Source organism: Methylobacter tundripaludum SV96 (assembly GCF_000190755.2).
GTDB lineage: Bacteria > Pseudomonadota > Gammaproteobacteria > Methylococcales > Methylomonadaceae > Methylobacter_A > Methylobacter_A tundripaludum.
The window spans coordinates 2,016,156-2,111,836 of sequence record NZ_JH109152.1 but is presented as its reverse complement, the minus strand read 5'-3'; the positions used below and the strand labels follow the sequence as shown (position 1 = coordinate 2,111,836).

At 47.9% G+C, this 95,681-nt stretch carries 80 protein-coding genes (1 of these 80 only partly in view); 44 read left to right on the top strand and 36 right to left on the bottom strand.

Going from position 1 to position 95,681, the window contains the following annotated elements; all coding sequences use genetic code 11:
* Positions 1–684: hypothetical protein (locus METTU_RS09565; protein ID WP_006891249.1), on the top strand; the 684-nt coding region annotated here is incomplete at its 5' end.
* Positions 685–1,384: 700 nt separating this feature from the next.
* Here the strand turns inward: METTU_RS09565 and METTU_RS09560 are convergent.
* The 7 genes from METTU_RS09560 to METTU_RS09535 form a co-directional block, all read right to left on the bottom strand.
* Positions 1,385–3,193, bottom strand: a complete 1,809-nt coding sequence (locus METTU_RS09560; protein ID WP_006891248.1) for a TniQ family protein — start codon at positions 3,191–3,193, stop codon at positions 1,385–1,387.
* Positions 3,190–3,768 (bottom strand): hypothetical protein, encoded by a 579-nt coding sequence (locus METTU_RS09555; protein ID WP_150107768.1) that lies wholly within the window; start codon positions 3,766–3,768, stop codon positions 3,190–3,192. The genes METTU_RS09560 and METTU_RS09555 overlap by 4 nt, the downstream gene beginning before the upstream one ends.
* A gap of 192 nt (positions 3,769–3,960) precedes the next feature.
* A complete protein-coding gene (locus METTU_RS09550) occupies positions 3,961–5,319 on the bottom strand; it encodes an IS1182 family transposase (protein WP_006889238.1) in 1,359 nt (452 codons plus the stop codon).
* A gap of 31 nt (positions 5,320–5,350) precedes the next feature.
* Positions 5,351–6,130, bottom strand: coding sequence for a TniQ family protein (locus METTU_RS24945; protein ID WP_006891246.1), 780 nt, complete (start codon positions 6,128–6,130; stop codon positions 5,351–5,353).
* Entirely contained in the window at positions 6,124–7,098 is a 975-nt protein-coding gene (locus tag METTU_RS09545; protein WP_006891245.1) for a TniB family NTP-binding protein, read from the bottom strand. The genes METTU_RS24945 and METTU_RS09545 overlap by 7 nt, the downstream gene beginning before the upstream one ends.
* A complete protein-coding gene (locus METTU_RS09540; protein WP_006891244.1) occupies positions 7,098–9,101 on the bottom strand; it encodes a TnsB C-terminal domain-containing protein in 2,004 nt (667 codons plus the stop codon). Before METTU_RS09540 ends, METTU_RS09545 begins: the two co-directional genes overlap by 1 nt.
* Entirely contained in the window at positions 9,064–9,786 is a 723-nt protein-coding gene (locus METTU_RS09535) for a TnsA endonuclease N-terminal domain-containing protein (RefSeq protein ID WP_006891243.1), read from the bottom strand. The genes METTU_RS09540 and METTU_RS09535 overlap by 38 nt, the downstream gene beginning before the upstream one ends.
* 677 nt (positions 9,787–10,463) lie before the next feature.
* Between METTU_RS09535 and METTU_RS09530 the strand changes: the two genes are divergently transcribed.
* Positions 10,464–11,318, top strand: a complete 855-nt coding sequence (locus METTU_RS09530) for a hypothetical protein (protein WP_006891241.1) — start codon at positions 10,464–10,466, stop codon at positions 11,316–11,318.
* A 172-nt stretch (positions 11,319–11,490) separates the two neighbouring features.
* Here the strand turns inward: METTU_RS09530 and METTU_RS09525 are convergent, their stop codons facing one another.
* The 5 genes from METTU_RS09525 to METTU_RS09505 form a co-directional block, all read right to left on the bottom strand.
* Positions 11,491–12,645 carry a hypothetical protein gene (locus METTU_RS09525; RefSeq protein ID WP_006891240.1) on the bottom strand — a complete coding sequence of 385 codons (1,155 nt, stop codon included), beginning with the start codon at positions 12,643–12,645 and terminating at the stop codon, positions 11,491–11,493.
* Positions 12,638–13,237, bottom strand: a complete 600-nt coding sequence (locus METTU_RS24420) for an IS630 family transposase (RefSeq protein WP_050897745.1) — start codon at positions 13,235–13,237, stop codon at positions 12,638–12,640. The genes METTU_RS09525 and METTU_RS24420 overlap by 8 nt, the downstream gene beginning before the upstream one ends.
* Positions 13,234–13,707, bottom strand: a complete 474-nt coding sequence (locus METTU_RS24415; RefSeq protein WP_006893918.1) for a helix-turn-helix domain-containing protein — start codon at positions 13,705–13,707, stop codon at positions 13,234–13,236. The genes METTU_RS24420 and METTU_RS24415 overlap by 4 nt, the downstream gene beginning before the upstream one ends.
* 5 nt (positions 13,708–13,712) lie before the next feature.
* Entirely contained in the window at positions 13,713–14,831 is a 1,119-nt protein-coding gene (locus METTU_RS09510) for an alpha/beta fold hydrolase (RefSeq protein WP_006891238.1), read from the bottom strand.
* Between the two features lie 1,017 nt (positions 14,832–15,848).
* On the bottom strand, positions 15,849–17,156 hold the full coding sequence (locus METTU_RS09505; protein WP_006889414.1) for an ISNCY family transposase: 1,308 nt from the start codon (positions 17,154–17,156) through the stop codon (positions 15,849–15,851).
* A 324-nt stretch (positions 17,157–17,480) separates the two neighbouring features.
* Between METTU_RS09505 and METTU_RS09500 the strand changes: the two genes are divergently transcribed.
* From METTU_RS09500 to METTU_RS09485, 4 genes are all read left to right on the top strand, one after another.
* Positions 17,481–18,593 carry a DUF4297 domain-containing protein gene (locus METTU_RS09500; protein WP_254257850.1) on the top strand — a complete coding sequence of 371 codons (1,113 nt, stop codon included), beginning with the start codon at positions 17,481–17,483 and terminating at the stop codon, positions 18,591–18,593.
* 53 nt (positions 18,594–18,646) lie between these two features.
* Positions 18,647–20,383 carry a hypothetical protein gene (locus METTU_RS09495; protein WP_006891236.1) on the top strand — a complete coding sequence of 579 codons (1,737 nt, stop codon included), beginning with the start codon at positions 18,647–18,649 and terminating at the stop codon, positions 20,381–20,383.
* Between the two features lie 812 nt (positions 20,384–21,195).
* Positions 21,196–22,818 carry a DUF7379 domain-containing protein gene (locus METTU_RS09490; protein WP_006891235.1) on the top strand — a complete coding sequence of 541 codons (1,623 nt, stop codon included), beginning with the start codon at positions 21,196–21,198 and terminating at the stop codon, positions 22,816–22,818.
* Positions 22,819–22,829: 11 nt separating this feature from the next.
* Positions 22,830–25,433, top strand: a complete 2,604-nt coding sequence (locus tag METTU_RS09485) for an AAA family ATPase (protein ID WP_006891229.1) — start codon at positions 22,830–22,832, stop codon at positions 25,431–25,433.
* Positions 25,434–25,939: 506 nt separating this feature from the next.
* On the opposite strand, the gene METTU_RS09475 is transcribed toward METTU_RS09485, so the two are convergent.
* Positions 25,940–28,423 carry an EAL domain-containing protein gene (locus METTU_RS09475; RefSeq protein ID WP_006891227.1) on the bottom strand — a complete coding sequence of 828 codons (2,484 nt, stop codon included), beginning with the start codon at positions 28,421–28,423 and terminating at the stop codon, positions 25,940–25,942.
* 46 nt (positions 28,424–28,469) lie between these two features.
* Complete coding sequence (locus METTU_RS09470; protein WP_006891226.1) at positions 28,470–28,601, bottom strand: recombinase family protein; 132 nt, start codon at positions 28,599–28,601, stop codon at positions 28,470–28,472.
* Positions 28,602–29,024: 423 nt separating this feature from the next.
* Between METTU_RS09470 and METTU_RS09465 the strand changes: the two genes are divergently transcribed.
* The gene (locus METTU_RS09465; protein ID WP_006889488.1) at positions 29,025–29,900 is read left to right on the top strand and encodes a tyrosine-type recombinase/integrase; all 876 of its coding nucleotides are present in this window, start codon (positions 29,025–29,027) and stop codon (positions 29,898–29,900) included.
* Positions 29,901–29,909: 9 nt separating this feature from the next.
* The gene (locus tag METTU_RS09460) at positions 29,910–31,109 is read left to right on the top strand and encodes an IS91 family transposase (protein ID WP_006891225.1); all 1,200 of its coding nucleotides are present in this window, start codon (positions 29,910–29,912) and stop codon (positions 31,107–31,109) included.
* Between the two features lie 1,200 nt (positions 31,110–32,309).
* On the opposite strand, the gene METTU_RS09450 is transcribed toward METTU_RS09460, so the two are convergent.
* From METTU_RS09450 to dnaA, 9 genes are all read right to left on the bottom strand, one after another.
* Entirely contained in the window at positions 32,310–34,154 is a 1,845-nt protein-coding gene (locus METTU_RS09450) for a TniQ family protein (protein ID WP_006891223.1), read from the bottom strand.
* The gene (locus METTU_RS09445) at positions 34,151–35,122 is read right to left on the bottom strand and encodes a TniB family NTP-binding protein (protein WP_006891222.1); all 972 of its coding nucleotides are present in this window, start codon (positions 35,120–35,122) and stop codon (positions 34,151–34,153) included. The genes METTU_RS09450 and METTU_RS09445 overlap by 4 nt, the downstream gene beginning before the upstream one ends.
* Positions 35,115–37,058, bottom strand: a complete 1,944-nt coding sequence (locus METTU_RS09440; RefSeq protein WP_006891221.1) for a TnsB C-terminal domain-containing protein — start codon at positions 37,056–37,058, stop codon at positions 35,115–35,117. Before METTU_RS09440 ends, METTU_RS09445 begins: the two co-directional genes overlap by 8 nt.
* Positions 36,982–37,716 carry a TnsA endonuclease N-terminal domain-containing protein gene (locus METTU_RS21740; protein ID WP_169624881.1) on the bottom strand — a complete coding sequence of 245 codons (735 nt, stop codon included), beginning with the start codon at positions 37,714–37,716 and terminating at the stop codon, positions 36,982–36,984. The genes METTU_RS09440 and METTU_RS21740 overlap by 77 nt, the downstream gene beginning before the upstream one ends.
* A 217-nt stretch (positions 37,717–37,933) precedes the next feature.
* Positions 37,934–38,326: a helix-turn-helix domain-containing protein gene (locus tag METTU_RS09430; RefSeq protein WP_006891218.1), complete on the bottom strand. Its 393-nt coding sequence runs from the start codon at positions 38,324–38,326 to the stop codon at positions 37,934–37,936.
* Between the two features lie 907 nt (positions 38,327–39,233).
* Positions 39,234–41,699, bottom strand: a complete 2,466-nt coding sequence (gyrB, locus tag METTU_RS09425; protein ID WP_006891214.1) for a DNA topoisomerase (ATP-hydrolyzing) subunit B — start codon at positions 41,697–41,699, stop codon at positions 39,234–39,236.
* 43 nt (positions 41,700–41,742) lie between these two features.
* Positions 41,743–42,819, bottom strand: coding sequence for a DNA replication/repair protein RecF (gene recF, locus METTU_RS09420; RefSeq protein ID WP_006891213.1), 1,077 nt, complete (start codon positions 42,817–42,819; stop codon positions 41,743–41,745).
* Positions 42,820–42,829: 10 nt separating this feature from the next.
* On the bottom strand, positions 42,830–43,930 hold the full coding sequence (gene dnaN / locus METTU_RS09415; protein WP_006891212.1) for a DNA polymerase III subunit beta: 1,101 nt from the start codon (positions 43,928–43,930) through the stop codon (positions 42,830–42,832).
* A gap of 188 nt (positions 43,931–44,118) precedes the next feature.
* The gene (gene dnaA, locus METTU_RS09410) at positions 44,119–45,435 is read right to left on the bottom strand and encodes a chromosomal replication initiator protein DnaA (protein ID WP_006891211.1); all 1,317 of its coding nucleotides are present in this window, start codon (positions 45,433–45,435) and stop codon (positions 44,119–44,121) included.
* 168 nt (positions 45,436–45,603) lie between these two features.
* On the opposite strand from dnaA, the gene rpmH reads away from it, so the two are divergent.
* From rpmH to hsdR, 12 genes are all read left to right on the top strand, one after another.
* Positions 45,604–45,738 (top strand): 50S ribosomal protein L34, encoded by a 135-nt coding sequence (gene rpmH / locus METTU_RS22385; protein WP_081466895.1) that lies wholly within the window; start codon positions 45,604–45,606, stop codon positions 45,736–45,738.
* 10 nt (positions 45,739–45,748) lie between these two features.
* A complete protein-coding gene (gene rnpA / locus METTU_RS09405; RefSeq protein ID WP_031437302.1) occupies positions 45,749–46,117 on the top strand; it encodes a ribonuclease P protein component in 369 nt (122 codons plus the stop codon).
* A complete protein-coding gene (gene yidD / locus METTU_RS22380) occupies positions 46,099–46,332 on the top strand; it encodes a membrane protein insertion efficiency factor YidD (protein WP_081466894.1) in 234 nt (77 codons plus the stop codon). Before rnpA ends, yidD begins: the two co-directional genes overlap by 19 nt.
* Entirely contained in the window at positions 46,325–48,037 is a 1,713-nt protein-coding gene (gene yidC / locus METTU_RS09400) for a membrane protein insertase YidC (protein WP_040580322.1), read from the top strand. The genes yidD and yidC overlap by 8 nt, the downstream gene beginning before the upstream one ends.
* A 6-nt stretch (positions 48,038–48,043) precedes the next feature.
* On the top strand, positions 48,044–49,390 hold the full coding sequence (gene mnmE / locus METTU_RS09395; RefSeq protein ID WP_006891208.1) for a tRNA uridine-5-carboxymethylaminomethyl(34) synthesis GTPase MnmE: 1,347 nt from the start codon (positions 48,044–48,046) through the stop codon (positions 49,388–49,390).
* A 134-nt stretch (positions 49,391–49,524) separates the two neighbouring features.
* Positions 49,525–51,396, top strand: coding sequence for an HI0074 family nucleotidyltransferase substrate-binding subunit (locus tag METTU_RS09390; protein ID WP_006891207.1), 1,872 nt, complete (start codon positions 49,525–49,527; stop codon positions 51,394–51,396).
* 2 nt (positions 51,397–51,398) lie between these two features.
* Positions 51,399–51,758 carry a nucleotidyltransferase domain-containing protein gene (locus tag METTU_RS09385; protein WP_006891202.1) on the top strand — a complete coding sequence of 120 codons (360 nt, stop codon included), beginning with the start codon at positions 51,399–51,401 and terminating at the stop codon, positions 51,756–51,758.
* Positions 51,758–52,294, top strand: coding sequence for a GIY-YIG nuclease family protein (locus tag METTU_RS22375; RefSeq protein WP_006891200.1), 537 nt, complete (start codon positions 51,758–51,760; stop codon positions 52,292–52,294). Before METTU_RS09385 ends, METTU_RS22375 begins: the two co-directional genes overlap by 1 nt.
* Positions 52,291–52,767 carry a restriction endonuclease subunit S domain-containing protein gene (locus METTU_RS24020; protein ID WP_217182806.1) on the top strand — a complete coding sequence of 159 codons (477 nt, stop codon included), beginning with the start codon at positions 52,291–52,293 and terminating at the stop codon, positions 52,765–52,767. The genes METTU_RS22375 and METTU_RS24020 overlap by 4 nt, the downstream gene beginning before the upstream one ends.
* A 6-nt stretch (positions 52,768–52,773) precedes the next feature.
* The gene (locus METTU_RS24015) at positions 52,774–53,496 is read left to right on the top strand and encodes a restriction endonuclease subunit S (RefSeq protein WP_217182866.1); all 723 of its coding nucleotides are present in this window, start codon (positions 52,774–52,776) and stop codon (positions 53,494–53,496) included.
* A 129-nt stretch (positions 53,497–53,625) separates the two neighbouring features.
* Positions 53,626–54,693, top strand: coding sequence for a Fic family protein (locus METTU_RS09365; RefSeq protein WP_150107822.1), 1,068 nt, complete (start codon positions 53,626–53,628; stop codon positions 54,691–54,693).
* Positions 54,686–57,160 (top strand): EcoAI/FtnUII family type I restriction enzme subunit R, encoded by a 2,475-nt coding sequence (gene hsdR / locus METTU_RS09360; RefSeq protein WP_006891198.1) that lies wholly within the window; start codon positions 54,686–54,688, stop codon positions 57,158–57,160. Before METTU_RS09365 ends, hsdR begins: the two co-directional genes overlap by 8 nt.
* Positions 57,161–57,451: 291 nt before the next feature.
* Here the strand turns inward: hsdR and norR are convergent, their stop codons facing one another.
* Positions 57,452–59,002 carry a nitric oxide reductase transcriptional regulator NorR gene (norR, locus tag METTU_RS09355; protein WP_006891197.1) on the bottom strand — a complete coding sequence of 517 codons (1,551 nt, stop codon included), beginning with the start codon at positions 59,000–59,002 and terminating at the stop codon, positions 57,452–57,454.
* A 201-nt stretch (positions 59,003–59,203) separates the two neighbouring features.
* Between norR and hcp the strand changes: the two genes are divergently transcribed.
* From hcp to METTU_RS09335, 4 genes are all read left to right on the top strand, one after another.
* Positions 59,204–60,871, top strand: coding sequence for a hydroxylamine reductase (hcp, locus tag METTU_RS09350; RefSeq protein ID WP_006891196.1), 1,668 nt, complete (start codon positions 59,204–59,206; stop codon positions 60,869–60,871).
* Positions 60,872–60,937: 66 nt separating this feature from the next.
* Positions 60,938–61,975, top strand: coding sequence for an aromatic/alkene monooxygenase hydroxylase FAD-binding subunit MmoC (gene mmoC / locus METTU_RS09345; RefSeq protein WP_006891195.1), 1,038 nt, complete (start codon positions 60,938–60,940; stop codon positions 61,973–61,975).
* Positions 61,976–62,194: 219 nt separating this feature from the next.
* Positions 62,195–64,897, top strand: a complete 2,703-nt coding sequence (locus METTU_RS09340) for an EAL domain-containing protein (RefSeq protein ID WP_006891193.1) — start codon at positions 62,195–62,197, stop codon at positions 64,895–64,897.
* A gap of 22 nt (positions 64,898–64,919) precedes the next feature.
* Positions 64,920–65,357: a bacteriohemerythrin gene (locus tag METTU_RS09335; protein WP_006891192.1), complete on the top strand. Its 438-nt coding sequence runs from the start codon at positions 64,920–64,922 to the stop codon at positions 65,355–65,357.
* A 159-nt stretch (positions 65,358–65,516) separates the two neighbouring features.
* Here the strand turns inward: METTU_RS09335 and METTU_RS09330 are convergent, their stop codons facing one another.
* The 5 genes from METTU_RS09330 to METTU_RS09310 all read right to left on the bottom strand — a co-directional run bounded on the left by METTU_RS09330 (position 65,517) and on the right by METTU_RS09310 (position 68,355).
* Positions 65,517–65,903 carry a hypothetical protein gene (locus tag METTU_RS09330; RefSeq protein ID WP_006891191.1) on the bottom strand — a complete coding sequence of 129 codons (387 nt, stop codon included), beginning with the start codon at positions 65,901–65,903 and terminating at the stop codon, positions 65,517–65,519.
* Positions 65,904–66,124: 221 nt separating this feature from the next.
* Entirely contained in the window at positions 66,125–66,520 is a 396-nt protein-coding gene (locus METTU_RS09325) for a hypothetical protein (RefSeq protein ID WP_006891187.1), read from the bottom strand.
* A gap of 229 nt (positions 66,521–66,749) precedes the next feature.
* Positions 66,750–66,941: a CPXCG motif-containing cysteine-rich protein gene (locus METTU_RS09320; RefSeq protein ID WP_006891185.1), complete on the bottom strand. Its 192-nt coding sequence runs from the start codon at positions 66,939–66,941 to the stop codon at positions 66,750–66,752.
* Positions 66,941–67,774 carry an SDR family oxidoreductase gene (locus tag METTU_RS09315; protein WP_006891183.1) on the bottom strand — a complete coding sequence of 278 codons (834 nt, stop codon included), beginning with the start codon at positions 67,772–67,774 and terminating at the stop codon, positions 66,941–66,943. The genes METTU_RS09320 and METTU_RS09315 overlap by 1 nt, the downstream gene beginning before the upstream one ends.
* 8 nt (positions 67,775–67,782) lie before the next feature.
* A complete protein-coding gene (locus METTU_RS09310; RefSeq protein ID WP_006891181.1) occupies positions 67,783–68,355 on the bottom strand; it encodes a DUF4124 domain-containing protein in 573 nt (190 codons plus the stop codon).
* A 451-nt stretch (positions 68,356–68,806) separates the two neighbouring features.
* Here METTU_RS09310 and METTU_RS09305 point away from each other — a divergent pair, with 451 nt between their 5' ends.
* The 7 genes from METTU_RS09305 to METTU_RS09275 all read left to right on the top strand — a co-directional run bounded on the left by METTU_RS09305 (position 68,807) and on the right by METTU_RS09275 (position 76,644).
* A complete protein-coding gene (locus tag METTU_RS09305) occupies positions 68,807–69,814 on the top strand; it encodes an AAA family ATPase (RefSeq protein ID WP_254257848.1) in 1,008 nt (335 codons plus the stop codon).
* Entirely contained in the window at positions 69,814–70,722 is a 909-nt protein-coding gene (locus tag METTU_RS09300; protein ID WP_006891178.1) for a DUF58 domain-containing protein, read from the top strand. The genes METTU_RS09305 and METTU_RS09300 overlap by 1 nt, the downstream gene beginning before the upstream one ends.
* Complete coding sequence (locus METTU_RS09295; RefSeq protein ID WP_006891177.1) at positions 70,723–71,193, top strand: DUF4381 domain-containing protein; 471 nt, start codon at positions 70,723–70,725, stop codon at positions 71,191–71,193.
* Entirely contained in the window at positions 71,190–72,170 is a 981-nt protein-coding gene (locus METTU_RS09290) for a vWA domain-containing protein (protein ID WP_006891176.1), read from the top strand. Before METTU_RS09295 ends, METTU_RS09290 begins: the two co-directional genes overlap by 4 nt.
* Positions 72,167–73,969: a vWA domain-containing protein gene (locus METTU_RS09285; protein WP_006891174.1), complete on the top strand. Its 1,803-nt coding sequence runs from the start codon at positions 72,167–72,169 to the stop codon at positions 73,967–73,969. The genes METTU_RS09290 and METTU_RS09285 overlap by 4 nt, the downstream gene beginning before the upstream one ends.
* Positions 73,970–74,051: 82 nt before the next feature.
* Positions 74,052–74,939, top strand: a complete 888-nt coding sequence (locus METTU_RS09280; RefSeq protein ID WP_006891173.1) for a carbohydrate kinase family protein — start codon at positions 74,052–74,054, stop codon at positions 74,937–74,939.
* Positions 74,940–74,955: 16 nt separating this feature from the next.
* Positions 74,956–76,644 carry a BatD family protein gene (locus METTU_RS09275; RefSeq protein ID WP_006891172.1) on the top strand — a complete coding sequence of 563 codons (1,689 nt, stop codon included), beginning with the start codon at positions 74,956–74,958 and terminating at the stop codon, positions 76,642–76,644.
* 20 nt (positions 76,645–76,664) lie between these two features.
* On the opposite strand, the gene METTU_RS23165 is transcribed toward METTU_RS09275, so the two are convergent.
* Together METTU_RS23165 and nudE are read right to left on the bottom strand one after the other, a co-directional pair.
* Positions 76,665–77,132, bottom strand: coding sequence for a hypothetical protein (locus tag METTU_RS23165; protein WP_006891170.1), 468 nt, complete (start codon positions 77,130–77,132; stop codon positions 76,665–76,667).
* A gap of 39 nt (positions 77,133–77,171) precedes the next feature.
* On the bottom strand, positions 77,172–77,720 hold the full coding sequence (gene nudE / locus METTU_RS09265; protein ID WP_006891169.1) for an ADP compounds hydrolase NudE: 549 nt from the start codon (positions 77,718–77,720) through the stop codon (positions 77,172–77,174).
* Between the two features lie 44 nt (positions 77,721–77,764).
* On the opposite strand from nudE, the gene yrfG reads away from it, so the two are divergent.
* Complete coding sequence (yrfG, locus tag METTU_RS09260; protein ID WP_006891167.1) at positions 77,765–78,421, top strand: GMP/IMP nucleotidase; 657 nt, start codon at positions 77,765–77,767, stop codon at positions 78,419–78,421.
* On the opposite strand, the gene METTU_RS09255 is transcribed toward yrfG, so the two are convergent.
* Positions 78,384–79,739, bottom strand: a complete 1,356-nt coding sequence (locus tag METTU_RS09255) for a DEAD/DEAH box helicase (RefSeq protein WP_006891166.1) — start codon at positions 79,737–79,739, stop codon at positions 78,384–78,386. The two genes, yrfG and METTU_RS09255, sit on opposite strands and share 38 nt — an antisense overlap.
* Before the next feature lie 98 nt (positions 79,740–79,837).
* Between METTU_RS09255 and trxA the strand changes: the two genes are divergently transcribed.
* Positions 79,838–80,164, top strand: a complete 327-nt coding sequence (trxA, locus tag METTU_RS09250) for a thioredoxin TrxA (protein WP_006891159.1) — start codon at positions 79,838–79,840, stop codon at positions 80,162–80,164.
* Positions 80,165–80,472: 308 nt separating this feature from the next.
* Complete coding sequence (gene rho / locus METTU_RS09245; RefSeq protein ID WP_006891157.1) at positions 80,473–81,729, top strand: transcription termination factor Rho; 1,257 nt, start codon at positions 80,473–80,475, stop codon at positions 81,727–81,729.
* Between the two features lie 70 nt (positions 81,730–81,799).
* On the opposite strand, the gene METTU_RS09240 is transcribed toward rho, so the two are convergent.
* From METTU_RS09240 to METTU_RS09230, 3 genes are all read right to left on the bottom strand, one after another.
* Positions 81,800–82,072, bottom strand: a complete 273-nt coding sequence (locus METTU_RS09240; RefSeq protein WP_006891156.1) for an oxidative damage protection protein — start codon at positions 82,070–82,072, stop codon at positions 81,800–81,802.
* The gene (gene mutY / locus METTU_RS09235; protein WP_006891155.1) at positions 82,069–83,118 is read right to left on the bottom strand and encodes an A/G-specific adenine glycosylase; all 1,050 of its coding nucleotides are present in this window, start codon (positions 83,116–83,118) and stop codon (positions 82,069–82,071) included. The genes METTU_RS09240 and mutY overlap by 4 nt, the downstream gene beginning before the upstream one ends.
* Before the next feature lie 94 nt (positions 83,119–83,212).
* Complete coding sequence (locus tag METTU_RS09230) at positions 83,213–85,312, bottom strand: AsmA family protein (protein ID WP_006891154.1); 2,100 nt, start codon at positions 85,310–85,312, stop codon at positions 83,213–83,215.
* 144 nt (positions 85,313–85,456) lie between these two features.
* On the opposite strand from METTU_RS09230, the gene METTU_RS09225 reads away from it, so the two are divergent.
* From METTU_RS09225 to METTU_RS09200, 6 genes are all read left to right on the top strand, one after another.
* Complete coding sequence (locus tag METTU_RS09225) at positions 85,457–85,741, top strand: hypothetical protein (protein ID WP_006891153.1); 285 nt, start codon at positions 85,457–85,459, stop codon at positions 85,739–85,741.
* A 144-nt stretch (positions 85,742–85,885) separates the two neighbouring features.
* Positions 85,886–86,290 carry a hypothetical protein gene (locus METTU_RS09220; RefSeq protein WP_006891152.1) on the top strand — a complete coding sequence of 135 codons (405 nt, stop codon included), beginning with the start codon at positions 85,886–85,888 and terminating at the stop codon, positions 86,288–86,290.
* Between the two features lie 183 nt (positions 86,291–86,473).
* A complete protein-coding gene (gene nth, locus METTU_RS09215; protein WP_050897743.1) occupies positions 86,474–87,154 on the top strand; it encodes an endonuclease III in 681 nt (226 codons plus the stop codon).
* Positions 87,155–87,294: 140 nt separating this feature from the next.
* Positions 87,295–87,693: an HvfA family oxazolone/thioamide-modified RiPP metallophore gene (locus METTU_RS09210; protein WP_006891150.1), complete on the top strand. Its 399-nt coding sequence runs from the start codon at positions 87,295–87,297 to the stop codon at positions 87,691–87,693.
* 75 nt (positions 87,694–87,768) lie between these two features.
* Entirely contained in the window at positions 87,769–88,620 is an 852-nt protein-coding gene (locus tag METTU_RS09205; RefSeq protein WP_006891149.1) for an HvfB family MNIO-type RiPP peptide maturase, read from the top strand.
* 7 nt (positions 88,621–88,627) lie between these two features.
* Positions 88,628–89,392 (top strand): HvfC family RiPP maturation protein, encoded by a 765-nt coding sequence (locus METTU_RS09200; protein ID WP_040580302.1) that lies wholly within the window; start codon positions 88,628–88,630, stop codon positions 89,390–89,392.
* Positions 89,393–89,558: 166 nt separating this feature from the next.
* Here the strand turns inward: METTU_RS09200 and METTU_RS09195 are convergent, their stop codons facing one another.
* Positions 89,559–90,026: a hypothetical protein gene (locus METTU_RS09195; protein ID WP_006891144.1), complete on the bottom strand. Its 468-nt coding sequence runs from the start codon at positions 90,024–90,026 to the stop codon at positions 89,559–89,561.
* Positions 90,027–90,201: 175 nt separating this feature from the next.
* Here METTU_RS09195 and glnE point away from each other — a divergent pair, with 175 nt between their 5' ends.
* The 4 genes from glnE to waaC all read left to right on the top strand — a co-directional run.
* Entirely contained in the window at positions 90,202–93,180 is a 2,979-nt protein-coding gene (glnE, locus tag METTU_RS09190) for a bifunctional [glutamate--ammonia ligase]-adenylyl-L-tyrosine phosphorylase/[glutamate--ammonia-ligase] adenylyltransferase (protein ID WP_006891142.1), read from the top strand.
* Positions 93,181–93,415: 235 nt separating this feature from the next.
* The gene (locus METTU_RS09185; RefSeq protein WP_040580299.1) at positions 93,416–94,339 is read left to right on the top strand and encodes a branched-chain amino acid transaminase; all 924 of its coding nucleotides are present in this window, start codon (positions 93,416–93,418) and stop codon (positions 94,337–94,339) included.
* 253 nt (positions 94,340–94,592) lie between these two features.
* Positions 94,593–95,570 carry a lipopolysaccharide heptosyltransferase II gene (gene waaF, locus METTU_RS09180; RefSeq protein WP_040579728.1) on the top strand — a complete coding sequence of 326 codons (978 nt, stop codon included), beginning with the start codon at positions 94,593–94,595 and terminating at the stop codon, positions 95,568–95,570.
* Positions 95,567–95,681: the 5' portion of a lipopolysaccharide heptosyltransferase I gene (gene waaC / locus METTU_RS09175; protein ID WP_006891138.1), read on the top strand. It continues 890 nt past the right edge of the window; the window shows 115 of its 1,005 coding nt (coding positions 1–115); the start codon lies at positions 95,567–95,569; the stop codon falls past the right edge of the window. Before waaF ends, waaC begins: the two co-directional genes overlap by 4 nt.

The window sequence follows — 95,681 nt, the reverse complement described above, 5'->3', positions numbered from 1 at the left end:
GATAAACACTGCGTATTTCGTGTTAATAAAACAGGTGAATTAGGTGGTGATGGTGTCACTCAATTTGGAAGAGCCTTAACCGAATTGAACATTGATATTATTTGCGCCAATACGCCGCAGGCCAAAGGCCGCGTTGAACGTGTCAATAGAACCCTGCAAGATCGTTTGATTAAAGAAATGCGGCTTATGAATATTTCTGGTGCCGAACAAGGAAATCAATTCTTGCCGGAATTTATGGATAAATTTAACAAACAGTTTGGAGTGGAATCAGTTGATTCCAAGAATATGCACCGTGAATTGCTGCCTCATGAAGAATTAAATGAAATTTTTTCATGGCAGGAAAATAGAACTTTGTCTAAAAATCTAACCCTGCAATACGACAAGGCACTCTACCTGATTGAGGATTCAATTGATAACAGAAGCCTGGCCCGGAATAAAGTGACCGTTTATGAATACTTCGATGGCACAATAAAAATCAAATGTGACAATCGCGAGCTCCCCTACCGCATATTCGATAAAATCAAAAAAATCGATCAAGGGGAAATAGTAAGTAATAAGCGATTGGGAGCGGTTCTAAATTTCATCAAAGAAAAACAGGATAAAAATGATGAAAAACGCAGTGCGGGCGCTCCATCAAGACAACACTTGGGCGAAGTGAGCACCACAATAATTAGAAATGGATGAAAACCCCACCTCCTCCTGATCGTGAGTAAAATTGGGTAGTGGAAAAAGAAAACCAATACAGGGGACACTTCTACTTTGCAGCATAGAGGACATTTCTAAATTGCGTTTACAGAAAAAGCTGCTCGCGGCCGTTTTATTACTCGTGCAGTTCTTTTATGAGTTGCTGCCGCATATAGTGCGTTTAGATATAAAATAAATTCATTCACGCAAGAGGTGCAGCAATGCAAACAGAAATACAGGGCAAACAATTTAAACTTGCGGATTTACTTGCTGGTGTCACAGCCGAAAACACGCATACTTCAACGGATTGGAGCCGGCCTGTTGGTAAAGAGAGATTAATTGAACGGACAGACTGTGTTTATCCATGGTCGACACGAACCGGGGGCAGACAAAGCCCCCAGAGGCCGTAATGGCGATAGGTAATAAGGATAAGCTTCCAAGTGATGAAAAATAAACCTTCCGTGGTCTATTTTCGCTCTTCACCGTCGCGTGAATGTCTGCCTGCTGCCCTGGCCGTCCCCGTCACAGAAAGGCTGCGCTTCCTGCTCTCAGATGACTGGACACCCGGTCGGTATGCCTTGCAGTTCTCCTGATTGGATAACCGCCCGGCCCTCGGGTTACCAGGGACTATTCGGCTGGCGCTCGCTAATCGCATCACTCTCCGTGCCTCACAGCGTTTGTATCAACATTAATCATGTTATTAATCAACCCGTAATGCTTCGGAACATACATCGGAACGTCGAAAAAAATACTGTCTGCTCCCATCAATCAATGGTCCTGAAATCGGCGGTACATGAAGTTTCTTCAGTACCCATCGTGGAGCCCGTTGTAGAGATCGGGAAAATTCGGCCAATGAGATATAGGTGGCTTGAAAGTCTTCAAGACTTGTCCTCATAACTCGCCTGCCGGGCAATTTATCTTCGATCGTAACCAGCAATCCCCGCCGAACTAAATCATAGACCACCTGTTGTTTCAGGCAGAGTCGTTTTGCTGCCTCGTCCACTGACATACTTGACCCAACTTGAAACCGGACTTCCTCCAACCATTTTCGTGCCTCTTGCTCGTCAAGCGTGACATTTCCCAATGACACTGGTGTTGACTGTAAAGCCACCGGTACTAATCGACTTTCCGATAATGCCTGGACCAAAGCCATGAATTCACCATCGCGTAAATGCCAATACTTCAACAATCGTCTGACCGTTATCGCCGAAAATACGTTGCGCGGTTCGCTGCTGGTGAAGAATAGCCTCTGTACTTGTTGCTTCGCTATTAACCAAGCTGCTGATTTATCGTGAACTCGGGAAATAAGCGGCGTTATGATTCCGCTTGAAATTAATTCCCTTACTCGGCATTCAGGTAATGCAAGTAGCGTTGCAGCCTCACCAATTGCCATGCACCCATTCATAAGCGCCTTAATTTGAGCTAGATTACTTTTATGGATTGATCTCACTTTACGTCCAGAAGGTAAATCAACCAGGCCATATGGAATCAGTTCGGATTGCATGATATGACTCACGATTGCAGGGGCAACACCGGTTTTTTGGGCAGCCTGTTTCAAGGTAACCCTAGGATGTGTTGCAACAGTCTCAGGCTTGAATGCCTTATTACGCTTACTCACCACACCCCTCCAATACTCATGTAAATAACGCTCGAACTCGTCCCGTAGAAACTGAAAACACCCTTCCGCAAGATCAACATAAAGAACACGATACATTGATCCGAATGTCCGCCGGATGCTTAGCTTAGCCGCTTCCTTTCGTTGAATAGTCTCCAAAATGACGTGAAAATTCTCTGGCCAGCTATCAAGTAGCCACCCAATGTTGAACATCAAGGACATAGCGGTATCCAGTTGATGCGTATTCGCAATCTTGCCAGGTTTGGCAGGTTGGAATGTTTCAGAAAATTGACCGAGATAGCTTATCAATCTCAGCCACTCTTGCGCCGACAATGAAGGTAAGCTTGGCAACGCCACCTTATCGAAAATCGATGCCTCAAGAGTCTGGGTGATGCGTACTACTGATTCGACGTCCGTATCAACATATTGTGCGTTTGCAAACCATGCCCCGCAAATGCACCGATCAAAGTTAGCTCGCTCTAACCGCTGTGTACTTCCACAGATCGGACATCGATCAAGTAAGCGAATTGAGTGCCGACTGCACACGCAGCAGAGTTTCAGCATCCATTGCCCACGAAGATGGGCAGACTCCCGGAGACAGAGCGGACACCACCGCATCAGACTATGATTGAAATCAGCGGCGGTTAGACCATACTTAAAATCATTATGTCCCCAATAACTTGGAAACGGACCAAAAAGCGTATTTTCTTCCTCCGCCGATAAGCAAAGAGCCTTACATACTGCGTCAAAGGTCCTAAGTCCTATCCATAACTGCCGCGGCGTCTCATAACCATTAGCAAGCGCGACGCGCATGAGAAAACCGATGGTGGCTTCTCCCTGAACCGGACGAGGACGCACTGGCAATGAGTGGCTGTTTATTTCGCATATCATCATTGCTCACCTAGCCGCCCTTGTCGTATAAGGTCATGGACAAAGGCTAGTTCGGAAGTCGATACAACCGCGAGATGTAAACCAATCCGGCTCAAAACTTCGTTTGGATTCTTAAGCTCCCGCAACTCTCCCGGTATCCGCCACCAATATGAAAGTGCTCGAAAATCCTCCACGTCAACTCGCTGGAGTGCCGCATCGAGCAAGAGATTGAACATATCCACTATCTCCCGAACTCGCATGTCAAACAACATTAATTGTGAGAAAGTAGTTCGCTGATTGTTTTGCATGTCGGGATCAAGTTCGCCTATGCGCTTGGAAAGCATATCCCACCAGCTCATGAACTGCGTCAGGTATACGATGCGCCTCTCACTAGAAACCCGTGGGCTGTATAACACAACTGATGAAATAGGTAGTTTCACCCTGTATTCGGCAAGAATATACTCCACCGCCATACGGATTTTATTTTGGAAGACACTATTGTCCGCCCCCTTGATGAATAATATCGCCCGATTCAGGTTGGCGGATTCCGGGACAAAATACAGCTTAAATTTATTTGACCTGAAATGTTTTATTAGCACTCGCAATAGGCGATGTACCACTTGCTCAGGCGAATCAGCGAGCAGCTTGACTTCCCAAGTGCTAGGAGGCTGTCGGATTAATAGAGCGAGCCTCCCCACTTAATCACGATTAAAATTTAAAAAAGTGGTTTATTGGGATTTTTAATGCCCATAGTTCTGTTTTATGGGCAGCTCAATGCTCTTTTTCCTCTCTCACCCTCTTAATACATGCATTCTTTTTAAATTCCAGCCTATACAGACTAAATTCCATTCACTTTGGACGGATTCCAGGCCTCGAAGCTGGAATTGCCTGAATCCCTGGACGTGTTTAATGATGCCAAACACGGTTTCGACAGTAGATTTTCGCTTGCCGTAGAGTGCTTTGCCCGCTTTGGTTGTTAAGCGATGGGTCATGGCCTCAACCGGCGGTAAGGTGCTTTCGCCTATTTCCGGCTGATGCTGAAACCGGGCGTCAAGGGCTTGGTTATGGCTTTGCCGCTTTTGGGCGATGTACGGTTTTATCTTTGCATCAGCACACGCCTTTACATTGGCTTGGCTGAAGTAGCCGGTGTCGGCCAACAGGTTGTCAACACTCCCCAAGCATTCCGGGAGCTGTTCCAGTTTGGCTAAGGCCGGTTCGATTTCTTGTTTGTCGTTGGTGTGTTGGGTGATGTGATGAGCAACGATCAGGTGGGTGGCAATATCAACACTGGCTTGGGCGTTATAGGCTTGTTCAAAACCATTAGGGGTCGGCATGATGCGGGACTCTTCATCGGTCAGGCTGACTTGATCTTTACCTTGAGGCGCATCGGTAGGCGCTTGGGGGGCTTTGCCGCCCATTTTCTTGCCGGTTTCACTCAGGTGTTGTTCACGCTTAGCCTGCTTTTCGTCATACTCGGCCTTTTCTTGCGCGTAACGCGCCTTGGCACGGGCCTGGATTTCCTGTTTGGCTTTGGCAATCACTGCTAAACGGTCTTGGCGGCGTTTGAGTTCCTTGGGTACATCCATGTCTTCTGGAAGCGGGGAATTGTCGGCGGCTTCAGCCAGTTTCATCAAGGTTTCAACTTCCTGTTTGAACTGGGCTTCCAGTTGATTGGCGTAATCCCAGCTCAAGGCTTTATGCTTGCTGGCATTGGCTTTAATCTTGGTGCCGTCCAGGCTCACCGTACCCAGCTTAAGCAGCCCCAAGGTTTGTGCAAGTACCAATATCTCGACAAATAGGCTTTCGATCTCTTTGCCAAAGCGCTTGCGAAAGCTGTTGATGGTGTCGTGATCTGGGTTTTCGTTGGCGCAGATGTATTTAAAGGCCATCGAGTCATGAGTGGCTTTCTCCAGTTTGCGACTGGAAAATACGCCGGTCGCGTAACCGTAGAACAGCAACGCCAACAGCATCGCCGGATGATAGGGGCGCTTTCCTTTGCCCGCATAGACGGCTGATAGCGTCCGTAAATCCAGTTGATCGACAATCTCGACAACAAAACGGGCCATATGATCTTCAGGCAAATAATCCTGAACACACGGGGGCAGAATGTAGGGGGTATCGCGATCAATCAGGATGAATTGGGTAGCCATTTTTGTTTTTTGATTTGGTGTTTCGATAGGGTTATTTTAACACTTTTTGCACTGCTAAATCCGACAGTCTCCTAGGCCCTGACCAACGAGTTGGTCGTCGGCGACGGTAAGATAATTCACCAAAATTTGTAGTCAACATCAAAAAAATATCCCGAAGTTCACTGACCCATTCAAGACCTGCATAAACGTCGCTCAGACAATAACCGTCATAAGTCGGCTCTCCAAAATGCTCCTGAAAACTATCCGACGGCTCAACGTCGTCCGAGCCAGCAAATAATTGCGCGATAGTCACCGCACTCTGACTCGCTGATGCCGCTGGCATTGTTGCGATAGATTTGCCACAACAACAACTCCAGGCAGGAGACATCTTAGACCACGATAGGGTTTTCTGACACAGCGAACACTTACTGAGCAAAACGCACTTGTGGAGTGGGCATGCCTGCACCAGTGGCAGCTCCCATAAAGCAAAATGAAAACCATATTCACTCAGACAGGTGGGGCAAAAGCGTGCAGGATTGTAAATTAGTGTTAGCCAAGCTCGTTGATTCCCACCGGAAGGTCTCTTGATAAGCGTACTATCAAGCCACCATCTACGATCGAGTACGACTGAGTCACCGACCACGGATTGCGCAATATCAAATGCATTTGTAGCTTTCTCGGGTGTCCCGCGATATAACGCAGATAGCACCTTATGTATTGGGCGTGGCACCCAATACCCGTTCGCACCATAAAAGCGGCACATATAGCCAGCGAGACTTTCTCCCTTCTCAATTGAAGGCCGCACTGGAAAATTGATATGGGGAGTCAGCATATCGACTCCTTCCGGTACTTACGGATATTATTAAAGCTGCCGCACTCGAACGGCTCATTGCCGCGATCCAGACGCCGAAACTCGAATGCCGGGTTGAAAGGGTTAAGCTTGCCCACTCCCTCCCACCAAATTTCATCAGTAAACGCTTGTTCCAGCAATGGTGGCCCAATCTCTCCAGTTTCGGTTTCAAGAGCAAGTCTCAAAGCACTGGCCAACAGCTTTTTGATGTAGGCTACCCGACCATCGCTGGCGTAGTAAAGGCGCATGCCCAGTTCGTCCCAGCCATAACGACCGCACAAAAGCGGAATGGGGAGACATGAGCCAAGCGATCTGAAAAGCTGGAGGCATTCGCTATGGATCGAGTCCTTATCGCTCTGACCCAACGCCAGACGAATACGACGGGAAAACCGCCGGCGTAATTGTTCATTAACCTGTAGAAGTTGTTCGAGGCGTGGCAATCCCAGAAAAACTGTCGGCACACTGGTTTGGTCAATCAGTGATTTGAGCCAGTCCCCCACCATGTAATGGGTGGTAGCCTGCCCTCGGTCATGGATATGTTGGGCTTCATCGAACAAGATCATCTCAACCCGGCAGGCACGACACAAAGTGATAACACGCGACGTTTTAGCCGAAGCCGTTCCAGTGGCCGACACCGGGTCACCCAATTTTTCGAGCATGGCTGATGCCATACTGGCGATGGTTGCGGCAGGCGGAACCGGCACAATGAGAACCGGCAATATATCCCGATCAAGCAATGCAAATCGGGGATATTGCTGCTCGACCCAGCGGCAGAGGCTACTTTTTCCGGTGCCACTTTCACCCAGCACGAGCAAATGATGTGCTATCCCCGTCTCTCGAAAGAGTGCAATGTTGGCTTTGACCGTATCGACTGCAGCGACAAAAGGTGGAAATGGAATGTATTCCTCGTCGAAACGCTGCAACGCATCGAAAATCTCTTTGAAGTTCATCAATCCTCCTCCGTGTTACGCTTCAACTGAAAGGACTTTATTACGTCCGGTACCGTCTTATCGTCGTCCCGTTCCGTTTTGGAAGACTTTGTTGATTTCGAGGGGTTAAGTACACCATTGGGATCTGGTTTTTTGACTTTTTTGGTTTTTGTTCCGCTGGGTTTACTGCTGCTAATTCCGCGTAGGGCAGCACTGCGACGTCTGGCCACGTGTTTTCGGCTAGTCATTAACTCTTCGATAGAACGTGACAGATCATATCGTGCCTGCTCAAGGGCGGCACGGTCTTCATCTGCGGCACCTTGCTCACGCAATTGCTCGCGAATGAATTTGTTCTGTTTTACGGTCAGCCCCTGAGCAAATTCATAATCGAGCGCCTTAACCGTTACCGGTTCTGCATCATTGGGACCCCAAACTTGGATTTCCCCCAGATCCTCGGGGTCATAGACAATCCGGACTTTAACACCTTCACCAAAACCACGCAGAATGGAACCAACCTCATCACCGCTGTAGCGGATACCGTGTAAGAAAATTCCATCGCGACGTAAAGACCGCTCAGCCACTAGGCCAATGCGGCGCTGTAAAGTTTGCAGATCATCAGGAAGCACAGGCTCATAATGCGAAATGCCATCGTGCCAACGAGCCCATGGAGTGGTACCAATTCCTCGATGGAGGGTCTGAGCATAGACATCAACAACCCATTTCTCAAAGAGATGTTTGAACTCTGCAAAAGTCAGGAGCGCGCACTTCTGCGGGTCATAATCGCCGCGCAGGTAAAATTTGGCAAAACTGGTACCTGGCAGCTGATGGGCAAAGAAATAGTTGATAGTCTTTAGATACCGCTCGACCACCCCTTTGAACCGGGGGGTATGTTTCGGGCAATACTGAATCCGGACCCCAAGGTCGTAAGCCACACTTTCCAAGTCGTTACTTTGAAATTCCAGACCATTGTCGACCACCATGACTTCGGGTCGCCCGTAACAAGGCCAGGTATTCTCAGTTTTTAAGTTTGGCATCACAGCAGCAGCCGAATTTTTGGGCAAAATTGCATGCCGAAGCGAACCCATAACTGCCGCAGTAGAGGGGCTGTCAAAGCTCAGATAGTAACCAAGCAACATGCGGCTGTAATGGTCGATCACGATGGTCAACGTTGGCCTACCAAGTGGCAACCAGGTTCTTTCGTCAATCAGGAATAGGTCAAGAGGCGTATGATCAATCTCGACCCGCTCAAGGATACGGGATGTTTTTACACCGACTTTGCCAATCCTAAAGCGCCTATCGGCTGCCGCTTTGCCTTCCTTTAAGACAACGGTTTCGTAAGCCTCCGCACGTGCAATCAATCGATACAAGGTACGCAATGACGGTGGTTTGATTGGCTCAGTCCCGAGTGTTCGCTGATTCTCAATCTTAATTTTGCCGAGTAAACGCGTGTAAACGTTACGGCATGTCGCCTGCGGCGATGCTTTAAAGGCCTCCTCCAGAGCCTCTGCTACAAGTTGGAGAATATAATCATTTTGCCGTAGTTTCTTGGGTCCACGTAGATCAGTCCGTGGAATAATCGCTCGTGGGTCGCTACTTAATTTAAAACGCCGATACCATCTATATACTGTTATCACTCCCGGTGGATTTATATCCTCAATTTTCGCAGCTGCCAGCTCAATCAACGGCCTCAAATAGTCTGGTGTAAAAACCGGAACGCCATGCTCGAGGATAATATCAAGATAGTGTTTTCGACGGTTCACCGCTTTTCGGATACCCTCAGACAATTCATTAAGCGGTCGCGAAAACGTTGGTACCAGCGATTTATTTGAATAAGGCTCTGCCGTTTTCGCTGAAATTTTGCCTTCCCTATACTCAACAAGCAGTAGCTCTCGACTTACAATAGAAAGATGACCATCACTTATCCGTTCCAACAGCAACTCTCCATTAGGTTGGATACGATCAATTCGATATTCAGCACCATTCCAATCAAAAACCATGTTCTTGTGCAATGCAAAACCAGCCATTGTTAACCTCCAATTCAATATCTATAAGGGTTTCAAGAGAAATAGGCTGCTCCAAGGAACAGCGCAGCTGTCCGGCTAACAACAGACTATAGGGGTCAACGCCCCCGACATTTATCAAAGTTGATGCCACTGCAATCGATAACGGAAGGCAGTTGCGATATTTATTGATGGCAACCGTGATTGCTTCTGAGGTCGGTGGAACGCGGGAGGATCTATGATAAATCCAGCGAAGATTGGATAAGCGCGGTTCTTGTCGAATAACTTGATCGGTCAAGACGACGAAAGCGGTTTCCGAGCGGCGCATATACTCAGCTACACAATCGAGTTTATGCCGCACTTCGTCATGTTGGAGGCTACGAATCGGCTTGACCTCGATGTATACGATTTTGCCGGTGATTAATTCCAGCTCGAAATCAGGCGTATAACGCCGCAGCTTTGCATCATCGGGGTAGTTGATAGTGACGGGTTGTTCACGGTACCGAACGATTTTGGGGGAAGTCTCGAAAAGGTAAATGGCTTCTAATTCAAGTAACCCTTCGTGATGCACCATTCGCCCGTTCTTGCGACTGGGGAATTTGCCACGAACAATACCACCTGATGGACTGATTACATTTCTGGCTCGGCAATGCACATCGCCTGCTGGCGTCACTCCACGCCAAAGCCCATGCCATAGATTTGAGGACATATTTGTCTCCGTTAATCCTATTCACAGGACGCACGAATTCTGCGCCCTGTGAAATGCGTTGAAAAAAAGTTCGCAAAAACAGGCCGCAGACTTGACGCCAGCGATTTTTAGATTAACAATGAGATCGTCTAGAAGAGTTTCAAAAATCTCGACGCTCTCATAAAAGCTTAGGGTTGCCGCCCTAGGCTTTTTGTTTTTCTAAGCCCGTGTTTTCTGTTAGAGAACTATTGCTTAGGTCATTTGCTTGCTCCTTCTGGTTTATTTAGCTGGGAAATCGACAAACGCTGCTCTGCCAGCCAACGAGCAACATCTAATGTGAGAGCGAAGTGACCGCTCCGTCCTTTAATTTCGAATTCTGTCACCGGCACACGCTTTCTTAATCGTGCTTGCCGAAATGCCCCCGGACTGGCATACCCCAAAACTTTCCATAAGTCTCGGCTAGCCAGTAATGGCCCATACAGGCGTATTAAGGTATCTTGTAATTCCTGTGTTAATGGTTCTGTAGCGTTAGTTAACATAATGAAACATACAGTCACGTTAATAATAGTGCTAAGCATACACTGGACTAACTATTAAATGAAAAGGAACGATTTAGGCTTCAGTCATTTTATAATTCTTTATTTATCTATAACTTAGAACGAAATATTAATTTTAGCATCAATACAGGCTAAATTCTTATGCCCTCCTACCGATCAAAAAGAATTAGAGATCCCATTGATGTCCTCCGCGTACGCTTTTGGTATGAAGGGGTACGAAGTCAAATGGGCTGCTCTACGGCTAAACGGCTGGAACTTCATTTTTGGTCACAAGAAGATCCTGATTTCATGGAAAAGGATCCTCCTGGTAAATGGGCTCGTTATAAATTAGGCAAAAATACGCCAAGGCCTAGCTTGATAAACAAAGTAGAGAAAGAAGTCGCTGGTTCCGCTAAAGAACTTGATCATCCACTTTGGAAAGTGCTCGGATTTGAAGAAAAAGCCCTGGGCAATATTGACGAGTGGTTTAAAAAACTGGACCAAGAGGTTATGGAAATCGTTTTCAGATCAACTCGTCCAACTCCGCAGCTACTTCAATCCTTTTCTTTAACGCTTTGTCGACAACTTGTTAGGTTAGGTAATCTGGACAGTCTTACTGCATTGTTGCTGTACTGGCATAAATCGCGTCGGAAAGATAAGATAGACCAAACCCAAATTCTGGTTCGCCAGATATATAAAATATTACTGATAATTGGTATGGAATTCTACTTACGTGGATTAGCAGAAGCATTTTTTGAACTTTTTAGGGATAAAGTCTTTGAAAAAACCAATTGGGGTAATCAAACTTTTGCCATGGACTATCGGCATTATTTTCAAGGAATCCGTTTACTAACTCGCTTAGTGGATCACACTAATGGTCTGGGCATTTTAAATTCGTTGGAAGAGGAACAGGAATTAAAGTACCAACTTTTAGCTGGAAAACACGGGCTTCATATCCCACAAATCCTTGGCATCCAACTACAATCTAACAGGCAAGAAGAACCGCCGACAAAGTAACAATGGACCACTTGACGAAAGCCGCTGTCGATCCAAAGCCGACGATCGGATATTTATTTTTGAACCGTTACCGGGTGCCAAGAAGCGTAGCGCCATTTTCAAAACATAACAGCGATGCAACACAGCTAACATCTATTACACCCGACGAATTGCATCTTACCGCGTTTGTATTTCAATGGTTTTTTTCTGATGCGGGTATTCCGAGCTGCGAAAGAATCTCTGGGGGAAGCAAGAGAACCTCCGCAGCCAAGGCCTGCGCCGCATCCTGATCGCATGACTGAAGCTCAAACATCAGATTGGCGGCGGCCTTGCTCCATAGCTCCCACAAAGCGATCTCATCACGCACGGTCGCCATGCTGCGTATGTCGTTCAGCAAGGCCCGCCCCGCGTCAGGATCGCGTGATTGAAGGCCAAGCATCAGATTATGAGCGGCCTTGGCCCATTCCCGCCAGACGGTAGGCTCGTCACGCGCGGTTGCCACGCGGCGTAGGTCATCCAGCAAGGCTCGCGCCGCGTCCGGATCGCTGGATCCAAGATCAACCATCAGATTGACGGCGGCCACTGCCCAGAAGAACTGTGGCAGACCCTCGGATGTCGGTAATTTTCGCACCCAATTTAACATAGGGTGGGTCGGCAGATCGCGATGAGCGCGCAATATGAATTGCGCCATGCTATGCGAGCCGAGCTGCCATGCCAATCCACAGAGGCGGGAGCGGTCTTCATTGGAGAGATTAGTTTGCGCAAGGCATGCCAGCGCGAAATGCTCGCCGACGATGTCTGGCTCTAGGGGCGAGACACTCTCCCCCGACTCCCGACCTGTCATCGCCAGAAACACCTTTGGATGGAAGTCAACATTCCAAGAGGACAGTAACTCCTCCTTCATGCCCTTCACCGAGCTGACCGGTAGGCCTCCCGCCATTGTCGCTAAGGCGAGCAGCCGTTCCTCCTTGGCTGTCGCTCCGACCGGCTTCCAATATGCTTCGCGTCCGCGCTCGATGACCTGATCTAGCAGGCGAGCAGCATCGAAATGGCGTACGTCATGGCCGGCGGCAATGGCATCAGCCATAAAATAGGCGAACAGCGGTCGGCGCTCGGGGTCGATCGCGCCGAAGGTAGCCAGTGTTTCCGCTTTGTCAGGCACCGGCTTTTTCACCTTATTCAGAACGAACTCGAAGATTGGCCAGGAATCGGAAATGGTCGCCAATGGCAAGTTAGGTGCATGGGTCGCATTGACCTGAGCCTTTGTCGTTCCGGTTCCCACAATCTTGTTGAGCCAGTCTCCCTCGCCCGTGCGCTCAACGAGGATAACACGTAAGTAGTTACGCAAAAGTTATTTGGAATTTTTTACCGATGTCACTCAGGATTTCCAACACCCACTTTTTCAAGTGTCCGTAACTTTGATAGGCATCAAGCGGCAACCATTCGTACTTAACTTTACGCCAGAGTATTTCGATCAGGTTCAGCTCCGGGCTGTAAGGCGGAAGAAAATGTAAGTACACACCACGTTGTTGCCAGCCCGCCAGCTTTTCTTTGAATACGCCGCTACGATGAATGGAAGCATTATCCAACACCACACAGCACGGCACTTTAGTTTCTTCGTACTTGCCTGCATACGTTTCGACAAACGCATCAAAGGCATTGACAACCGTATCCGTTGTCACCGATTGTTCGGAGCTGTGGAAAAACAGATCATTGCTGCGAATCAAAAAACCTAACACATTCATGCGCTTGCTACGATAGCAGGGTATTTGTCGGGTCTCGCCAATCCGTTGCCATCCATAGGGTACACAGGGTGTCGTGCTAAATCCGGATTCGTCAAAGTAGTAAAGCTTCAATTCCCCATCATCCTCTTGCTGTTTCAAGGCCTTCAGATATGCCTTATCACGTTGGAAATCTGCTTCATTACGCTTTCCCTTCACTGATTGCCGACAACGTTTCCAGGCATAGGCACTTTTTTTAAAATTCGTTTAAAGGTGTCAAGGCTGGCTTCCTTGCCCGTCTCCTCCAGCAATCGTGCTGCGGCGGCCTTGGGCTGGTGTGGGTTTTTGTCAATATAGCCCAGAAAAACGGCTTGTTCCTCAACCGTGAAGCGCACAGGCCTACCGCTTCGTGGACAATCGTAAAGCCCTATTAATCCCTCTGTTTCCCATTTGTCTAACCATGAGCTGACAGTCTCATGCTGGGACTCAAACAATTCGCTCAGCCGTGCAATTACATACCTTCTATTATTCAATAAGATAGCATGTGCCCGTTGTCTAACCCGGAATAATGGGTGGTTACGATAGGCTTCGGTTAACGTTACTTCCTCTTCCGGGGTCAGTTTGGCGATGAATTTCAGGTGGACTCCTAATTTTTGTCTGTTATTGCAATCGTTTCCAGTTTGACACAATAAATTTACTTCCTAATAACTTTCGCATTACTACTTACCGGAGCAGCGAGCCGCAGGGTGCCATCGGCAGCCCCCCGACCCGCCAGCGCCCGTAGCAGTCGACCTGTGCGCTCTGTATCGCGCGCCGCATAATCGATGACGATCAACGTCGGCAATAGCGGCTGCCACCGGCCCCAGTCGGGTTCTTGCCCGTCCTGAGGCAGAAAGCCTGCATACCATTCGTTACGGACGGCCAGACAAAGCTCCAGCGCAAGTCGACTTTTGCCGACGCCACCCGAGCCGTGCATTACCATCCAGCGAAACGGTTGCTCAGGGCCGCCGAGAAAATCCGCTAAAATGTTGATGTCGGCGTCGCGCCCAATGAACGGCAAGACGCGGGCGCTGTATATGAAGCGCGTACTCTCCACAGAATTGACATAATTGAAACGCAGCAGCGGAACGCGATAGTCAGCATCCATTCCGCCCGGCCGCATGCCGTCTTCCAGCAGAAATTTCTTGGCGATGAGGAAACTGGTGTCGTCGGGCGTTCCTGGCTTGACGACGGCTATATGGCCAACGCCGCCAACCACCTCATAATCCGGATTCCATGACCCCATGGCGCTCACCTGCCCGACGATGGCGTCGTTTGCGGCCACGACATATTTGGTGAGGACGCGCCTGTCGGCGTTGGCCTGCCCCCACGCGACGCCAAGCGCTTGTAGGAATTGCGAATTCGGGTTCAGATCCTCGGACTGTTGGCTGGTGAAAGGCACGTGCTTCAGTAGACTGGCCCATCCCGATCCCTGATGCGGCGTGGCGAAGGTCAGCAGATGGCTCACTCGCAACGGCTGGCCGCTGATAAGCCTTTCCGCGATGTAATATCGCGCCACAAGTCCACCCTGGCTGTGGGCGATGAGGGCGATATCGGAATAGTCCAGGTAACGGCTTTCGATCTCAGTTTTCAGCATCACGGCGCAGGTTGCAAGCGACGGCTTCGACCCGACAGCCCCGGTATCATATTCAAACGTCTCCACGTCGTACAGCTCGGTAAGCTTGATATCCGCACGTATCAGCGCAGGAAATTTTTGCCACGTGCTGTCCGCCGTACCGCCAAGACCGTGGATAAATAGAACGAGTTTCTTCATGGATAACTGTCCGGGTACTGAATCAATGGGGTCAGTTTCTGAGGTATCCCCACGAATCTTTAATAATCATCATTTATAATCAGCAGGTTATAAAAAATTGAAGTGAGTGGCACATCCAGAGAACACATATTATTTTGAATATCCTATAACCATTTGATTATTTGATATTTTTTGTGGGGATACCTCAGGATCAGTTTGTATTGATTTTGTAAATTTCTGACCGTCTACTGTTGGCCGATACGCCTATTCACAACACCAATACATAATCATCATAAGCAGTCAGGCCACTTTAAAGTCTTCCATTAAGCCCTTTCCCTATTCATTGCGACCATTCAAGGATGGATGCATCAACCAACCAGGAAAATCATAAGGTTATCCTGGTTATTAAGGCATCGTTAAAATTTTAGATCTCAGTAAAACTGCCGGATTTTTTCACTATCCATGTCACTATTTTTTCACTAATTTGGCACACTTTTCACTTTTTGTGGCATCCGACAGGTATTGTCATATCTCATAATTATTGAAAACTTAATATATCAGTATATCAATTGATTACATTAATTATGAAATTTTATATTCGGCTATAAATCTCATAATTGATGTTAAAAAACCTAAAAAATCTCATAATTTATGAAATCCCAACAAGCCTGCCACGCTACCTACTCGAATTGAAAATCACCATCAGTTCCGATGCAAACTAGGACATCGATTTCGATACGATTATGGCAGTAGTGAATGTAGGGTTTTGAGAGTAGCGAACTGGTGCTATCGACCCCTTTGAGACATTCGGATATGGATTTAAGCTTCCCGATACCTAGGTAAGTAGCACTATCGACAAATCGGCCAGTCAAATGTGAGCTAATGCAGGACATTTCTAAATTGCATTAACATTGCGTTTACAAGATGTGTAAACGCAATTTAGAAATGTCCTCTATGCTGCAAAGTAGAAGTGTCCCCTGTATTGGTTTTCTTTTTCCACTACCCAATTTTACTCACGATCAGGAGGAGGTGGGGTTTTCATCCATTTCTAATTATTGTGGTGCTCACTTCGCCCAAGTGTTGTCTTGATGGAGCGCCCGCACTGCGTTTTTCATCATTTTTATCCTGTTTTTCTTTGATGAAATTTAGAACCGCTCCCAATCGCTTATTACTTACTATTTCCCCTTGATCGATTTTTTTGATTTTATCGAATATGCGGTAGGGGAGCTCGCGATTGTCACATTTGATTTTTATTGTGCCATCGAAGTATTCATAAACGGTCACTTTATTCCGGGCCAGGCTTCTGTTATCAATTGAATCCTCAATCAGGTAGAGTGCCTTGTCGTATTGCAGGGTTAGATTTTTAGACAAAGTTCTATTTTCCTGCCATGAAAAAATTTCATTTAATTCTTCATGAGGCAGCAATTCACGGTGCATATTCTTGGAATCAACTGATTCCACTCCAAACTGTTTGTTAAATTTATCCATAAATTCCGGCAAGAATTGATTTCCTTGTTCGGCACCAGAAATATTCATAAGCCGCATTTCTTTAATCAAACGATCTTGCAGGGTTCTATTGACACGTTCAACGCGGCCTTTGGCCTGCGGCGTATTGGCGCAAATAATATCAATGTTCAATTCGGTTAAGGCTCTTCCAAATTGAGTGACACCATCACCACCTAATTCACCTGTTTTATTAACACGAAATACGCAGTGTTTATCACTATAAAACGCAACGGGCTTGCCATGCTTCTCTAAATATCGGCGAGTGGAATCAAAATAAGTGAACGTTGACTCTGATTTTACAAATTGGCATTCCATGAGTTTCCCCGTTGCATCATCGATATAAACAAGAAGTGTGCATTTAGGCGCTCTGCCTTCAAACCAGTCATGTGGCGAGCCGTCAATCTGTATTAGCTCACCAAAGCATTCACGTCTATTACGAGGCTGGTGGACGCGTTTTAACCGACTACTTTGGGGTATCCATAATTCCGCATCAATCATCCATTTTCGTAACGTTTCCCGAGAAATAGTTAGCTCATGGTTTTCACTTAATTTTTCACAGGCAAAAGTTGGCTTAAAATCAACGTAGTATTGTTTGACATAAGCTATGGCCAATTCTTTAATCGAGTCTGGATACTTGTGATTACTTGGATTACCGCGTTTCTTGCTGACAACACCTATGGCTCCATTAGCTTTATACGCTTTTCTTAACCGCCTGATCTGGCGAACGCTCAAACCTAATTGCTTGGCAGCTTCATGTTCGAATAGCCGTTTATCAATCAATTTTTGTAGAATTTCTATGCGATGTAATTCTTTGTTGCTCATAGTAATGATGTCCTGCATAGCTGTCGTTATCCATGGTGTAAATTTACAAAAAACTGTAAATTTACACCGGAGAGGACATTTCTACTTTGCTAAAACAGGACATTACTATATTGCGCTTACAAGATGACCTCGAATAACGGCGGTTATGTCAAATTGTTTGAGATAACGATAAATGCCGTTAGAATATCAATATCGGTAAACGACCCAAAGCCGTCGCCGAAACTCTGAGTCAAATGAGCCAGTTATAAAAGCCTTACTGGACATACACTAAGGATCAGTATGGGTTGCATCTACCACCACAGTAGGCGGTAATAATGACATTTAACTATGAGGGAGGCAGTATTGGATACAGCGCATAACAGGCTCCAAAGCAACCCACTGGCTTCACCTCAACGTGAAACAGCAGGTCCAAGGACATTCGAAAAATACGAGTACCAATATCATTGGGCGCTATGCCGGATTCTTGGTGCTCATGAACTTTCAAATGACTATGTGGTGTTTATTGAACTTCACGAGGATGTAGTTTTGGCCACCTCCTCTGACGTCGCCCTTGCCGAATTCGAGTTCAACCAAGTAAAGAACGTCAGCACCCCTCCTTGGAATTGGAGGAAATTGACTTTGAGGCCGAAGGGCCGCACAAAAAAAGAAAAGAATTCGGTCCTTGGGAAAATGCTGCTAGGTGTTTGCGACAAGCCGTTTATTGATAAACTCAACTCAATAAATCTTGTCGCCACATGTGGATTTAACCTTCCGCCTAAAACAGAAGGCTTAAAGCTTTCAATAATTTCGATTGGCGAAATCCACGATGAATGTATAAATGATATTCAATCAGCAATCGATAAAGAGCTTGGGTCGCATCCTCTGCCAAAGATGTTAACGTTCATCACCCCGGACTTGCCCAGCACAGGATTTCAGGATGCCGCAATTGGACGCATATCGAAACTTGTCGAACTCTCAGTGCCAGGAGCAAAGTGCAGCGCACAATCAATTTATCGGGTTCTGATAGATGATCTCCATCGCAAAGGTAGTGTGGCGTTTGACTATACTCAGTGGAGCAACCTTGTGAAAAACAAGGGAATGACGTATCAGGATGTGGAGCGGGTAATCTCTGCCTATACGGAAAACAAGGGTATAGAGAGCTTCAGTTCTGACTTCGATAATATTACTGAAGAAATGGGCCTGAAGTTCAACAAGAAAGTTGGCCTAAGAAGAGCGCTTGAGCGATACCACAACGCAGTTCGCCTGGAGCGCTCGCTAATCGCCATGGACAAACAGCAAGCAGTGAAAGCGGCTGTTGAGAATAATTTTTCTGTGTTTGATGAACACGGCGCTGTATCTCTGATTGAGGCGGCTCTGGGAGCATTACCTGAAAACGTGAAAAAAAACCTCATTGATTTAGAATCAGCACAAGCTGCAATTATTTACGAGTTAATTTCCAAGTGCCATGAAAAATAAATCAACTATCGATCAATTCAAACTGCTAATAAGAAATCTAAGGACCAAGCAGCATGCCAAACTTAGTATTCAAACGTCTAACGATAGCGTCCGATACACTAAAGTCGGCAAATCAATACAACTTCAAACCACGATTCAATCTAATAACAGGGAACGACAATAGTATTGGCAAGTCGACGCTCGCCAAACTATTGTTCTGGACTCTAGGCGGAGACCCTAGCCTTGACTTTACTTGGCAGTCTTTCGATGTTCGTGCTCTTGTTGATTTCAGCATCGGAAATGCTGCATACCAAGTTGGCAGATACGGCAACACGATGTTTCTCAGACGCCCTGATGGTGACTGGGAGAGATTTCAAAAAATAACTGGTGAATATTCCGAGGTCTTTGCTGAGATTACAAAATTTAGTGCGCTATTACCAAACCGAAAAGAAACCACTACATTAGAAAGTCCGCCTCCTGCGTACTATTTTCTTCCTTTTTATGTAGACCAGCAGCGTAGTTGGTCGCAGACTTGGAACAGTTTCCCCAATCTTGCACAATACGCAAGATGGCAGAAAACCATTATTCAGTATCACACAGGTTATCTGCGGCCCGAGTTCTTTTCTATCGAGGAAAAGATTGCTCAAAGCACCCTTGAGAAAAAAAACGCAGAGTCTGAGGTCAAGAAGATTGAGACTGCCATCGAGGTAGTTAAAGCCTATATTCCAACGAACGAGAAGACTGTTGCTCTAACAAACAGCGAGTTCGATGAGCTCTCTGCTGAAGTCTGTATCGAAATATCAAAGCTACAAGCTACGCAAGAAGAGTTGTTTAGAATGATCGCTGAAATTCAAACTGAGCGAATCTATCTCCAAGGACAACTTGATCTTGCAAAACTAGCTTCTGCCGAACTCGAAAAGGACTACACCTTCTCAGTAGAGTGCGTGGCCGGTGAAACACTCATTTGCCCTCTGTGCGGCACGATTCACGACAATTCCTCGCCTAACAGAGCATCTATCCTTGCTGACAAGGATGAGGCAGACAACCAAGTGGAAACGCTCTCGGCGAAGATCTCCAGGCTAGACAAGAAATATATCCAAAGCCAGGAACGCTTGACAACGACACGCTCTGAAATTGGTGTCATCAACAGTAAATACAAGCAGGATGAGACCTCCTCCGAGGGAGAGGCAGAATCCAAGAGTGAGATGCACTCATTTTTGGATGGTCTTGCATCTCGTTCTGTTCAAAAGCATGTGCAACGGACAATGGAAACTAAGACGGCTCTTATCCGTAATATCAATCGTACAAATCGTGCGTTGAGAGACGATCAAAAAAAGTTGCTACCCAAAGAAGAGCGCGAAGAAATGGACGCTGCCTTCAAAGAAAATCTTGCCAAATATATCAACGTTTTGAAAGCGCAAGGGGTAAATCTATCGCCCATTGAGTCATCGCTAGATTACAAAAAACTTTATGGAAGTGGCGGAGCTGCTGAAAGCACACGAGGCATATTGGCTTATTACATGGCAGTTCTTCACCAAATTCACACCGCAAAGAACGAAGTTTTTTCAGCCGTGATAATTGATACGCCAAATCAGCAGGAACAAGCAGACTTTAACTATGAAAAAATTCTTCAATTCCTCATGAATACAATACCTTCTGACGCTCAGCTTATTTTGTGTGCGATGAATCGAAAGGAAATTGGGGCTTACAAACAGTCAGCATACGTAATTGCATTGGATGACGACAAGATTTTGAGTCGAACGAAATACAACGAGTTCAGGACAATGCTCAATTTTGATGACTCAATCTGACCTTGAGGAGAAAACGAAGGGGGTCTTTGCCGCCGTTGATTGATCACTGAATGCTTCAATTAATCGATACAAAGCCGCACGAGAAAGTGCACGCTCGGCTTCACTACCACGGTGTACGCCTGGTAACGCTTTCGCAACGGACGTCGGCTGAGCCTTGGTCGTGCTTTAATTATTGATAACGGATTTTATCGATAGTTGACGAACTAAAACCGGCTAAGGTAATGGTGTCACCTGACCGGATAGTTGATGCCGGACAGAGGTCATTGATCTGGAAAAAAGCGTCGAAATTTTGCCAGTTTTATACCGAAAAGCATTGAAACTTTCCAAAATCATTTTTTCTATCTTATTTGATAATGAAAGAGTGCATATTTATAGTGGATGGCAACTACATGCTCTTTAGTGGAAAAATTGAAAGCTGTTTTCCAGATATCAGTCAATGAGACTCCCTTGATCTGTAAAACTCTGAACTTGATCTGACATCTTCAAATATTAGTTTGGATTGAGTATGACATTGACTGTCGCAGTTCGGCCATTTAGAGACAGTCACGACCGGCTGCTTTATGGTGATGAAAAATGGCAGGCCATAGTTAAAGCTGTCTAAAACAAGCGTTGTCGCTACGGCTACAAGGGGGGCGTCGTACACCACTACACTAGCATTACGCTTCCTGTACTCCTTCAGAGTGGCGAGTTGTCGATGAGTGCCGAAAGAGTGAAAAATGGTACTTGAGATAATAGATTTAAGGTAGGATACTTCGGCTGAAGCGGTTGAATTTCCTATCCGTATCCGTCACTTAATCAAGGAGAAATAAATCATGGCATTCTTCAACAGAGAAGGAGAAAATCCATCGTTTGAGTTCGATGGATATCAAGTGAGATTGGCTTCAGGCACATCTTTCTTTCGCGGAGACACAATCCGCACTGAGGAACCACCTCAAGAAGGGATCTGGCTAGAGCTAGGTGAGGAAAACTACCGCTTAATAGGTAACACTCTATTCACTATAGATGCCGCAGAAAAGAAACATGGGCTTTTATCCGGCATTCCTCCAAGATTGCATATCGAACTTACGCTACAGAACCCAAAGCAATGGTATGTGAAAGGCTACATTGTGCTAATTCTGGATAATGATAGAACGTCACTGGTTGATTGGGCCGTTGCCAACCCTACCTTAGACACCAGTTCTTTTTTTGAGCCGAATCTAGGGAATGCGGCCATTTATTTCGACATCCCACTTGTTTCATCCACCAGAGAATTTACGCGAACTGAACTACTAATAACTACGCCCGATGGTCGGGTGAATTTTCTAGAGCAAATAAGTCAATGGGAAGATGGGCAACAACTGACCTTCGGTGTTTTTAGCTTTGAAGATAATAAGATTCTCCACCATCTTCGCCGCCCGTATCAGCTATGGCCTCTGCTTGGACTTCATCCCATGCTCCGCGATGAACTTTTCGGTCTGGCTGAGTACTTCGCCAAAAAGGCAGATCGCCGCTTAAAGCGTAATACAGGTGGAAATGAGCAGCTGCAGATCATACTCGCCGACGGCGATACACGAGAAGCAACCCCTCAAGATTTGCAACAGATGCAGGGGAATAGAGCGTTATTGCTATGCCATGGCATTCTCAGCTCTACCAAAGGCGCTTTTACAGGAATCCTGAATGACCCTGTGTTTATGACTCACCTGCATCAGAGATATGCTCAAAATATACTCGCATGGGATCACTACACATTATCCAAAACCACGTCCCAAAACGCTACGGATCTACTGGCTAATCTAAATAACCTGCATGATGTCGAACTGGACATCATTTGCCATAGCCGTGGGGCGGGTGTAGTTCGAAACTTCATTGAGAATCCCAGCAACCGGAGGCAGCTAGCCCAACAAGGGATACGCATCAATAAAATAGCCTTTGTTGCAGGGGCATGCTTGGGCTCCCAATTGGCGGAAGCGAAAAATACCAATCGCTTGTTCCGTCGTCTCAATATGCTCTTCTGGTGTTTTGGAGGTGCCCCAGCGGGCTTTACCAGTGGAATTTTGATAGTACTAAAATTACTGGCGACCGTTGCCCAGAAAATGCCGGGAGTCGAGGCAATGAATCCAACGGGCAGTGAGATAGCCACGTTAAACGGTTATGGTCAAACGGCAGCCATAGAGTATCACTACATCAGAGCCAATTACGATATTCGCTTCCTACCCCCCAAACTTATCGAGGAAATCTTATGGGATGCTGGCGTATTCGATGGGGCTGCGAATGATTTGGTAGTGCCTTATGAAGGTGCCAGCGCCAGCAGTAAATACCTTCATAGCTATCCAGGAATGCGCGATCACGACGCATTACCCTTCGGCTCACCCACTGGTAGCCAAGGTAAGGTTTGGCATATCAATTTCTTCGATCAAGATGAAACCAAAAATGAACTCATTTCATTTTTGCCATAAGGAATGCTTTGGTGCTACTTCATGAAATCCTAAAATGGACACAATCGCTCCCTGCATGGCAGAGCGACGCCGTTGCGCGATTGCTTGCAAAGCAAACTCTAACGCCAGATGACGAAGCCGATTTGTTCGCGCTGCTCAAGTCAGCGCACGGCATATCCGATTCTAAAGCTCGCACACCGAAACCGCTGACTGCCGACCAGATTCCTGCACCGGTACAGAATTCGACCCACGTCGAATTGCGTGCGATGAAGAATTTTCGGCACGTCAACGCGATTGCCGAAAACCAACATCTGTCATTCGGTGCCAGCGGACTGACCGTCATTTACGGCGATAACGGATCGGGCAAGTCAGGGTACTCGCGCGTGCTCAAGCGCGCTTGCCGTGCGCGCGACCAAATGGAAACAATTCATCCGAATGCAAACCTGCCTGCTGACAAAACTGCTGCTGCCGAAGCGGTCTTCGAGATCGCTATCAATGGTGTTGCACAAGATGATGTGTGCTGGACAAACGGCAAGACATCTCCTCCTGAACTGTCGTCGCTCGCGATATTCGATTCGCGCTGTGCTCGTGCCTATCTTGACAGCGAGGATGATTTTTCTTATGTGCCTTACGGGCTGGATGTTTTCGAGGGGTTGGCAAAGGTCTGTCGGCAACTGAAGACACTGATCGAGGCTGAACACGCGCAATCCGCCGCCGACCTCGCCACATTCGCGCCGCTGCAAGGCGACACGCCAGTCGGCAAATTTATTGCAAATCTGTCGACCAAGACAACGACAGCTCAAATTGATGTACTGGCTACGCTATCACCTGAAACACTCGCCAAGCATGTCGAATTGAACAAGAGCCTGAAGGAAAATAACCCGAAGGAAAAGGCCAGCCAGTTGCGTTTGCGCGCACGTCGCATCGCTGCCATTGCATCTAATGCAGCCGCCAAAGGTGCGTTGGTAGATCAGGCAGTGGTCGCCAGGCTATGCGGCTTGGCAGAAAGCTACCGCGTGGCACAAGCTGCGGCTACACTCGCAGCCAAGCAATTCAAGGAAGGCGAAAACTTGCTTCCGGGTACTGGCGGTGAAGCATGGCGCGAACTGTTCGATGCTGCCCGCAAATTCACGCTCGAATCCCACCCCGGCAAAACCTTTCCCAATCTTGGCGCGAATACGCCATGCCCGCTCTGCCAGCAGCCGCTCGCGGAGGGTGCGGCGCGCTTGCTGCGCTTTGAGGCATTCATCCAGCAGGAAGTGGAAAAAACTTCGCAGGCGCGCCGCATCGCCTTGTTCGCCGAATACCAGCAATTTGCTGCACTCGCCTTGACACTGAATATCGACGATGTGACCTATGGTGAAATTGCGGGCATGGATGCGAAGCTTGCCACGGACTCGCGAGCCTTCGAGCAGGCGCTGACTGCCCGGCAAGAGGCCATCAAGGCAGCCGTGATCTCGCATCAGTGGGATGGCACAGACGAAGCCTTGCCCAGCCCGGCAGCGCAGCTTCAGGCGCTGGCCGACAAACTAAATGTCGAAGCCGAAACGCTGGAGAAGGCTTCGGACGAAGTCGCCCGCTACGCGCTGCAAAAACAGTTTAATGAACTTGATGCACGGGTGCGGCTGAGTCAGGTAAAAGATGCTGTAGCCACTGCCGTGTCGCGACTCGGTCATCAGGCTAAACTCAAGCAATGCTTGTCGGCTGTTGATACACGATCTATTTCCCTGAAGGCATCGGAACTGGCGGCCAAGGCCGTCTCCAAGGAACTCGCCGATGCGCTTAACCGGGAATTCAAAGCATTGGGCGTAGGCTCGCTCTGCGTCATGTTGCAGACTCGCTCGGACAAGGGAAAGCCACTGCACAAGCTCAAACTGGAACTGCCGCAGAGCCGCAACCCCGGCGAAATCCTGAGCGAAGGCGAGCAGCGCGCCATTGCCATCGGCTCATTCCTCGCAGAGGTCGGCCTGAGCAATGGCAAAGGCGGCATCGTGTTTGATGACCCGGTATCCTCGCTCGACCATCGCCGACGCGAGCTTGTGGCAAAACGCTTGGCGGCAGAAGCCGCGCATCGCCAAGTCATCGTGTTCACTCACGACATTTACTTTCTCTGCATTCTTGATGAGGAAGCCAAGGCAGCAAGTATGCCCATCACCACCCAGAGCCTCACCCGTCGAGCAGAAGGTTTTGGCATAGCTGATCCGGGGCTTCCATTTGAAGGCCAAAAAACAAACCAGCGGATTGGCACGTTAAAAGCATGGCACCAAACCATCGCCAAGTTACACAGGGTCGGTGAAGAACAAGAACATCGCAAGCAAACAGTGGATGCCTATTCTCATTTGCGTATAACTTGGGAGCGTGCAGTCGAAGAAGTGCTCCTGCGCAATGTGGTTCTTCGTTTCCGCAAGGGCATTGAGACACTACGGTTGGCCGGGGTTGTCGTTGAGGATGACGACTTTACCCAAGTGTTTACCGGAATGAAGAAGTGTTCCAACCATGCTGCACACGACAAAGCGCTTATGGGAGGCGTTGCCGTGCCTGAACCGGATGAACTGCTGACTGACATCATGGCACTGGAGACTTGGCGGGATGCGGTTGAGCAGAGAAGCAAGGTGACGGAGAAACGGCGAAAATAATAACTGAAATAACTGGGGGCAGAGTAAAGTTAAATCCTTTGCTTTGCCGGGGATGATTTAACTCCATTAGATTATTATTTTTCGCCAATGTTCAGCAGCGGCTTTGTGTCGAAATTTCTACCTTACCAATGACCGGTATCGGGAAGCTTAAATCTATATCCGAATGACAGCAGTGGGTCGAGTCCTGTCTGTCGTGACTGGCAAGAGTCGGCCAATTTCTGCCGGTCGCGACTGGCCGCTTTATGATGATGAATATCGGCAATTTGCCGAAGAAGGTTAATCGTAAGACGGACAATGTATTGGCGCCGATTTGAAATTGACCATCCGTACCGATTGAATTTTGATCAGGGAAATGGACTGAAAAACTTGGATAATTAATAACTTGAACCAAAACTAATCTGGTCATACATGCGCAGACGTAACAAGCTATAAATTATCAAATTTTAACCGGCATCAACCATTAGACCGTCGAAATATCTAATATTCAACTTACTCACCAAAGGCAATCAGCCCTTCTTCAATAACGCCTCAAACTGCTCAATTGGCATTGGCCTACCGAACAGATAGCCCTGTATGGCAGGGCAGCCGAGTAACTCCAAAAATGCGCGCTGCTCTTCCGTTTCTACGCCCTCTGCAATGACTTCCATGCCCAGGCTCGTCGCCATGGCAATGATGGTTTGCACGATGATGGCATCATCGTGGTCGCTTGTAATATCGCGGATAAAACTTTGATCAATCTTAAGCTGGTTGATGGGCAGTTTCTTCAGGCTTGATAATGAAGAATAGCCCGTTCCAAAATCATCCATAGAAAAGCGGATACCGATTTCCCGTAGTTTACGCATCTTGAGTATGGTGTTGTTAATGTCGCCAAGCACCAGGCTTTCGGTTAATTCCAGTTTAAGATTGGCTGGGTTGATGTCATTATGGCTTAGAATGTGACTGACTTGCTCAACAAAGTCGGTCTGATGAAACTGACGTGCGCTTACGTTGACGGCAATTTGTAGATGTCGGGTATGTTCATTGTCTTCCCAACTTTTGATCTGAGCGCAAGCAGTTTCCAGCACCCACTGGCCAATCGGTAATATCAAGCCAGTTTCCTCGGCTAGCGGAATAAAATCAACAGGGGGAACCAATCCGCGTTGTGGATGATGCCAGCGGATCAATGCCTCAGCGCCAATAATTTTTTGGCTGTGCAAGACTTGCGGTTGGTAATAAAGCATAAATTGGTTTTCAGCCAGTGCCAATTTTAAGTCCTTTTCAAGCGCCACGCGGTTGGTAATGTTGGTCTGCATTTGCGGATCGAAAAAACACATGGCATTGCGGCCTGATGCCTTGGCTTGATACATGGCAATATCCGCTTGTTTCAATAACTCGTCTATGGTCAGATTTTGCCCCTTGAACAAAGTAATGCCGATGCTGGGAGTACAGTGGTAATTGTGCGTGGTAAGCTTGAATGACTGGCTGAAGACGCCCAAAACTTTATTGCCGATGACCTCAATTTGCACTATGGCTTCATTGGCATGCTCGCTCAAGTCTTCCAGCATTATCACAAATTCATCACCGCCAAGACGAGCAACGGTGTCACCTTCACGCACACAGGCCACCAAACGCTCGGCAACCTGCTGTAACAGCAAGTCGCCAATGTCATGACCGAGAGTATCGTTAAGTGTCTTGAAATTATCCAAATCGATAAACAGCAAGGCACCATTATGGTTGTTACGCTGGCTTAAGGCTAGTGCTGGCGTTAACCTATCCCGAAGCATCAGTCGGTTAGGCAGGTCGGTTAGGGTATCGTAGAATGCCTGATGCTCAATTTTATCAGCTGCCGCCCTGTTCATGGTGATGTCGGTCAATATGCCAACATAATGGGTGACGTTGGCATGTGTGTCTTTCACCGCAGAGACGGTGAGATCCTCCAGATAATACTCCCCATTCTTTTTTTGGTTCCAGACTTCCCCTTTCCATGCACCGTTGGTGTTGATGCTTTCCCACATTGCGGCATAAAAGGACGTATTCTGACGGCCTGAGCTAAGTATGCGCGGGTTCTTGTCCATAACATCTTCAGTGGTGTAGCCGGTAATGTGGGTAAATGCTCTATTCACCCGAACAATGACATTGTTGGTATCGGTGATCAGAATTCCTTCCTGAACGTCAAAGGCATGGGCGGAGATGCGAAGTTTGGCCTCGGCTTCCTTGGCCGACTTCAAGGAAGAAAGTAATTTCTCCCGAACTTCCATATGGAATAATCGAAGTATGTTACCAATCGCGATAGCAGCTAATACTGCGCTGGCGGCCCGAAACATTTGGACAGGAAAGTGAAATTTCTCAAGAAACCATTGGTCATTGAAAACAGACCCAGAGACGATATTAGCAGGATACGCCACAAAACAGCTCAGTACGCCATAAAAGAAGAAAGCTGCGGTAGCTAAAACAAAATATTTCGTTGACCACGAAAATACTGATTTCTCTATGTACATGGACGATTTTTTATTGATGGATAGTAAAAAACCTATACCCGTCAAAAATGAACCGATGCAGCCCAGAAAATATCTGGTAGCAATGGTCATTGCCAGCATCCGATCAGGAACTGTCAGTAATTCGAACAGGAAAGCCAGTGCAACCACGCCGTAAATAGGCGCTCCCAACATCCTTTTGACTAAATTCGGAATAGAGGGAATTTTGTCTAGAATGGATCGCGTCAAGCGGCGTCCGAATTCAAAAAGAAAAACATAAGACACCAACAGAAAAACAATATTCAACAGGGATAGCACCGCACTATCGCCATGGATTATCTTCCAAAGACTCAGCCACTCCAAGGTGCCATGAACCAACCCAAAGGAAGCCAACCATCCGGCTAATTGTGAGATTTCATAACGACTTTCTTCTTTGGGTTGAACCAGAATAGCCAAACCAAGGGCAAAAAATGCTAAGCCGTAAGTAAAAAACACCACATCCATATGTTGTTCTATCAATAACCGAAAATTATCCATAATGTAGTGGTTTATTTAAAGTAATAGCCTTTAGGCACTTTGCCAATTATAACCGCTTGGCTTTCGCCCCGCTTGCTTTGTCGGTAAAAATCTTTTCGCACCCCTCCGCTTTGAGTGTGTCAGTTTGTAGGCTCGAATTTTCCTCGTCCGTTGACACACGCGCATAGCCGGTTTTCATGGTCTTTTTGCCCCTGATTTATGACACAATTAAGTCGTTGTTTTATCAAAGGTGAAAAGTTGCGTCAAAGATCTTGATTTTTGGCACAACAAAAAGATTTATCCGTTTCAACTAATGCGGTTGTTAAATAGTCAAATTTCTACTGGTGCCAGCCCTGGGGCTTGGACACTTTAACCCGCAATCAACAGCCCGACGGTTACTATCAATGAGTGACCGCATCAGGTCGTTTTGGGGTAAGTCACGACTGTCCGGTTTAGTGAAGCGTAAAAAGTATAGTCGACCGGCAGTTGTGGGTCGTTGGACTAAACCGCTCACGCGGTATTGAGGCTGCGATCATAAGCTTGAGGGTGGTTGAAAGAGTGTGACTGTTTCCTATGTTAAGGAATGAGGCAATCCGCCTTGTTTCAAGATAGGAGCAGTGTCATGACTTCGACAAGTAAACCCATTACCCCGTTGCGCCAACGTATGATCGACGACATGCGGATGCGCAAACTTTCCCCCAAAACCCAGGCCAGTTATATCCGTGTTGTGAAACGATTCGCGGGTTTCCTGGGACGTTCGCCTGATACAGCCAGCGTCGAAGATTTACGCCGTTATCAATTGCACTTGGTTGATCACGGTATTTCGCCGATTTCATTGAATGCGACCCTCACCGGGCTCAAGTTTCTCTTTGAAACGACGCTAGACCGCCCTGAGTTGTTGACTAAGATGCACCCGGTGCATGTACCTCACAAACTGCCGGTGGTATTGAGTCGTGAAGAGGTGGCTCGCCTGATCGCCGCCGTTGACAATCTCAAGCACCAGACAGCGTTATCGGTGGCTTACGGCGCCGGCTTACGTGCCAGCGAGGTGGTGTCGCTGAAGGTCGGTGATATCGACAGCCAGCGTATGACGCTGCGCATCGAACAGGGTAAAGGCAGCAAGGATCGTTATGCCATGCTGTCGCCGGTGCTGTTGGAACGGTTGCGCGCCTGGTGGAAGTTTGCCCATGCACAAGGCAAAATGCTCCAAGGTGGCTGGCTATTTCCTGGCTTGGACCCCATCGATCCACTCAGCACCCGTCAACTCAACCGGGCCATCCATGCCGCTGCTGAGGCGGCGCGAATTGACAAGCGGGTATCGATGCATACGCTGAGGCACAGCTTTGCCACTCATTTGCTGGAACAGAAGGTGGATATTCGGGTGATCCAGGTGTTACTCGGTCACAAGAAGCTGGAGACCACGGCGCTCTATGCCCAGGTAGCCACCGATATCCTGCGTGAGGTGGTCAGTCCACTGGAGACATTGCAACCGGTGTAGACTAAGGTCATGGTGCGTCCCGCACTGGAGGTGGCGGATATCTTCCGCACCCACGGACCCGCTTGGCGACAAGCTCAGCAAACCCACTTAAGTCTGGGGCAACTGAAAGTCATGTCCGCCATCGAACAGTGTCGTACCTCGACCTTGGGTGGGCATGTGTTGCACTGCTCCGCCTGTGAGCATGACGAAATTGCCTACAACTCTTGCCGTAACCGGCACTGCCCAAAATGCCAGGCCAGTGCGGCTAAACGGTGGCTCGAAGCCCGGCAGGCCGATCTGTTACCGGTGGACTATTACCATCTGGTGTTCACCTTGCCCGCGCCGATCAGCGCCATCGCTTACACCAACAAGTCAGTGATCTATGGCTTGCTGTTTGAGGTTGCCGCCGAGACGCTGCGCACCATCGCCGCAGACCCTAAACATCTGGGCGCACGGATCGGAGCCACCTTGATTCTGCATACCTGGGGCTCGGCGTTAACTCATCATCCGCATGTGCACGGCATCGTTCCCGGCGGCGGCTTATCCGTAGACGGCAAGCGATGGGTGGCTTGCAAACCGGGCTTCTTTTTATCGGTACGCGTGCTGTCACGGCTGTTTCGACGGCGTTTTCTGGAAGAACTCAGCAAAGCGCAGGCGGCAGGACAATTGCAGTTCTTCGGTGAGCATGCCCATCTGGCTGACGCCTCGGCCTTTGCTGATTGGCTCGTGCCACTTAAAAAGTGCGAATGGGTGGTCTACGCCAAACGCCCGTTTGCAGGGCCTTCGGCGGTATTGGCTTATCTGTCGCGTTATACCCACCGGGTGGCAATCGCCAACTCACGCCTGATTGCCCTGGACGAGCGCGGCGTCACGTTCCGCTGGAAAGACTACCGAGCCAAGGGCAAGACGCGGCATAAAACCATGACGCTCACTACCGACGAGTTTATCCGCCGCTTCCTGTTGCATGTGTTGCCCAGTGGCTTCCATCGCATTCGTCATTATGGCTTGCTCGCCAATTGCGGCCGCCGTGAACAGCTTGCGCAGGTACGTAAACTACTGCAGGTTATGCCGACCGACAGTGAACTCAACGGTGGGGATACCGATGCGGTAGGACAATCGGCCCAGCCGACTTTCACCTGTCCCGACTGCGGTGCGGCCATGATCATCGTCGAAATCTTAGCGCGCAAACAGCCGATTCGAGCGCCACCTTGGCAACGAGGTACGGCATGAAAACAAGTGCCTGCCAAACGCCAAATCACCTGCCACTGGTTTATCGGCGGTTAGAGCCGATACGGGAAGGCTTGGCCTGGTGGCGTAAAATCCCTATTTTTTGCTCGCCACCGCCACGAAAAATCAGGCGCATAGACTGTGAGATGGACCTACTGGGCTATATCGGGCCTCGGCTGACCAACATGAGAGCCAGGTTAACCCGTACAGCCACCTGTTAAATCTCCATAGTCCATCCCCTGTTCTAGTCCACTGCTGCGTAGCCCGCGGTTTCCTCCCTCGAGGCTTGTCCGACGCCTGCCCACCCAGTTCTGTCGCGTCTTGCAGTCTTGCGCAGGAGGGCAGGCATCTGACAACCCTTAACAAACTCGGTCTTTCACGAATGACGCAGCAGTCCGGCCAGGATCGGTCTTACGGCCCTGTTGGTTGATACGGCGGTTCTAGCAGCAGTTATATCTTCCAACCAGCGCGTTCGCAGTTGGGGACATTTGCTTGCATCTAGGCTGCGTCAGCCGTCGAATAGAGATCCACTGTCGGAGAGTGCGGTTCAGTTGGTTGATAAAGTGGCTACGGCCGTCATTTACGTAATTAGCGGTTTTCTTATATTCGTCGCGTTACTCGTAGTCGCTATCTACGCCACAAAAAGCGGCAAAGAGCATGAATTACATTTCATTGAGGACGCCACCAAAAGCAAAGAGGGTTTCGTTACCCTCTATCTCCCTAATAACGCTGCTCCTGTCATAGGAAAGCCAATCTTCTGTAGTGCATCACATTGCGCATACTGGCTTGGTAACGAAGCGGTTCTATATAGAAATGAATCCGTTGAGAGAATTGTTATTCATAACACTGCGCTCAAGGGGACGCCTGCTGTCGCGCCCGCCTCTTGACTCCAAAGTTAATGACGTAGGGTTAACCTGAAATTGTTGATAGACCGGTTATGGCCGAACTCAAGAATTTAAAATTCAGCCAAGTTGTGTCGAAATTGGTGGCTGTTTTAAAATCGGAAAACCTAGTTGGTTTGCGAATGGAATCAGCTATGGATTTCATCAGAATACACAGCAATATCAGTAAAAATATGTAGTGAAAACCTTCTTTTTAACCAACTATGAAGTTGCATTGCATTAAGGCAAAAACCCGGACTGGTACCAGTTTTGCCTTAGTCATGGCTGTTATCTTGCTTTATGGCGGCTGTTTACATGACAATTATTCCGGTAAATGTTGAACAAAACGATAAAGTAAGCTTGTCTTCAGAATGTCAGCACGGGTATATAGCTTTTGCCTAAGCTTGTAAGAGTTATTGTGGTCAACGGGGAATATTTCGAGTGGCTCCAAGATTTCAACAATTTTTGCTGAACTGATTTCGGACTCTTCCGAGAGTTTGGATAAAATTACATACTCTTGTTTAAATCGCCTTATATGATCGGGAAAAATGACTTTAGCGTTTCTGGAGTCAATTTTATGATGGAGGTAGCCACGGTTTACCAGCTGATAGGTGAATTCTTCGTTCACGCCTAATAACTTAGACGCTTCGGTAACTGACACATACTCAGGAGTGGGACGCAGATTATTTAACCAGCGCATGAATTCTTCCCCATCAATGGATAATGCACGTATTTTTAGTATTTGAGGATCGGATTTTCTGACGACGAGCTGGCCTGATAGTATTGCTTTGATCAGTTGCAAAAAGGGCATTTCAATCCTGCCTTGGATCTGGTATTGCATGATTTGAGATATGGTTAGGCAAGCTGTGGTGATTGGTGCAGCTCCCCTGTTGATATTTTCGATGATGGCGCTGAGTTCAGGTTGTGAGTATTGCCATGTGGAACAATAGTCTCTACGCGGTGGTATTTCAAACTTAAAGCAACCACTGTTTTGCAACTGAGAAAACTGGGCTTTGGTTACTCCCAAAATTTGGGCGGCAAAACTTGCAGGGATTAACCTTTTTAGATGGGGCAAAATTTTTTCCAAGTCAGGACGATACACTGAGCTTTTGGTGTATTTCTCGGCATACTCGTGATGGACGTTGACCTGTTTATCCGTAATTGCTCTACTCAACACGGAGCTGGCAATACCATATTCTTTACAGGCTTTTTGGAATGAGTACCATAGCTGAACTTTTTTGGCGTTTGGAGTAAAAAGCGTGTGCTTTTCGGTTATATCCCGGATTAAGTTCATTACGGCATAATTCTCGACCACATATCTTAATGACTGAAACGACGGCGCTGAAAATTGTTTGAAGAATTCGCGGTAAAAATACACTAGCCTTTTCTGTTGGATGCCAATGTAGCTTGCATGAAACAAGTGTATCGTTTGTAAATAACGCCAGAAACCACTCTGATCGGAAAAAAGCGCTTCGGCACATTGAATAGCCTTATCCTGAAAACCACTGACATACTCGAATTTTTTCCTGGCAGGCTTGGCCAGGTCCTCTCCAACGCCCAGCCATTTCAACATGAATACCATCAGCTCACAGCGTTCCACCATTGTTGGCTGATTGTTAGCGTCGAATAATGGATTGTCTTGATTCAATAAGCCTTCTTCCAGAAATTGCTGCATCCGGAGGACGGATAATGGGACGGGAATCGCTTCTGCGTTTGCCAGTTGCTCAAGGCATTCAGATTGATTTTCATCAACTTTCAGAATGCTTTGATCCTTTTGGCAGTGTGGGCATAAGTCATGTAACCATACTTGGTGTCTGGCACAGGCTACAGACAGTTTTAGTTGCCAACCCATGCGCCAGTATGACTCTTCCTGAAGGCATAGTGGGCAATAGCGTAGCCGCGAGGAGTTGATATGGATATTGGGTAAAGCACATATTGCCTGAAGCTCAGGAACGGTTTGCTCATATCCAGCCCAATCTGTTGCCAACAGGGTGCGATATAACAGCTCATAATTGATTGTTCCCGCCCCTTTACCGGAGAGTAGCCATCGATAGACAGGATACTTGTTCAGGTTGGCAAGCCGAACCAGAAAGCTAATGGGATTTTCATCGGAGAAACAGTTGGTACGGACTGGTGGGCAGATGAGGGTTAATTGTGCGTCCGTCATAACTTTTTCTCCTGGCTCCGAATAACCTCTAACATAGGGGCCTTATAGAAGACCATACCGCGCTGATCCAACCTTTGACCAATAAACTGCGGGTGAAACGGGTTCATCTTACCCACACCTTCAACCCAGATTGAGTCGCTGAAAGCCTGTTCCAGACATTGCCGGTCTATTCCCGGTAAATGGCGATTTGTCGCGATTTGATAAGCGCCCAGCATCAGTTTGACCATGTAGTCCATAGTCCCGTTAGTGGCAAAGTGTAATTGCCTGACAATACCGTCTTGCTGTAAGTCCAGTGGGGACAACATGGCCAATGCCTCATCAATTCTTTTTATGACGCCGAGAAAGTGACTTCGGCTGGTCGGGCACTCTAAGTCGAAGGGTTTTAAATCGATGCGGCGACAAAAGCGACGACGTAGTTGCTCGTTGGCATCCAGAATGATTTGCGTACGCTCCAGCCCCATAATCACCGTTGATACCTGGGCTTTATCAATCAGGGTTTTAAGCCAGTCGGCTACTTCTGCCGGTGCTCTTTTATGGCCTCGGTCGACAAAATGTTGCATTTCATCAAACAAAATCAGTCTGACATTGCAGACTTTGATTAAATGCAAGATACGTATGGTTTTATCGATAGCCGACCCCCGATAAAAAATCGGATCGCCCAACTGAACAAGCATTTCTTCAGCCAGATTTTTGATGGTAGGCAAGGCAGGAATATTGATTGCCAATACGGGAATACTCTTACGATCTACGCGTTCGACTGGTGGAAACTCTTTAACCAGCATATCCATTAGGGTGGTTTTGCCGGTACCCGTTGGACCGACTACCCAATAATTTTTGGTTAACCCAGTTTGCTGATTAAATAGATAAGCCTCTTTAAGTAATTGATAGGCTTCATTAAACGCAGGATGCTTAATAATGAGTCTGGACACGACGGCCCATGTTTGATTGAGCATGCTTTGGTCAATCATGATCAGCCTCCTTGCTGTCCACGTCAAAGTCAGGTATGTCGACAGTACGATAATCTTCGTCAGACTGCTGACTGACTTTTTCCGGTAGCGTGTTAGACGAAAATGCCGCCTGTTGAAGCTCTTCGGTGTTGTAGCGAGCGGCCTTTTTGCGCTGACTGACTTTTTTGCTATTGCTGACCTCGACAATTAACTGGCGCAATTTTTCCTTTCCGCGTAGATATAAATCAATATCGACACGTGCCGCATTCGTTTGGTTGGTGTGTTGGCGTATGAGTAAATGCTGTGCCAGCGTGAGTTTGTTGGCGTACTCGGGGTAGGTGCAAGGAACTCTGAAGTAATCTCCCTGATGTTCATCAAACACCCAGACCTCGCCCAAATCCTCTGGATTAATTCGAATGTTGACCTTAGCAACCCCTCGTTTGCGCAAAGTGGCCAATTCCGCTGAGTTAAACATCAATCCTTGAAATTGCACACCTTCATGGTTTAATTTTCGGCTTTTCTGGATTGCCAAAATCAAATCCAGCTTTTCCTTGCTTTCCGGCAAAACCGGCTCAATGATTTCCAGCCCGTCTTTCCAGGCCAGCGCGGGTGTGATGCCAAGACTTTTATGCGGTGCCTGGATATACACGTCAATCAACCAAACATGCATCAGTTTTTTAAACTCAGCCAATGTTAAGCAGGCTAAATTTTCTGCATCATAATCACCCCTCTGCTTTATATTGGAAAATGTCGTTCCCGCCACTTTGTGGCTGACTTGCCGATTATATGTACCTAAAAATCGCTCAATAGCCCCCTTGTAATGCGGTTGTTTTTTCGGGCAGAAAGTCAGTTCGATATTTAATTCTGCGCACATGCGTCGCAATTGGTGAGCGTGGAACTCCAAGCCATTGTCACAAACAAGATTGACCTTAATCCCGTAAGCAAGCCATTCGTTTTCGACCTCCGGATATTCCTGCGACACATAGGTTTTCGGCATAATTGCGTGCCGGAGAGCACGCATCACGGCAAGTTCTGACGGTGGCTCAAATCCAATCTCGAACCCCAACGGAAGGCGTGAGTAGCGGTCAATAATGAATGTAACTGTGGGTCTGCCGATCGTTAAACCGGTCACGTCATCGATAATCAACAAATCCAGTGGCGTATGATCAACTTCGGCCCGCTCGAGGATGTATTTTGGTTCTGGCCCTTTACCGGCGGCTCGGAAATGTCTGTCAGCTGCTTGTTTGCCTTTTCTGGCCGCCATAACCAAGTATTCATCATAGGTTTCGACGTACCGATAAAATGTTGCTTTGCCTGGGATGGGGAGAGGTGTATTTCGATTGATGTTTAGAGCCTTAATTTTGTGTTTAAGCGCATCATAAACATCTTGGATACTCCCACCTTCTGACTTAAGATAAATCTCATCTATGAGTTGTTGTGCTAACTGCTCCAACTCTTTAACAATTTTTCGCTTATTTTTCGGCCCCTTTTTATATTTAATCAGGGCGGTGATAGACCTATCTGCTTTTATCCACAGCTTCCACCAGCGGTAAACAGTGAGAGCTGACGGCGGATCGGAATTGTTGGACTCTTCTGCGACCAACTTAATGACTCTCGATAACCTGTGGCAAGTAATCTCCTCGCCCAATAGCTCATCAGCCTTTTTCAGATATTTAAGCCGGTAATAGACTTGCTGTTGTATCGCCTCAGGATAGGTGGATAAATCGCTCTCTAACCGCTGATTATTTTCCGAAGTCGTTGTTACGGTCTGCTGCCCACATAAAATGAGTTCTCCCGTGCTCATAAAGCCCAAAAGTTCTTGCTTGGAATAACTGCTTAATGCCAAATCGCTTTTTCGCTCCAATTGACATTGACCGTCTTCAAGAATGCGAATCAGTCGGAATGGCACATTGTCTAAAATCAGGTCCTGTCCGGTATGTAAAGAGGCAAGTTTCATGATGATGGTCTCCATTAGCTGGGGTAAAAAGAGTGCTTGCTAAATTGAGCGGTTGATCGAGATCAATTCGGATATGCAACTGCGCAAGCAGTGCAAAGGCTATGGATTGCAAGCCAAAAAATTGGCTCAACGCCCCAAACGTTGGATCGTTGGCATTAGCCAGCCATGCCTTGGCTTGCTGCGAGATGTGAAAGGCGATCTCGAACCGCAGATAAGGACGCAGTATCGAAAAATTCCTGATTCGATTCGGAAAATTCAGTTCTTCATCAGTTATGACGATGAAGTTGTAGCCCTTTTCAGCCAGAAACTGGTTTGCTAGTTGTAGTCGTTCCAGTATTTGCGGTGAGCGCAGCTTGGACAATGGCTTTATTTCGACATAGATGATTTCGCCGTTATATAGGGTTAGCTCAAAATCCGGTGTATAACGACACATACGTTCCTGGTATGGAAAATAAAGAGTTTCCGGCTGCTCGCGGAATGCTATGACGGCAGGGGAAAATTCAAAGTGATAGCAGGCTTTTTGTTCCAGCTGGGATTCCCAAGCAATCATGCGCTTCATCTTCGTTGATGGGAATTGTCCCCGGACAAGCCCACGAGAGGGTGTAACCGGTTCTCTTGCCCGCTCGGCTTTGGGCTGTGGCGTAATATTCAGGCGCAAAGCGGCGCTCTGACCAGCGCTTTTACGCTCGCCATTAGAGTGTATAGACATAACTATTCCTTACCGAATACGGTAATAAAGTTTTCTGTTAGTGGTAATTTGGCCAGAGTTGGCTTGACGAGAGTTGTGAGCGGGGAGATACTATACTTTCTCACGGCGGAGTATCTACTTCGCTTGCAGCGCGGGGCAAGCCGACTGGTTTGTTCCGTGTTGCACTTTACATATTCATTCTCCTTGTTTTTGTTTGCTTGTTCGATGTGGTGTTTAATGCAAGAACATTTAGCATAATCGTGATTTGTTCTTGGCTTAATCTTCCCAATTGTTGTTTTAATCGGCTTATCAATTGATATTCAGCGAGTATCATGTTGCCAGGCAACTTAAATGACAATTCGGATTGTTCCACACTTTCCCACATTAAGCTTTGCTCTTCCTCATTTAGATCCAATGCAGCAATCAGCCTTTCAAGTACTTTTTTGGATGGCGGTGCTTTCCGACCTTTTTCCAACGAACTGATGTAACAGGCTTGAACACCAAGGTCTGCTGCCAATTGTTTTTGTTGTAGTTGACGACTACGCCTAATATTTTCTAAAAACAACCCGAACGGTGTCATGGAGAGGAGCCTTATTTCAGTAATTTTCTATAAGAATAATAGAATTATGAAAAATATTCAATTTGTTTTTATAATCAATTACTTATTCGATATATCGAAATAAATAAGCACTCTAATTAAGCAATTAACTTTATAAAAACAACCGGGGCGCCAAATATGTTTGTATTGATTGTTATGGTGGCCAGATTGAAGTAATTTGTCGTAATATTTTAGCCGCTAAAATTTCACGAAGTACACTAATCTACAAACAAACTCCTTGCCTGGCGTAAATCGCTTTAACCCATGTTCTTTTTCGGTATTCTGTTTTTTACATTAAGGATTTGTGGAGACGCGGTGCTTTTATCTAAAAGCGCGAATTTACCTGATGGAAAGAGAAAGAAATTAATTATCGTGTTTTTAATTTTTGGTGAACGTGCGAACACCAGCCGCATGTCCCTTTATGGCGTCAACTCGCTTGAAAATATTGCGTGGACTCACATTCGGAGTGGGCTGTTTTAGTCGAAAGCAGTCACCAGTCAACTCTTGCCAGCCTCATTTGTTCGTTGTGTGAGACTGCTTGTAAAGAGCGAGGACCTGTTCCCTTCGTCCCACATTGGGACTCAATAGAAGAAGCAAGACCATATCCACATCCAACTATCTCTGAAAAATAATGAAGCACTAGCTAACTGTACCTATTGACAAAGGAAAATGGTCAACTGACCGTCCAAAACGAAACTGGCAAACCGCTGAACAACAGTAGCAAACTCTGTAAACTGGGTTTCACTATCGCTCTACCCAGTCTACGCTTATTTTGGATGTGACCAACTGGTCACTCGTGGCCATTAGAGCTTATTTCATTAATTATGAGATTTCATTTCACAATTGTGAGATTTATTTCATAAATTATGAGATCCGACAGGTATAAATATTACACGTCCAGATTAGTAACATCCAACGCATTCTTAACAATGAAATCCCGACGCGGCTCTACGACATCGCCCATCAACGTGGTAAATATCTCATCGGCCGCAATCACGTCTTCGATTCTGACTTGCAGCAAGCGGCGGTTATTTGAATCCAACGTGGTTTCCCAAAGTTGTTCCGGGTTCATTTCGCCCAAACCTTTGTAACGCTGGATATGCTGGCCTTTTTTGATTTCCTTCATCATCCATTCAAAAGCCTGTTTAAAGTTGCTGACCGGCTGCTGTCTTTCACCCATTTGCATGAATGAGTCTTCGTTAAACATACCCGCCGTGTCTTTGGCGTATTGCGCGATTTTGTGATAATCCTTGCCATTGAAAAAGGTCGACGGCAATACAAAGGTTTTGGTTATTGCATGCAGTCGCTTATTAACCACGACAGAAAAATCATTGCTTGTTTTGTAGTCCAGTTCAACGATGTATATCGCCTTACTGTCACAGTCAGTCAACCGTTGCTCCATATCGACAAACCAGGCGGCAAGCTTTTGTTGATCCTGCTTGAGCTCATCGCTGATCACATCCATATAGGCAAACTGCTCCAGAAAAATTTCATCGTAACGTCTGGATAAACGATTATTGATACTGTCTACTTCGGTAAACAGTTTAGCCAGTTTTTCCAGGCCCTGCCCTTGAATTGGCGGTGCCGATACATCGGTAAACAGCTGGGCTTTATCCAAGGCGAGCTGAATCAGGTATTCATTCAACTGGGCATCGTCTTTAACGTAATGCTCTTGTTTGCCTTTTTTAACTTTATACAACGGCGGTTGGGCAATATAGATATAGCCTTTCTCGACGATCTCGGGTAATTGACGATAAAAGAACGTCAGCAACAAGGTTCTGATATGCGATCCATCGACGTCCGCATCGGTCATGATGATAATGCGGTGATAACGCAACTTAGCCAGATTATATTCGTCCTTGCCTATGCCGCAGCCTAACGCGGTAATTAACGTTCCAACTTCTTCCGAGGAAATCATTTTGTCGAATCGGGCTTTCTCCACGTTAAGAATTTTCCCCTTTAACGGTAGTATGGCTTGAGTACGACGATCCCTGCCCTGCTTTGCCGATCCGCCCGCAGAATCCCCTTCCACCAGGAACAGTTCGGATAACGCGGGATCTTTTTCCTGGCAATCCGCCAGCTTGCCCGGCAATCCGGCAATATCCAGCGTGGTCTTGCGACGCGTCAAATCACGCGCTTTACGGGCTGCTTCTCTGGCACGGGCGGCCTCGACAATCTTGCCGACGATGGCTTTGGCTATTTGCGGCTTTTCGAGCAAAAACTCCTGTAACTTCTCATTCATCGTCGATTCGACTATCGGTTTAATTTCCGAAGAAACCAGCTTGTCTTTGGTTTGAGATGAAAATTTAGGGTCAGGCACTTTAACCGAAAGAACCGCCGTCAAACCTTCTCGGGCATCATCGCCGGTCGTCTGTACTTTTTCTTTTTTAGCCAAACCGCTGGATTCAATGTATTGATTGATGGTCCGGGTCAAAGCGCCCCTGAAGCCGGCCAAATGGCTGCCGCCATCACGCTGGGGAATATTGTTGGTGTAGCAAAACACATTCTCCTGATAAGAATCATTCCACTGCATAGCTATTTCGACAACAACACCTTCTTTTTCCGCTACAAAGTGAAATACCTCCGGGAACAGCGGCGTTTTGTTTTTATTAAGATGCACAACAAAAGCGCCTATGCCGCCTTCAAACTCGAATACGTCTTGTCGATCAGACCGCTCATCTTCCAGGCTGATACGTACGCCGGAATTCAGGAAGGATAATTCTCTGAGCCTTTTTGCCAGGATGTCGTAGTGAAACTCGACATCGGTAAACGTTTCCGTACTGGGCTTGAAATTTATCAAGGTGCCGGAACCTTCGGCCGGACCTACTGCGGCCAATGGAGCAACCGGATTCCCCATACGGTACTGCTGTTTGTAAAGCTGACCATTCTTGCGCACCTCAAGATTCAACTCTTCGGATAAGGCATTAACAACCGATACACCTACACCGTGCAGACCGCCGCTTACCTTGTAGGCATTATCATCAAATTTACCGCCGGCATGCAGTACCGTCATGATAACTTCCGCCGCAGACACGCCCTCTTCTTTATGAATATCAACAGGAATGCCCCGTCCGTCATCAGAAACAGAGACTGAGCCATTGCTGTGAATAATCACCCTGACCTCTTTACAGTATCCTGCCAAGGCTTCATCAATCGAATTATCGACGACTTCAAAAACCATGTGATGCAACCCGGAACCGTCATCCGTATCACCGATATACATACCCGGTCTTTTTCTTACGGCATCTAACCCTTTTAACACTTGAATATTGGTACTGTCGTATTCAGGCGCGGCAGTTGTTATAGCGGCCGTTTGGCTTGACGTTTCGACAACTTGATCAACGGAGTTACTCATGATTGTTTTTTTCCTATTGGTTGTGAATGTTCCACGTGGAACATTACACGGGTTTTATGGTGCCATGTTCCACGTGGAACATTTTGTAATTTTTTATCTGGCTTAAATCGCCAAAATCTTGTGTTTCTGTAGCCGTTATAAACACTTGGCATGCCATCTCTGACAAGTAGTGCAATAATTTAGCACGATTAACTACATCGAGTTCAGCCGCAAAATCATCAATCAATATGCAGCCGGTCTGGCTTTGTTCGTTGGCAAGCAACTGGACCTGCGCCAATTTTAAGCTCATGACCAATAACTTTAATTGACCGCGTGAAACAAAATCCTTTGCTATCCGGTTATTGACCAATAATTGAAAATCCCCTCGATGCGGTCCGCTATGGGTAAATCCGTAGCGTAAGTCTTTATCCTGATCTTCAATTAAAACCCGGCTGAATTCTTTAGCCGTATCCCAACCGGAGACCAACCTAAGGTCGAGTCCATCAAGGGCGAGAAATCTGCCGATAATCTCGATAAAAACAGGCTTGAATTTTTCTAAATATTGCTGACGGTAGCTATCGACTATTGTACCGTAATAAACAAGTTCATTATCCCAAACATTGATTTGTTCAAGCCGTCTTGTTTTTAACAGCGCATTGCGTTGGGATAAGGCTTTTTTAAACTTGCGCCATGCAGGCAAAAAGTTTTGATCATTATTGAAAACGCCCCAATCTAAAAACTCTCTCCTGATTTGCGAACCGGCATCGAGTAATTCATAGCTTTTGGGATGAATCAGTTGCAACGGCAACGCATAGGCTAAATCCGAGCGTTTTTGTTTTGATTGTTGATTGATGCGAATTTCAATATTTTTACCATCCAGTTGTATGCCCAAATGCAGGTGACTGCCATTTTCCTGCACCGTTTGTGCTGAAACAACCAGATGATTTTGCGTAAAATTGATAACGGACTTGATGGCTGAAGAACGAAAAGATTTGGCTCGTCCCAAAATAAAAATGGCTTCAATGAGCGTACTTTTTCCACTGGCATTTTCTCCAATAATTAGATTAATTGCCGGAGAAGGGACGATGGATTCTTTTTGAATATTTCTAACCCCGTAAATATCCAGTTTCAACAAACTCATAACTGCAATATTACAGTCTCATCGGCATAACGATAAATTTATACCCGCAATCACCAGGTTCATCTATAAAACAACTGCTGGCATTGCTGGCAATAGTCAAAACTGCAAGCTCGGAATCCAGATTTGAAACAGCATCCAATAAATACTGGGCATTAAAAGCAATAGTTAACGGTTCACCGGTGTATTCAATAAACAGTTCTTCCTCGGCTTCATCATGCTCCGGGTTATGAGTGCTGATTTTCAGGCTGTCGGGTTTAATGTCAAAGGTCACGCCCTTGAATTTTTCATTCGACAAGATAGCGACACGGGTCAATGCTTCTTTTAGTATCTGCTTTTGAATATGGATTTGGTTAAAAAACTCTTGCTGGAAAACTTTGCCGAAATCAGGATATTTAGAATCCACCAGTTTCGCCGAGAAAATCAGGTTCTTGATAAAAATTCTAATATTGTTGCTGGAAAACTCCACTTTCAATTCAGCCTCAGGATCGTCGAGCAATCGATTCAGTTCGAGAACGCCTTTTCTGGGAAGAATAATTCGAGCTTCAAAACCGGTAGCCTGATCGAGGTTATCCTCATAAATGGACAAGCGATGCCCGTCCGATGCAACCAGTTTCAACTTACTGTTGGATACATTAAGCAATAAGCCGTTCAAATAATAACGAACATCCTGATTAGCCATGCAGAATACCGTTTTATCGAGCGCTTTTTTAAATTTTCCGGCATTAATGAATAAGTGATTCTCTAATTCAGATTCAGCAAATTCAGGATAATTATCTGCAGGCAAACAACTCAAGGAAAAACGGCTACGACTGGAGGCGATTTTTACTTTATCGTCCTGCAACTCAAACTTTATTTCAGCGCCATTCGGCAAAAGCCTGCAAATGTCCAAAAACTTTCTGGCCGGCACCGTAATCGAACCCGGCGTAGCTGTTGCGATATTGATTTTAGCGATGATCTGAATTTCCAGATCAGTACCGGTCAAAATAAGCTGATTTTCCTCGATAACCATCAAGACATTGGAAAGAATAGGCATTGTTTGCCTTTTCTCTATCACGCTGACTATTTGCTGCAAAGGGACCAGGATTTCTTCTCTATTAATAATAAATTTCATAAAAGAATATTTTTCTATTATTACTATTAGCTTAAAAGGAAACTGTTGAAAACAGCTTTTTATCCTTAATAATCAATTAGCTGGGTTGTTATAAATAATGTGTTTAAGGGTGCTGGTTTAACGTGTACGGATTGTAGTTAACTAAACGATGTTAGTAAAAGTACATTTTATCCACAGGTTGCTCCCGATCAATGTGACAGGGTTCTCAACAGGTTGGAGTAATCTTCGGCAATCTTGTTATCGGCTTCTTTTAACTCGGCAATCCGTTTGCAGGCATTCATTACCGTGGTGTGATCACGACCGCCAAACGCATCGCCGATTTCAGGAAAGCTGTGCGATGTCAGTTCCCTGGCCAGGCACATGGCCATTTGCCTTGGCCTGGTAATGGATTGCTTTCTGTTTTTTGATGACAAATCGGCAACGCGAATTTTAAAATATTCAGCAACCGTTTTCTGGATATTGTCGATATTAACGAGTTTATCCTGCAAGGAAATTAAATCATGCAGCGCTTCCTTGGTGAATTCGATGGTAATTTCACGGCCGGTAAACTGTGCATTGGCAATGACTCGCCTTAAAGCCCCTTCCAGATCACGAACGTTGGACGGAATTCTTTTGGCGATAAAAAAAGCCACATCCTGAGCCAGTTCAATATTAACCAAAGCCGCTTTTTTCATTAAGATAGCGGCCCGGGTTTCCATATCAGGCGGCTCGATTAACACAGGAAGTCCCCAGCCGAACCGTGATTTCAAGCGGTCTTCAAGACCTATAATTTCCTTAGGATATTTATCACAGGTCAAAATGACTTGGTGTTTCTTTTCCAGCAGCGTATTGAAAGTATGAAAAAACTCTTCCTGGGAACGTTCCTTTCCGGCAAAAAATTGAATATCGTCGATTAAAAGTACATCGACACCGCGATAAAATTCTTTAAAGGCGTTAATGGAGTTCTGCTGCAATGCCTTAACCATATCCTGGACGAATTTTTCAGAGTGCAGGTAAACGACGGTCGCTGAAGGATTTTTTTGTAAAACCGCATTGCCTATGGCATGCATCATATGGGTTTTACCCAAACCTGAACTGCCGTAAATAAGTAATGGGTTATAAGCTTTGCCGATGTTCTCGGAAACCTGCATTGAAGCGGCCCTTGCCAACTGATTGGATTTACCTTCGACAAAATTATCGAACGTAAACGCCTTATTGAGGAAGTTGGGGCTGCTTTTTTGGCTTCCGGCAGGCTTGGCTACTTTAGCTGCCGTTGCAACGGACGAATTTCTGGAACCGATTTCCAGGCTCAAATTTAATGTACCGTTGGAAAACTCATAAATAGTTTCTTCAATTTTTGCAAAATGGTGCTCTTTAACCCAGTCAAGTACAAAGCGGTTAGGAGCCAATAATTTTATTTGTTCGTCGCTTTCTATGGCCTGTAGAGGCCTTATCCATGTACTGAAGTCAGAACCTGAAATTTCATTTTCAAGTTTAGAGAGGCAGTTGTTCCAAATTGAGCTCATTGAAATAGTAAAAAGTTGATTATAATTAATAGTGTAATTTCGCTTCTTATCACTATACAGCAATAAAACATTGCGCTACAGAATTGACAGGTCAAGTGGTTTATTTTATCATCCGCTGTCTTTTTTATCTGTTTTTGTTAACACTCATCCGATCAGGCCTTAAGTACAATGAAAAGAACATACCAACCAAGTAAAATCAAACGCGTAAGAACCCACGGTTTTCGTGCAAGAATGGCAACAGTAGGTGGCCGTAAAGTTCTGAATGCTCGTAGAGCAAAAGGTCGCGCCCAGTTAACCGTTTAGTTGACGGTTGGTGGCTGAAGAAGTTTTTGGTTTCTCCCCGCAGTTACGGTTAAAAAAACCGGCTGAATATAAAAAGGTTTTTGCTAAGCCTGTAAAATCAAGTGACCAATATTTTACCCTATTAGCCATAAAGAATGATTTCGATCATCCGCGGCTAGGCTTGGCAATTGCTAAAAAAAATATAAGAAAGGCAGTACACAGGAATGTGATTAAGCGAACTGTCCGGGAAAACTTTAGAATAAAACAACACGATTTGGGGAATATTGATATTGTTGTTTTGGCTCGTAGAGAAGCCGTAGATGCTCCGCTGGATTTGTTAAGAAAATCATTGGAAAGGCATTGGCTTAAGCTGGTATCCCGATGCGATTCATACTCATAGCAATTATAAAGTTTTATAAATACTTTATTAGCCCTCTGCTAGGCGATAGATGTCGTTTCTATCCAAGTTGTTCAAGTTATTCTCTGGAAGCGCTTCAGCTCCACGGGGCCATTATCGGCTCTTATCTCTCCCTCAAAAGATTATTAAAATGCCATCCGTTCCATGAAGGTGGCATTGATCCCGTTCCAGAAAAATTTGGTAATAAGAATGGATAATATAAGATTTATACTGATCGTTACTTTTGCGATGCTTGTTTTTATGCTGCAACAAGCCTGGCAACTGGATTATGGCCCGAAACCTGAAGTTGCTGCGATTACAGAGCCCGTAGCAACCAATACCAAAGAAGATTTACCCTCTGCCACCGGCGCATCAGCCCAAACAGAAACGGCAGAACCCAATACCGCAGCCGTGCCATTGGCAACAATGTCATCCGCCAACATCATTACCGTTAAAACCGATGTGCTGGCGCTTCAAATTGATCTGAAAGGCGGCACCATCCAGAATCTGGATTTACTAACCTACCCGATAGAAAAATCCAACACCGTCGTAGACAAATTACGTGCGATGATCGGTTTATCCGTTGCGGAAAAAAATACCGCTCCGGTACGCTTGTTTAACAGCAGTCAGGAAAAATTATTTGTCGCACAAAGCGGTTTAATTGCCGACAGCGGTTTTGCAACTGCACCGAGTCATCACACCGTATTTAAAAACGAGCAGACCAATTATGATCTGCAACCAGGACAAGACAGTTTAACAGTGCCCTTAACATGGACTGATAATAACGGCCTGACTATTACCAAACTGTTTACCTTTAAACGCGGCAGTTATGACATCACGCTCGAACAAAAAGTCAAAAACGATTCCGCCAAGCCTTGGTCGGGCAGACAGTACAGCCAATTGCTTAAAGCGCCGGATACGACTAGCAAAGGTGGCATGCTGACCGGCGGTATGAGAGCTTATGACGGCGGCGTTATTTATACCGAAAAAGAAAAATATCAAAAAATAAGCTTTGATGACATGTCTGATGAAAATCTTGATGTTGCAACCAAAGGCGGTTGGACCGCATTGATTCAGCATTATTTTGCCTCCGCATGGATTCCGCCTGCCGATCAGGAAAATCACTTTTATACCAAAGTGCTGAATGACGGCCACTATGTTATCGGAACTTATTCTGCACCGGTTACCGTTAACGCAAACTCGGATGCGCAGTTTGTTGCCCAATTATTCGCCGGTCCTAAGATCCAGCCTATGATGGAAAAAATAGCGCCGGGGCTTGAGCTTACCGTTGATTACAGCTTTTTAACCTTTATCGGCAAACCCATCTATTGGTTGTTGAACCAGATCCACGATGCCGCCGGTAACTGGGGCGTAGCCATTATCGGCGTAACACTGTGTATTAAATTGCTGTTCTTTCCATTGTCGCAATCAAGTTACAAATCAATGGCCAAGATGCGCAAAATTCAGCCGCGTCTTAAAGAACTGCAAGAACGTTTTGCCGATGACAGACCGCGTTTCAATACTGAAATGATGGCGCTGTATAAAAAGGAAAAGGTCAATCCATTGGGCGGCTGTTTGCCCATCTTGGTGCAGATTCCGGTATTCATGTGTTTATATTGGGTACTGAGCGAAACCGTTGAATTTCGTCATGCGCCTTTTATATTATGGATACAGGACTTATCTTCACAGGATCCATTTTATGTATTGCCGGTTATCATGGGCATCACCATGAAAATCCAGCAAAGCTTAAACCCTGCGCCGATTGATCCGATACAGGCTAAAGTGATGAAGATGTTCCCGATCGTCTTTACCATCTTCTTCCTGTTTTTCCCGGCCGGTCTGGTTTTATACTGGGTAGTCAACAACACCCTGTCTATCATTCAACAGTCGTATATCACCAAGCAAATAGCTAAAATGCCATAGGCCTACGTGGATATAGAAAACCTAGATACCATTGCAGCCATTGCAACACCGCCAGGGAATGGCGGTGTCGGCATCATTCGAGTTTCGGGGGCATTGGTTCCCGAAATCGCCAAACACCTCGTCAATAAAGCATTAACTCCCCGACTGGCCCAGTATTCATCTTTTACCGATGACGACGGCTCGGTCATCGATTCCGGCATCATCCTGTATTTTCTTGCTCCCGCCTCATATACCGGCGAAGACATACTCGAACTCCAAGGTCACGGCGGCTCGGTTGTATTGGACATGCTGTTACGGCGGGTTTTATCGCTAGGCGCTCGCTTAGCCAACCCCGGCGAATTTACCGAACGCGCATTTCTTAATGACAAACTCGATTTAGCCCAGGCTGAAGCCGTCGCCGACTTGATTGAAAGCAGCACCGAACAATCGGTCCGGTCCGCGCAAAAATCGATGCAGGGCGTTTTTTCAGTACAGATCAATGAACTGGTCGAAGAACTGACCGAGCTCAGAATTTATGTCGAAGCGGCGATCGATTTTGTCGATGAAGAAATCGATTTCCTGACCGACGGCGTGGTCGAAAACCGGATCGTCAAAATACTGCACCGTATTGGAGAAATCCAAAAAACAGCGCAACAAGGCCGCCTGCTGCGCGACGGCATGACCGTCGTATTGGCGGGCAAACCGAACGCCGGAAAATCCAGCCTGCTCAATGCGCTGGCCGGACACGAAGCCGCGATAGTCACCGACATCGCCGGAACCACGCGCGACGTGTTGAAAGAGCGCATCCAGCTGGACGGCATGCCCCTGCATATCATCGATACCGCAGGCCTGCGCGAAAGCGACAATGCGATAGAACAGGAAGGCATCCGCAGGGCTCACGAAGAGATCAAAAACGCCGATAAAATTTTATTGCTGATCGATGCAAGGGAAGCGGAAACAGAGTCGCTGTTAAAAACCCTGCCGTCGGGCGGCAACATCACCCAAATCTACAATAAAATAGACCTGCTGGGCCTGAAACCGGAAATCAAACAAACCGAACTCGGCACCCAAATCTACCTGTCCATTAAAACCGGCGACGGTATGGAACTGTTAAAACAACACCTCAAACAGAGCGTCGGTTTTAACGAGGCGACCGACAATGTGTTCATCGCCCGAAGACGGCATATTGAAGCCTTAAACAAAGGCCATGAATTTGTTGAAAGCGCCTTAGACCAGTTAAGAGGCAGTCAGGCTGGAGAACTGGTCGCGGAAGATTTAAGACAAGCGCAAAACAGCCTTGCGGAAATTACCGGAAAATTCACCTCGGATGATTTGCTCGGGAAGATATTTTCCAGCTTTTGCATCGGCAAGTAACGACCGCCGCGACATACTCGGCGAATTGTAAAGCCGACGATTATTTCAATGGTGTACGCAAAATAACCCTTAGTTATCCCTATATATAACCCGTTGTCGGCCAAAGTGGACAACGGCTCAAAAGAAAAAAATCCATGTTCAAACAAGCCTTCAAAAATATCGACGACGTCATCTGGAAAGAGGCCGGTTGCGCCAGCGAACTGGACTACACCGAGCAAACCTCGTGGCTGCTGTTCCTGAAATTTCTGGACGGCCTGGAGCAGGACAAGGCCATGGAAGCCGAGCTGGAGGGGAAGAAATACGCTTTCATTCTTGACCTGCCGTACCGCTGGGAAAACTGGGCCGCGCCCAAGGACAACGATGGCAAGCCGGACCACAACAAGGCGCTGACCGGCGACGATCTGCGCGACTTCGTAGACCGCGAGCTGTTTCCCTACCTGCACGGCTTCAAGCAAAAAGCCGATGGCCCGAACACCATCGAATACAAGATTGGCGAGATATTCGGCGAGATCAAGAACAAGATCCACAGCGGTTACAACTTGCGCGAAATCATCGACCACATCGACGAACTGCGTTTCCGCTCGCAGACCGAAAAGCATGAGCTGTCGCACCTTTACGAAGCCAAGATCAAGAACATGGGCAACGCGGGGCGCAACGGCGGCGAGTATTACACACCGCGCCCGCTGATTCGCGCTATCGTGCAAGTGGTGCAACCCAAAATCGGCGAAAGCATTTATGACGGCGCGGTCGGTTCGGCGGGCTTCTTGTGCGAGGCATTCGATTATCTGACGGCCCAAGGCAACCTCACCACAGGCGACCACAATATCCTGCAAACGCGTACTTTCTACGGCAAGGAAAAGAAGTCGCTGGCTTACGTGATCGCCATCATGAACATGATTCTGCACGGCATTGAGACGCCGAACATCATCCACACCAATACCCTGGCCGAAAACCTTGCCGACATCCAGGACAAGGACCGCTACGACATAGTGCTGGCCAATCCGCCGTTCGGCGGTAAGGAGCGTAAGGAAGTGCAGCAGAATTTCCCGATCCGCACCGGCGAAACCGCGTTCCTGTTCCTCCAGCATTTCATCAAGATGCTCAGGGCTGGCGGACGCGGCGGCGTGGTCATCAAGAACACCTTCCTGTCCAACACTGATAACGCGTCGGTAAGCTTGAGGAAACTGCTGTTGGAAAGTTGCAACCTGCATACCATCCTCGACTGTCCCGGCGGCACCTTTCAGGGCGCGGGCGTAAAGACCGTGGTGCTGTTCTTCGAGAAAGGCGCGCCGACCCGCAAGACGTGGTACTACCAGCTCGAACCGGGCCGCAACATGGGCAAGACCAACCCGCTTAACGACGCCGATCTTGCCGAGTTTATCGAATTGCAACAAACTAACGCCGACTCGCCCAAAAGCTGGAGCGTGGATGCTGCCACCATCGACCCGGCAACCTTCGACCTTTCGGTAAAGAATCCCAACGGCGGCGAAGCAATTATCCATCGCAGCCCCCAGGACATCATGGACGAGATTGCAGCATTGGATGCAGAGAGGCCAATGTGCTTGGAAATATCAAAAAACTATTATCAGGAGCTGTTCATGACTGAGGATATTCGCTGGAAACAACGCTTTGAGAATTATAAGCTTGCCCTCTATCAGCTCACGTTGGCAGTTGAATTGTCGCGGCAGCGTCCGCTGTCCAACCTTGAAAAACAGGGGGTCATACAAGGATTCGAGTTTGTTCACGAATTGGCCTGGAATGTATTGAAAGATTATTTGGCTTACGAGGGCATTCAAGGCATCGTGGGCTCGCGTGGCGCCGTGCGCGAGGCATTCAAGCGTGGCCTGATTGAAGATGGCGAAACCTGGATGGATATGATCGAAAAACGCAATCTCTCCAGCCATACCTATAACCTGGAGATTGCGGAGGCTCTAATCGTTGCCATCATTAACACTTATCACCCCGAATTTCTTGCACTGCAAGAAGACATGCAGCACAAAGAATAGCCATGTCAAGTTTTGGACTTCCCGAGCAAACCCTGGCAATCATTCGCCGGATACTGGCCGACTACCCTGCGGTCGAACAGGCGATCCTCTATGGCTCGCGCGCCAAAGGCAATTACCGGAAAGGCTCCGACATCGACCTGACCCTAACCGGCGATAGCCTGGATCATCGCATATTGGGCGAAATTGCCGGTAGATTGGAAGACTCGCCTATCCCCTATCAGGTGGATTTGTCGATCCGGAATTACATCGACAGCCCAAGTTTGTTAGAGCATATCGAGCGGGTTGGTGTGGTGTTTTATCAACGACTTACATCTATTGACTCTGAACTTGTAAATAGAACCGAACACAAGGACAGTGAGTAATGGCTTTCTGGGTTTACATTCTCCGCTGTGCCGATAGCAGCTACTACACCGGCCACACAGACAATCTTGAAAAACGCATCCATGAACACCATCTGGGTGCGATAACCAGTTGTTACACCTTCAAACGGCGTCCCCTGCAACTGGCTTTTTCGCAGGACTTTCCAACCCGGATTGAAGCACTGACCTCTGAGCGGCAAATCAAAGGCTGGAGTCGTAAAAAGAAGGAAGCCATGATGCGCGGTGATTGGGTCGAGGTATCCCGTCTTGCCAAATCATCAAATACTTGCCGAACCAATAATACCGTCCGGACTGAGATCTTGGATGTCGTTCGGACTGAGCCTTTCGACACCGTTCGTCCTGAGCTTGTCGAAGGAATGAACGGTGTCGAAAGGCGGCAAGCAACACCAGCTATTTTCACTGAAACCACCAGCACCGTGCGCCCGGAGCCGAGAGCAAGTCGAATAGTCGAAGGCATCTCCCCATCCGATCATCCTTCGACAAGCTCAGGACGAACGGATGGGGAGAGCTCGCTATGAAAACCGGATGGAAGACAAAGCCTCTAGGCGAGGTGTGCGCCTTGCTGAACCGAGGAATCTCACCAAAGTATTTGGAAGAAGGTGGCGTATGTGTCGTCAACCAGAAGTGTATTCGAGATCATCGCGTTAGCTACGAACGGTCGCGAAGACATGACGTAGAAGCAAAGGCCGTCAATGCAGCGCGTTTCATTCAGCTTGGCGACGTGCTGGTTAATTCGACGGGAACCGGGACTTTAGGCCGTGTTGCTCAGGTTCGTGACATCCCGGCCGAACCGACTACGGTTGATTCGCACGTCACCATTGTTCGCCCAAAGTCGGGAAAATTCTTCCCGGATTTTTTTGGCTACATGCTTGTCGTTATTGAAGAAGCAATTATGGCAGCTGGCGAAGGGTGCGGTGGGCAAACTGAACTTGCGCGTTCCGTTTTAGCGGAGAGATTCGCGGTTAGCTATCCGACATCAATAGACGAATAGCAGCGGATTGTCGGTATCCTCGACAAAGCGTTTGACGGCATCGCCACCGCCAAAGCCAATGCCGAAGAGAACCTCAAAAATGCCAGCGCTCTGTTCGAAAGCCACCTACAATCAGTTTTCACTCAGCGCGGTGAAGGGTGGATTAATACGACACTGGGTGAAGTTTGCACGAGGGTTGAATATGGGTCATCTGCAAAATCTAAGGAGCAAGGAAAAATACCAGTACTTAGAATGGGTAATATTCAAAGTGGCCGATTTGTGTGGGACAAGCTAGTATATTCAGATGACGATTGCGAAATTGATAAATATTTTCTGAACAATAATGACGTTCTATTTAACCGAACCAATAGTCCAGAATTAGTAGGAAAAACAGCTATCTACAAAGCTGAAATGCCCGCAATTTTTGCAGGGTACTTGATAAGGATTCACAGAAAAGAGAACCTGCTTGATGCGGATTATTTGAACTATTTCCTTAATAGTAAAATTGCGAAGGAATATGGTAAAACTGTTGTGATTTCGAGTGTCAACCAGGCAAATATTAATGGGCAAAAGCTAAAAAGCTACCCAATTCCTCTTCCGCCTTTGAAAGAACAGCAGGCTATTGTCGTGAAAATTTCTGCACTTAGCGAAGAAACCCAACGCCTAGAATCCATATACCAACAAAAACTCGCCGCCCTCGACGAACTGAAAAAATCCCTGCTCCACCAAGCCTTCAGCGGTGAACTATGACCTGTATAAAAAACCGGTTTTTTAAACCTATCCGCCATAACGTGATAACAAAATTCTATTTTTTATACACGTTATCCTTAACATGATAAGATAATTTAAATTTCTTATCATGAGTTGCGGGTGAAGAAGGTGGTTGAATTAGAGATTCCAAGCCATGACAGCCTGGAAGTTAAAGCCGTTTGGCAAAGCCTGACTGAAGCGCATCGCTATTTAGCCGAGCTGAAAGGCTTGTGCGAAGCTTTACCTAACCGCGCGATTCTTCTGGATACACTGGCTATGCAGGAAGCGAAAGACAGTTCGGAAATTGAAAATATTATCACCACGCATGACGAGCTTTACGCTTACGAGCCCAACAGCGCTGCGTCGCCTGCCGCTAAAGAGGTGCAAAACTACATTGCCGGGCTAAGGGTGGGATTTTCCGACGTGCAGGAATCCGGCTTAATCCGCTTGAATACGATTTTGCGGGTGCAGGAAGCAGTCGAGCAAAACAACGCCGGTTTAAGAAAATTGCCGGGGACCATGCTTAAAAACCAGCATACCGGCGCAACAGTGTATGAGCCGCCGCAAGATGTGCGGGTGATAGAACAGCTGATGACCGAGCTGGTGAAATTTATTCATGCCGATGATGAACTGGACCCTTTATTGCGCATGGCCATCGCCCATCACCAGTTTGAAAGCATACATCCGTTTTATGACGGCAATGGCCGCACCGGGCGGATATTGAATCTGTTAATCCTTCAACGTGAAGGTTTGCTGGATTTGCCGGTGCTGTATTTAAGCCGTTACATCACCTCAACCAAAAACCAATATTACCGCTTGCTGCAATCGACTCGGGAAAGCCATGATTGGGTCGAGTGGTGCGTCTATATCGTTAAAGGCGTGGCCGTTACCGCCAAAAGCGAAATCAAGTTAATCAAAAATTTACGCGAGTTGATGCAGTCGACCAAACAACGCTTGCGCAGCGAGCTGCCGAAACTTTACAGCCAGGAGTTGCTGAATAATTTATTCCGTTATCCTTATACCAAGATTGAATTTGTAGAAAACGATTTAGGGATTTCGCGCATCACTGCGGCAAAGTATTTAGATGCGCTTGATGCCAATGGTTTTGTGCAAAAGAAAAAAATCGGCCGGACAAATTTTTATATTAACGCCCCGCTGTTTAACCTTTTAACCCGGATTACCTTAGACGATGAATGAAGCCGAAACCCGCGCCGAACATATCGACCCCGCTCTGAAAGCGGCAGGTTGGGGTGTCATCGAAGGCAGCCGCATCCGCCGCGAATATTCGATCACGCTGGGCCGCATTGAGGGCCACGGCAAGCGCGGCAAGGCGCTGACCGCCGATTACGTGCTGGAGTATCGCAACACCAAGTTAGCGGTGATTGAGGCCAAGGCATGGAATAAGCTGCTTACCGAGGGCGTTGGTCAGGCTAAGGATTATGCAGGCAAGTTGGCCGTTCGATTCACCTATGCGACCAACGGCCAGGGTATTTACGGCATCGACATGCATACCGGTGTCGAGGGTGAGCTGGCGCAATATCCGACGCCCGAGGAACTGTGGAGCCGCACCTTTGCCGTGTTGAATAGAGTGCGCGACCGCTTCGCGGCTGTACCTTATCCGGATAAAGGCGGCAGCTGGGCGATTCGCTTCTATCAGGAAATCGCGGTTAACCGTGTCCTGGAGGCTATCACCGAAGGCGGCGATCGAATCTTGCTGACGCTGGCTACCGGCACCGGCAAAACGTCGATTGCCTTTCAAATCGCTTGGAAGCTGTTTCAAACCCGCTGGAATCTGAGTGACGGGCCCTTCGACAGGCTCAGGATGATCGGTGAGCCGACCCGGCGGCCGCGCATCCTGTTTCTGGCCGATCGCAATACCCTCGCTGATCAGGCCTACAACGATTTCTCTTCGTTTGCCGCGTTTTCCGAAGACGCATTGGTGCGGATCGATCCTGCGGACATCCGCAAGAAGGGCAAGGTGCCTAAGAACGGCAGCATTTTCTTTACGATTTTTCAGACTTTTATGAGCGGGCCGGGTAGCAACACCGTTCGCCCTGAGCTTGTCGAAGGGTTTCATAATAATGGGCTTCGACAGGCTCAGCCCGAACGGTCTTTTTATTTCGGCGAATATCCGCCGGATTTTTTCGACTTCATCGTCATTGACGAATGCCACCGCGGCGGCGCGAATGACGAAGGCAACTGGCGCGGCATTCTCAACCACTTTACTCCCGCCGTGCAGCTCGGCCTGACCGCCACGCCCAAGCGCAAGGACAACGTGGACACCTACGCCTACTTCGGCGAGCCGGTGTTCGCCTACTCGCTAAAAGGCGGTATCAACGACGGCTTTCTAACCCCGTTCCGGGTGAGGCAGATTTCCACGACGCTGGACGAATACATCTACACCGCTGACGACTGCGTCATGGAAGGCGAGGTTGAATACGGCAAACTTTATAAGGAAGCCGATTTCAACAAGATCATCGAGATCAAGGAGCGGGAAAAGAAGCGTGTCGAAATTTTCATGTCGCAGATCGACCAGCGGCAGAAGACGCTGGTGTTTTGTGCCACTCAGGAACATGCGCTGGCGATGCGCGACCTGATCAACCAGATGACAACGAGCAGCAACCCGAACTATTGCCAACGGGTGACGGCCAACGACGGCGCATTGGGCGAGCAGTATCTACGCGATTTTCAGGACAACGAGAAAACCATTCCGACCATCCTGACCACCTCAAAAAAGCTCTCGACCGGCGTGGATGCCAGAAATATCCGCAACATCGTATTGATGCGGCCGGTGACCAACATGATCGAGTTCAAGCAGATCATCGGGCGCGGCACGCGGCTTTACGACGGCAAGGACTACTTCACGATCTACGATTTCGTGAAGGCGCACCATCACTTTTGCGACCCGGAGTGGGACGGTGAACCGGTTGAGCCGGAAACCTGCCCCAAATGCGGCGGCTATCCGTGTCTATGTGAAAAGCCGTTGCCGCAACCTTGTCTAGTCTGCAACCAGCGGCCTTGCGAATGCGAGCAAGAGCCTTGCCCAAAATGCGGCCGGCACCCGTGCGGATGCAAGAAGAAGGCGAAGGTGACGCTTGCCGACGGTAAGGAGCGAAGCATTCAGTACATGACCGTGACCAGTTTCTGGCATCCCGACGGCACACCGATGTCGGCGCAGCAATTTATGGAATCGCTGTTCGGCAAGTTGCCGGAGTTTTTCAAAAACGAAGCTGAGTTGCGCGATTTGTGGAGTTTACCGGATACGCGAGCCAAACTGTTGTTCGGGCTGGCCGAACAAGGCTTCGGCAAAGAGCAATTGCTTGAAATGCAAAAGATTATCGACGCCGAAAACAGCGATTTGTTCGATGTGTTGGCACATGTGGCTTATGCCTTGCCGCCACTGAGCCGCGAACAAAGAGCGGCAAGGGCAAAGGTGGAAATCCATGCTCATTTCAACAGCAAACAGCAGGCCTTTCTCGATTTTGTGCTGGCGCATTACGTCAAGGTCGGCGTCGAGGAGCTGGACAGGGAAAAGCTGACGCCGTTGTTGCGCATCAAGTATCACGGCGCGATTGCCGATGCCGTGGCGGATTTGGGCAGGCCTGAAGAAATTGGCAAGGTGTTTGCCGGTTTTCAGAAGTATTTATATCAACACCCTAAATAAGGCGGCTTCCAATAATGAATCTACCAAAAGAATCGTCCACGAAAGACACTAAAAGCACGAAAAACACTGTAGGGATGAAAATTAAATAACTCAACCATTTGAGCTCTAATTTAAAGAACCCAATTTACAGATAACATCCCTTAAAGGGATGTTATCTGTTCAAGTTATTTAGTTTTCATTCCTAACACAATTTTTTCGTGTCTTTCGTGTCTTTCGTGGACATGTTTTTAGATTTTTGGTGGGATACTCTTTCTCGTAAATCACCTTAAGCCAATAAAGTAAAAATCATTTTCAGGTTTCAGCTTTAACCGCCAGCCGTTTCAGCAAACGATGAAAGTTCCCCCGATCCAGCCCAAGCACTCGCGCCGTCGCAGCCATATTGCCCTGTTGCGCCGCTAATTGTTGTTGGATGAGTTGGCGCTGAAACTCGTCAACCGTGTTTTTAAAGTCTATCGGCGCGGATAAAGCTGTCGATGAACCCGGTACGGCGTCGACATGCAGAGCATTCAAAGGCTTCGGCACTATATCCAGATAGGCCAGGGAAATGGTGATGAAATCCGCTTGGCGATTTTCCGGGGTCGCCGATTTTAACGCCGCCCGGCTGAGTAAATGCTCCAGCTCGCGGATGTTGCCCGGCCAGTGGTAATCCAACAGGGCTTTCCTGGCGTCCTGATCCAGGCGCAACTTTTTAACGCCCAAACGCTGCTGGTTTTTTTCCAGAAAAGCGCCCGCCAGCAATAAAACGTCTTTTCCCCGCTCGCGCAAGGCCGGAACGTGCATCGGATAAACGGCCAGACGATGGTAAAGATCCGGGCGGAACTGTCCCGCGGCGACTTCCTGTTGCAAATTGCGGTTGGTTGCGGCAATAACCCGGACATTCACTTTGATTTGCTTATCGCTGCCGACGCGCTGTATCTCGCCGTTTTGCAAGGTGCGCAATAATTTGGCCTGCATGGAAAGCGGCAGTTCGCCGATTTCATCCAGAAAAATCGTGCCGCCGTTGGCCAGTTCAAACTTGCCGGTCCGGTCGCTGATTGCACCGGAAAACGCGCCTTTGCTGTGGCCGAATAATTCGCTCTCGGCAATATTCTCAGGCAATGCAGCGCAATTGACGTAGACCATGACCTGATCGGCGCGAGTCGATTCCAGATGGATGCGCAGGGCCACCAGTTCTTTGCCTACCCCCGTTTCGCCCAAAATCAACACCGCCAGTTCCGACGGGGCGACGATGGAAATTTCATTGCGCAATTTCCGCATGCAGTCGCTGTCGCCGATCATGTCGTGGTCGGTATTTTCCTTGAATAAGGTTTGGGTCGCATAACGCACCCTCTGCTCCAAAGAGGCAATCAGTCCCGCAGCCTTGACCGTGGCGGCAGTCAGGCTGATAAAGGTGTTGAGTTGCATCGGGTCGATATTGTCGAAAGTACCGGGGGCCAGCGCATCCATTGTCAAAACGCCCCAGGGCTCGCCATCGATAAACAGCGTAACCCCCATGCAGTCATGCACCAGCAGTTGATCGGTATCTGTTTCAATCAACCCGTCGTAGGGATCGGGCAGGTCGGAATCGGCGGCAAAGCGCACAGATTGATCGGAGGCCAAAATCTGCGCCAGACGCGGATGCTCGCTGACCATAAAACGCCGTCCCAAGGTATCTTCCGATAAGCCGTTAACCGCCAGCGGTATCAAACAATGGTTTTCAAACCTGAGCAATGCCGCCGCATCGCAAGGAAAAATCCGGCACAAATGCGCCAACAACCGTTGGTAGCGTTGTTCTGCCGACATGCGCGCGGACAGGTCGGCAACAATGGAAATTAACGAGGCGGAAAATGAGTTTGTCGTCATAGTGATAACGTTGATGTCAATTAAACAACTTTAAACTGATGTTAATTATACAACGATACTTTGGCAACACCTGAAAACATAAGGTTTTTTGCTTGGCATGGTAAGTGCTCTTACCTATGTATTGGAAAAATTCCAATCAACCTGAAAAAACGGTGACTGTTCATAGTCATTAACCCGATTCAATCTTGAGGAGAGTACCTGATGTTTTGTTACCAATGCGAACAAACCGACCGCTCCAATGCCGACAGCGGTTGCGCTACTGCCAAAGGCATGTGCGGCAAAGACGCCACGACTTCCGATTTGCAGGACTTGCTGATTCACGGCGTCAAGGGCATTGCCCAGTACGCCAAACGCGCTCGCGCCCTGAATGCCCCGGATAATGCAGCCGGCGAGTTCATGCTGTACGCGATGTTCACTACCTTGACCAACGTGAACTTCAACGCCACCCGCTTTGTTACCCTGATACAGGAAGCCGCCCAGGTACGGGATCGAGTCAAGGCGAGCTACATCACTGCGGCGCTTACATCAGGCCTTACGCCTGAACAACTCACCGGTCCAGCTGCCTGGCAGCCCGCTGCCGACATGGACGGAATGCTCAAACAGGCCGCCGATGTGGGCATCAATGCCGGACTCGACCAAGTCGGCGCGGACATTATCGGCCTGCGTTCGTTGGTGCTTTACGGCCTCAAAGGCGTTTGCGCCTATGCTCATCACGCCTACGTGTTGGGTGGGGAAAGCGATACTGTTTACGCCGGAATCGAAGATGCGCTGGATTTTCTAAGCAACGATCCCACCGATGCCGAAGCGTTGCTGAATCAGTCTATGGCGTTGGGTACTTTAAACCTTGAGGTGATGGCGTTATTGGATGAGGCCAACACCGGCACTTTCGGTGCGCAACAGCCGACTCAAGTGCGTATCACGCCGATCAAAGGCAAGGCCATTCTGGTCTCCGGCCACGATCTGGGCGATCTGGCCGCTTTGCTGGAGCAAACCAAGGATACGGGCATCAACATTTACACGCACGGCGAGATGCTGCCCGCCCACGCTTACCCGAAACTCAAGGCTTATCCGCATCTGGTCGGCAATTACGGCGGCGCATGGCAGGATCAACAAAAAGAGTTTGCCGCGTTTCCGGGTGCCATTTTGATGACCTCCAACTGCATCATCGAACCGCAAGCCCAATATCGTCAGCGCATTTTTACCGCAGGCCCGGTAGGCTGGCCCGGTGTGCGCCATATCAGCGACAAGAATTTTGCGCCGCTAATCCAGGCGGCCAGTGCATTGCCCGGTTTCAAAGAGGATGTCAGCGAAAAAGTCGTCACCGTCGGTTTCGGCCGCGATGCGGTGTTGGGTGTGGCCGACAAAGTGATCGACGCGGTCAAGTCCGGCGCTATCAAGCATTTCTTCCTGGTCGGCGGCTGCGACGGCGCTGCACCCGGTCGCAATTACTACACCGAGTTCGCCGAACAAGCTCCGCAGGACACCGTGGTCATGACGCTGGGCTGCGCCAAATACCGTTTTAACCAGCATGATTTCGGCGACATCGGCGGTATTCCGCGCCTGCTGGATTTAGGCCAATGCAATGACAGCTACTCGGCGATTAAAATTGCCACCGCGCTGGCGGGGGCTTTCGAATGCGGCGTCAACGAGCTGCCCTTGTCCCTGGTCGTATCATGGTTTGAGCAAAAAGCCGCTGCCGTATTGCTGACCTTGCTGGCGCTGGGCATCCGCAACATTCGCCTCGGCCCCACCCTGCCCGCCTTCCTGACGCCAAATTTGGTACAGGTTCTGGTCGATAAATACGGGCTGTTGCCGATTACCACCGCGCAGGCTGACATCGAAGCATCGCTGACGCGCAAAGCGGCTTAATCCTCTCTTGTTGCCGGAAACGTAAGTTTTTCCGGCAACATTTTTTATCTGGAGTCCAACCGAAATATGAACACTCACGCTATTGAACTGACTACCCGCGACGGGGAACAGCTCCGTTTCGAATGCGCCACAGACCAAAATCTGCTGGAAGCGGCCGCCGATGCGCATATCGTATTGCCCGCCCAGTGCGGACAGGGCAGTTGCGGCACTTGTTATGCCGATGTCACCCACGGCGACTTTACCTTGGGCAAACACAACCCCGCCGCGCTACCCGTAGACGATGAAGCAAAGGGCGGCACCCTGCTTTGTTGCACCTTTCCTCAAAGCGATTTGCGCATTTCCCTGCCCTTTGATCACGACCGTATCCTGATCGGTGAAATCAAGGTAAGGAATGCCGAAATCACCGCCGTCGATTCCGTCGGCGAAAATACCCTGCGTTTGGAACTACGCTTGGCGCCGGATGAAGACGACGGCAGCGTGGCCGAATTCGAGCCCGGCCAATTCATGGAACTGGAAGTGCCGGGACAAGACATCAAGCGCGCCTATTCGCTTGCCAATACCGGCAACTGGGAAGGTCGGCTGGAGTTTTTGATCCGTCTGCAACCCGGCGGACTTTTTTCCACCTGGTTACGGGAACAGGCGGCCGTCGGACAAACGTTGATCGTTCACGGCCCCAAAGGCGCGTTCGGCTTGCATGAAAGCGGCCTGAGACCGCGCTGGTTTGTAGCCGGCGGCACCGGTCTGGCACCCATGATGTCCATGTTAAGACGCATGGCCGAGTTTCAGGAACCGCATCCGGCGCGGCTCTATTTCGGCGCAAATCGGGCCGAAGATTTGTTTTGCCAGACCGAGTTGGAAGCGTTGCAAGCGGAACTGCCCCAGCTTCAGGTAATTTACTGCGTCTGGAAACCGGAAGATAACTGGCTGGGTTTTAGCGGTACGCCGGTGGATGCCCTGGCTCAAGACCTGGCCGGTGCAGTTGTGTTGCCCGACATCTACCTGTGCGGACCGCCCGCCCTGATCGACGCTGCCGAAGCGGCCGCGCGAGCCAAAGGCGTGCCGGATCAACAGGTGCTGAGCGAAAGATTCTTGCCTACGGTGTGACCGATAACCGTGATCCATCTTTAAACGGGGGTATCTATACAACGATAATAAAAATCACTTTTTAAACCGGCAAGGAAACGCCGTTAGACAAATTGAAATGTTATTGCTATGCTGATAGGGCATCAGTAAATGATTACACGCAATTTGGCTGTCAAGAGGAAGTAATGAGCCGGTTTTTCCACTCCCAAAAAAATTTACTCGTGATGAGTGAGAGCTGGCGTGATTTCAATTAAAGACTCTCAGTCAGTCAATCGTCTGCTCTTGGCATTGGCCGGTGCCATTTTTGTCGGCGAGACGCTGGTTATGTTGTTTATCGACATGTTGCCGCCGCTTTCGCGTTGGCACACCGCGCTGCTTGATGCCGTTTGGCTTTTGATGCTGCTCTTTCCGGCTATCTATTTTCTGGTATTTCGCCCGCTTAAGACTCAATTAATTCAGCAGGAACAAGCGGAAATAACGCGGCAAGAAGCGGTGGATCGACTCCAAAAAATTGCCAGTCAAGCGCCTGGAATTGTTTTTCAATTCCAACTGCGTCTCGACGGCAGTTGTTGCGTGCCTTACGCCAATGAAGGCCTATTCAAGATTTATCGGGTTAGTCCGGAGGATGTTCGTGAAGATGCGTCCTATGTATTTACTGTGGTACATCCCGATGATTTAGAAAATCATCGAGCCTCCATTCAAACCTCTGCACAAGACTTAACGCCTTGGATCCAGGAATATCGGTTGAAGTTCGGCGAAGAACCGGAATGTTGGTTACTCGGTAATGCGCTACCGCAACGACTGGCTGACGGCTCAACGCTCTGGCACGGTTTTATCACCGACATCACCGAGCGCAAACAGGTGGAAACCGAGCTTCAGATCGCCGCCACCGCTTTCGAGTCCCAGGAAGGCATGGTCATCACCGATATCAACAATGTCATTATCAAGGTTAATCAGGCCTTTATCAGGCTCACCGGTTATTCAAGCGAGGAGTTGCTTAATCGAAGGATGAACATATTAAAATCCGGGCGGCATGATGCGAAATTTTATGCCGCGATGTGGGACAGCATTACTCATACGGGGACATGGCAGGGCGAAATCTGGAATCAACTCAAAAATGCTGAGGTGCTTCCTACCTTTGTCACTATCACGGCAGTGAAAAACAATGAGGGCGAGGTTATCAATTATGTCGCTACTTATACCGATATTACCGAGCGCAAGGTTATAGAAGAAAAAATCAATAATCTGGCTTTCTACGACTCGCTTACCCAATTACCCAATCGGGTTTTATTGGCTGACCGCATGCACCAGACTTTGGCTCGCTGTCGTCGTAACCAGGAAATTGCCGCTGTTTGTATGCTTGACCTGGATGGCTTCAAACAAGTTAACGATACGCTAGGACATGCAGCAGGCGACCGGTTGCTACGGGATGTGGCCCAGCGTTTAAAAGAATGTATACGGCAAGAAGACACCGCCGCCCGCTTCGGGGGCGATGAGTTTGCCCTGCTCCTCGGCGGCTTCGCAACGGTCAGTGAATGCGAACAGACCCTGGCACGCATCGTGGCCGCCATAGCGGCGCCGTACCAAATCTTCGGACAGGTTGCGCATATTTCAGCGAGCATCGGCGTTACCCTGTTTCCCGAAGACAGTAGCGACCCGGATTTACTATTACGCCATGCCGATCAGGTCATGTATGAGGTCAAACAAGCCGGCAAAAATGGCTATAAACTGTTTAACTCCGTACACGAAGTGCGTAATCAGACGACTCAGGACTTTCTCAAGAAAATCGACGAAGCATTGGCTAAAGGGCAGTTCGAACTTTATTATCAACCCAAGGTTGATTGCCATTTGGGCAAGGTGGTGGGTGTTGAGGCCTCGGTATGCTGGAATCATCCTGTTCTTGGTATCTTAGCGCCGTCCGAATTCATCCCGGTGATCGAGCACGACGACCTGATTATCGCCTTGGGCGAATGGACAATACAAAGCGCCTTGCTGCAATTGAATGAATGGCGTGAGACGGGGTTTAACCTTCATATCAGCGTCAATATCTCCGCCTGTCAATTGCACAGTCAGGAGTTTTTACGGCGTTTGCAAGAATTGCTTGTCGGATATGACGCTGAACTCATTCAGCGATTGGAATTAGAAATTGTTGAAACGGCCGCATTAAAGGATGTGATTGCCGGAGGGGATGCCATTCGCAGATGCCGTGCCATGGGCGTCCGCGTTACGCTGGATGACTTTGGCACCGGGTTTTCATCGCTGGTGCAATCGCTGGTACGCTTGAATCATCTTGCCGTCGATGCCTTGAAAGTCGACTTGAGTTTTGTTTCCGACATGCTAACAGACCCGGAAGACCGGGCACTTGTTGAGGGCGTGGTCGGTTTGGCTGCATCCTCCCGGCTTCAAGTGATTGCTAAAGGTGTGAAGTACGTCGATCAGATAGTCATGCTGATGGAACTGGGATGCGATGTTATGCAGGGTTCCGGACTCGCCAGTCCGATGTCGGCAAAACGAATGCGCACATGGCTGGCAGTGTTTACGCCGGATCCATTGTGGGGTTTACCTGCCTCTGATTTAACTTCGCGGGATTATTTCGAGTTGCTGCTAACGGAAGCCAATCACCGCAGCTGGACTAATCGGGTTATCGCTAATCTTGAGGACCCGTGCGACGACACGACTCCGGAATCGCTGCTGGATCACCAGCAATGTCGTTTTGGCCAGTGGTATTCTGAGGAAGACGCCAGCCATTTTCGCAATATAAGCGAGTTTGATGCACTTGATGCCGTGCATCAAAATATCCATCAGATTAGCGCGCATCTGTGCGAGCATCGTCAGGCCGGTATGGACGTTGAGGCCGATGCAGACAAAGTTCAATTGCTGGCCGAGCAGCATAATATGACCAGTCTGGTACACCATTTTCTGGCTGATGAGTTACTCAAATAGCAAACCTATAAGGAAAGCAGGAGTGAGCGATTACGATCTTATCGTATGGCATGACAAGCTGGTCACCGGAATTGGTAAAATCGACGAACAACATCAAATTCTCGTCAACCTTCTTAATGAAGCCAATATCAAGCTGACCCCTAATAATAACGCCAAATTCCTGGAAGAAATTACCCGTAATTTGCTCAGCTACGCACTGTACCACTTTGAAACGGAAGAGGGATTGATGCAGAAATACGACTACATTGAGGATAGTGATGCCCACATCCGACAGCACCGCAGTTTCTCAGCCAAGGTAGTCGCCGTGCGCAATGATATTAAAACTGGAATTCCGATTTCGCGTGAAGATTTGCTGTCCTTCCTCAACAGCTGGCTAATCAATCATATCCTGAACACCGACAAGCAATTTGCGGCTTTCCTGTTGGCATCGGAGAAATACCGTTCTGACAATCAAGTCTAATAACGGGATGAATGTTGGGATTTTAAATAACGGAGTTACCGCTTTGACTTCCGACATAGCTATACAATTGTGCTATTCGGTTTTTTAGACGGGTAAAGCGGAAAGGGTCTTACACCATACCAGGAAACCGGACGGCATCCTGATATGGTTAGGCGGAGATTAGATTAAGCTTTTCAACGCTTCAAACTTTTTGGATGCATCTTTTAATGCTTCTTCGGCTTCTTTTGCCTTGCCTTCTTGAGCAAGTTTTCTGGCTGATTTCAGAACGTTATTGGCTTTTGAGCGAGCTATATCAACTTTATCATTAGCGTTGATTTCTTTACTTGCATCCGATGCATCTTTAATCAGATCGGCAAGTGCATCGCCTTGTGTACCGCTAGCCGTAGCATCAAGCGCTACTTTAATTTTTCCTACTACCATATCAATTGCATCAGCAGGAGCATATGTGACTCTGCCTTTATCCGTTTCAGCCAATACTGAAGTCGAAACAGCGCCCATAGAAGCTGCAATTAATAAAGAAAGTAAGATTTTTTTTAAAATTTTCATATTGCAATCGACCTCAAGTCATTGTTATTTTTTAATTAAATTGGCTGTGTAACTATTAATGATAATAGCCCTACACCGGGGAAGATTTTAACACAGTTCGAAACTTCTCAACCAGCTGTGGAGCAGTGAAAAGAGTGATTTTAGCGAGTTTTATTTTTGAATTTAAAAATCAGATTCAATCGCGGCGCTAAAATGATTGAATCTGACTTAACAGCAGTTTGTTATTTATGTGCTGCGTCGTAAGTTGTTTTCATTTCTTTGAATTGAGCTAAAGAAGCTTTTAATGTTTCTTCTGCTGATTTCACATCACCGCTTTCAAAAGCTTCACGAGCCACTCTCAATTTATCATTGGCTCTTTGACGAAGACGTTCAGTCAGTTCATAACGAAACTCTTTTTGTAATTGACGAGCTTCAGCAATGGCGGTTACCGTGTCTTCTTTGCTGCCGTTTTTTTCGATTAAGCTGATCGCTTCTTCGATTTTAGCAATCGTACCTTCAGCCGCTTCTCTAACTATGGCATTAGGATCTTTCTTTTCAGCAGCAAAAGCAGTTGATGAAATTGCAGCCACAGACATTGCCATAGCAAGAGAAATTACGATTTTTTTAAGTGTTTTCATTGATTATATAAACCTATATTGTTGATATTTTGTGTCAGCATAACGATTAAAATGAGAATTTAAGCAAAAAAGCAAGAATTCAACATAATGAAAGGCTGATGCCGATAAGCATTCTAGCATAGAAAAAATTAATAACCCTTTTTTTAAAATAACAAACCCTTTATAAATAAAGGGTTATAAGGTCTTCTAAAAGCGTCATTTTTGTCGCTTAAATCCAATGAGTGCGGAATTATTCATCATCCCTTTTGACGTCAATAACCATTTCTCCCGCATGATCTTCAGACAGGACAAATAAAATCGGGGCGCAGCAAACCGAACAGTCTTCGTAATATTGCTGAGGCCCGGAACTGGTGTCTACCAATACATCCAGGGATTCTCCGCAATAGGGGCAAACGATAATAATTTCATCGAGATCGTGCATTATTGAACCTTTCTGAGTAAAGCGTCCAACCAGGACATGGGCAGAATGCGTTTAAGAACGGCAAACAAATAGGTCGGAAAAGTGACGTAATAACGTATTTTAGGTTGCCGGGCTTCCAGCGCGTGAATAACTTTTTCGGTAACGGCTTCAGTAGAGAGCGTAAACGCGGCTGCCGCGCCTTCTTTTTGCAAGCGCGCTTCCATGATTTGATAGGTTTCTTTATGGTAGCTATGCGTCGGATCTATATTCTTCTTGTATAGGGCAAAAGCATTTTTTCTAAAGTTGCTCAGGATCGGCCCTGGTTCAATCAACGAAACATGAATATTAGTGCTGTGAAGCTCAAGGCGTAAGGTATCTGCCAAAGCCTCCAGCGCAAACTTGCTGGCATTATAAGCCCCCCGATAAGTCATGGCGACGAGTCCCAATATTGAACTGTTATAGATAATCCGGCCATGCCCCTGTTTGCGCATCAAGGGTATGATCAGGTTGGTCAGTTCATGGGTGCCGAACAGATTGGTTTCAAACTGAAACCTGAGTACATCGCGGGATAAATCCTCAACGGCGCCCGGTTGACCGAAGGCGCCATTGTTAAACAGCGCATCGATTTTTCCGTCGGTTAATTTAATCGCCGAATCGACCGCTTGTTGAATGCTGCTGCTGTCGGCTAAATCCAGTTGGATTGCGGTAAAACCTTCCTGTTGCAACCGGAGCACATCGTCCGGTTTTCTTGCCGTAGCAATAACGAAATGCCCGCGTTTTTTTAATTCAACGGCTGTAGTGTAGCCAATGCCGGTAGAGCAACCTGTAATTAATATTGTTTTTGATGAATTCATTTAGGCAATTACTTGGCTAATTCCTGCTCGGTAAAATAAAAACTTTTCCCGCTACTGCAACTGACTGAAAAGACCAACGCCGGCTTGGTGCTTTTACCATGTAATTCCGATGCTTCAACGCGAGTACATTGACCTGAAGCCAATGCTTTTTCTGCGGCTTGTCTTCTTAGACGTTCAATGTCGGGAAGTCTGGTTTGGTACTCTTTGACTAAGTCCGGCAACTGATCAAGCACATAAGGCGGGATAGAAAATGCTGAAAACCTCTCGGGATTATTTTTAATAAGAAACTGGTTTTTTGCGCTTTCACTCGTCGCATCTTGTTTTAACTGCGCCTGTTTTTTCAGTTTCTGCTCCTTCTCAAGATTTTCATCCTGTTCCTTTTTTGCCAAATCCTGTTTTTGTTTTTCTTCGTCCAGTTCGGCAGAGCTGCCTGTTTTAACATTAATTTGCACTGTTTTATGTTGCGGGTCGCAAGGCTTTGATTGGTAATCCGTCTTGCCGCTAATGTCCGTGCATTTATAAATGCCTGCAAAAGTACAGGTGGAAAAAAGGCTTCCTAAAATAAGCAGTGTAATTCTCATTTTTTTCCTCAGTTGCTCTATCGCAAACATAAACAGATCGAAAGAGTATAGGTGATTAGGGCTATCGGGCAGATTTTTTGTTCGGAATAATAGTAATAAATTGAAAATATTAAAAACCTATTATTACTATTACGTAAGCGAAAATCTGTTGATAAGTCATTTTTTATATATAAAATCAGTTATTTGAATCGCATGCTAAAATGCAGTTAAGCTTATCCGGATCTTGTGTACAGGATGTGGATAACTCAAGTGCCAATGTTATCCACATCTTCATCCACAACTTATTCAGAATTATTTAACAGTTTTACTCTATGTTGCCTTGAGCCATAACTGTATAAAATAGGCAAACTTCCGTTGAAAAGATGATTTGCGGACAATATTTTGAGCTAAAAAACCTGCCTGACGCTTAATGTGTAAGGCTTTCTTACTGTGTTTAAGATTAAACATCATCATGTCAGAACAACTAATGTTAGAAAAAAACGGCACTAAAAACACCGCCCAACCGGCATTAATGCGGTTGAAAAACTATATTAATCAGGAGATTATCGGACAGGATGTGCTGGTTGAACGGATGCTGATCGGCTTGTTGGCTGACGGCCATATCCTGGTTGAAGGGGCTCCCGGTCTTGCCAAGACTCGGGCGATCAACGTATTAAGCAAAGGCATACAAGGCGATTTTCACCGGGTGCAGTTTACCCCCGATTTATTGCCTGCCGATTTGACCGGCACTGAAATTTACCGTCCCCAGCAAGGTACGTTTGAATTCCAGAAAGGACCGTTGTTTCATAACCTGATCCTGGCCGATGAAATTAACCGGTCACCGGCGAAAGTTCAGGCGGCGTTACTGGAAGCGATGGCCGAGCGGCAAATAACCGTAGGCCAAGCGACTTACCCATTGCCAAAATTATTCATGGTTATGGCAACGCAAAACCCTATCGAGCAGGAAGGCACTTATCCGCTCCCGGAAGCGCAGCTGGATCGATTTTTACTGCATGTAAAAATCGATTATCCGAAAGCGGAACATGAAAAAAGCATTTTGCATTTGGCCAGAACCGAAGCGCGTTCCGGAGCAGTAAAAAACGGCGACCAGTTCCAGCCGCTTGAGCAAAAGACCTTGTTTGCCGCGCGCAATGAAGTGTTGGATTTGCACATGGCGGAAAGTCTTGAAAACTATTTGCTGCAAATAGTGCTGGCGACCCGTAACCCAGCAGTCTACGGAGAGGATTTGGCCACTTGGCTGCAATACGGCGCAAGCCCCAGAGCCAGCATAGCGCTGGATCGCTGTTCGCGAGCCAAAGCCTGGCTGGCACAACGCGACTTTGTCAGTCCGGAAGACATTCAGGATATGGCTTTCGACGTGTTGCGGCATCGTTTGATATTGTCTTACGAAGCCGAGGCGGAAGGCATCACGACCGATCATTTTATTAAAGAACTTATTTCCAGAGTTGCCGTACCTTGATGATTTTTGGGAAACAAGCGTCAACCACCAGTGAATTGGTTTCGGTGTCGTTAAAGACGCTGCTCGATTTGGCGAGACCGGCCGCCGGTTTAGACCTGAAACATTCAACCATACGTGCCGGGCAAAGCGGCGGTTATGTGTCTCGCTTTAAAGGCCGCGGCATGGAGTTTGAAGAAGCCAGAGGTTATCAACCGGGCGATGACATACGCAGCATCGATTGGCGGGTTACGGCGCGCACCGGCGAAACCCATACCAAGGTATTTCGCGAGGAACGTGAGCGGCCGGTGTTTATTTCTGTGGATAACCGCCCTGCCATGCATTTTGCTACGCGGGGTGTGTTTAAATCGGTACTCGCCGCCAAACTGGCCGGATTGTTGGCGTGGGCCGCCCAACATCATGGCGACAGAATTGGCGGACAGATATTTACGGGGAGCGTATGCCGTGAATTGAAACCGCAAAACGGCAAACATGCCGTACTGCGGTTTTTAAACGCAATCAGCAATCAAGATGACGATAATCTCTTAGAGCAAGCGACGATTACGCTGGAACATGTGTTGGCGAGGCTTATGCACCACGCCCGCCCCGGCAGTCTGGTTTATATTATCAGCGATTTTCGCGGCATTAACGATCAGGTTGAAGCGTATCTGGCAAAGCTGTCGCGACATTGCGAAGTGGTGCTGATTTTTGTGTATGACCCGCTGGAAAGCCATTTGCCGGAAAAAGGCCGCTACCGATTTACCGACGATAAACGGGATGTGGTTATCGATACCGGCGACCGGCAGCGGCTATTAAAATATCAACAACACTTTACCCGGCGGCTGAATCAGGCGGAGCAGATAGCCAAAAAAATGGGCCTAGCGTTTATTCAGTGCAGCACTATAGACGATCCGATACAACGTTTAAGATAAATGAATCCAACTCTCCTTGATTTAAAAGACATCCACGAACCCGAAGCCATAGGCTGGTGGCCCCCGGCTATCGGCTGGTGGGTGCTGGCGGTATCAATCCCGTTGCTGATTATTTTGCTGGTCTGGTTTTATAAAAGGCTGACTCGCAAGACTGCGCTTAAAACCGCCAAAAAAATGCTGGCCCAAATCAAACAGGGTGCAGCGAGGGATAACCTGCAGAAATTAGGTGAGTTATCGGTGCTGGTCAGGCGTGTAGCGATCAGCGTGTCGCCACGGACAAAGGCAGCCGGTTTAACGGGACGGCAATGGCTGGAATTTCTCGACACTTCGGTAAAAGGTACGCCGTTCAGTGAGGGCATTGGGCAACTTTTAGCTGACGCACCCTATCGAAAAACGCCGCCCACAGAACTGGAAATTTCCCAATTAATCGACCTATGCGAAGACTGGCTTAAATCCCAGACAAAATCATGATTCACTTTGAATGGCCCTGGCTGCTGGCCGCGTTACCTTTACCCTTGTTAATCCGCTGGCTGGTTCCGGCCAAGATGCCTGTGGAACAGGCGGCATTAAAAGTCCCGTTTTTGGACGATTTTTCCGATATTGAAACCCGAGCGGTCTCCAAAACCCAACAATGGCCGTTACTGTTGGCGGCGATTGCATGGCTGTTTCTGGTCATCGCCTGTACTAGGCCGCAATGGCTGGGCGAGCCGATTGAGCAGGCGGTCAGCGGCCGGGACTTAATGCTGGCGGTGGATTTGTCAGGCAGTATGGAAGAGCAGGATTTTGTGATCAACAAGCGGTCTGTAGACAGGCTGACCGCAGCCAAGATGGTTGCGGCCGATTTTATTAACCGGCGTGTCGGCGACAGGGTGGGTTTGATCCTGTTCGGAACCCAGGCCTATTTACAAACGCCGTTAACCTTCGACCGAAAAACGGTAATGACCTTATTGAATGAGGCGGTCATCGGTCTTGCCGGCGACAATACCGCGATAGGCGATGCCATAGGCTTGGCGGTCAAGCGTCTTAAAAGCGAGCAGGTCAACAGCCGGGTTTTGGTGTTGATGACCGACGGCGCCAATACCGCCGGTGAAGTTTCACCGTTAAAGGCCGCCGAATTGGCCGCAGCCAATCATTTGAAAATTTACACGATCGGCATAGGCGCGGATGAAATGATCGTGCGCAGTTTTTTCGGCAACCGCAAGATTAACCCGTCCGTCGACCTGGATGAAAAAACCTTGATCAAGATTGCCGAAAGCACCGGAGGTCAATACTACCGTGCCAGAAACACCGATGAGCTGAACAATATTTATATGAGGCTGGATGAGCTGGAACCGGTCGAAAAAGACAAACAATATTTCAGGCCCCGTAGTGAACTGTATTACTGGCCGTTGTCGCTGGCATTGGCTCTGGCTGCAGTCATTGCTTTGTCTAAAGTGAGGTTGTCATGAATCTGGCCGAATTCCATTTTATCAGGCCGTACTGGCTGCTGGCGGTTTTACCGTATCTGCCGATACTGGTGTTAATGCTAAGGAACAAGCTGAGTCAGGGCAACTGGTCTGCCGTATGCGATGCCGCATTATTGCCGTATCTGTTGCAGGAAAAGGCGGTCAACCAAAGCCGTTGGCCGATAACGGCCGGAGCCATCGCCGCGCTGCTGGCGATTATCGCGCTGGCCGGGCCAACCTGGGAACGGTTACCCTCGCCGGTATTCAGGAATGACTCGGCCCTGGTGATTGCGCTGGATTTGTCCCGGTCGATGGACGCCGCCGATATTAAGCCCAGCCGTTTGATTATGGCGCGCTACAAAATCGCCGACATACTCAAACAGCGCAAAGACGGCCAGACCGCATTGTTGGTTTATGCCGGCGACGCCTTTACCGTAACGCCGTTGACCGACGATACCGAGACCATAGACAGTCAGTTATCGGCATTGAATACCGACATTATGCCCAGCCAGGGCAGCAATACCGCGTCGGCATTGGAAAAAGCCGTGGAGTTGCTCAAGCAGGCAGGCCTGCAAAAAGGCCGGATCTTGTTGGTCACCGATGGCGTTGATATGGATAAAACCTTAGCCGCAGTCAAAACACTGGATAAGTATCAGCTATCCATATTGGGTGTCGGAACCGATGACGGCGCACCGATCGCGCTGCCGGAGGGCGGATTTCTTAAAGATGAGCGAGGCAATATCGTAGTGCCCAAATTAAATTCCAGCGATCTGGAAAAACTGGCGCAGGCTGGGAATGGCGTTTATCAAACCATAACGGCCAATGATGCGGATATTCAAACTGTGCTGGCCAGCATGGATAGATCGGCCCGGCAGCAGGGCAAGCAAAACGACAACCTGTTATTGGACCAGTGGGCGGACAAAGGTCCCTGGTTATTATTACTGGCCTTGCCTCTGGCCGCACTGACGTTCAGGAAAGGCCTGTTATGTTTTGCCTTATTGCTGATCTTGCCGCTGCCTAAAAATAGTTATGCGTTGGGCTGGCAGGACTTATGGCAGACCAAGGACCAGCAAGCGCAACAGGCTTATAAAAAACAGGATTATGCCAAGGCGGCTGAGCAATTTGGAAATCCGGATTGGAAAGCGGCGGCGCAGTACAAGGCGGGCGAGTATGACAAGGCGCTGGAAAGCCTGAAAAGCAGCAAGTCCGCCAGCGGCGCGTACAATCAGGGTAATGCGCTGGCGAAAGCCGGTCAGTTGGAAGAAGCTATAAAAGCCTATGAAAAGGCCCTGGCAATTAATCCCAACGATGCCGATGCCAAACACAACAAGGAGGTCGTAGAAAAGGAACTGGAAAAGCAAAAACAAGAGCAAAAGAAACAGGATCAGCAAAAAAAGGACGATAAACAACAATCCAAGGGCGATTCCGAGAAAAACAAGGAGGGTGAACAATCGGAAAAATCTGACGAACAAAAACAATCTGAGCAAAAGCCCGAGCAAAAACCGGAGCAGAAGCAATCGGACCAACAGCAGTCTGAAGAAAAGCAGCAGCAAGATAAAGCCGAGGAAAAGAAGCCGGAAGCCGAAAAACCCCAGCAAGCCGAGCAGGGCAAAGACGACGCGAAGAAACAAGACAAACAGCAAGCGCCAGGCAAGGCCGAGCCAACGGATGAACAACAGCAAGCCAACGAGCAATGGCTCAAAAGAATTCCCGACGATCCGGCCGGGTTGTTAAAACGTAAATTTAAATATCAATACGGGCAGCGTGGCCGTCAGGAAAGTGGTGATACCGGTGGTTGGTAGGCCAAATCGGCATGTGGGCGCGAATGAATTCGCGCCCACAATAGGAGCTTAAGTCGGTAAACATGTCACAAGATAAACAAACATGATCAATAATCAAATCGCCGTTTTCGGTGAAGCGCTGTTCGATCAATTCCCGGACGGCCAGCAAATATTAGGTGGCGCGCCTTTTAATGTGGCTTGGCATCTTCAGGCTTTTAATCAACACCCGTGTTTTATCAGCCGGGTAGGCAATGATGCCTTAAGCGATAAAATCAGGCAGGCCATGCTGGATTGGGGCATGGCTGTTGAAAACCTGCAAACCGATCCCGATTATCCTACCGGAACGGTGCAGGTCACTATCAACAACGGCGAGCCCGGCTATGATATTTTAGCCGATCAGGCTTACGATTTTATTGCCGCGCAGCAGCGGGATGTCGACCGGCGGTATAGCGTTATTTATCACGGCACTTTGGCCTTGCGTAACCGTACATCGGAACAGGCATTGCGGAATTTAACCGCGCGTCACCAAGGCAAGGTTTTTATCGATGTCAATTTGAGAGCGCCTTGGTGGCATAAAGAGACGGTCTATCAATGGCTCGATAAGGCACAATGGGTCAAGCTGAATGATGATGAGTTAATGCATCTATCGCCATTACAAAACACGCGGCGAGATACAATGCGTTTATTTCTGGCGCAACATGGGTTGGAGGTTCTGGTGGTCACTTGCGGCAGTCGAGGTGCAATGGCAATCAATCACGCCGGGGAATTTATTGAAGTTGTGCCGGTGGATGATTTAGCGATAGCCGATACCGTGGGTGCCGGTGATGCGTTTGCGGCGGTTCTGCTGCTGGGCATGCAGCATGGCTGGCCACTGCAACTGACTATGGAGCGAGCGCAGTCGTTCGCGTCCGCTTTAGTAACTAAAAGAGGCGCAACAGTTCAGGATTTGTGTTTTTACCGGCCGTTTATAGACGCCTGGAATCTTGATTAATCTAAATGATGAAGCTATGAATATTATAAAAAAGTTATTTTTTCTTCTGTTGCTGTTGAATTTGGTGCCCGGCAATGTATTCGCCGCACAAATCGGCGTGTCGTTCGACCGCAACCCGGTCAGCCTGGATGAATCTTTCCAGATCATTTTTACCGCCAACGACACGCCGGATAACGACCCGGATTTTGGCCCGCTGGAACAGGATTTCGAGATACTCGGCCAAAGCCAGAGCAGCAATTCGTCCTGGATTAACGGACAGTCCAGCAAGACCATACAGTGGACGGTTAACGTCATGGCCAAGCATCCCGGCAGCCTGGTTGTTCCTGCGGTGAAGTTTGGCGATGATGTCAGTCAGCCGGCGAGCATTCTGGTTACGCAGGCGACGGCCAATAAAGCCGTGGATACCGATGATGATTTGTTTCTGGAGGTTGAGGCGACGCCGCAGAGCCCTTATGTGCAATCCCAGGTTCTCTATACCGTGCGCTTATATAGAAGAGTCGAGATCGCCCAGGCCAGCTTGAATGAACCGGAACTGAGTGATGCAGTGATTGAAAAACTGGGCGATGACAGTAATTATAATACCCAGATCAACGGCGTGAATTATCTGGTTACCGAGCGTAAATATTCAATTTTTCCGCAAAAAAGCGGTTCTTTAACCATCAAACCCCTGATGTTAACGGCAGAGATCGTGGCTAATACGCGTCCGAATTTTAATGGCTTTTTTAATTCGCAGATGACCAAAACCAAAAAGATTTCATCCAAATCGGTGACGCTGGATGTAAAACCGGCTCCGGCAACGTTTACCGGGAAGCACTGGCTTTCTGCGGAACAACTGGTTTTAAAGGAAGAATGGTCGGGCGATAACCAGCAAATGAAAGTCGGCGAGCCTTTGACCCGGACCTTGACGCTGCTGGCAAAAGGCACAACAGTCGGCCAGTTGCCCGAGATAAATATCGGCAAAATTGATGATCGGTTGAAAACCTACCCTGATCAGCCGGTGTTGCAGGAACAGAAAAAACCGGAAGGCTTGATTGCTTTCAGGGAAGAAAAAATAGCCATCATTCCCTCAAAAGCGGGCTTCTATAAACTGCCGGCGATAGAAATTCCCTGGTTTAACAGCCAAAGCCAAAAAATGGAAATCGCCAAAATTCCGGAAACCGCCATCACGGCGCTCGATGCGGCGGGAACCCAACAAGCTCCTGTTACACCGGTGGCTCCGGCGGAGGTGCAACAACCGCAAAAATCTGAACAATCGACGCCGATTAGCATCCCGCCGCAACAACAAAATATCTGGTTGTGGGTTTCGGTGTTTCTGGCCTCAGGTTGGTTGGCGACACTGGCCTATTTCCTGATTAAGCGTTCGGCTAAAAGACCGGTTGCGGAAAAAAGTGAGCGGGAAATACGCTTGGAAGACAGCGTAAAAAGCCTGAAAAAAGCCTGCGCCGATAATAATGCCGTGGCCGCCAAAGATGCCTTGCTGGCATGGGGGCGGCAAAAGTATGGTGCGGCGAGTCTGGGCGCTATCGCCGAGCTAAGCGACGCAAGGTTAAGGGATGAAGTTCTGTATTTGAACCGGATTTTGTATAGTAGGGAACCCGATCAGTGGCAGGGCAAAAAGCTGTTCCAGGCGTTTGTGGAAAATAAAGCCAGGGAGAAAATAGCGGTTACGGACGATGATAAATTGGAACCGCTTTATCGATTGTAATGAGATTGCTAGCCCTTTCTTCATAGGTGTCTATAGAATTCTAATTCAAGTTCTTTGTCTTTTTCAGAATACCAATTGTTATAACGATATAAAGATACGCCTTCCTCTCTAGCGCATTTTTTGCACATTTTTTTGAAATTAGGAATTGTTCTAACCTCTTCAATATTTTGACGCGGAATCGTAACAGAACCAGAGAACACTCCACATCTAGAAGAAAAGTGATCACCATCTGATACCAAGCATAGATGAATAGTGTCCAAATGCTTATATTTTGCGAACCCTAAGCTGTACCTTGGATGTGAATGACCACAGTTAAGGCAAATGATCTTTAAATCACCCCATTTTTTTTGATGATTCGATGTTTGGACATCAAATCTACTCCATTCCCAGCATGTTCCAACTTTTTTTGGGCTTTCTCTTTCAAAACAATTGAAGCATTCTATAAAGGGAGTTCCATCTGCTTTTCGCTCAGTAATTTTAATCGTCATTTTCTATAAAACTCTTAAACTCAAATTGGCGTTTCCGGCCTACAGCGCTTTAAAGTATTCCACTGCCATAAACAGCGCGGCAATTGAACGGGCTTCGGTACATTCTCCAGTAGCCAACAATTCATTGATATTGCTTAATTTCCACGGAATGACTTCCAGCTCTTCCGGCTCGTCGCCTTCCAGTTTTTCGGCATACAAATCCTGGGCAATGACAATCTCGGTCATGTGTTCCAGATAGGAAGGTGCGATGGAAAAGGAGCTTAAGTGATACAGGCTTCTGGCGCCAAAGCCGACTTCTTCTTTAAGCTCACGGTTTGCGGCTTCCAGGAAGGACTCACCGGCGTCGGTCTTGCCTTTGGGCAAACCCAGTTCATAACGATGCACGCCGGCTGAATATTCCCTGATCAACAATACCGTCTCGGCATCCAGCATCGGCACAATCAGCACCGCCCCGCCCGAACCGCTTCGAGCCAAGCGTTCGTAGTTGCGCAGCTGGCCATTGCTAAACTCAATATCCAGCGATTCAATGCGGAATAATCGGCTGGTAGCGATAGTTGTTTTGTTACGGATGGTTGGTTTTTCAGCCATTGTGCTATTTTATTAAGTATTTTTTACAAATATAACGCACTCTGATGATTGATTGGAAAAAAATTGATACCGTTTTGCTGGATATGGATGGAACGCTGCTGGATTTGAATTTCGATAATCATTTCTGGAAGGAGTTCGTTCCGCTTAAATTTGCCGAAAGACAGGGCTTGTCGATTGATGCTGCAAAGTTGCAGTTGCAGCCGCGCTTTAAAAGCATGGAAGGCAAGTTGGAATGGTATTGCCTGGATTACTGGAGTGATGTTTTAGAGCTGGATATTGTCGGATTGAAAGCGGAAATTTCCGGGTTAATCGCGGTATTGCCGCATGTCACGGAGTTTCTGGAAAAAGCGCATCAATCGCCCAAAAAGGTGTATTTAGTCACCAATGCCCATCGGGGCAGCCTGGGCCTTAAGATGGAAAAAACCTGCTTGCAGGCGTTTTTCGACGACATTATCAGCTCCCATGATTTGGGGATTCCCAAGGAACACGCCGATTTTTGGCGGTTGCTGCAACAGCGCGTGCCGTTTGAAAAGCAAACCACGCTGTTGATCGATGACAGTCTGGCGGTACTCAATTCAGCCAGGCAGTTCGGTATAACGCATTTGATTTCGGTGAGCAGGCCCGATACCCAACTGCCTAAAAAAGAAATAACCGCTTATCCCGCTATTGAGGATTTTCGGGAGTTGATGGCTGGGCTTTAGGTTTCCAGCTTTTGTCTTGATTCGGACGTTTTCCCTGATACTCGGTTTTGATTTTTTCAGGTCTTCTTTCCGGCTTTACAACTTCAGCTAAAAGATCATCCGTAATCGGTAGGACCGGAATTTTCTGCTCAATGTACTCTTCGATATCGGGCATTGAATACGCATATTCCTCACAGATAAAACTGATCGCGACACCGCTGGCGCCAAAGCGCGCAGTGCGGCCGATCCGGTGTACATAATCCTCCACATCCTGCGGCAGATCGTAATTAATGACATGCGAAACATCGGCAATATGCAGGCCGCGGGCCGCAACATCGGTCGCAATCAATAAGGTGATTTTGTTTTCCTGAAAATCGCTCAACAAGCGCTGGCGTTTGTCTTGCGGCACATCACCGCTGAGCGCGGCAGTTTTGTAGCCGTTAGCGTTGAGGGTGTCGTCCAGTCGTTCGGCACAGCGTTTGGTGTTAACAAAAATAATGCTGCGTTGCGGTTGGTGCTGATTCAATATGCCGACCAACAACGGAATCTTTTGCTCGTTCGAGGGACAAAATGCGCTTTGCTGGATGGCTTTGGAGGTGACTTCTTCGGTTTCGATGCGAATCAAAACCGGGTTGTTCATGTGCTCATAAGCCAGCTCGGTCACTTTGTAGGACAAGGTTGCCGAGAACAACATATTCAGGCGCTGTTCCGGCGGCGGCATGCGCCGTAATAAAAAGCGGATGTCCTTAATAAAACCCAAATCGAACATGCGGTCGGCTTCGTCCATCACCGTGACTTTCACGTTATCCAGGGTGAACGCATTTTGCCGGTAAAAGTCGATGATGCGACCGGGTGTGCCGATGATAATATCGACATTGGACTTTAGGCTGTCTAGTTGCTTTTGGTAGTCGGTGCCGCCGTAAATAAGCGCCAATTTAAGATTAAGATGCTTGCCCAGTTGCAATGCATCCTTGTGGATCTGAATGGCCAGCTCGCGGGTTGGCGCAAGAATAATGGCCCTAGGATATTTGATTTGCTTGCTTTTGGCAACGACGTTTGGCGCGGTTTTTTCTGTCTCTATGTCAGCGTTGGTTTGTGCTTCTGCATCGTCCTCGGCATCATTAATCAAATGCTGAAAAGTGGCCAGCAAAAAAGTGGCGGTCTTGCCGGTCCCGGTTTGAGCCTGTCCCGCAATATCCTTGCCCCGTAACGATAAAGGTAGAGCTTGTCTTTGGATCGGGGTGCAGTGATTAAAGCCGGCATCTTTTAAGCTGCGTAAGATAGAGTCAGACAGTTCAAGATTGCTGAAGCGAATTTCTGTTAAATGTGTATTGTTCATAGGCTATAGCATAACGTAAAAATCAAAACAGCTGAAATTGATTGACTACCAGCTTTATCCCTCCTATAGTTTTGGTTTTAAATTTTTGGAGAAATAGTGTGAGCGATTCAGTCCTTCATGTAGGCGATAGTGAGTTTAACGAAACTGTTATTAAAGCTGCGGGTCCCGTACTGGTTGACTATTGGGCTGAATGGTGCGGACCGTGCAAAATGATTGCACCGATTCTGGATGATATTGCCAAAGAATATGCAGGCAAGCTGACCGTTGTAAAATTAAACATCGACGAAAATCCTGAAACTCCTCAACACTACGGTGTGCGCGGCATTCCAACATTGATGCTGTTTAAGGATGGCGAAGTGGAAGCGACTAAAGTAGGCGCATTGTCGAAATCGCAGCTTGCCGCTTTTCTCGATAGCAATATTTAAACTCATGACCTCCATGGGCAGATATTTGCTCCTGCAATATCTGCATTCCCCACTTCCCTGTGGGTTATGGAGCGAATGCAGAATGATTGCCCGGAGCAATCACTGCCCCAATTACTTAGATCAAGCTCAGATCCGGCTCAGGCCTGTCACAAAAGGTTGGACGGGGCTGAGTACTTGAGTTACACTTATGCGGTGCGATAATCATGCGCACCCAATCATATCGTCCGATAAACTACACCCCTGAATTATTCCTGTCCTAGTAGTTGCGGTTTAACACCGTATGTACTTTTCCTTGAGTTATCTTTTATATGAATCTAACTGAGTTAAAACTAAAACAAATAAGTGAAGTTATTGAAATCGCCGAGTCTCTCGGGCTTGAAAATGTAGCCAGATCACGAAAGCAGGATTTGATTTTTGCCATCTTGAAAAAACAGGCAAAGGCTGGCGACGATATATCAGGCGACGGCGTTCTGGAAATTTTACAGGATGGTTTTGGTTTTTTACGGACACCGGGTTGTTCTTATCTAGCGGGTCCTGACGACATTTATGTTTCACCCAGTCAAATCAGACGATTTTCTTTAAAGACCGGCGATACGATTAGCGGAAAGATTAGACCCCCCAAAGATAACGAACGCTATTTCGCAATGCTCAAGGTTGACCAGATCAATTTTGAACCCCCCGAAAATACCAAAAACAAAATCACCTTCTCAAACCTGACCCCCTTATTCGCTAAACAACGATTTGTCCTTGAACAGGGCAATGGCACCAGCGAAGATTTAACCGGCCGAATGATAGATTTGATAGCCCCTATCGGAAAAGGCCAGCGCGGTTTGATCGTATCGCCGCCTAAAGCCGGTAAAACCATGATTCTGCAAAGCTTGGCGCAGGCGATTGCGGAGCAAAATCCCGAGTGTTATCTCATTGTTTTACTGATAGATGAGCGTCCCGAAGAAGTCACGGAAATGGAGCGTTGCGTTCGCGGTGAAGTTATTTCCAGCACCTTCGACGAACCGGCAACCCGGCACGTACAAGTTGCAGAAATGGTCATCGAAAAAGCGCGTCGATTAGTCGAGCATAAACACGACGTGGTCATTTTGTTAGACTCGATTACACGTCTGGCCCGAGCTTATAACACTGTCGTACCTTCGTCAGGCAAGATCTTAACCGGTGGTGTCGATGCGAATGCGCTGGAAAAACCGAAACGCTTTTTCGGTGCGGCGCGGAATATAGAAGAGGGCGGCAGTTTGACTATTATAGCCACTGCGCTGGTTGATACCGGATCAAGAATGGACGAGGTCATCTACGAGGAATTCAAAGGTACCGGCAACATGGAGCTGCATCTGGATCGCAAAATTGCCGAGAAAAGAATTTATCCGGCGATTAACATCAACCGTTCCGGCACACGTCGGGAAGAGTATTTGGTTGATCCCGATACCTTGCAAAAAACCTGGATCTTACGCAAGATTCTTCAGCCCATGGATGAAACCGCAGCTTCAGAATTTCTGATCGGTAAGCTTAAAGACTTTAAAACCAACGCAGAATTTTTCGATTCGATGAAGCGGTAGGTTTTACAAGACAGATACACAAAGCGCAACATCATTTGGTGTTGCGCTTTGGGTCGTTAAAGGCTAATGATTAAGCCTTTGGCGGCACATAGCCTTCCGGCATTTCGTTGTTACCTTCAAACAGAAACTTGGTTCTTTCCTCGGCTAAAAATGCTCGGGCTTTCGGGTCAAAGCTGGCCAATTTTCCCTCATTAATCAGCATGGTTTGCTTGGCTAACCATTCCTTCCAGGCTTGTTTGGATACCTTTTCAAATATTTCCTGACCTTTGGGACCCGGAAAAGGCGGTGCATCCAAGCCTTCGGTTTCTATTCCCAATTTTACGCATTTAACCAGTCTCATCATTTTATTCTCTTGTGTGATTGTTGAAGCAGCAACTTAATCGGCGCGGCTAAGCCAAGCTTGTTAACCTGTTCAGCTTTATACCAGACAGATTGATCGGCTTCCATCACAAAATTTATAGGGTTATCCGATTGAATAAGCAGCGGAGTGTAATCCAAATGATAATGGGAAAAGGTGTGGCGCCGGGTTGCCAGCGTCTGTTGATCGGCAATATGAATACTCTTGGTTAAGCACCAGTCGTGTGCCGCCTTAATGCTGTCGAATTCGGGCAGGCTCCACAAACCGCCCCAGATACCGGTTGGGGGCCTTTTTTCAAGCAATATCCGGTTATCGGCATCACTCAGCAGTAAAAAGGTAAGTTGTTTGACCGGCAAGGTCTTGGCGGGTTTCGGCGTCGGGAATGCCGAACTATTACCGGCAAGTCTAGCTAAACAATCGGCATTAAGCGGACAGGCCGCACAAGCAGGCTTGCTGCGGGTGCAGAGGGTTGCGCCCAAATCCATCATGGCCTGGGTGTAATCCGCGACACGATCGATAGGGGTTAGTCTGGCGCTGATGGCCCACAGCTCCTTGTTGACTGCGCTATTGCCCGGCCAGCCGGAAACGGCTCTAAACCGGGTTAGCACCCTTTTGACATTGCCATCAAGAATCGGGTGCCTTTTATTAAAGGCGATGCTCAATATGGCTCCCGCCGTTGACAGGCCTATGCCGGGTAATGCAATCAGTTCATCCGGCGTATCGGGAAAACGGCCCCGTTCGGTAATAAGCTGCGCTGTTTTGTGTAGGTTGCGGGCGCGTGCGTAGTAGCCCAGCCCCGACCAAAGATGGAGAACTTCATCAACAGGCGCGTTCGCCAAACTCGCAATATCGGGAAACTTTTCTATAAAAGTATTGAAATAAGGAATAACGGTAGCGACCTGGGTTTGCTGCAACATGGTTTCGGAAAGCCACACGCGGTAAGGCGTAAGGTCTTTTTGCCAGGGCAGGTCTTTACGACCGTATTGATCGAACCAGGCGAGGATGTTCTGTTGAAAAGCGGATGGACTCATAAGGGGCAAAAGACGAAAGATGAAGGGCGAAGGGGCGCGTAATTTAAGGGCTGTTTTTTTCGCCCTGTGACTCTCGCCTTTTGTATGCTCCACCTCATTTCAACAGACCTTTCAACAGATTACCCAGGCCAGGGCCTATTTTTTTGTCGAGTTTATCGATTAGTTTTTCAACCTTGGCTTTGTTCTTATCGGTCAATAATGAAGCTATGTTTATCGTATAAGTCGGGTTACTGAGTGTTCCTGCAATATCAATGGCTACAGCGCCTTTAACTTGTTCCGGCTCAGCGCTAGCGGCGTCTGAATCCAGCAATTTGGCATCGATTTTATAGTCCAGCGCTTCAGAATTGAGGTTTACGTTGCCTTTGCCGTCGACACGCAATTTGGAGGACTTGGCCGCAAGGTCGTTATTCTGGATCAGGCCGTTAGTGATCGTGGCCGTGCCGCTCATTTCCGAAAATAGCGTCTGGTCGTTTTTATTGTCCGAGGGCAAAGCAGAACCTTTGATGATCGCCTTGCCTTCATCAATGATTTTTTGCAGATTAAAACCTTTGATCACGCCGTCTTTGAACAGGAAACTTAACTGGCCGTTGAGCGACGCTTTCAATTCGTCTGCTTTGCGCCCCTGTCCTTGCAGCTGTGCGGATGCGTCAACAATGCCGCTCATTTTAGCTTCACCCTTGTAATCTTTCAGCAAAGGTTCGATTTGTACATGGTCTATTTTTTCGGTTACAGCCAATGCCGGTTTGTCGCCATGCGTATCCATGCTGAGATTGCCGGAATAGCTCCCTTGGTAAAACTGTTTGACCGATTGTTGCGTGGTAACTATGCCGTTTTTACTGCTCAAGTTTATATGGATGTCCTGCATTGCCAAACTCTTGACTTTAAGTTTGCCGAGCGACACTGTGCCATCGGCATTGAGTTTTCTCAAGGTTTCAACAGGCAAAGCGGAAAGGCCGGCAGCCAATAAAACGGCTGGGCTGGCGATGGATTTGGATGATTTATCGGCAGGGGACAAATAACGATCGACATCAAGTGCATCAATGTCCAAGTTGAAGCTGATAACCGATTGGGCAAAGTCTTTAATATTGATAGCGCCTTTAATCTGGGTATCGTCCAGGGTTAGTCCCAGATTTTGCAGATCGGCCGAGTCGGCTGTCGCGGTCAAGTCAAAGTTGGCGGACAGCTTGCTTAGGGCATTGGCATCCTGCATTGCGGGCAGGGAGATCGCCAGTTGCTGCAATACTTTGGCAGGACTGAACGGCGCAACGGTCACAGGTCCCTGAAAAGAGGGTTTGTCCTTAATAGAAGTGCCGGTCATTTCGGCAGCAGCGAGCGTCACATCGCCCGATTTGAGCTGCAACCCGTAAATTTTGGCCGTTTGTTGGTTCATATCCAGCGCTGCGTCGGCGATGGTTAAGGCCGTTGTTAACGATTTTCCGGGAACGTTTTCGCCTGACGACGTTACTTGCAGATCGCTATGGCGTAGCGCAAAAGTATCGAGTTTTTCATTAACGGTTAATTCGGTATTTAGTTTGATGGCTTGGATCGACGTGGACCCGGCTTCCAAAGCGGTCATGGAAACGGCGATGCCTGCCGGTTCATCAAAGGTAAATTTATCGGTATTCAGGTTAAGGTCTTTTAGTTCGATGTGCTTTTCGGTTTTCAGGTCGTCCCAGTTAATCCGGGCATTTTCAATAGCCATGCCGCCGATGGTAAACATCACCGGTGTTGCTGTGGGGATGGGTTGTTCATCCTGTTTGTCGACGACAGCGACAGCGGGTACCACGGGTTTGGTGGTTAGGTCATCCCAGTTGGCGATGCCCTGTTTGTTTTTGGCAAGATTTAAAATCAGGCCTTTTAAAACAATGCGGCTGACTTCTATTTTTTTTGATAAAAGCGGCAGTAACAGCACTGTCACATTGCTTTCTTCGATGGTCGCAAAGGGCCGGTCTTGAAACCCCGGCGCATTGCTCAGGGCAATTTTTCCTGTTGAAATGCCGAACCAGGGGAACAGCGAGAGTTTTAATTCACCGTCCAATATCAGCTCCCGGCCGGTTTTGTCTTTAACGGCGGCGGCAATTTCAGGTTTAAAGTCATTGGGGTCGATGACGAATGGCAGGATGCAGGCGAGGACTATCAGCAGCAAAATCATTGCGGCAATTGTCGATAGGATGATTTTGAACGGTTTTCCCACACTATTCTCCTTGCGTAAAAAATGTAATGACGATCAATTATGGAATATGATTATCTACTTATAACAGCTGTTGCCAGTTAAACGCTAATTGGGTAGAGTCTAAATCAGTGTCTGTTTATTATAATTAAAAAATGAGGTGTAAAAATGTTGCATTTAGCTAGATTTGCTGCAATTGCGGTTCTGGTATGGTTTTATATGACCGCAAAGGAAAAGGGGGAATCACCCATTAACTGGGCTATCACAGGGCTGATTGGCTATTGGATTACCTGGTGGATGGTTAAGCTGACGGTGGTTTCTGCTTTATCGGGCATGGTTGCTAAAAATCCCACCGGCACTTTTTTGCTTGTGCAAATACCCGCTTTATGTGCGATCGGTGCGGCTTTTTTAATCAGAAAGAAGTTGTTGGCGGATGCTGCTGAAAAAGATTAAACAGGTAGGTAATACGCGGTCACTGCTTTATTCGTGGAATTAAGTTCCCTGTGTTTTTGATTAATAACGTTCAAAAAAGTATAACGCTGTAAGGCTCGGGATGGGGTGAAGCGGCGTTTTATTTGGTTCTAATGGGGAAGATAAATGGCTGCGGGACTAGCTCCCAAAGCTGATTTTGCCGTCAATAAGCCGAAAAACAGTTTTACCCCGATCCTCGTGGGCCTTCCATATCTGGGTGCCGATCCGGACTTCAATACCGTTACAGAGAGTCTGTTCCACAACAATTTTGGCATATTCCGCAAACGACATTTCGGCGAGAAGGCTTTCCTGATCGGCTTGGTGCGGGGCAATTTCGGTCGTCAGATTGGGCGGACCTTATCTAACAGTTCGTTTTTGTCTTTTTTGGGATTGTTTTCAATGAAGGTAATAATCTTTTTTATATCGTCCTGGTTTTTTTCATTAGAGCGGCTCAAGTCGGTTTATGACGTTCCGGATACTCCAAAGAGTGGACAAATACAGAAAATGACTAGTGTCAGCAGGATGGCATAACGCGGCATTCGTTGAAAAGTAAAAACCAGTTGTGCTCAGCTCGCGCGTTATACCGGTATCTTCATCAAGTTCCACCGTACCAAGAGTCGAAAAACGCTTTGCTTTGTTTTCAGACATATCTTGTTTCGTGCTTCGATTATGTTGAGAATAGCCGCACATTATCGAGTAACACCCAATATCACCATGAACCTAAAAAAACGCCTGGATATTTTTGACCGACTGGCCGCAGCCATACCTGAACCGACCACGGAACTGCACTACACCAGCACCTTTGAATTATTAATTGCGGTTGTTTTATCGGCTCAGGCGACCGATAAAGGCGTCAACAAAGCGACCGCCAAATTATTTCCCGTCGCCAATACGCCTGGCGATATTTTGGCGCTGGGCGAGACGGGCCTGAAAGAGTACATCAAGACCATCGGGCTGTTTAATAGCAAGGCCACCCATATCATCACGCTTTGCAGGCAGTTGCTTGATAAGCATGCAGGCGAGGTGCCGCAAACGCGGGAAGAGCTGGAGGCGCTGGCGGGAGTCGGTAGAAAAACCGCCAATGTTATATTGAATACCGCCTTTGGACGGCATACGATTGCGGTGGACACGCATATCTTCAGGGTTGCCAACCGTACCGGCATTGCGCCCGGTAAAAATGTGCTGGAGGTGGAGCGCAAACTGGATAAATGGGTGCCTAAACAACATAAGAAGGATGCGCATCATTTACTGATTTTGCATGGCCGGTACACCTGCATTGCCAGAAAGCCGCGCTGCGAAAGCTGTGTTATTGAAGATTTGTGTGAGTATGAGCATAAAACCGGACATCAAGATGACGACACGGCAAAAGGGGCAACCAGTCGATTTATTGAATAGAAGGATATTCATTCTTTATTCAGTCGATTTTGATATGATGAGCGGCATTCGATACGTTCTGCGTATCGATTCATCTTCCGGGTTAACAGCCGGGAACGAATTGAAGCTCGATGTTTTTATCTCAACACTCTGGAGTCAACATGAAAAAAATCAATAAAACACCTCTAGCTGCTGCAATGGGTGCTGCTTTTTTGTCTACTTTTGCTGCAACTGCGGTTAATGCCGAAGCCAATCCTTTCGGTATGACTGAAATGTCTGCCGGTTACATGCAAGTTGCTGCTGCCGATAAAGCGGCTGAAATGAAATGCGGCGCGGAAATGGGCGGCATGGAAAAACCTAAGGCGGCGGAAGGCGCATGTGCAGGCAACAAAAAACCTGATGCAGCTAAAGCGACTGAAGGAAAATGCGGCGAAAGCAAATGCGGCGCGATGATGCAAGGCGGCAAAATGAAACCCGGCATGGAAGCGGCTTGCGGCGCGATGATGAAAGGCAAAGAAGGCTCATGCGGCAACATGCCTAAAGACGCAACCGGCAAATAAACCTAAGCGTAGTACTCGGGAGGGCATGATCATCATGCCCTCCAATTCCCCCTCAAATCAAATCAAGGTGTTCTTATGGACACAACCCAAAATCTCGTTCACGGTGCCGGTTTAGGTCTTAGGCGGTCTTTTTTAAGCCGGATTGTCGAATCCCCGCCCGAAGCGGTCGGCTTTTACGAAGTCGCGCCGGAAAACTGGATCACCATCGGCGGAAAATACGCCAAACAATTTCGCGCGATGACCGAGCGCTTCGATTTTATCTGTCACGGATTATCGCTGTCGATAGGCAGCACCGACCCGCTCGATGAAAAATTCGTCCGTGAAGTCAAACAGTTCATGGCCGAGCATCAAATCAAATTTTACAGCGAACATCTAAGTTATTGCAGCAAAGACGGGCATTTATACGACCTGATGCCGATTCCGTTTACCTCGGAAGCGGTGACTCACGTCGCCGGTCGGATCAAGCGTGTCCAGGATATTCTGGAGCAAAAGATAGCCATCGAAAACGTGTCCTATTACGCCGCCCCCGGCCAGGAAATGGCTGAGATCGATTTTTTCAATGCCGTTATCGAGGAAGCGGATTGCGATGTGCTGATCGACATCAATAATATTTACGTGAACAGCGTTAACCACGGTTACGATGCCGAAGCTTTTTTAAAGGCCATGCCCGCGCACCGTATCGCTTATGCGCATATCGCCGGGCATTATGTCGAGGCTGAGGATTTTCTGGTCGATACCCACGGCGCTGACGTGGTCGACCCGGTTTGGAAGCTGCTAGGCAAAGCCTATGAGCTTTACGGCGTGTTTCCGACGCTGTTGGAGCGGGATTTTAATATCCCGGCCATGGAAGAATTAATCAAGGAAGTTAACACCATCAGCACTATACAAAAAGCCTGGGAAACCCAACATGCAAAGCAATTCGCTTGAATCTGGTATGAAAATCGATTTTAAAGCCAAACAGCTTGAGTTTGCGGCGTACATCAGGGATCCCGAAAACAATCCGCCGCCCTCCGATGTTCAGCCGCAACGCATGGCGATGTATCGCGAACTGTTTTTTAACAACATCGACAGTTTTTTGTCAGCGAACTTTCCGGTGTTGCGGACGCTACTGAATGACCGGCAATGGTTTGAGCTGGGGCAGGATTTTTTTGCCAAGCATGTCAGCCGCTCGCCGCATTTTTCGGAAATCCCGGAAGAGTTTCTGGATTATCTGCAAAACGAGCGGGACAGTTCTGAGGATTTTCCGTTTATGCTGGAGCTGGTGCATTACGAATGGGTGGAAATGGCCTTATCTATCGCCAAGGAAACCGTACCCGCCTATCGCCAGAACCCGGATAACCTGCAAAATTTGCGCATCCGGCTGTCGCCTTTGGCTTGGCCGCTAGCCTATCAATACCCCGTCCAGAAAATATCGCCCGCTTTTTTACCTGAAACGGCGCCGGAACCAGCCACCTTCCTGGTTGTTTATCGCAATCCGGATGACGAGGTTAATTTTATAGAAATCACCCCGATCACTTACCGGTTGTTGCAAATAATTCAGGAGCATGAAGAGATGTTGGCAGCGGATTGCCTAAAGCAGGTTGCCGAGGAATCGAATCATCCCAATCCTGAAATGATTATGGCAGGCGGCTTGCAAATACTAAAAGAACTGGCTGAGAAGACGGTTATTGCGGTTGTTGATCTGGGTAGGCCGGAATAAGGCCATTCAAGCGCGTAGCGCGAGATGGCGTTTCCGGCTTTTGGGAAGGTGTGTTGCCGGAAACGCCAGTTCTCGCTGTCACTCGAACCAGCTTATTCCGGCCTACTTCGAGATGTGTATAAAGACGAGCGCCGGAGCGTGGGAACAATAAAATGCCTCAAGCCAATCAGTTAGCCTGCTGCGGTGCCCTGGAAAAATCCGGACCTTTAGGATGAGCATTCTGTTGCAGGCAATGATAAGCCGCATTTTCATACTTGATGACTAAAGATTGGGCATTTTTATGCTCACCGATAAACTTCTCGGCTTCCTCGGCGGTCAAATCCTTCATCAAAAATTTGGCTATGCACATGCAAGGCGTGGCGTAGCGCACTTTATCGAACTCTTTATTGGTCGAGTTTTTCAATTCCCTGTCTACGCATTGGCTGGCGAAATCATGCTCAAACTTGTGCTTTTGTATATCGGTTACTTCGCCATCGTGGGAGTGATCGAATGGATTATGCACAACGTTGGCGGCTGCCGGTTTCGCCGCGGCGGTTTTTTGTTCATCATCCGAACAGCCGGTAACCGCCAGTGCGATAACCATGCTGGTCAGGGCGGCAAAAAAGAAATTCTTGGTAAAGGTAGGCGTTTTCATAAGTTTAAATCGTCAATAGTTTCAGAATTTAATAGTAAGGTTAATCGAACTTTATCATTTTATTAAGACTCGTTCTACTCATCTTCGTCGTTCATATCAAGATGTTTACAAATAGCGCTACTCGTTGCGCGTCTGTTTTCGTTATCATGGGGCTTTTCATTCGTGACCTTCACCCATGTCTTTTATTAAAAATCTCGAACCCGAATTTGCAGCGCTGCCTGATGAGCTAAGAGCGACGGTAATTGCTTCACTGACAAAATGGGATGAACGGGTTACGGAGCTTAAGCTCAATATCACGCAAACGCCGGAGTTTAGTGAGGCTATCGTCAAGGTCTGGTGTTCCAGCCTGTTTGTTGCCGAAAGCTGCATTCGCAAGCCCGAGTTGCTGGTCGATCTGGTCAATTCCGGCGATTTATCGGCTATTTATAATGACAACAGTTATACCGAAAAATTAGCGTGCAAACCGGTTGAGACGCAAGCCGAGTTATCGCCAGGGACGGTGTGTATGCCGCAAGCCTGCCGGGAGCAGGCGCGGTTAATGACAAAACTGCGAGACTTCCGGCGTAGGGAAATGGTCAGGATTGCCTGGCGGGATTTGGCCGGATGGGCCGAATTATCCGAAACGCTGACTAATCTATCGTGGCTGGCCGATGCCTGTATTCAATACGCGCTGGATTTTCTTTACCGAGAGGCCTGTGAGCTACGCGGCACGCCGTTATTATCCGACGGCAGCGCGCAGCAGATCGTGGTGTTGGGCATGGGCAAGTTGGGCGCCTATGAATTGAATTATTCTTCGGACATCGACCTGATTTTTGCCTACGCGGAAGACGGCGTGTTGCAGGACAGGAAAGAAACCACCTACGGCGAGTTTTTCACCAGGCTGTGCCGCAATCTGGTGAAAGTCCTGGACGAGATCACCGTAGACGGCTTCGTATTCCGCACCGATATACGCTTACGGCCTTATGGCGACAGCGGGCCGATCATCATGACTTTTGACGGTATGGAAAACTATTACCAGACCCAGGCTCGGGAATGGGAACGTTATGCGATGATCAAGGTGCGTCAGGTCGCCGGCGACTTTAAAACCGGCGCGCAGCTGATGGCTATGTTCAGGCCTTTTGTCTACCGGCGTTATCTCGATTACGGCGCGTTTGAGGAATTGCGTTCTTTAAAGGCGCAGATCACCCAGGAATTGCGGCGTAAAGACCGCATGGAAAATATCAAGCTCGGGCCCGGCGGCATACGCGAAATCGAGTTTATCGGGCAGGCTTTTCAACTGATACGCGGCGGCAACGACAAAGCCTTGCAAACCCGCCCCATTCTGGATGTGTTGCAACTATTGGGCGAGCGGGAGTTGCTGGCGCCAAAAGACGCAGACCAGCTAAACCAGTCATACCGTTTTCTGCGCCGGGTGGAAAACCATATCCAGCAATACCAGGACCAACAAACCCACGATTTGCCGACAGACCCCGCAGTGCAGCGAATATTGGCGTATTCGCTGGATTATTCCGACTGGACAGGCTTTAAACAGGACCTGGATCAGGTAAGAGCGCAGGTACACGAAGTATTCGACCAGGTTTTTTCGCTATCGAAACAGGATGGTTCGACAGGCTCACCACGAACGGGAATAATTTGGGCTTGCGTGGCGGATGAGTCGGAGTTGATGGGGCATCTAAAAGAATGCGGCATTCAAGACACCGGCAGCATACTCGCCGCGATCAAAGACTTTAAAAATTCCATAGCCGTCAGAAGGCTGACGGCCAAAGGCGCTGGCGTGCTTGATCGATTAATGCCGCAATTGATAGAGGCCATGCAGCAGGTCGATAACCCGGATGAAACCCTGATGCGGATACTCGGCTTGTTTGAGGCGGTCGCGGGCCGGAATGTGTATTTATCGTTATTGTCTGAAAACCCCGGAGCCTTGTCGCAATTGATCAAGCTGTCATCGGCCAGCCCATGGATTTGCGATTATTTATCGCAATGCCCGGTGTTGTTCGACGAACTGCTGGATACCCGCTCCCTGTACGAGCCGCTCAAAAAAGCCGATCTTGACGAACAGCTTAAGGTATTGCTGGCTCAAATTGAGGTACAGGATCTTGAGCAGCTGATGGTCGTACTTCGCCAGTTCAAGCAATTGAATGTGCTGAGAGTGGCCGCCGCCGACATTATGGGCGCAATCCCGCTGATGGTGGTCAGCGATTACCTGACCTATATCGCCGAAAGCATCGTCGGGCATGTTGTCGAACGTGCGTGGCTGATGCTGACCGACAAGCACGGCTTGCCGCCGGTGCCGAGCCAGTTCCCGACTGGCTTGCGGCATACACACCATCCCTGGCGATATACCGACAATGCCGCCATAGGCTTTGCGGTTATCGGTTTCGGCAAATTGGGCGGCATCGAGCTCGGTTACGGTTCCGACCTGGATCTGGTGTTTTTGTATGATTGCCTGGACGGCAATGCGATGACCGACGGAGGCAAGCCGATTTCCTGCGCCCAGTTTTACGGCCGATTGGGGCTGAAAGTCCGGCATATTCTCGATACCAAGATGTTGTCAGGCGTACTCTACGAAGTGGATATGCGTTTGCGGCCCAATGGCGATTCCGGCTTACTGGTCAGTCATATCAACGCCTATGAAGATTACCTGAAAAACCAGGCCTGGACCTGGGAGCTGCAAGCGCTGGTCAGGGGCCGGTTTATCGCCGGGGATGCGCAACTGAAAGCGCAGTATGAGGCTATACGCAGCCGGATTCTAAGCCTGCCCAGGGATACCGAGAGCTTGAAAAAAGAAGTCCGCGAGATGCGCGAGAAAATGCGCGAGGCCCTGTCTACCAAAGATAAGGACAAGTTTGACCTAAAACAAAGCAAAGGCGGTATTGCTGATATTGAGTTTATAGTACAATTTGGTGTATTGGATCAGGCGGCTCTTAATGTAGCGTTGACGACTTATACCGATAATGTAAGACTGCTTGAAGGCCTGCAACAGCAGGGATTTATGTCCAAAGCCGATGAGCAAACACTTAAAGCCGCTTACTGCACTTATCGGGATTTCGGGCATAAACAGGTTTTACAAGGCGATAAGGCTGTTATAGATGAGGCCGAGGTCGCCGAAATGAGCGCCGAAGTCGAGCGGATTTGGCATGAATACATGGAGTAGCGGGAGTTCATCAAATTAAGATGGAACGCGGATGACGCTGATAGTTATGATTACCGCGGATAATTATAACTATTTAGACGTTACTGAAAGTGAGTTGGGTCTTAAGACTTAGTAATAAATCTAAAGTTTAAACGCAAAAAATAAAAATCTTATTTAATCATAATGATCAGCGTCATCAGCGTTCTATTTTGGCTGCTGAGTAGTAACAAATAAATTTAATATTGGAGAATAAATGATGACAATGGACGATAGAGACGGCGTTATTTGGCTGGACGGACAATGGGTTGAGTGGCGCGAAGCTAAAGTCCATGTGTTGACGCATACCTTGCACTACGGATTGGGCGTGTTTGAAGGCATAAGAGCTTATCATGCGGAAAAAGGCACGGCGATTTTCAAGATGCAGGATCATACCGACCGGCTGTTCCGTTCCGCGCATATCATGAATATGAAAATGCCGTATGGCAAAGACGAGCTGAATCAAGTTCAGCGCGATGCGGTTGCCAAGAACAATTTGGACAGCGCCTATATCCGCAGCATGTGCTTTTTAGGTTCAGAAGGCATGGGCTTGAGAGCCGACAACCTGAAAGTGCATGTCATGGTTGCCGCATGGTCGTGGGGCGCGTATCTGGGCGCGGAAAGCATAGAGCAGGGCATCCGTATCCGTACCTCGTCTTATACCCGTAACCATCACAACAGCACCATGTGCAAAGCCAAAGCGAACGGCAATTACATCAATTCCATTTTGGCGTTACAAGAAGCGCGCGCCAATGGCTACGATGAAGCGTTGATGCTGGATCATGAAGGCTTTGCGGCGGAAGGCAGCGCCGAAAACCTGTTTATCGTGCGTAACGGCAAAATTTACACGCCTGAAACCACTTCCGCATTGGAAGGCATTACCCGCGATACGGTCATGACCGTTGCCAGAGAGCAGGGTTATGAAGTCATTGAAAAACGCATCACCCGTGACGAAATTTACGTGGCCGATGAAGCGTTCTTTACCGGCTCTGCGGCTGAAGTGACACCAATCAGGGAACTGGATAATCGCACAATCGGTTCCGGCAGCCGCGGGCCGGTCACCGAGAAATTGCAGTCGCTGTATTTCGACTATGTGCATGGACGTAGAGACGATCATGCCGATTGGTTGACTTACGTCGCCTAATAATTGGATTAAAAAATTTAACCACGAAGACACGAACGACTGCATGGACAGATTTTTGCTCCATGCAAAATCTGCATTTCCCACATCCTTGTGGGTTATGCAGGAGGTAGAGCAATGCAGGAGCAATTGCCGAGATCACGAAGTTTTATGTTTCTTTCTTCGTGATCTTCGTGGTTTATAAAATATATAGTCATTTAAGGTCTTGAAAAAATATCACAAGATTCTAGTCGTCGGCCCCTCCTGGGTCGGCGATATGGTGATGGCGCAAAGCCTGTTTATCGCCCTGAAAAACACCCACCCGGACTGCCGGATTGACGTGCTGGCTCCGTCATGGACATTATCCCTGCTGGAAAGAATGCCCGAAGTGAGCAAAGCCATCGCCATGCCATTGCCGCGCGGCAAGTTCGGCTTGATGGAGCGCATCAAACTGGGCTTGAGCCTGCGTTCGGAAGGCTACGATCAGGCCATCCTGTTGCCGAATTCCTGGAAATCCGCAATCCCCCCGTTTTTCGCCAATATTCCCATCCGTACCGGTTACATCGGTGAATGCCGTTGGGGGCTGCTTAACGATGCCAGAAAATTGGATAAAAACCTGCTGACCATGACCGTGCAGCGCTTTGTCGCTCTGGGTTTGCCAGCCGATGCGCCTATGCCGCCGGTATGTCCGCAGCCTGCGATAACGATCAGCAAAGACCGGCAACAGGCGGTTATCGATAAGTTCAGGCTAACACCATCAGCAAAAATCCTGGCCTTATGCCCCGGCGCCGAATACGGTCCGGCAAAGCGCTGGCCGACCGAGTATTACTCCGAAGTCGCCCGGCATAAAATCGACCAAGGCTGGCAGGTTTGGCTGTTCGGCTCCGATAAGGATAAAGCCGTCGCAGAACAAATCAACCGGGAAGCTTCCGGCTTCTGTACCGACTTTACCGGCAGGACATCCGTGGCCGAAGCGGTTGATTTAATGTCGCTGGCCAATACTGTGGTGAGCAATGATTCCGGCTTGATGCATGTCGCAGCTGCGTTGGACAAAAAAATCATCGCCATTTACGGCTCATCGGATCCGGGCTTTACCCCGCCGTTGAACGACAAGGCCCAGGTTATCTCGTTGAATCTCGATTGCGCGCCCTGCTTTAAGCGCGACTGTCCGCTAGGCCATACCCATTGCCTGACCGGCATTACGCCGGATCGGGTGCTTGAATATATAACGCTTACCCAATCAGGGCCTAAGTGAAGGTCGCCATCGTAAAGCTCTCGGCGCTGGGAGACATTGTCCATGCGATGGTGGCGTTACAGTTCATCAAGGCGGACTCCCACTCCCCGGAAATTCAGATCGACTGGATAG

Bases quoted from the DNA above. Each gene is read 5' to 3' on its own strand.
- METTU_RS09560 (WP_006891248.1), bottom strand. From the start codon at position 3,193: ATGATGATATGCGAAATAAACAGCCACTCATTGCCAGTGCGTCCTCGT.
- METTU_RS09550 (WP_006889238.1), bottom strand. From the start codon at position 5,319: ATGGCTACCCAATTCATCCTGATTGATCGCGATACCCCCTACATTCTG.
- METTU_RS24945 (WP_006891246.1), bottom strand. From the start codon at position 6,130: ATGCTGACTCCCCATATCAATTTTCCAGTGCGGCCTTCAATTGAGAAG.
- METTU_RS09545 (WP_006891245.1), bottom strand. From the start codon at position 7,098: ATGAACTTCAAAGAGATTTTCGATGCGTTGCAGCGTTTCGACGAGGAA.
- METTU_RS09540 (WP_006891244.1), bottom strand. From the start codon at position 9,101: ATGGCTGGTTTTGCATTGCACAAGAACATGGTTTTTGATTGGAATGGT.
- METTU_RS09535 (WP_006891243.1), bottom strand. From the start codon at position 9,786: ATGTCCTCAAATCTATGGCATGGGCTTTGGCGTGGAGTGACGCCAGCA.
- METTU_RS09530 (WP_006891241.1), top strand. From the start codon at position 10,464: ATGCCCTCCTACCGATCAAAAAGAATTAGAGATCCCATTGATGTCCTC.
- METTU_RS09510 (WP_006891238.1), bottom strand. From the start codon at position 14,831: ATGAAGAAACTCGTTCTATTTATCCACGGTCTTGGCGGTACGGCGGAC.
- METTU_RS09505 (WP_006889414.1), bottom strand. From the start codon at position 17,156: ATGCAGGACATCATTACTATGAGCAACAAAGAATTACATCGCATAGAA.
- METTU_RS09495 (WP_006891236.1), top strand. From the start codon at position 18,647: ATGCCAAACTTAGTATTCAAACGTCTAACGATAGCGTCCGATACACTA.
- METTU_RS09490 (WP_006891235.1), top strand. From the start codon at position 21,196: ATGGCATTCTTCAACAGAGAAGGAGAAAATCCATCGTTTGAGTTCGAT.
- METTU_RS09475 (WP_006891227.1), bottom strand. From the start codon at position 28,423: ATGGATAATTTTCGGTTATTGATAGAACAACATATGGATGTGGTGTTT.
- METTU_RS09470 (WP_006891226.1), bottom strand. From the start codon at position 28,601: ATGAAAACCGGCTATGCGCGTGTGTCAACGGACGAGGAAAATTCGAGC.
- METTU_RS09465 (WP_006889488.1), top strand. From the start codon at position 29,025: ATGACTTCGACAAGTAAACCCATTACCCCGTTGCGCCAACGTATGATC.
- METTU_RS09460 (WP_006891225.1), top strand. From the start codon at position 29,910: ATGGTGCGTCCCGCACTGGAGGTGGCGGATATCTTCCGCACCCACGGA.
- METTU_RS09450 (WP_006891223.1), bottom strand. From the start codon at position 34,154: ATGACGGACGCACAATTAACCCTCATCTGCCCACCAGTCCGTACCAAC.
- METTU_RS09445 (WP_006891222.1), bottom strand. From the start codon at position 35,122: ATGATTGACCAAAGCATGCTCAATCAAACATGGGCCGTCGTGTCCAGA.
- METTU_RS09440 (WP_006891221.1), bottom strand. From the start codon at position 37,058: ATGAAACTTGCCTCTTTACATACCGGACAGGACCTGATTTTAGACAAT.
- METTU_RS09430 (WP_006891218.1), bottom strand. From the start codon at position 38,326: ATGACACCGTTCGGGTTGTTTTTAGAAAATATTAGGCGTAGTCGTCAA.
- gyrB (WP_006891214.1), bottom strand. From the start codon at position 41,699: ATGAGTAACTCCGTTGATCAAGTTGTCGAAACGTCAAGCCAAACGGCC.
- recF (WP_006891213.1), bottom strand. From the start codon at position 42,819: ATGAGTTTGTTGAAACTGGATATTTACGGGGTTAGAAATATTCAAAAA.
- dnaN (WP_006891212.1), bottom strand. From the start codon at position 43,930: ATGAAATTTATTATTAATAGAGAAGAAATCCTGGTCCCTTTGCAGCAA.
- dnaA (WP_006891211.1), bottom strand. From the start codon at position 45,435: ATGAGCTCAATTTGGAACAACTGCCTCTCTAAACTTGAAAATGAAATT.
- rpmH (WP_081466895.1), top strand. From the start codon at position 45,604: ATGAAAAGAACATACCAACCAAGTAAAATCAAACGCGTAAGAACCCAC.
- yidD (WP_081466894.1), top strand. From the start codon at position 46,099: ATGCGATTCATACTCATAGCAATTATAAAGTTTTATAAATACTTTATT.
- yidC (WP_040580322.1), top strand. From the start codon at position 46,325: ATGGATAATATAAGATTTATACTGATCGTTACTTTTGCGATGCTTGTT.
- METTU_RS09390 (WP_006891207.1), top strand. From the start codon at position 49,525: ATGTTCAAACAAGCCTTCAAAAATATCGACGACGTCATCTGGAAAGAG.
- METTU_RS09385 (WP_006891202.1), top strand. From the start codon at position 51,399: ATGTCAAGTTTTGGACTTCCCGAGCAAACCCTGGCAATCATTCGCCGG.
- METTU_RS22375 (WP_006891200.1), top strand. From the start codon at position 51,758: ATGGCTTTCTGGGTTTACATTCTCCGCTGTGCCGATAGCAGCTACTAC.
- METTU_RS24020 (WP_217182806.1), top strand. From the start codon at position 52,291: ATGAAAACCGGATGGAAGACAAAGCCTCTAGGCGAGGTGTGCGCCTTG.
- hsdR (WP_006891198.1), top strand. From the start codon at position 54,686: ATGAATGAAGCCGAAACCCGCGCCGAACATATCGACCCCGCTCTGAAA.
- norR (WP_006891197.1), bottom strand. From the start codon at position 59,002: ATGACGACAAACTCATTTTCCGCCTCGTTAATTTCCATTGTTGCCGAC.
- hcp (WP_006891196.1), top strand. From the start codon at position 59,204: ATGTTTTGTTACCAATGCGAACAAACCGACCGCTCCAATGCCGACAGC.
- mmoC (WP_006891195.1), top strand. From the start codon at position 60,938: ATGAACACTCACGCTATTGAACTGACTACCCGCGACGGGGAACAGCTC.
- METTU_RS09330 (WP_006891191.1), bottom strand. From the start codon at position 65,903: ATGAAAATTTTAAAAAAAATCTTACTTTCTTTATTAATTGCAGCTTCT.
- METTU_RS09325 (WP_006891187.1), bottom strand. From the start codon at position 66,520: ATGAAAACACTTAAAAAAATCGTAATTTCTCTTGCTATGGCAATGTCT.
- METTU_RS09320 (WP_006891185.1), bottom strand. From the start codon at position 66,941: ATGCACGATCTCGATGAAATTATTATCGTTTGCCCCTATTGCGGAGAA.
- METTU_RS09315 (WP_006891183.1), bottom strand. From the start codon at position 67,774: ATGAATTCATCAAAAACAATATTAATTACAGGTTGCTCTACCGGCATT.
- METTU_RS09310 (WP_006891181.1), bottom strand. From the start codon at position 68,355: ATGAGAATTACACTGCTTATTTTAGGAAGCCTTTTTTCCACCTGTACT.
- METTU_RS09305 (WP_254257848.1), top strand. From the start codon at position 68,807: ATGTCAGAACAACTAATGTTAGAAAAAAACGGCACTAAAAACACCGCC.
- METTU_RS09300 (WP_006891178.1), top strand. From the start codon at position 69,814: ATGATTTTTGGGAAACAAGCGTCAACCACCAGTGAATTGGTTTCGGTG.
- METTU_RS09295 (WP_006891177.1), top strand. From the start codon at position 70,723: ATGAATCCAACTCTCCTTGATTTAAAAGACATCCACGAACCCGAAGCC.
- METTU_RS09290 (WP_006891176.1), top strand. From the start codon at position 71,190: ATGATTCACTTTGAATGGCCCTGGCTGCTGGCCGCGTTACCTTTACCC.
- METTU_RS09285 (WP_006891174.1), top strand. From the start codon at position 72,167: ATGAATCTGGCCGAATTCCATTTTATCAGGCCGTACTGGCTGCTGGCG.
- METTU_RS09280 (WP_006891173.1), top strand. From the start codon at position 74,052: ATGATCAATAATCAAATCGCCGTTTTCGGTGAAGCGCTGTTCGATCAA.
- METTU_RS09275 (WP_006891172.1), top strand. From the start codon at position 74,956: ATGAATATTATAAAAAAGTTATTTTTTCTTCTGTTGCTGTTGAATTTG.
- METTU_RS23165 (WP_006891170.1), bottom strand. From the start codon at position 77,132: ATGACGATTAAAATTACTGAGCGAAAAGCAGATGGAACTCCCTTTATA.
- nudE (WP_006891169.1), bottom strand. From the start codon at position 77,720: ATGGCTGAAAAACCAACCATCCGTAACAAAACAACTATCGCTACCAGC.
- yrfG (WP_006891167.1), top strand. From the start codon at position 77,765: ATGATTGATTGGAAAAAAATTGATACCGTTTTGCTGGATATGGATGGA.
- METTU_RS09255 (WP_006891166.1), bottom strand. From the start codon at position 79,739: ATGAACAATACACATTTAACAGAAATTCGCTTCAGCAATCTTGAACTG.
- rho (WP_006891157.1), top strand. From the start codon at position 80,473: ATGAATCTAACTGAGTTAAAACTAAAACAAATAAGTGAAGTTATTGAA.
- METTU_RS09240 (WP_006891156.1), bottom strand. From the start codon at position 82,072: ATGATGAGACTGGTTAAATGCGTAAAATTGGGAATAGAAACCGAAGGC.
- mutY (WP_006891155.1), bottom strand. From the start codon at position 83,118: ATGAGTCCATCCGCTTTTCAACAGAACATCCTCGCCTGGTTCGATCAA.
- METTU_RS09225 (WP_006891153.1), top strand. From the start codon at position 85,457: ATGTTGCATTTAGCTAGATTTGCTGCAATTGCGGTTCTGGTATGGTTT.
- METTU_RS09220 (WP_006891152.1), top strand. From the start codon at position 85,886: ATGGCTGCGGGACTAGCTCCCAAAGCTGATTTTGCCGTCAATAAGCCG.
- nth (WP_050897743.1), top strand. From the start codon at position 86,474: ATGAACCTAAAAAAACGCCTGGATATTTTTGACCGACTGGCCGCAGCC.
- METTU_RS09210 (WP_006891150.1), top strand. From the start codon at position 87,295: ATGAAAAAAATCAATAAAACACCTCTAGCTGCTGCAATGGGTGCTGCT.
- METTU_RS09205 (WP_006891149.1), top strand. From the start codon at position 87,769: ATGGACACAACCCAAAATCTCGTTCACGGTGCCGGTTTAGGTCTTAGG.
- METTU_RS09200 (WP_040580302.1), top strand. From the start codon at position 88,628: ATGAAAATCGATTTTAAAGCCAAACAGCTTGAGTTTGCGGCGTACATC.
- METTU_RS09195 (WP_006891144.1), bottom strand. From the start codon at position 90,026: ATGAAAACGCCTACCTTTACCAAGAATTTCTTTTTTGCCGCCCTGACC.
- glnE (WP_006891142.1), top strand. From the start codon at position 90,202: ATGTCTTTTATTAAAAATCTCGAACCCGAATTTGCAGCGCTGCCTGAT.
- METTU_RS09185 (WP_040580299.1), top strand. From the start codon at position 93,416: ATGACAATGGACGATAGAGACGGCGTTATTTGGCTGGACGGACAATGG.
- waaF (WP_040579728.1), top strand. From the start codon at position 94,593: ATGGTGATGGCGCAAAGCCTGTTTATCGCCCTGAAAAACACCCACCCG.